This window comes from Mycoavidus cysteinexigens (assembly GCF_003966915.1).
In the GTDB taxonomy this organism is placed as follows: Bacteria; Pseudomonadota; Gammaproteobacteria; order Burkholderiales; family Burkholderiaceae; genus Mycoavidus; species Mycoavidus cysteinexigens.
This window is the reverse complement of sequence record NZ_AP018150.1, coordinates 2,708,606-2,795,004: the sequence shown is the minus strand read 5'-3', so window position 1 is coordinate 2,795,004 and position 86,399 is coordinate 2,708,606. Positions and strand designations below refer to the sequence as shown.

Genomic DNA, 86,399 nt, shown 5'->3' with positions numbered 1-86,399 from the left:
GGCAATTGCGCTATGTACGCGGCTGGCTAAAAAGTAACTTCTCTCGATAATCAAGATGAGTTAAAGCGCGCATTTTACGGTGCCTAATGCGCAAGTCAAAAGGATCTTATTAATGTAAATTGGGGCTGCGCGTCACATAAGCGCCAAATTTTTAGGGGCGCTCGTTGGTAGCGAATTTTAATGCGCCAGAGATCTTTTTCGAGCTTCTAAATTTTTTGCGCAGCGCTCTTTTTTCATCTCCTATGCAAGAGCTTTATAGCGCCAGCGCCCTGCTGACACGATTGTAAAGTGTTGACGGAAAACAAAAAAACAGATTAAATAGAGGGTTCGCGCAAAAAATTTAGCGAGAGATTCTGTCGGATAAGGCTTAATGTGCCTTAAGTGGCGCTTTTTGTCCGATCTGAATGTTAACTGAGCAAGAGAATAATCAACACGCCGTCCTAGCGGGCGGAGCTTGTGAGAGCAATTAATCATGAAACGTACTTATCAACCTTCTGTCACACGCCGTAAACGGACTCACGGTTTTCGTGTTCGCATGAAAACTGTAGGGGGACGTAACGTTCTTAACGCACGCCGGGCGAAAGGCCGTAAGCGTCTAGCCGTTTAACGCGTTAGCGTTTAATACGCATTCCGTTATTTCCTTGCGGGCCGCAGACGTCGGCTTTCCGAGAGCCGCGCGACTCTTAAAACCGGATGAATTTTCATCGGTTTTCCGCGAGCGCCCTTGGGGGCGCAGCCGGCATTTTGTATTATATGGACGACGCACGGGCCAAGCAGCACGGTTGGGCTTGGTGATTGGGCGCAAGTATGCGTCGCGTGCGGTCAGCCGTAATTTAATTAAACGCATTGCCCGTGAAATATTTCGCCATCAGCGCGCTGAGTGCTATGGGTGGGATATTTTGTTACGGTTACATGTCAAATTGGACCGGAAAATATGGCGCAGCGCTTCATCCGAGGCGCTTAAAGCCGTATGCAGTAACGAGCTTGAAACATTATTCAGCGAGGCTATCTGTAGCCGCATCAAACGCTCGACATGAGGTGTGTGATTTTTATGCAAAAAATACTGCTTATGTTGCTGCGTTGCTATAAATTGATGCTCAGTCCATACCTTGGCAATCGCTGCCGTTTTATGCCATCTTGCTCAGATTACGCGCGCGAGGCTATCCAATATTATGGTGCGGCGCGTGGCAGTTATCTTGCCTTCAAAAGAGTGTGTCGTTGCCATCCGTTTGCAGCAGGCGGCATAGATTCGCCGCTACCGCTCAATCTTTCAGGCGCAGACGCCGCCCCCCAGTATCAAGACGAGACAAAATCAAATGGATATTAAACGCAATATTTTGTGGGTTATTTTAGTGATTTCACTGGTGATGCTGTTTGATAATTGGCAGCGTTACAATGGGCGTCCCGCGAGTTTCTTTCCTGATCCTGTGCCGGTGCAGACCGTGAACCAAGGCACGCCTGATCCATCGCTTACGACTTCCTCATTGCTGGGTACAGCGGCGGCTCCGGATACCCAGGTGGCGGTGAATGGCGAAAAAATCCATATAAAAACAGATGTTTATGAAGCAGAGATTAATACGCAAGGCGGTACATTGTCTAAATTGTCGTTGACTCGGCACGCGGATAGACAACAAGATAATCACTACGTTAGCCTCTTTGACGAGACTCCCAGTCATGTTTATTTAGCCCGTACGGGTCTGATTGGTGGCGGTTTCCCGAACCATAATGATATTTTTCGCGTCACGCCTGGTCCACGTGAGCTGACGAGCAGCGCAAATACGCTTGAGGTTCGCCTCGAATCTCCGGTGAAAAATGGTGTTAAGTTTGTAAAGCGTTACACTTTCACGCGCGGCAGTTACGTGATTGGCGTTCAGCATGAAATCGTTAATGCCGGTTCAGTGCCGGTGCAGCCTGTGCTGTATATGGAATTGGTGCGTGATAGTGCGCCCGTTGAAACGCCACGTTTCTCGTACACCTATATTGGGCCAGTTGTTTATACCTCGCAGCAGAATTTCCAGAAAGTCGGTTTTAGCGATATTGATAAAAATAAAGCCAGCTACGTTAGGCAAGCCGATAATGGCTGGGTCGCCATGGTGCAACATCACTTTGCCTCGGCATGGCTGTTGCCGCAGGGCGTGATGCGAGATATCTATATACAGAAAGTGGATTCATCACTGTATCGAGTCGGAACTAAGCAAGCTGTACAAACTCTGATGCCAGGGCAAGCGGTCCAAGTGCCGGCGCGCCTTTTTGCGGGCCCGGAAGAAGAGCGCATGCTTGAAAATATTGCGCCAGGCCTTGAGTTGGTGAAGGATTATGGCTGGGTGACGATTATTGCCAAGCCATTGTTCTGGCTGCTTGAAAAAATTCACAATCTACTCGGTAATTGGGGCTGGTCAATTGTTGCTTTGACCTTACTCATTAAGGCGGTCTTTTTCCCATTGTCGGCCGCTAGCTACCGCTCAATGGCGCGCATGAAAGAAATTTCTCCGCGCATGCAGGCATTGCGAGAGCGCTTCAAAAGCGAGCCGCAAAAAATGAATGCAGCATTAATGGAGCTTTATAAAACAGAGAAAGTCAATCCATTGGGAGGGTGCTTGCCGGTCGTCATCCAAATCCCCGTTTTTATTTCGCTGTATTGGGTGTTATTGTCGTCGGTAGAAATGCGAGGCGCTCCTTGGATTGGCTGGATTCATGATTTATCGCAGCAAGATCCTTATTTTATCTTGCCAATTTTGATGGCGCTTTCGATGTTTGTGCAGACGCGCTTAAATCCAACGCCACCGGATCCGCTCCAGGCCAAAATGATGATGTTTATGCCGCTCGCATTTTCGGTAATGTTCTTCTTCTTTCCGGCTGGCTTAGTGCTTTATTATGTAGTGAATAATGTGCTGTCTATTTTGCAGCAATGGTATATTACAAAACGGGTTGCGCGGTAATCTCGCATTGATAGCAGTATCCAGGAGCGCGCTAGCAACGCGCTCTGAGCAATCAGAGGGTCAATTTTGAAGTATGCGCTAGCTGAGGCAAGTCGCTTACCCTTCGATGTGAAGGCGCCTAATTCGGCTATGCGCAAAGCTATTGCCGAGCTGGATGCCGGCCAGCACAAGAAGAGCGCGGGGTTGATGGCAGACTTGTATGCGGGCGATTAAGCAATCCGCCTGCATGCAAGCGTGACTATAAACGGGAAGCCAAAGACGACAATCGCGCCAAGCATCGATGATGCGTCCTCGCTAAGCTTGAGTAAATGATGTACATATTTAACTTATCAGCACCCAATTGAGCGAACCCACCGCAATATATTTCTACCAAGCGCTCCGCAGCAATAATGGGCGTAGCCGTCATCATCTCGCAAGCCACGCCGCCCTCGTAACTCCCTCAAACGCCCATTCCCCGAAGGTGTGGGTACGCTTGCTCACATGGGGCGGATGGATAGCCACGGAGGTCGTAGGTGGCCGTTTTACGTCAGTTGTGGGTGGCATGTTGCTCAATGTACTGTCGTACGAGGCTAATTGGCGTACCGTTGCAAGAGGCGGCGAAGTAGGAAGATGATATAGCAAGGCTACTTCTAGTAGGATTGTTTTGCGATGTCAGGGTGTTTCTTTCGAACCCTCGATTGGAAGCCCTTTTAGACCGCTCATCAGCGCCGACACAGACATATTTGGCGGATAAGTGAACCAATAGGCGAGAAATATGTCTAAGTTGAACAAAACTATCTTAGATCGTTGGCGCACATTCCGCCGCCTGTAGGACTATAAACTCGCGGGGAACGGTGAATGCCTGATTACAGTGTCCGCCCACAAGTTGTACCTGTGTGCGTTACGACTATGTATCGAAAAATAGTAGGAATGTTTTCTTGTGCGCACTACGGCTTTGAAGAAAATTCCGATGTGGGCGATGCGCTCAATGTTCTCAGGGCGGAACGCCCCCGTGAAGTCATGCCGCCAGCAGCAGGAGCGCACCGAAATAACCCCATTCGGCTCGATGCTATGTTGCGCGAGTAGGAGTCACAGGCCTTTAGGAGGATGAGTATGTCAATCCGGCACTTTCCCGTAGAACTGTGTAATCAGTTCTTCCACCAAATACCTCTGATGTTCTGGCAGGGCCTCAATTTTCTTGGCAAGCGTAACCGTTTCTGGAGAAGGCGGATATTTAGCTTGTTTAAGCTTAACTTCCTTGGCTTTTAGGAGCGCTGGATCGGGTGGTGGCCCGTAATGCAGCCAATGCTCGCCAACGTCAAGCCATTCGGCCAGCGTCTTGATTTTATCTGCAGTGGGAATGGCACGGCCGGTTAACCATTTATGCGTGGTCTGCACCGAAACGCCAGCACCGTCTCGGTGCTGGAGATTAAACAGGCGCGCTAAGTCTGTAGCGCCTTTAACAGGCTTAGGGCCTCGCTTTAACGCAAGCCGTAAACGCTCTGAGAAGGCGGATCTTTCTTGATTGGATGGCATATGGGAATTCTGACTCATCATATTTCCCTATGGTTCAACCTTTTATGATAGATATACCTAAATTAGTTTAGAGTTTTGCTTATAACAGGTATTTTTTGGAATTTAGCGAGTTTATTGAGCTAAATGCAACGCTAAATAGGGCTGAATTTGTTTGCGTGCGACAAGCTCGCGGCTCGAGTTTGAGTGGGTTTGCATATGGGCACAAACGCTATTTCCAAAATTTTCATTGTGAGGCGTGCGCGATTTAAGTACGCCGCAATAAAGATGAGCGAGTTTACCCATTTAGGCCACCCAATAGCATACGTAGCCGATTTACCAGAGGCTGCGTAATCGTTTACTCGATATTATGTAGGCCGAAAGGACGGTATGAAGAGTTGAATTTGAGTGATGATGCCCCGGCTTTAAGATAGGCTAAAACCGGCTTTCAAGAACTAACCAGCACAGACAAAATGATGTAAGGTAGGTGTGGAAGCTACAATAGAAATATCCGTATGCTGTCCTTTCAGCGTTTCAAATAGAATAACTAAAGCTAAGTTATGGCAGTGTGGTGGCAACAACGTATGGATTTTATGATGGCGGCCTCGGAAGGGCTCCGCTCCGCCGTTTCTCGTGTTCTAAAACGCCAGCTGACTTATTCTGGTCCTTGCCCGTAAAACTGAGTGATTAACTCTTCTACCAAGTATTTTTGATGTTCGGGCAATGCCTCAATTTTTTTTAGCCAGCTCAATGGTCTCAGGCGAAGTTGGGTACTTAGCTTGTTGAAGTTTGGTTTCTTTGACCTTTAATAAGCTTGAATCGGGTGGCGGCCCGTAATGCAACCAATGCTCACTAACGCCAAGCCATTCAGCTAACGTTCTGATTTTTTCCGTAGTTGGAATGGCGCGGCCGCTTAACCATTTGTGCGTAGTTTGCACTGAAACACCTGTGCCGTCATGCTGTAGATTAAAAAGGCGTGCTAAATCCGTCGCCCCTTTTACAGGCTTATGACCTCGCTTTAATGCGAGTCGCAAACGCTCTGAAAAACTACTTCTTTCTTGATTGGTTGGCATAAAGCGATTCTGCCGCATCATCTCTCCTTTAGGCTAAACTTTTTATGAGATATTTAACTAAAATAGTTTACATTATCCATCAATTGGGTTATTTTTATCTTTTTTGGAATTAGAAAAGAGCGTTGATAACGCTATTAGACCGCGAGTACAGGCTCTTTCGCGGGCATAAACCGTAGGTGCTGTGACCGTCTACGCAACTTTGCACAGCCTCTGAAAAAGGAGACTTACTGATGAATAAACGTCAATCTATGACTTTTAAAGAATTAGTACTTAAGCGTTATAAAGAATATTTTTCGCTTAAAACTTTGCAAGCCCTATCGCGTAAATCAATCGGTATTATTCCATTGCCGGTTTATTTAATTTTGGTGGCATGTTTAGCGACTATGGTGCTGAACCATCAGCTCATGGGTAACAATATTTGCACAATGATTGCCTTGTTGGCGGTATGTGGCTATACCTGCTCTGCAGTTGGTCAAGCAATTCCTTTTTTTCGCCGCATTGGGGGCTCGGTCATTATCGTGACTTTTGTCCCCGCCTATTTGGTCGCTCACCAGTTACTGCCGGCGGATTTTGTGCTCCCTATTCAAGCCTTTTGGGAAAATAACCACCCGATTTATCTATTTATCGTTGCCGTGATTGTCGGGAGTGTGCTGAGCATGGATCGCCAGGTGTTGATCCAGGGATTTATAAAAATTTTCGCTCCACTATTGATGGGCTCGATTGTGGCCGCAATAACGGGCACTTTAGTGGGCTTAGCGGTAGGACTTGATTTATTCCATATTATTTTCTTTATTGTTGTCCCTATCATGGCTGGTGGGCTCGGCGAAGGCGCGATTCCGCTATCAATCGGCTATGCAAAAATCCTAGGTCAGCCTCAGGGTGATTTATTAGCCCAAGTTCTACCTGCAATTATATTCGCCAACCTTTTTGTCATTATATTGGCGGCCGCACTGAATCTTTTGGGGCGTTATTACCCACGCTTTTCAGGGGATGGATGTTTGTTAAAAACGGATAAAGAAAAAGACGATACCGTTAAAGCAGAGAATTCGCATGAAGATGCCCGGCCTTTGCTCACAGAAGTGGCGGCAACCGGGATGACGGCAATTTCTTTTTATTTAATTGGGGTGCTTACGCATCAATTGTTTGGCTGGCCAGCGCCAATCGCGATGCTTTTGATTGCGATCCTAGTCAAGCTGTTGAATCTAGTGTCGCCCGCCATGCATCAAGGTGCGATTGGCTTGTATCATTTTTTTGTAAAGGTCACGATTTATCCTTTGCTATTCGCGGCTGGGATGACGATTATTCCATGGGACAAGCTCACCGCTGCATTTAACCTGCCGTTTATTGTGACGGTTTTTGCAACCGTAATTTCGTTAATGGCGACTGGATTTCTCGTTGGCCGTAAAGTGGGTTTATTCCCAATTGAAGCGGCTATTGTTACGGGCTGTCATAGCGGTATGGGAGGCAGCGGCGATATAGCTATTTTATCTGCCGCACATCGCCTATCGTTAATGCCGTTTGCGCAAATTTCCACGCGTATTGGGGGCGTTATTGTGGTCATTATCGCCCTGTTAGCAATTGGCTTTTTAAATTAAAGCTCGATCCAATTCATTTAATTTCATCCAATCTGCCTAGTGCACAGTTCACTTTCGTGGCTGTGCGCAAATCAGGTTATTTTCAACTCAATCTAAGGAGTGCGGCTATGACTTCCAACACTTATTGCAGATCTGTATTATTTACACCGGCATTACGACCGGAGCGTATTGCTAAGGCAGCGCAAAGTGGAGCGGACGTTTGTGTGATTGATTTAGAAGACCCTGTGGCTCCTAATTTAAAGCATGAGGCTAGAGAAAAACTTGCTCAATGCCTGGCTACCCCGCACTCTGAACGAGTTAAATTTGCCGTACGAGTCAATTCGTTGCGTACTCAAGATGGTCTGAAAGACTTGCTGGAAATTTTCCGACAAACGAAGTCACCCGATTATATTATTTTGTCCAAAGTGGAAAATCCACAGGAGATCATTATTACTGAGGAAATACTGGGCCAAAAAGAGAATGACATTCAGTTTTTAGCGGCGGTTGAAACGCCAGAAGGCGTCGCTAATGCTAAAGAAATTGCGCGGGCCTCTTTACGGCTGAAAGGGCTTATTTTCGGCGCTGCTGATTTGCCAGTAGTATAGGGAGTGCGATTACCTGGGATAGCCTTTATTTTGCGCGAGCGCAGGTCTTGAATGCGGCTAAGATAACTGAGCTTGAAATTATTGATACGCCATATTTTGATGCGCGTGACTTCGATGGTTTGATTGCGGATTCACTCAGAGTCAGGGAGCTTGGCTATACCGGAAAAGCCGCCATTCATCCATTACAAATCCAACATATTAATGAAATATTCCAGCCGGATGAGGCTGAGCTTTATAGAGCAAGGCGCATCGTGGCCACTGCTCAGGAAAATGAGGGCAATGCTTATTTATTAGACGGTACTTTGATTGGCACACCATTGATTAAAGCCGCTCAGAGGTTGTTGGATAAATATGATCAAATCAATCGATAGGTTTGTATAGATTCTTGTGAGTTGTTGAACTCTCGGCTTACGCCGAGAGTTTTTATTTTGGACTGAGGCGCATCATGTAGAAGGTGCTCAATTTATCAGAACATGGAGCAAATGATCTTTGCGCAACGACGCGGCCGCACGCTATTCTTATGGCGTCTGCCTGATGCGTAAATACATTGTGCATAATGATTGACGTTGGCAACAGGTTTGCGCTAAACAAACCGTATCGAGGAGCAAGCTGGTGGAACCGCAAAATGTGCAAGTTGCAGCAGTGACAACCGGGCTGGTCGGCGACATCCGCGTCTTGATCGGAGAAGCGCGGGCCGGACTGGCCACTACGGTTAATTCGGCCTTGACTATGCTTTACTGGCGCATTGGTCGGCGCATACGCGCCGAGGTGCTCCAGGGAGAGCGGGCCGGCTACGGCGAACAGATTGTCGCCTCTCTGGCACGACAATTGGAAGCCGACCATGGGCGCGGCTTTGGCGCCAAGAACTTGCACCATATGCTGCGTTTTGGTGAGGTGTTCGAGGCCGAGGAAATTGTCTACGCGCTGAGTAGACAATTGAGCTGGACCCATTTGCGCAGCCTGATCTATATCGAAGACCCCCTCAAACGAGAGTTTTATCTGGAAATGTGCCGCAACGAGGGCTGGAGCACTCGCACCTTGCAAGGACGACTCGATTCCATGTTGTTCGAGCGCACAGCACTCTCGCGCAAGCCCGACGAATTGCTGAGGAGCGAACTGGCAACCTTACGAGATCAAGGGGCGTTCGGCCCAAATCTTGTCCTGAAGGATCCCTATGTACTGGATTTTCTGGAGCTGCGTGATCGTTACCTTGAAAAAGATCTCGAAGACGCCATCCTGCGCGAATTAGAAAACTTCCTGTTGGAGTTGGGAACTGGATTCAGCTTTGTAGCTCGCCAAAAACGGCTGCAAATTGATAATAATGACTTCTATATCGACTTGTTGTTCTACAACCGCCGTTTGCGACGTCTAGTTGCCATCGAACTGAAACTCGGTGAATTCAAGGCGGCTGACAAAGGTCAGATGGAGCTCTATCTGAGGTGGCTGGCCAAAAATGAACAAGAGCCTGGCGAAGCGCCGCCGCTGGGAATTATCCTTTGTACGGGAAAAAATCGTGAACAGATAGAACTGCTGGAGCTTGATCAAAGCGGCATCCATGTCGCCGAATACCTGACCGGCTTGCCGTCCAGGCAATTGCTGGAGAAAAAGCTGCATGAGGCGGTGACGCTATCCAAGACGCGGCTGGAGAATCAGCTCGGCCCGACCGCAATCAAAGTCAAGTAAAGAGCGCGCTCATGCGCATCGGTTATGCTCGTGTCTCCACTCAGGATCAGGACAACGCGGCACAGATCACGGCGTTGAGTGCGGCGGGATGCGGACGGATCTTCGAAGAGAAAGCGTCGGCAGGCCGTTGGGATCGTCCCGAACTCAACCGCCTACTCGATCAGTTACGCAAGGACGATGTACTGGGCGGTTTCGCCAAACAGATAAAAACATTGGTGTTGATTGGCGTTACATTAGTGTAAAACTGCGTGACTTATTTGATGACGCTCAATTTTGGCTCAAATGTAGTATCTATTCAATAGATGATCTTGTGGCTCGTTTGCATCATCTCTTAGTCTATATTCATCCTTTCGAGAATGGCAATGGCCGTTGCGCGCGACTCATGGCGGCTGCTTTGTTATACGAGCAGCAGAAGCAACCCTTTTCATGGGGAAGCCCCCACTTAGTAGGAAAGGGCGACGCTCGCAGTCGTTATCTAGACGCACTAAGAGTGGCGGACAAAGGAGATATACAACTACTGCGTTCCTTTGTCCGCACTTAACTTTTTTTGGTTTTTTTTGCTACAGTGGTTTTTTTAGCCGCCTTTTCTTTCTTTTCAAATTCAAACCCGATCTTGCCATCGTTTTGCTTAACCAGATAAGCTTTAAACAGGCGGCCAGTACGCGCTGATTTAAAATGTATCAGTAAATCCGTGCGGCCGGTGTTCAATAGCTTTTCCATTTGCTCACGGGAGATCTCTTGCTGCAAGACAATTTGACCTGAGCGAAAAGTGCAGCTTTTCGGGTTGCCGACCGATTTTTCACATATATAGTTTAAGCCATGCTCAAAAACGGCGCTGTTACATTTTGGACAAGGTCCGAGTGACGTCTGAGAAGAAAAATCAGGTAGCTCGCTATCGTCCTCGCCTTGCTCCTGACCAAAGTCAAATTCGAGTTTGTAATTGTCTATTTCTGGATCTTTCACAAGCTTTAAGATGGCGGCAAAGGGGCGCCCCATTTTGCTGCGAAAACCAGAAAGAGGTCCAATTGATTTATTGCTGAGTAAGCTTTCAACCTCTTCAATTTCAAATTGTCGCGCCCCGGGTATTTTTGTAATTGAAAACTCGCAGTGGGTGCACGCAAAGCGCCGGTAATTTTCTTTTACTTGGTTGCCGCAATGTGGGCAAGGAGTAGATAGTGTGGCGTAGTCGCCTGGTATGGTGTCTGAATCATACTCTTTTGCGCGTTTGACGATCAGTTGCGTCATTTGCGCAATCTCGTGCATGAAGGTGTCGCGTGTGAGGCTGCCATGCTCCATCTGTGTGAGTTTAAACTCCCACTCTCCGGTCAGTTCGGCTGCAGTGAGTTCTTTGACATTGAGTCCACGCAGTAGTGTCATTAACTGAAACGCCTTAGCGGTAGGAATCAATTCCCTTCCTTCGCGAATCAGGTATTTTTCTGTGAGTAACCCTTCGATAATTGCGGCGCGAGTTGCCGGCGTTCCTAAGCCTTTGGTTTCCATTGCCACGCGCAGCTCATCATCTGCAACCAATTTCCCAGCACCTTCCATGGCGGATAGTAAGGTGGCTTCGTTATAACGAGCGGGCGGTTTAGTGGTGAGCAAATGCACTGCAATTTTATCGGTTTTAACCGTTTCTCCCTTGGCTACAGGCATTAAGTTGGCAGTTTCATCCTGTGCCTCGCGCCCATATACTTGCAACCAGCCTGGTGTAACCAGTACTTTACCTTCCGTTTTGAAATGGTGGCCAACGACTTCAGTCAGGCGCGTGGTAAGTTGATATTCCGCTGCCGGAAAAAATATGGCCAAAAAGCGTTTAACTACAAGATCATATAATTTCTGTTCTGCTTCCGATAAATTTTTAGGCGCTTGTAAGGTTGGAATAATTGCAAAATGGTCGCTGATTTTCGCATTATTGAAAATTCGGCGATTGGGTTTGACCCAATTTTTATCGAGAACCTGTTTTGCGAAAGGCAGATAATTATGGCTTTCTTTTAATACTTCAAGCGTACTTTTAACGGTGCTGAGGTAATCCTCAGGCAAGGCGCGCGAATCTGTGCGCGGATAGGTTAAAACTTTATGTTTTTCATATAGAGCCTGGGCCAACGCTAGAGTATTTTTTGCAGAAAAACCAAAGCGCCCATGGGCTTCACGTTGCAAACTAGTGAGATCAAATAATAATGGAGAGAGCTGAGTTGAAGTTTTGGTTTCTTCGCTAACGCGACCCGGTTTGCCGCGGCATGCGGCCACGATAGATTCAGCCGCGGCTTCGCTCCACAGACGTGAGTCGCGTTGTTCTGGATCGAAGTCATTTTTCTTAAATTTGGGATCAAACCAACGGCCCTCATAAAAACCGGCAGCGCACACAAATTCAGCTTTAACCTCCCAGTAATCACGCGGTACAAAACGGCGAATCTTTTCTTCACGCTCAACTACAACAGATAACGTAGGGGTTTGCACACGCCCAACCGTCGTTAGGAAAAAGCCGCCTCCTTTACTGTTGAAGGCGGTCATTGCGCGTGTGCCATTAATTCCGACGAGCCAATCAGCTTCGGAGCGGCAGCGGGCAGCGTCGGCCAGCGGTTGCATCTCATGATCGCTGCGCAAATGCGCGAAACCCTCTCGAATCGCCTGTGGCGTCATGGATTGCAGCCAGAGTCGTTGCACCGCTTGCTTGGCCTTCGCATGTTGTGCGATATAACGGAAAATTAATTCGCCCTCGCGCCCCGCATCGCAAGCGTTAATCAGAGTATCAATATCTTTGCGCTTAATCAACTTAGTTAGAAGCTTGAGGCGTGTTTCGCTTCTGGCGATGGGTTGTAAGTCAAAACGTGGTGGAATCACGGGCAAATGGGCAAAACTCCATTTGCCACGTTTGACTTCGTATTCTTCGGGCGCAGCAATTTCTAGCAAATGACCGACGGCTGACGATAACACGTACTGTTCGCTTTCAAAGTATTCGTCGTGTTTAGTAAAGCCGCCTAGAACTCGAGCGATATCGTTTGCAACAGAAGGCTTTTCGGCAATGATCAGAGCTTTAGGCATGAAAAATATAGAGTTGGGTCTTGCAAACGGCTGTTTTATAGCACAGTTTAGGGCAAATGCGCGGTAAGTAAAGGTCTTAACTTAGGCGCGGTAGTCACTTTGTTACCCGAGGTTAGGCTGGCTAATAAGCGCTCAACCACGGCCGCATAGGGGAGTACGGTACCAAAAAAGCAGGTATTGTATGCATTTTCGATTAAAATTGTCGGGAAATCCTCAACCTCAATTTCATCAAGTTGATCGGCGTGAGTTTCTATATCAATCCAAACAAAGCATATAGATTGATGTGTGTCGGCAAGCGAATTAAAAAGTGTTTGATAAGCTCGGCAAGCGTCGCACCACTGAGCGCAAAGACAAGCCACCAGTAGAATATCTGGCTGGGTTAACCGGGCAGCGATGGCGTGGGCTTCCGTGTCGAGGTTAAACGCGGGCATGGGCGTGTTTCTCCTTTGCGATGGAACAGTTTTAGCGGCTTGCCGCATCACGCTTGATGCGTTCTACACGGCCACCAGGCAATGCTGTAATCCAACCACCTAGCTCTAATTGCAATAGGGTTGCTTGCAGTATTGCACTGTTTAGCTTGGTGCGCGTGGCAAGTAACTCGAGCGAGGTTGGATCATAATTCAGTGCCGCCAGTACGCAATGCGCGTTAGCATTAAGTGTAGCTGACATCTCATCGGTTTGCAGCGGGCTGGCCTGAGAGATAATTTGGGCTCCCTCCAAGTTTCGTTCTGACCAATTCAGGTTGTGATGCATATGCGGTTGAGTCGGATGATCGGTATCCATGGGCTGAGCGGATAAGGACGGCGTTTCCTGGGTTGAGTCGCGGTAATCTTTTGCGCTTATGGCAGGGCTGAGCAGGTCTGTGTGCCGTATCTCATCTAGTATATCTTGTGCGCACTCGACGAGCTTTGCCCCTTCTTTGATGAGCCGGTGGCAGCCCTTGGTAAGAGGCGAATGGATCGAGCCAGGTAGCGCGAACACCTCGCGCCCCATTTCGCCGGCCAAACGAGCGGTAATCAAAGAGCCAGATTGGAGGGCAGCCTCAACCACCAGTACCCCCTGTGTTAACCCAGCAATTAATCGATTGCGCTGCGGAAAATGCTGCGCGCGCGCCTTTGCGCTAAGTGGCCATTCAGAGACCAGCGCGCCGTGTGTCGCAATTTCATGTGCTAGCGCATGATGGCGTGCTGGATAAACTAGGTCGATGCCGGTGCCTACGACGGCAATTGTACTGCAAGGGCTACTCAATGCCCCCCGATGTGCAGCACCGTCGATGCCTAGCGCTAGCCCGGATACAATGGTTAAGCCTGCGTGAGCGAGGGTATGCGCAAGTTGTTTAGCATTTGCGAGTCCCTGGGGGGTGCCATTGCGGCTGCCGACAATCGCCAGCGAGGGCGCATGTAATAATTCGAGTCGTCCCTTTACGTACAGGAATGCAGGCGGATCCGCGATCTCTAGTAGCATGCGTGGATAAGCTGGATCGGCCAAGGTGACAAAATGATTGCCGGCACTCTTCATCCAGTTGCGCACGCGCGCAACGTTTTTAGCAAGGCACTCAGAATTGACGTGCTTGAGAGCTTCTGCAAGCTTAGCACCGACGACTTGTGCTAACGCCGTTTGTGATTGTTTAAATATATATTGCGGTAATCCATAAACGCCTAACAAACGACGGATTGCAACTGAACCCGCGCCTCGCGTGCCGATAAGGCGTAGCCATGCAGCGATTTCATCGTCAGTGAGAGCCAGAGTTTGCATTTTAGATGGGCGGCTCGAGGCGCTAGCCTCGGTCAATTAGCCATGTTAAGATCAGTTGCTAATTAATATGGTGTCATTTATTAAGTCAGGTTGAGGCGTTTAAAAGATGTTTTGCAGAAGCAAACAAATATTTTTCTGGATTGTGCATGGACTTGACGCTGCTCGCAAGCTGGCTATTTGGCTATAAAATGGATGGATTATGGCTTTATTGAATATATTAAATTATCCTGATGTTCGGCTGCAGAAAAAAGCTAAGCCGGTTGAGGCCATCGATGAGCGGATCCATCAACTGGTGCGCGATATGGCTGAAACTATGTATGCTGCGCCGGGCATTGGCTTGGCTGCAACTCAAGTGGATGTGCATGAGCGTGTCGTGGTGATTGATGTTTCTGAGACGCGTGACCAACTGCAAGTATTTATTAATCCAGAGCTGATTTGGTTAAGCGAAGATAAAAAGATTTATGAGGAAGGTTGTTTGTCCGTACCTGGCATCTACGACAAAGTGGAGCGGGCGGATCGGGTGCGCGTGCGAGCGCTCAATGAGCGCGGTGAAACTTTTGAAATAAATGCGGAGGGCCTGCTGGCGGTCTGCATTCAGCACGAAATGGATCATTTACTGGGTAAAGTGTTTATTGAATATTTATCGCCGCTTAAACAAACCCGCATCAAAACAAAAATGAAAAAACTTACAAAAGCAATGTAGTTCGCCGTACTTCTAATCAAGCTCAAAATTCAATGCCAAACAAGTCTGTATCCGTAGAAAAAAATCTCGCATTGTTTTCTTTTAGCCAATCCAAGTCGCAATCTATGCGCTGGCTTCTTCTAGGGTTGGTGATTGCCTATGTACTGGCAGGCGTATTTGGACGCGATCCATGGAAAGCGGATGAGCCTTATTCATTCGGGATGGTCTTAAATTTTTTGCAAGGGCTAGCTTGGAGTGTGGATTGGGTTGTGCCTCACGTTGGCGCGGATCCTTTCGTTGAGAAACCACCATTAATGTATTGGACGGCGGCGCTCTTGGCCCACTTAAGCTCGGCTTTTCTGCCGATGCAAGAAGGCGCGCAGTTAGCGGTTATTGCCTGGATGGCGGTTGCGCTGTTTGCGTTATCGGCAACCGCGCGTTGGCTGTATGGTGGCCGGTATGGTGTGCTGGCGTGCATGCTTTTGCTCGGAACGCTAGGTGTGGTTGTGCATGTGCATAAATTGATTGCAGATGTGCCGCAATTGGCTGGCACCGTGTTGGCGCTGGCTGGGCTGGTGCGCTTTGTGGTGGCGCCGCAAGCGCCAACTTGGAAAGCTGGACTAATGCTAGGAGTGGGCGCAGGCGTTGCGTTTATGAGCAAAGGCGTTTTGGTGCCTGCCCTGCTGGCGTTGACTTATTTAGCTTCGGTTGTCTTGCTCCCTGTATTTCGCACGCGCCGGGCTGTTGTATTGTTGTTGTGGACGGTTTTAGCGGCATTGCCTGGGTTGTTAGTTTGGCCTTATTTATTCTGGCGGGCCTCGGAGCCATTATTTATTGAATGGTTCTGGAATAATAATTTTGGCCGTTTTTTCGGCTTTAGTGAAGTCGGCGAGTCGCGCTCCAATTATGGGCAAGATATAGGTTTGGCTATTGCGCTGTCATTTCCGGCGGGCTGGTTAGCCGTAGCAGAACTGTTCAAACGCTGGCGCAGTTATTCCGCCGCAGCAAATATGGACAGCGTCGCCGTCTTCAGCGGCATGAAGGGCGAAATTAAATCCGCGCGCGCGGTTCTTTGGATTTATGTAGTAATTTTTTATGCGGTGTTGTTGGGGATGTCCGCCTCGCTGCGCGAAGTTTATCTGCTGCCGGTATACCCAGCATTGGCGCTATTGGGCGCTAGCATTGCTTTGCCAATACGGCTAGATCGCGTTTGGTGTAAGGTCTCCGTGATTTTTTTCTCGGCCTGCGGTATTTGGGTATGGTTCTGCGGGGGAGCGTTATTGGCTGGCGCCGGTCATTTAATCCCGTCTGTATTCGCGCGCTGGTTGCCGTTAAATTACGTATTGCCGTTTAATTTGGCTTGGTTGTTAGCTGGCCTGAGCTTAACCGGATTATGGATCTGCGCTATTGTTTGGCGTGCGCGCCTGGGCGCAATTGCCATGAGCTTTGCCGGCATAACGCTCATCTGGGGGCTCTTGCATACCGTGTTGCTGCCTTGGTTGAATGAGGCCCGCAGTTATCGGAGCGCGTTTAACGCATTAAAAATAGTTTTGCCTCAGCAGTATGATTGTCTGGCCGTGTTTAATGTGGGCGAATCGGAGCGGGCGCTGTTGCATTATTTCATCGGTGTAAAGCCCGTGCAAAGCGCATCTTTAAATGCAATGACCTGCCAGGTTGCTCTGGTTCTAGATAAATCCGACCATCGTTTTTCTGCTTTACCGCCGCAGGCGTGGCAGGAAATTTGGCGCGGCGGCAGAATGGGCGATGAAAATGAGCGCTTTCGCGCATATGTGCGGCGAGAACCTAGTTTGCATCGGAATAAATAGAAAAAGGTAAAATTTGCAGTATTCTTGCAAAGCATGCATACGTCCCCATATCTTCTTAGAAGAATGACGACGCTTTAAGTACCGTGCAAAACGAGCGCATTAAGATGTGCGAAGAGTAGGATTTAGTTATGTTTAATTGGCTTAAAACAACTGTACTGATGGCCGCCATTACTGGCCTATTTATTGCCGTTGGCGCTATGATTGGCGGGCAGCAGGGAATGCTGATCGCTTTATTATTTGCGCTCGTCATGAACTTTTTTTCCTATTGGTTCTCCGACCGAATGGTGTTGCGCATGTATAACGCGCAAGAAGTTGATGAAACCAGCGCGCCCCAGTTCTATCGCATGGTACGTGAATTAGCCATCCGCGCTGAACTGCCGATGCCGCGTGTCTATTTAATTAATGAAGCTGCGCCCAACGCTTTTGCGACCGGGCGTAACCCGCAGCATGCTGCGGTAGCTGCGACCACTGGGCTTTTGCGGATTTTATCCGAGCGCGAAATTCGCGGCGTCATGGCGCATGAGCTAGCGCATGTGAAGCATCGAGATATTTTGCTATCAACGCTTTCCGCCACGATGGCGGGAGCCATTTCAGCGTTGGCTAACTTTGCTATGTTCTTTGGCGGGCGCGATGAAAATGGTCGTCCGACTAATCCGCTGGCGAGCCTGGCGGTGGCCATTTTTGCGCCTGTAGCGGCAGCGCTGATTCAAATGGCTATTTCTCGAGCGCGTGAATTTGAAGCAGACCGGGGCGGTGCTCTCATTTCTGGCGAGCCGCAAGCATTGGCTTTAGCGCTTGAGAAAATTCATCGCTATGCAAAGGGAATCCCCTTTGCCACGGCTGAATCTCATCCAGCGACAGCTCAGATGATGATTATGAATCCCCTTTTAGGTGGGTCGCTTTCTCGTCTTTTTTCAACTCACCCAGAGGTTGAGGAGAGGGTAGCGCGCTTAATGGAAATGACGCGCACCGGGCATTATCCAATTTGAATGAGAAGCATAACCGCCGGCGCTCAGCATAGAATGAACATCTCAAGGCGCTATTCTCATGTCGCGTAATTTAAGGGTTATTTTTGCGGGTACGCCAGCGTTTGCTGCGACCACTCTCGCAGCTATTCAGGCAGCAGGTTTCGTGGTGCCGTTGGTGCTGACACAACCGGATCGACCGGCTGGCCGCGGCATGAAACTGGCGGCAAGTCCGGTTAAACAACTCGCTCTTCAACAGGGTTTACCGCTTATCCAGCCTACGTCGCTCCGCACGGATGGCCGCTTTCCGGCGGAAGCGGCTGCTGCGCTTGATCATCTGCATTTAACTCCGCACGATGTTATGGTAGTGGTTGCATACGGTTTATTGCTGCCGCAAGCGGTGCTTGAGATTGCGCCGCACGGTTGTATTAATGTCCATGCTTCCTTGCTGCCGCGCTGGCGTGGGGCGGCGCCAATCCAACGCGCGCTTGCCGCCGGGGACGAGCAAACCGGTGTTACCTTAATGCAAATGGATGTAGGGCTTGATACAGGCCCCATGCTAAAGCGCGCATCTATCCCCATCTTAACTTCCGATACCACAGCATCCCTGCATGACAAGTTGGCGTCCTTGGGCGCGCAACTAATTGTTGAAGAACTTCAAATGCTTGCTGAGCGCGGCGCATTACAGGCAACGCCACAACCCATCGAAGGCGTGACTTATGCGGAAAAAATCAGCAAGCAGGAAGCGCGCCTTAATTGGCAATTGCCGGCTGGGACGCTAGCGCGCCAAGTGCGGGCTTTTGATCCATTCCCCGGCGCGCTAGCCGTGCTAGATGGCGAGTCCCTCAAAATCTGGGCGGCAACGCCGGTTGCCGCGCCGCAAACGGCTATGCCCGGAGAAATCATTCAAATCACACCTGATGCGGTAACCATTGCATGTGGCACTGATGCGCTAACGGTTACGCAGTGGCAAAAACCAGGCGGCAAAAGGCTTGCGGTGAGTGAATTTCTAAAGGGTTTTGCGTTGCGAGAAGGGCAGTGTTTTGCGGTTTAACGAATTTCATACCAAACTCCGCGGCCACTGCCATGCTGATGCAAAAATTTTCGTTCGACGAGAGCACGTCAAGGCGTAGATTCGGGTGCGGGTTGAGCACCCATTCCACATTATCAAGAACCTATTTCGTCACAAAAAGGTACGTTACCGGGGTTTGGTCAAGAATACCGCGCAATTATTTGCTTTGTTCGCGTTAGCCAATATCCAGCTTGCGAAGCGTAGATTGCAGGCTCAATCCGTCTAAATGAGGGGGAAATAGGAAACTCAGAATAAAATGGCCGCTCTGGTGCAAAAAATTGTGCTCAATTGGTTCGATTCAGCATTTTTTAGTTTGCCTACGAAAAATTCTCGATTAAATCAGCGCCTCCTTAGCTCTTGGAATTGCCGTTTAATAAACTTCATTCTTAAAAAAACAAGAGCGCTTGCGTCCTTTTATTGAGCATAAGGCTAAAGTTCCGTAGCAATCAGCGTTAAAATTCTAAAAATCTAGCTTATTCGATACTATCGGACCGAATCCTATAACCAATAACGCACCCATTTACACCCATTTAATGCCAGCAACCCAGACCACCTCCCATTTTGCTATGCAGCCGGCTCCAGATTCGCTTGCTTTCGCCCTGAATAACGCGGCGCGCGCGCTGGCTGCGGTCCGCGCTGGGACGGCGTTGCCGGCTGCGCTGACCGCATTATTTGCAGAAATTGACGTTCCCGCCGCGCGCGGGGCCATTCAGGATATCGCCTATCGAACATTACGCGCCTTAGGCCGGGCGGATGCATTGCTTGCGGCGCTTGTGCGTAAACCTCCTCCGGCGCCAGTTGCAAATCTGTTGACTTGTGCTTTGGCTTTGTTAAGCGATGAGCCTGAATCTGCTATTTATACGCCTTTCACCGTAGTTGACCAGGCCGTTTGCGCGGCTAACGTACAACCCGCAACTCGTCCAATGAAAGGGCTCGTGAATGCGGTATTGCGTAATTTTTTGCGCTCGCGCGCTACGTTATTGGCGCAAATTATGCATGACCCAGTCGCGCGTTGGAATCATCCACGTTGGTGGATTGATGAGGTGCGTACCGCCTGGCCTATTGCTTGGGAAGAGATCTTGTCGGCCGGCAATACGCATGCGCCGCTGACTTTACGCGTTAATCAACGCCGTTCGACAGTTGCTGAATATCTTGATGTCTTACATACTGCGCAGATTCCAGCCGTAGCGGCAGGCCCAAGCGCCGTACGGTTATTGCGCGCATTGCCAGTGGAGCGTGTGCCGGGCTTTATGCAAGGTGTAGTTTCAGTGCAAGATGCGAGCGCGCAGAGGGCCGCTCCGTTACTTGAGATTCGCCCTGGGATGCGGGTGCTGGATGCATGCGCCGCGCCTGGCGGTAAGACCGGACATTTGCTTGAATTAGCGGAGATAGATTTAGTGGCCCTTGAAGTGGATCAGGCGCGCGCCATGCGGATCGAGCAAAATTTAAGTCGTTTGCAGTTAATGGCGACGGTCTGCATTGGGAATGCGAGCTCTCCTGACGAATGGTGGGATGGGCGGCTATTTGATCGTGTGCTGATTGATGCACCGTGTTCAGGTTCAGGCATTGTGCGTCGTCACCCTGATATTCGCTGGCTTAGACGTCCCGCCGACTTGGCCGCGCTCGCGCGTGAACAACAGCGTATGTTAGCGGCGCTTTGGCCATTGTTAAAACCAGGCGGTGAATTAGTTTATGCTACTTGCTCGATTTTCCCTATAGAAGGTGAGCGCCAAGCGCAATGGTTTGAAGGCAAGCAACAAGATGCGGTACGATTGAGCGCTCCGGGCCAACTTTTGCCATCTACCGCACTACCAGGTTGTGCCTCAAATACGGATGATCGGGATGGATTTTTTTATGCACGTTTTCGTAAACAGTGATTGATTTGCGTCTTTTTTTACTCAAGTGGATCGTGGCTATCGGGCTTATCTGGCCTGAACTCGCCTTGGCGCAGGCGCATACGATTCATGTGCGGCGCGCCTCGCTTGAAGCCGATCGTCTGGGCTGGGCGCTGGATGCGCGTTTTGAGTTTGTTTTAAACGAGAGCCTGGTCGGTGCTATCAATCGGGGCATACCTCTTTATTTCACCACTAATTTTGAATTGACGCGCGCGCGCTGGTATTGGTTTGATGAGGAAACCGTGAGCGCTGCGCAAAGCATACGGTTGTCATACCAACCGCTCACGCGCCAATATCGACTCTCAAGCGGTGGTTTACAACTGAGTTTCCCAAGCCTTGCGGATGCCCTCAAGGTGATTAAACATGTCAATGTATGGCATACCATCGACCGCGCGGCAGTTGTGCCTGGGTATGTCTACACGGCGTCAGTGCGAATGCAGTTGGATACTGCGCTGATGCCCAAACCCTTTCAAATTGATGCGGTGAATAATCGTGATTGGCGGCTTTCTTCCGATTGGAAACGATTCGAGTTTGTGATGAGTCAACATGCCAAGTAAAGCTGCCTTCACTCGTTATGTTGTTCGTTCGCTTCTCACAACTATAGCGATTTTAGCCTTATTGTTGCTTGTATTACTGGCGTTAGCGAGTAGCGCCAATACGGAATTTTTCGATCGTTATTATTCATGGTTATATTCAGCCAACATTGCGATTGCACTGATTTTCATGCTAATCGTTGGTGGTCTGATATGGATTATCGTCGCCCGTTTACGTCAAGGTAAATTTGGTGCTCGGCTGCTAGCGAAACTTGCCATATTTTTTGCGTTGGTTGGAGTGTTGCCAGGTGGCATCCTCTATTTGGTCTCGCTGCAATTTGTTTCACGCAGTATCGAATCGTGGTTTGATTTAAATGTTGAAAAGGCCCTGGCTTCTGGGCTTGATCTTGGCCGCGGCTTGCTCGATAACTCCTTAGCCGACCTGCATAATAACGGCCGCTTGATAGCCAGTCAGCTCGCTGCCGCGGATGAAGCAAATTTGACGCTGACTTTATTGCGCTTACGCGAGCAATTCGGGGTTCAAGAAGCGATTATCGTAGCTTCAACGGGCCGGGTGGTGGCGCAAGCCTCCCCTAATTTTACGGCCCTGGTGCCAGATGATTTGCCGACTCCTATGATGCTGCGTCAAGCGCGGACCACCGGTTATGCCGGACTTGAAGGCGAACTCGATGCTGAATCTACGAATCAATTCACGGAGAACGCCAAAGGCGCTCTCCGTTTGCGTGTCGTGGTGCGGATACCGGCTGATTATCAAAACTTAGCGCGTCAAGATGAGCGTTTTTTGCAGTTAACTCGTTCCGTGCAACCCCAGTTGGCGCGTAACGCGGCTGAGATGCAACGCGCTTGGCGTGACTACCAAGAAAAGGCCTTGGGCCGTACTGGGTTGCGCAAAATGTATATTGGCACGCTGACGTTGGCCCTCTTTTTGGCAACTTTTATCGCAATGATGTTGGCGTTTGGGTTAGGCAACCAGCTTGCTCGCCCGCTTTTTTTACTGGCGCAAGGCACGCTCGAAGTAGCGCGTGGCGATTATCGGCAAAAATATGAAACCAACACTAACGACGAGCTGGGTTTTTTGATGCAGTCGTTTAATGCAATGACTCGGCAGTTATCGGAAGCGCGTGCAGCCGTTGAACGTAATCGGGTTGCCCTAGAGAATTCAAAAGCCTATCTTGAAAGTGTATTAGCGAATTTAACCGCGGGCGTATTTGTGTTTGATCGAAAATTCCGTCTCACGATTGCGAATGTCGGGGCTGAGCGGATTTTTCGTCAACCGTTGCAAGGACACTTAAATTGTTTGCTGGAAGAAATTACCGCGTTGGCAGGTTTTGCTTCGATGGTGCGCAAGGCTTTTGCGGTGCGAGATGCTGAACTGGCTACAGCAGAGGGAGATCTAGGGCACTGGCAACAACAATTTGAAGTCCAGGTCCAGGGGGAAGCCGAGCCGCTCACCTTGCTCGCGCGGGGGACGCGTTTACTCTTGCCAGCAATTGAAGCGAGCGCTGACATGGCAGCGGCGAAAAGTGCCGTAACGGCGGGTTATGTAGTTGTGTTTGATGATATTTCAGATATTATCTCGGCACAGCGTTCGGTCGCCTGGGGTGAGGTTGCGCGCCGCTTGGCGCATGAAATCAAAAACCCGCTTACGCCGATCCAACTCTCGGCCGAGCGGCTGCAGATGAAGTTAGCCGATAAACTGGCTCCTGCAGACGCTGAGGTTTTGCGGCGGGGAGCAACTACGATTATTAACCAGGTTGCGGCGATGAAGCAGATGGTTGACGATTTTCGAGAATATGCGCGGATGCCACCGACGGTGCTACATGATTTGCAATTAAATGATTTGATCACAGAGGTACTCGCACTGTATGGGGTCGGCGAAGAGAAAAGTTTTATCCAAGCGGATTTAGCTCCGTTGCCTATGATCCGCGGCGATCCAACGCAATTGCGCCAGGTGATTCATAACCTGCTGCAAAATGCGCAAGATGCCGTGGCGGAAGTCTTTGCGCCGAGTGTGCTGATTGAGACAAAAGCAGTAGAATATGAGCACCCAGACATACCCAGTAAAAACGGTTTAGCGGTGAGGCTCAGCGTAATGGATAATGGTTCTGGTTTTCCGGCACGGATTCTCACACGCGCTTTTGAACCTTATGTGACGAGCAAGACCAAAGGTACAGGTTTAGGGCTTGCCACGGTTAAAAAAATTATTGATGAGCATGTTGCTAGCATTAGTATTCGCAACCGCCCACCAGCGGATGGGGCAAGTACAGGAGCGAGCGGCGCGCAAATTTCGATTCTTTTTCTTCAATTGGCGGATAGCGAGTTAGAACCGCATACAGGAAAGTTAATCTCAAGCAAAATCGAGCAGATAGCGAGACAGCAGACAAAGGTAGTGTAAATGGCAACCATTTTAGTAGTAGATGATGAAATGGGTATCCGAGAGCTTCTCTCGGAAATTCTGAACGATGAAGGTCATCTGGTAGATGTCGCTGAAAATGCGCAGGAAGCACGCGCGTACTGTATGCGTCAAGCGCCTGACCTGGTTTTGCTAGATATTTGGATGCCGGATACCGATGGCGTTACGTTGCTCAAAGAGTGGGCCGCACAGGGTTGCTTAACAATGCCCGTGATCATGATGTCGGGACATGCAACCATTGATACCGCGGTTGAGGCGACTCGGATTGGGGCATTTGATTTTCTTGAAAAACCGATTGCGCTGCAAAAATTGCTGCAGGCGGTTAAGCAGGGGCTGGTGCGCGCAGCGGAAATGAATGCGCGCGCGAATACTCAATTCACACCACGGCCAATCACACAGCCCGAGCCAGAGTTAGCCACCATGCCGTCAATCGGGGCCGTGGCCTTGTCAATTGCGAGCCACAGTGTGGCAGAAACTGCCATAGCATCACCGAGCGAGTGCGTGACGATTTCTCTGAAACTGCCACTGCGTGATGCGCGCGATGCTTTTGAGCGCGCCTATTTTGAATACCATCTGAAACAAGCCAACGGTAGCATGACGCGCATTGCTGAACGGGCCGGTCTGGAGCGTACGCATCTTTACCGAAAATTAAAACAACTGGGCATAGAATTATGCAGAAATCGGGCTGAATCATGACTCTTTTTTATCGGCATCATGTTTTTTTCTGCACCAATCAGCGCACTAACGATACGCGCCCTAGTTGCGCGAATTGCAATGCGCAAAAAATGCAGGAATATGCAAAAAAAAGAGTGCGCGAGCTGGGCTTGAGTGGGCCGGCGCAAATTCGTATTAACAAAGCGGGCTGCCTGGATCGTTGCGAGCAAGGTCCAGTCGTAGTGGTGTATCCGCAAGGCGTTTGGTACTCCTATATCGATGAAGCTGATATTGATGAAATCATTGATTCGCATCTGGTGGGCGGCAAGATTGTTGAGCGGTTATTGATTCCGCAAGAAAATTCTCTGGTTACTTAAAAAGAGCGGGGATTATATTGAGCAGCAATTGATTGAGGTGTTTAAATTAAAAAATGGCAGACCCGAAAAAATATTTAATTGATGGGCCGATTGGCAAAATCGAAATAACGGTTGATTGGCCGCCAGAGACCGGCGCACAGAATCCTCCGGCGCGTGGCGTAGCGTTGATTGCGCATCCGCATCCCTTACTCGGGGGGACGATGGATAATAAGGTCGCCCATACCTTAGCGCGCACCCTCATGCAACTGGGCTACGTTGCGGTTCGTTCAAATTTTCGTGGGGTGGGGCGCACCGAAGGCGAGCATGATCATGGTCACGGCGAGCAAGATGATTTGTTGGCGGTGCTTGAGCATATTCGCGCACAGCCACTTTGCGCCGATGGGCCACTTGTATTAGCGGGGTTTTCGTTTGGCACTTTTGTATTGTCGCATCTTGCGCAACGTTTGACGCAAAATAATATCCAGGTGCAGCGGCTAGTTTTGGTTGGCACCGCCGCCGGCCGTTGGGCTGTGGCCCCAGTGCCAGAAGATACGATCGTGATTCATGGGGAGCAAGATGAGACGATTCCGCTAACCGCGGTTTTCGATTGGGCGCGTCCGCAGGAATTGCCGGTAACCATTATTCCAGGCGCTGACCATTTCTTTCATCGCAAGCTTCATCTACTTAAACGAATTATTGTCGAGAGCTGGCGCGTATAGTAAAGTGCCATAGCTAGCATCCAGTGCCCCTTCTCCGTCGCCTTTCTCAGTTTTATTTTTTTATGCAAACTATGCGATTTCCGATTTTGTCCTCTTACTTCATTTCATCCTTATTAGGCGCTTGGCTAGCTTTAACGTCTATTTTAGCGCAGGCGCAAGTGCCGCCTCCTACCGTGTTAGCGCGCTCATGGATCTTAATGGATGTAACGAGTAATCAAGTGCTTGCTGCGGGCAATCCAGATGAACGCGTTGAGCCGGCTTCGTTAACCAAATTGATGACGGCTTACCTGGTGTTCGAGGCGCTTAAAGCCAAAAAGATTGATATGGCGCAAACTATCGTTCCTAGTGAGGCAGTGCGGCGCGCTAAGCCGGATGAATCGCGCATGTTTATTCAAGCGCATAAACCGGTTACGATTTCTGATTTATTGCATGGGATGGTGGTGCAATCAGGTAATGATGCGGCCATCGCGCTGGCTGAGTTAATCGGTGGCAATGAAGCTAATTTTGTGAACCTAATGAACCAGGCGGCCCAGCGCTTAGGAATGAAACACACGCACTATGCAGATGTGAATGGTTTGCCTGATCCACAACACTATACTTCAGCACGCGATGTCGCCTTGTTATCGGCGCATTTGATACAAGATTTTCCAGAGTATTATCCGCTTTTTGAGCTTAAAGAATATACCTACAATAAGATTCGACAATTTAACCGGAATCGATTGTTATGGCTTGATTCCACTGTCGATGGCTTGAAAACAGGCCATACTACAGCGGCGGGTTTTTGCTTGGCGGCATCAGCGAAACGTCCATTGCCGCAAGCGTCAGACGTGAACCGCCGCTTAGTAACGGTGATGATGGGGGAACGCAAAGAGCATGACCGCGTGCAAGATAGCCTGAAAATGCTTAATTACGGTTATCAGGCTTATGATATGGTCAAGCTTTACGCAGGGGCGCAGCCCGTCGATACGCCGCGGCTTTTTAAGGGCGTCTCTAATACGCTTAAAGTGGGCGTAAAGTCGGATAAATTCATCACCGTGCCGCGCGGCGTTGGAGAAAAGATTAAGCCTATAGTGCAATTAGATGCGCCTTTGCTGGCTCCGATTAAAGACGGGCAAGCTGTTGGCGTGGTGAAGGTTATGGCGAATGACCAAGAAATCGCGGTCTTTCCACTGGTTGCACTTGAAGAGGTTAAAGAAGCGGGCTTGCTGGGTCGACTGTGGGATACGGCTTTACTCTGGTTGTCAAAAATGTGGCGGAAGTGGGTATGACATTGCACTCTATCAAAGATTCAACAGTTTATCTAAATGGTGAATGGTTGCCTCTATCTGAGGCGCGCATTTCAGTCTTAGATCGGGGGTTTATCTTTGGCGATGGCGTCTATGAAGTCATTCCAGTTTATCGCATCTCTGAACGAGGGGTGAATGTCTGGCGGCCGTTTCGGATCGAGCATCATTTGGCGCGACTTGCCCGCAGCCTCGCTAAAATTCGCATTAATGATCCATTTAATGAGGTTGGCTGGCGCGCTCTTATCGAAAAAGCCATTACCCTTCATGCTCAACAGCACGCGGATGATGCAAATTGCCTGATTTATATTCAGGTAACTCGTGGCGTTGCCGCCCGAGCCCAGGTATTTCCGGCGCACAGTACGCCAACCGTAATGGTGATGGCCAATTCGTTTACCCCGCCTAGTGCGCTTAAGCGTGAGCAAGGGGTAGCCGCCGTTACCGCGTTGGATGAGCGTTGGCTGCATTGTGATATTAAATCCATCTCATTATTAGGCAATGTGTTGATGGCCCAGTATGCGGCTGAACGCGATGCACTCGAAACAATCCAGTTACGTAATGGAGAGCTGACGGAGGGTTCCTCATCTAATATTTGGGTAGTAAAAGCCGGTCGACTTTATGCTCCGCCGGCTAATCACCTGATTTTAGAAGGCATTCGTTATCGCTTGTTTGAGGAACTGGCGGCAGAAGCCGGCATTACATTTGAAGCGCGCCCGATTCCTGAGGCCGAGTTGCGTTCAGCCGATGAGATTTTGATGAGTTCAGCTAGCAAAGAAATTTTGCCGATTACTCGGCTAGATGATCGTCCCGTTGGCGCTGGCCGGCCTGGGCCTGTTTTTGCGGCGCTTTATGCCGGTTATCAGCGCGCGAAAGAGAAACAGCTTGCTGCATACGAAAGCGCAAACAAGCTGGATGGCAAACATTGAGCGGCGCAACAATGACTTTCTTGGCCTTAATCAAAGGGTGCATGCATGGACTCGGCTAACGCATCATTGATCGATTTTCCGTGCGCTTTCCCAATTAAAGTATTAGGTAAAACCCAGCCCGGTTTTGCTGAAGCGATACAGCGATTGCTTAAAGAATTTGATGCTAATTTTGATGGCGCATCGATTGAAATGCGTCCTTCACGCAATGGCAACTACATTGGCCTGACGTGTACTGTGCATGCACGTAATCGTCCTCATTTGGACGAGATATATCGCGCGTTGAGTTCGCACCCGATGGTATCGGTGGTTCTCTAGTTTGTGCAGGCCAAATGCGGGGCCGAATAAATGCTGACAAATATCGATGCTTTAAAAATGCATGTGCAATGGCGCGGCGTTGAACCTTACCAAGCCAGCTTTGCTGCAATGCGTGCTTTTACGGATGCACGAACGCTCAATACGCCGGATGAGCTTTGGCTAGTCGAGCATCCGCCCGTTTATACTTTAGGGCAAGCCGGCAAACCTAGCCATTTATTGTCGCCTAATACAAGCATTGAGCTGGTGCAGGTTGATCGTGGTGGGCAAATTACTTATCACGGCCCGGGTCAAGTGGTCGCTTATCTGTTGTGCGATTTGCGCCGCCGTCAGTTAATGGTGCGCGAACTCGTTAACTATATTGAGCAAGCGGCGATTGATACGCTGGCAGCGTATAATATCGTCGGTGAGCGTAAATCTGGGGCGCCAGGGATTTACTATGCGGGATCCGCAGAGCAGGAAACGGCTGATTTATTGCATGGCGCAAAAATTGCCGCACTAGGACTCAAAATCCGCCGCGGCTGTAGCTACCATGGCGTGAGTTTAAACGTAAAGATGGATTTACAGCCATTTCATGACATTAACCCTTGCGGTTATGCAGGTTTAAAAATTGTCGATATGGCTACGTTGGGCGTTGTCGCCGACTGGTGCGAAGTTGCTCAGACGCTTGCTACCCAGTTAACTAAACATATTACTATGCACACGCTCGGCCTGGCAAAAAACCAACCTGCCGCTTGTGTTGCTGAATAGGATAGTCGTATGACCGCAGAAACACCGGTAAGCCAATTTGCCGCTTCGTCCACGATAGAAGGTGTGCAACCCCTCTATGATCCTACTGTTAAGCAGAAATCTCAAGCTAAGACAGCGCGCATTCCAATTAAGATCGTACCTGCTGAAAAATTAAAAAAACCAGACTGGATTCGTGTCAAAGCAGCCACTGGCAGCTCAAACTCACGTTTCTACGAGATTAAGCAAATTTTGCGCGAGCACAAGTTACATACCGTTTGCGAAGAGGCAAGCTGTCCCAATATTGGCGAATGCTTTGGCAAAGGCACGGCGACCTTTATGATTATGGGAGATAAATGCACCAGGCGCTGCCCATTTTGTGATGTGGGCCACGGTCGCCCAGATCCGCTTGATCCACACGAGCCAGAAAATCTGGCTAAGACGATTGCGGCTTTAAAACTTAAATACGTGGTAATTACAAGCGTTGATCGTGACGATTTGCGTGATGGGGGCGCAGCCCATTTTGTTGCCTGTATTGAGCGGGTACGGGCGCTTTCTCCGCAAACGCGCATCGAAATTCTGACGCCAGATTTCCGCGGCCGGCTTGATCGCGCGCTTTCCATTTTAAATGCGGCGCCGCCCGATGTGATGAATCACAACCTTGAAACTGTACCGCGTTTATATAAAGAGGCGCGGCCTGGCTCAGATTATCAGCACTCGCTGAATTTGCTAAAAGAATTCAAAGCTGTGCATCCCAATACCCCTACTAAATCTGGGCTGATGGTTGGGCTGGGGGAGCGTGAAGAAGAGATCTTGCAGGTTATGCGGGATTTGCGTGCGCATAATGTAGATATGCTCACGCTTGGCCAATATTTACAACCTTCAGAACATCATTTGCCGGTACGCGATTATATTCATCCAGATACCTTTAAGATGTATGAAGAAGAGGCCTACAAAATGGGTTTCACTCATGCGGCAGTGGGGGCGATGGTGCGTTCGAGCTACCATGCGGATGAGCAAGCGCATAGTGCTGGGGTGGTGGGTTGATGGCTACATCTTTCAAATCGGGTATTTGTCTGATCGGATCGTAGCCCTACAGCTAAATGGTCTAAAGCCATAGCCTCATTTAAACTATCGCCGGGCCGATAATCCCACGCTGAGCAGGCAAAAGCACAATGCGGGAGCGATAGTTTAGCGATCCAATACAAAGCCAAAAGATCACTCACTTTTTAGGTAAATTTTTGCTTTGTTGAAAATTCTCGACCAAAAATGACGAGGATTTTTTTCTGGCAATTCATTGGTCTGTTCTTCTTTGGCGGCGCGATCATTTGCTACTTGCAGAAGGGCCTTTGGGCCGGAGTAAATCGCCTGGGTAATTGGGATGGCCTAAGCATAAAGAATCATCTAAACCAAAGGCTTTGACGACAGCTAAAGCTTCGATGCACCAGAAACCGAAATAGCCCCCTTCCAGGGTATGATATTTATACCAATAAGGCCGAGCATACATAGCGGTTATCTCTGACATCCCATTTTTAGGAGGACGGTTTAACTCAGGGTACCATTTGGTGATAAAGCTTTTTAATTTTTCCGCTTGCTTGTCTTTTGGTGCATTAATTGCATCTAGCAAGCGCTGATAAGGCTTTGGATGACATAACTTGCTCCTATTTTTCGTGATGGTTCTCGGCTTGCAATAATACGATCTAGCAACTCATCTTCACCTTCATTGCCAATCAGTATTATCAACCGCTACTGCGTATTTCAGTCCATCGTGACGAGAGTGTTTCATTCCGGGGGCTGGCGTTTCTAACCCTTTTCCGGCGGTCAGATACGATGGTATGTTGATTTCCCTTGCCAGTCCCGGTCCTTGCTGTCTTGCTGAACTGCCATGACACGCTGCAAATTGCTTTTGGCTGGAGCGATGCTCACTTGAATCGATTTCACATCTATGGGTAAGACTATGGCATCTACCACGATGGCGGCATCAGCTTTTCAACCGATGCCGATCAGGTTCGGCTATGCGAGTTCAAATTCCGTATCAATGAGCGCTTTCTCTACAAGTATGTTTTTAGAGACGGCTGGCAACATGAGGTGCGCATTGAAGCACGTCTGGCGCAAGATGAAAAGCGTACTTACCCATACTGCATTGGCGGCAAGCGGCGAGCACTGCCAGAAGAGTGTGGTGGCCCTTTAGCTTTCATAGTGCGCCGGGATACACTCTCGTTGTATGTGGCAGATTTACTTGAGGTTATCCAGGACGATTGGGCGGCTGGCGACTTCGGAGCCGTTCGGGATCGCAGCGAGGATCTCGAGGCATTACAGGAGTGGTTGGGGTTGGATGAATTTGACCGGCGTGCGCTCAACCGCCGGCTCAGGCAGTATACGGCCCATGATGAAGCCTGGAGGTGTTAATAGACAGGAGTTGGCGATGAAAGTACGAATCCAAGTGGTCATTGAAAGTGAAAACGGCTAGCCGGAGAAAGTCGAAGAAATTGCCCGACTAGAGCGTGGTGCACTGCGGCAAGAGGAGCTGGGTCTAACGCTGGCGGAGGCAAAAGCGTTGCTGCACAGTATGCAGCAGGCTATGGTCAGCGAACAGATCGCGCAAGACCTCAAGTCATTTGAAATCTGTCCGGACCGTGGGATGCGCCGGGCGCGAAAAGGACAGCATGACCTCATTTATCGGACACTGTTCGGCAAATTCAACCTCAACAGTCCTCGTTTTTACGATTGCCGATGCCAACATCATCGTGGCCGTCCTAGCGAGTCCCCCGGCAGCGCTGCTGAGCACGCACTGTGCTCCAGAACGGCTGTATCTGCAGACCAAGTTTGCTTCGTTGATGTCTTATGGGCTAAGCATGGAGTTGTTGATGGGGATCTTGCCGCTCTCGGGGAATATCAACCGTACGTCTATGCAACGCCATCAGCAATGCGTTGCTGAACGTATGGAGAGTGAGTTGGGCGAGGAGCAATGCCAGTTTATAGAAAGGTGTCCTCGAGATTGGGCAAAGCAACCGCCACCGGGACCACCCTTGACGGTCGGCCTGGATGGCTGTTATGTGCGTGCGTCTGACCAGCGCTCGAAAAACGAAGGGTGGTTTGAAGCCCTGACCGGCAAAAGTATTCTGCCTGACGGCAGCGATAAAGTGTTTGCATTCGTCAACCAGTACGATACCAAGCTCAAACGGCGGCTGTACGAGGTGCTGAAATCGCAGGGTCTACAAATGAATCAGCAGATCGTGCTTCTATCGGATGGAGGGGATGCCGTGCGTGATCTACAGTACTATCTCAGTCCGGAGTCCGAGCACTTGCTTGACTGGTTTCACATCACTATGCGCTTGACGGTGATGAGGCAGATGGTTAAGGGAATGACAACAGAACTGAAGCCCGACAAATATCCGGAAACACAGAGCTTGTTAGCGGATTTGAGCCAACGCCTGCAAAGTCTCAAATATGCCCCAATAATAGGTCATTTATGCGTTTTTCAATCGTCCCTTGATCTAGCATATGCGAGTATGAAGTCTTTTTTTTAAGACCCATGATGTTGTTTTTGTACCACTCAACGTCTACGAACATATTATTGTTGGCACTAGCCAGCTCAACATTGGGGTTGGTCATAAAAAAACCATTATAGACGCTTGCTAGATGTTCCATTGATTCGTGGAAGGCAGGACACTGTGTAAGATATAAGTTGTATGGATCCTTTGGTTCTTCCCAACCGTACAGTTTATTAGCCTCATAGCAGCCTTGACTATTTACTTTACCGATAAGCCCCAGTGTTTCCAATGCAAAGCCACAGAATTGACAAGGAGGCTTCTGTATCGTTATGGAACATATATGCTTTTTCAATTCTCTTAGGGAAACGCCTGTGCCAACCATAAATGCCTGTAAGGCTCTCATTTCAGCGTGGCCGGAATTCTTGTACCATCCGAGGGCTACACATAGACTCTCGTCTGCCCAACCGATAACAAGCGCATCGCAAGCTATTTGTGGATCTGTTGTTCCTCCTTGACCGTCTTTCCTTGCTTCACTGGCGTATTTCATCAAGTCGAATAGCCATGGACTAGACAATTGATATATATCGTTACGATACTTCTGGAAATCGAGCAATTTTTCTATATTTCCCGTTATATTGTCCATCGGTGGCGCTTTTTCCCGGAGGCTTCGCCTGGGATCTAGATTTAGATTTCCATCTCCGAAGGACTCTATCGACATACTTACCTTAGGCCAAACTGCAAATTGCCGAAAGTCGAAAGCGACTATTTCCCTCCCATTATTAACCTCATTGGCCAATTCCCACCACTCCTCCGTTTGTCTCCACGTCTCTTGCTCCACATACCCCACAAACCCCCACTCGTTTTTTTCGAAGACAAGCGGAATCCCGTTAACATCAATCTCGAATGCATCAGACATAAAAACAGCTCCTAATGACGCGTTGAGAGTAAATAAAAATATCCGCTTTTTATGACAGCAGATAAATTGGCTTCAGACTACGCCCTACGCCGATTTATCTACGAGGTCACCTAGCGGGCAGGCAAACGACCTTAACCACTTGGCGTTCAGCGCGGGCAGTGATCCCACCCGATACTCGTTTATCTCTGCCTGTACTTCTGGGTCCAGGTCAATTAAACGATCCAGTAAAAACTCATTAAGCCGCTGCATTTTTTGGAATATTCCACTTTGTGCTGATTGCGCCGCCTTTCTTCGCACCCGTAAAGCCGTTCTTATAAAAAGTGCGGCCAATTTGCGCCTATTTCTTTTCCATATTCCAGCCTGTCCATTTTTGTATAAATGGCAAAAACATAATAATCAATATAAAAGAAAATAGCAAAGGATGAATTAGGCTTTGTTAGCCCTTATGCTGAAACTAGCAAGCGGGAATATAGCTAATGCTATAGCAGTTTAGTACAGTGACCCTACCCCAAAATTTCGGTGCATTTAAAAGTAGAAAAAGCGGCCCAATTTTGATATTGATCAGGAGATTGTGCGGTGAAGAAATCGAGATATACGGAAGAGCAAATAGCGTTTGGTCTAAAACAGGCGGAAGTAGGGATATCGGTAGATGAAGTATGCCGAAAGATGGGGATATCTCAAGCGACATTTTATAGCTGGCGCAAAAAATACGGAGGGTTAGGGCCATCGGAATTACGCCGCTTAAAGCAATTAGAAGAGGAGAATAGTAAGCTCAAACGCTTAGTGGCTGACCTATCGCTAGATAAGGCTATGCTACAGGACGTACTCTCAAAAAAGCTTTAAAGCCTTCTTGCCGTAGATCGCTGGTTGAGTATCTAATCAGTCGGTATGGAGCGAGTCAGCGTCAGGCGTGTGCGGTGATGAAGATATCCAGCTCGGTCTATAGATACAGCTCTCAGACCAGGGATGCCGCATCCTTAATGATGCGTATCAAAGATATTACCTTGTCACGAATGCATTACGGTTATCGACGCGTGCATGTGCTACTACGGCGTGAAGGCTGGAAGGACAACCACAAGCGGGTATATCGCCTCTACCAGCAAATGGGATTGTCATTACGACATTATCGCCCGAAGCGGAACAAAGCCGCACGCTTGAGGCAGCCCAAGCAACAGGCAAGCGGTATCAACGAAATCTGGAGCATGGACTTTGTGGCCGATGCGCTGTTTGATGGTCGTCGGCTACGGACCTTACCGATTGTTAATAACTACACGAGCGAATGCCTGGCAATTGATGTGGGGCAGAGTTTGAAGGGAGAAGATGTGGTGCGGGTTCTTGAGCAACTCTGCAGGACCCGTGGGCTGCCAAAGACGATTAAGGTAGACAACGTACTAAATGCAATAGCATAAATAGGTTATCTAAATAAAAAATCGAGGCCTGGCGGCAGTACTATAACGAGGATCGTCCCCACTCTGCACACGGATGGATGACGCCCGCTGAGTTCGCCCGTCAATGCAGGAATGGGCCATCGAAAGAGGACGTCTAAGAGCCGCTTTTTTCTATTTTAGAATGGTACTAATTTTGGGGCAGGGTCAGGAGCCGCATTTTTCTATTTTAGAATGAAACTAATTCTGGGGCAGGGTCAGTATAAGCTATTAGCGCAGGATAAGAAATGGGTGTAGAAACGAGCAACTAAAAGGTCCGATGTTACATTGGCTAGGTGGCGCTCGGAGCGTTGCGGCTATAAGAGCGGTGATAGTTGGCGAGGTAGCGCGCTGGGTCGCTCATGGTTGGGGACCATGGACGTTTTACTGCGCATATTGACCTAATGGCTATTTTTAGTTGCGATTGATGCACGGACTGTTACGGCTTTGCCCGAATCTCCAGAAATTCGCTACAATCCATGCTGTGCAGCTACTAGAGCAGGACAAACAATGCGTGCAGATATAAAGAAATTTCGATTGACTCGATATTGCCAAGCGCTTTTTATCGCCATCTTGCTGGCGAGTTGCGCAACAGCCTCGAACCCAGGTGAGTATGTGAGTCCCACTCTGGCTAACCTCAAACATAGCCCAAACCAACTACAAAAATTGAGTAGCTTGTGTATTTAGCCGTTTTTATCTTGGCTTTTTGACTACCCATCCAGCGCGTGAGGTGTATTTAAGCGGGGGCACAAGCTGCGCGGCTAAAAATGGGCAATTCATTGCGTATGGTTGCCCGTAGTCCGTACTTCTTTACACATTTTCGTTTTTGTAAAAAATAGCTTAGCGCAAATGATAAAAATAGAAATAGCTGGGGAGGATACAGTTGATCAATAAGTAAACTTACCTCGCTTTTGATTTTTTCGTCGAAAGGGTGCCGCCATGAAATCTTCTAAGATAAGCAATTTTGCGCAACCTATAGAGAGACCGAGCAATACTCAAAATACATCAACAACAAGCACTTCACAAAACAGCAGAAAAAATTCTGAAGGAGCTTTATCATTGCCAAAAAGAGTTAACTTAGCTGCGAATAATCAAACGAATATATCTCCAAGAAATGGGCCTCAAACATTTTCTCCAGCGCGCCCTAAGCCTACATGGATGATGTCTCTGGAAGCTCGGCAGGCTGAGCTTCGTCAATTGCACCCTCAATCTCAAGGGGTTGCACCTTTGCAACCTCGGCGAGCAGAGCTTTCACAAGCACCCCCCCCATTTCAAGGAGTTGCACCGCTGAAACCTCGGCGAGCAGAGTCTTCTCAAGCGCATCCTCAATCTCAAGGGGTTGCACCTTTGCAACCTCGGCGCGTAGAGCTTTCACAAGCGCATCCCGCATCTCAGGTAGTTGCACCGCTGAAACCTCGGCGAGTAGAGTCCTCTCCAGCGCATCTTCAATCTCAACCGGCTGCAACTTTTCAACATCAGCCGCTTAGGGAGTCTGATGTTGCTTTCCCAAGCCTCCAACTACCTAAAGAATCAATAGAAGGAGGGCTTTTTTTAACTCGGCCCTTTATCCCTGCAGAAGAGATGGAAAGTAAAACTCAAAACGGAAGAATGCAACCGTTTGCTAGGCAGGATTCAGGATATTTCAGTGTAGATTCTCGGCGGTCTAGTATTTCAGAAAAGTCTGCTCAACCCCGGTCAAGCCTACCCACTTACGTATCCCCTCAATCCAATTTCACTCGAACCGTGGATTCACCAGAAATAAAGCAAAAGGAGCGTTATTCTGTACCTAATCTGCAAAATCAAAATAAAAGGGCAAGCAGTCTTTCATCGCCTGATTTAGCTAATAATCCTACGGAAAAACCTAAAGCCCTGGGGAATAATAATCGGAAAACGGTTAGCCAATATCAAGAATTAATTGGAGAATTTCAAGGGAAAGCGAAGGAATTAAAAGGAAAGGAAAATGTTAAATTTGACCAGGAATTTGAGGGGAGGGTGAGTGAGCACTTAAAAAGTGCAATGGGTAGTTTAAAAGAAGCTATTTCTGGGAATCAAAAGATCAGTTATAAAGAACAGTATGAATTGGGGCTTCAGATTAATACATTGCGGGATTTGGTTTTGCGGAATAAAAAATATTTCAATAATACAGAATTTAACGTCTTCTCAGAGGCAAAGCAAGTCGGGAAGTTATCGCTAGAAAAAATGCAGAGAGAGCAAGGAACCTGGGTGCAGAATTAAATTAAATAATTTTTTAATGGCATAAGAAAATGCATGCTCTATTTATGTAGATATTAATTGTGCGATTTACACACATTATTTATTCGTTGGTAGAAACAGCTAAGGCCAATGGTCTGGAGTATTACATATGTTTGTTGTTGCGTCTTGCGTGACTTGCCAGCGGTGCCGTCCGTTGAGGGTGTCGAGATGTGCAAGGTCTAAGTTCAATGAATGAGAGCTTGCTAAAGCAAAGAAGCGCATCTGATGAGCCTGTTTCAAAGAAACGGCGTATAGAATAAAGCGATTCATTGAGCGATGGTTGTTGCAATAACTCAGCCACTTATCGAGATTGTTTTGTAGCTCTTCGATGGAAGAAGAGAATGGGTTGCGCTATTTTCATTTTAGTTTTTTTCCTGTAAATCCAGCGCGCGTGTATAAAGCGCCGCGCGTGAAGTGTGCGTAAGCGCGGCTGCAAGCCGTGCTGCGGCGCTAACCGGCATATGCGTCAATAGCAGTTGCAAGAGCTCATCATGTTGGCTCGCGCTGCTTTGCTGAGCGGGGTTTGCCCCTTCCACTACAAGTACAAATTCTCCCCGCTGCCGGTTGGGATCTGCCTGTAGCCATATTAGCCCTTCGGCTAGGGTGGCGCAGTGCACATTTTCGTGTAACTTTGTTAATTCGCGCGCGATGAGTAATTGCCGTTGGCTGCCCAATATAGTTGAAAGCGCACTCACTGTCTCCAATACACGGTGCGGTGCTTCGTAAAATACCATTGCGTGAGGATGAAGCGCGAGTGCCTGGAGTTGCACTGCGCGTTGCTTAAATTTAGTCGGGAGAAAGCCAATAAAAGTGAAGCCCCCTTGCGTATTGGCAACCTCGTGGCTGAACCCTTCGCCAGCCACACTAAGGGCTGCTGCGAGCGCATTGCAGCCAGGAATAGGTATCGTAGCGAAGCCGGCAGCGCGCACCGCATCGACAATTTTTGCGCCTGGGTCGCTGATGCCAGGAGTACCTGCATCTGATATATAAGCAATTCGTTCGCCGGCTTGCAGATGCGTCACAATGCGCGCAGCGGCTTCGTGCTCATTGTGTTGATGTGCGGCTAGCAGGGGTTTGGCGATGCCGTAGCGGGCCAGTAATTGCGCGCTGTTCCGAGTGTCTTCAGCCGCGACTCGATCGACCTGTGTGAGCACATGGAGCGCGCGTAATGTGATGTCAGCGGCGTTGCCAATCGGGGTGGCAACGACATATAACGCTGAGGCCGGGTAGGTCTGATGTTGAGCGAGTGAGAGTAAATCAACCAATGCATGTCCTCAGTATTCATTTAAATCTTGGGGCAAGAGCCATTGTGCCATGCAACGATCGATAGATTATGCATAAAATTGCTGAACAACCTAGATTGAAAGGTGCAAAAAAGCTTGGCGCTGAGTTTGAAACGCGCGCATTAGAATATTTGCAGCAGCGCGGCATGACGCTGATCGCGCGCAATGTGGCTTATCATAGAGGTGAAATAGACCTGATTATGCGCGACGCAAAAAACACGCTGATATTTGTCGAGGTGCGTGCGCGCGCCAGTATGCGGTTTGGCGGCGCTGCGGCGAGTATTGGCAAAACTAAAAGAACGCGTTTAATCTTAGCGGCACGCTGCTACCTTGCCGCCTGGCGCGGAAGATTGCCGGTATGTCGTTTTGATGCGGTAATATTTGATGGTGAGCAGATAAGTTGGCTGATGAATATATTTGGCGTTGATGATGATTAGAGTTAAGGTTAAGGCCTTCGATGTTGGTTTGTGCTATAAGTAAATGAAAATGATTGGAGATCGGGCGCCAAGTTTATAAGCAAATACGATAGAATCGGCCGTAACGTTTTAACTATGGCTGATTGCAAACGGAAAATTCAATGTTGATTGAAAGAATTAAGCAGCACTTTCGAGATAGCGCGTCAACTAAGCTTGCTGCCCTTGAAGAGCTTGCCACTCCAATTGCTGCTGCTGTCGATACAGTCTTTGCGGCGCTCGCTAATGGCGGTAAAGTACTGATTTGTGGAAATGGCGGTTCTGCTGCAGATGCGCAGCATTTTGCGGCTGAGTTAGTCGGTCGCTTTGAACAAGAGCGGCCCGCTTTGCCGGCAATTGCACTTACCACCGATTCGTCTATTTTAACGGCGATTGGCAATGATTATAGTTTTGCAAAAATCTTCGCCAGACAAGTATCTGGGTTGGGGCGACCGGGCGATATATTGATTGCGATTTCTACTTCTGGTAATTCAGAAAATATATTAACTGCGATTGAAAGCGCACATGAGCAAGACATGCTGGTGATTGCGTTAACGGGTAAAGGCGGTGGCCGCATAAAAGAGGTCTTGTTTGATACCGATTTACATCTCTGTGCGCCAAGCGAGCGCACCGCACGGATCCAAGAAGTTCATTCGTTGGCAATTCATTGCTTATGCGATGGCATTGATGCAATGTTGCTCGGCGATAAGTAATTGCATTTTTATGATGTTAATCAAAGGAGTTGGACATGATTGCAACGCAGATCGGTAAAACAGTTGGCCGCACCATACTAGCTTTGAGTTTACTTTCTTCATTACAGGGATGTCCTTTATTAGTGGCAGGAGCTGCCGGTGGCGGCGCGTTAGTGGCCTCAGATCGTCGTACCTTAGGCGCGCAGACAGAGGATCGCGAGATTCAAGTTAAAGCCGTAGCGCAGCTTAAGCGCGAGCTACCCAATGAAGCGCATATTAGCGTTACCGCATTTAACCGGCGTGTATTGTTGACTGGCGAAGCGCCCAATGCGAGCGCCAAATTAAAAGCCGAAACGATTGTGCGCGCGATCGGCAATGTACAAGAAGTTGTCAATGAGCTAGCGGTTCAAGGCGCAAGCTCCTTTGCCTCGCGCTCAAATGATTCGTACTTGACCGCCAAAATCAAAGCCTCTCATGTGAATGCACCGGATATTTCCGCTACTTTTATCAAAGTGGTGACTGAGCGCGGGATCGTATATTTGATGGGCCTAGTGACCAACAGCGAAGGTAAGCGCGCGGCTGAGCTGGCAGGTCGTGTGCCGGGTGTGCTGCAAGTGGTGAAAGTGTTCCAATATATTTCTGACGCGGAAGCTAAAAAACTATCGCTTGGCGCGCCACCACAGCCTGGTCATGCGCCTACCAGCGAAGTGAATAAAACCTTGCCTACGTCTTCGCAGCAAAAGTAGCCCAGGCTTATTTAAAACGTAAATGTTGGTTGTCAATTTAAATAAAATTCCATGTCAAGTCATACGCACAGTGGCGATGGTGTTGAGCGTCGCCACCTGTGCGGTGAGCAGCCATGCTGTATATGCAAGCGATGCAACGCAGGCGCAGTTATTAGTTCGGCGTAATGCATGCATGGGTTGCCATACAACGGACCAAAAAAGAATCGGGCCCTCTTATCTAGCCGTGGCGGCTAGATACAAAGATCAGCCTGAGGCATTAACGAAATTAGTTGAAAAAATTAAAAAAGGTGGTGCGGGGGTGTGGGGCGCGATTCCCATGCCATCTCATCCGCGCTTGAGCGAAACGGATGCGCAAACGATCGTTGCTTGGGTATTGGCGGGGGCGCCGCCAAAATGAGCAAACGAGAGGAAAAGTTGAGGTAGAATGGCAAGCGCCTTGTCTCGATGTGCGCTATGCAATGCGTCACTCTGCTGAAAAACTGCCGCAGTCTACTCATTTTTGTGCATGGCGCCGAGCAGGTGAGCCATGATTTACATCGTATTATTATCGAAAGCACCCGCTAAATGAGCACAAAAAAATCTTTGACAGAAGCTGAAATCCTGAAGATGGGCGAAAAGGATTACATGAGTGAAGCGCAGCTCGAGTTTTTTAAACGTCGTCTCGAGCAATTGCAAGAGGAGCTTTTGCATAACGCTGGACAAACTACGGAGCATTTGCGTGAGACAGTGGTTGTGCCTGATCCGGCTGATCGCGCCACCATCGAAGAGGAGCATGCATTAGAGTTGCGTACCCGAGATCGAGAAAGGAAGTTACTCAAAAAAATTCAACAATCGCTTAAGCGCATTGAAGCGGGCGAATATGGTTGGTGTGAAGAAACGGGCGAACCTATCGGCCTTGCGCGCTTACTTGCTCGACCTACCGCCACTTTGTCGCTTGAAGCGCAAGAGCGCCGCGAGCTGCGTCAAAAACTTTTTGGTGATTAATTAAATTAGCGCCCGCCGCATCTCGCTTCTAAATCCAATCGTTGAGTGGCAATACAGATAGCGTATTAAAAAGTGTTTTGTGTTGCTCTTGATAATTGGCATGATGCCCTAAAATACAAGCATTCACGCTTGAGATAATGCCTGCCTGGCCCCATCGTTGCCGTTGGGGTTTCGGCTATGAGCTACAAGCGGCTGGAGGTGTAGCGTTTTCAGAGGGAATGTATATGGAACAATATCACGGCACCACAATCGTTTCGGTGCGGCGCGGCAAGCAAGTGGCCGTCGGCGGAGATGGGCAAGTCACGTTGGGCAATGTGGTTATGAAAGGCAGCGCCAGAAAAATTCGGCGCATTTATAACAATAAAGTATTGGTCGGTTTTGCTGGCGGCACAGCGGATGCATTTTCGTTGCTGGATCGTTTTGAGGGTAAGCTTGAGAAATACCAGGGCAATTTAATGCGCGCTGCCGTTGAACTTGCTAAAGATTGGCGTACCGATCGCATGTTGCGCCGTTTGGAGGCGATGATGATCGCGGCCGATACTGAAACGACGCTCATTTTAACCGGCAATGGTGACGTACTAGACCCTGAAAATGGCATTTGCGCAATTGGTTCAGGCGGAACCTATGCGCAGGCGGCGGCTCGCGCACTGGCGCAAAATACTGAGCTAGCGCCACGTGACATTGTTGAAAAATCGCTCGGCATTGCCGGCGATCTATGCATTTATACTAACCACAATCTTATTATCGAGACCCTCGATTGAGCATTTTGATATGAGCAATATGACCCCTGCCGAAATTGTCTCGGAACTGAAAAAACATATTATTGGCCAGGAAAAAGCTAAGCGCGCGGTAGCCGTTGCCTTACGCAACCGCTGGCGTAGGCGGCAGGTGGCTGAGCCATTGCGCCAGGAAATTACCCCCAAAAATATTCTGATGATTGGCCCAACTGGTGTGGGCAAGACAGAAATTGCTAGACGTCTAGCAAAGTTAGCGGAGGCGCCTTTTATCAAGGTTGAAGTCACTAAGTTTACCGAAGTGGGGTATGTCGGCCGCGATGTGGATAGTATCGTGCGTGATCTAATCGAAATTGCGGTTAAGCAAACGCGTGAATCTGAAATGCATAAGGTGCGTACCAAAGCAGAGGATTTTGCTGAGGAGCGAATTCTTGACATTTTATTGCCGACCCCTCGTACGCCGTCTGTAAACGTATCGCATGAAACTGCGGCTGAGCCAGAAAATCCAGAAACGGACATTAAAGTTAAGAGCGATAAGGAAGAAAATGCAACGCGCCAAACCTTTCGTAAGCGTTTGCGTGAAGGCAAACTCAATGATAAAGAGATTGATCTAGATTTAGAGTCGTCAGCCGCCACGATGGATATTATGGGTCCGGCTGGGATGGAGGAAATGACTGAGCAAATCCGCAGTATGCTCTCAAGCATGGGAAGCGGGCGCAAGACGCGCCGCAAAGTCAGCATTAAAGAAGCGATGAAGCTTTTGACCGATGAAGAAGCGGCAAAAATGCTGAATGACGATGACATTAAATCCCAAGCAGTGCAAAGCGTTGAGCAAAACGGTATTGTCTTTCTGGATGAAATTGACAAAATCGCTTCACGCAGCGAAGCGAGTGGAGCTGAAGTGTCGCGCCAAGGCGTACAGCGTGATTTATTGCCACTGGTTGAAGGCACGACGGTTGGTACCAAATATGGGATGGTTAAAACGGACCATATTTTGTTTATCGCATGCGGGGCTTTCCATCTCTCTAAACCCAGCGATTTAATTCCTGAGTTACAGGGGCGTTTTCCAATTCGGGTTGAGCTCGACTCGCTGTCGGTTGAGGATTTCGAAGCTATTTTGAATGGCACTGATGCAAGTCTAGTGAAACAATATCAAGCGCTTTTAGAGACGGATGGAGTAAAGCTAAATTTTGTTAAAGATGGCATTCGTCGCTTGGCGGAAATTGCTTTCTCAGTGAATGAAAAGACCGAAAATATTGGCGCACGCCGCCTATATACGGTAATTGAAAAATTACTAGAAGAAGTGGCCTTTGTCGCCGGCAGTCAAGGCGAGCAGCACGTTAAAATTGATGCGGCTTATGTGGATGCGGCGCTAAACGACGTCGCTAAAAATGAAGATTTGTCACGCTATATTCTGTAAGCGTATCGATTGAAACTTGTGCACATTACAACCTCTACTGCTCAGTGACTACTGCTATGTCCCCAAAATTGGACCTATCCTTAATCTCGAATGAATTAAAGACCCATATTCTTGCAGAAGCGTTGCCCCATATCCAACGCTATCACGGTAAAACCGTGGTGGTTAAGTATGGGGGGAACGCGATGACTGAACAACGGCTAAAGCAAGGTTTTGCACGCGATGCTGTATTGCTCAAATTGTTAGGCATTAATTTAGTCTTAGTTCACGGTGGCGGGCCGCAAATCGATCGAGCTTTGCAAAAAATTGGCAAGCAAAGAGTTTTTGTGCAAGGTATTCGGGTGACCGATGCGGAAACCATGAGTGTCGTCGAATGGGTGTTGGCCGGCGAAATTCAACAAGAAATTGTCTCATTAATTAACCATTATGGTGGCCAAGCAGTGGGCTTGACCGGCAAAGATGGGGGGCTCATTCGAGCGCGCCAGATGTTAGCGCCAGATCAAGAGCGCGTGGGCGAATTCCTAGATGTAGGGCACGTGGGTGAAGTCGAAGTAATTAATCCTGCCGTGATTAAGGCTTTACTAAGCGGCGCTTTTATTCCAGTGATCTCGCCGATTGGCTTTGATGATGACGGCGCATCTTATAATTTAAATGCAGATTGGGTCGCTAGTAGACTGGCAACGATCTTGAACGCTGAAAAATTATTGATCATGACAAATATCGCTGGCGTGATGGATAAACAAGGCGAGTTGTTGACGGATTTAAGTGCGAGTCAAATCGATGCGCTTTTCGCTGACGGCGCAATCTCCGGCGGCATGTTGCCCAAAATTAGAGCAGCGCTTGATGCTGCTAAAAGCGGTATACCTGCGGTGCATATTATGGATGGTCGCATCGAACATTCGCTGCTGCTCGAGATTCTGACTGAGCAATCGCTTGGCACGGTGATTCGTTCGCATTGAGTTGCTTAAAACAATCGGCAGCTTAAGCGCTGCGGGTTTTTCTAAACTTCTTTTACTATTAGGTGGCCTATCTCGCCCAATATGGAATCATCAATTGGCATTGTCACTGCGAAAAAAATGCATTTTTCTGCGCCGCTTTTGTTGCAAAGCGGGCAGTCGCTGGCTGACTATGACTTGATGGTTGAAACCTATGGGGTATTGAATGCACAACGTTCAAATGCAGTCCTGATTTGTCATGCATTGAATGCTTCCCATCACGTTGCTGGTCACTATTTGCATGAGCCGCAGAGCCTAGGCTGGTGGGACAATATGGTTGGACCGGGCAAGCCGCTGGATACTCAGCGCTTTTTCATTATTGGCATTAATAATCTCGGCTCGTGTTTTGGTTCAACTGGACCTATGAGTTTAGATCCGGCGACGGGCCGCCCATATGGCGCGCGTTTTCCCGTTGTGACGGTTGAAGATTGGGTGAATGCTCAAGCGCGCGTTGCTGATGCGCTGGGGATTGAGCGTTTTGCCGCGGTCATGGGCGGCAGCCTGGGCGGGATGCAGGCTTTAGCTTGGAGCATCACGTATCCAGAGCGTGTTGCGCATTGTCTGGCGATTGCCTCTACCCCCAAATTATCTGCGCAGAATATTGCGTTTAATGAAGTTGCTCGTTCGGCTATTTTGTCCGATCCAGACTTCCATGGGGGCGATTATTACACCCATGGCGTAAAGCCGCGCATAGGGCTGCGCTTGGCCCGCATGATCGGTCATATTACGTATTTATCCGATGAAGATATGGCGGCTAAATTTGGGCGGGCGCGCTTTAGCCAGAAAAAAAATACATACAATTTTAATTTCGATATTGAATTTGAAGTCGAATCCTACCTGCGCCATCAAGGCGGTAAATTCGCTGAATATTTTGATGCGAATACTTACCTCTTAGCAACCCGCGCGCTAGATTATTTTGATCCGGCGCAGGCTTATGCCGGTGACCTATCTGCTGCATTGGCTAACACCCGTGCAAACTATCTGGTGGTATCGTTTACCACGGATTGGCGTTTTCCGCCTGCCCGTTCCCAAGAGTTAGTCAAAGCCTTACTTGAGCATAAGCGCGCGGTGACTTATGCAGAAATTAATGCGCCGCATGGACACGATGCATTTTTGCTGACGGATGACCGTTATCATAATCTGGTGCGGGCGTACTATGCGCGTATCGCTCAGGAGTGTGCATGACACTTTTGAGGCCACAGATTGATCCGCAAATTTTTAGCGCGTTGACGCCGCGAGATGACTTTCGCGCGATTGCGCGCTGGGTCGAACCGCGTTCAAGCGTGCTGGATTTAGGTTGCGGAGATGGTTCATTGCTCGCTTTATTAGGCAATGAACTAGAAGTGCGTGGCTTTGGCATTGAAATTGATGAAAAAGGCGTGTTGGCTTGCGTGCAAAAGGGCGTCAATGTAATTCAGCAAGACCTTGAAAGAGGGTTGCGTTTATTTGAAGATCAAAGCTTTGATTACGCAATCTTGTCACAAACCTTACAGACTATTCATCGCACCACCGCAATTCTATCGGAGACCGTGCGGGTTGCGCGCGAATGCATTATTTCATTCCCGAATTTTGGTTATTGGCGGCATCGCCTGGCGGTTATGCAGGGATATATGCCGGTGTCCGAGTCGCTACCCTATCAATGGCACAATACCCCTAATGTTCGAGTCTTAACGATCCATGACTTTGATGCTCATGCGCATGCTGCGGGCATTCAAATTATTGACCGTGTGATCCTGCACAAAGGGCGGGTGATAGATTGGGGCCAAAATTGGCGTGGTAGTCTTGCAGTTTATCGTGTTAAACGCTATAGATAAATAGCGGTTTGTCTAGTAGGCAAAAAGCGCCGTCATTAACTGAAATATAGGTTCTTATATGAAGCTTAAACACGGCTGGCATGCCTATTTCAACATGCGTATCTTGATTTGCTTTTTTTTAGGCTTTACCTCGGGTCTGCCGCTTTTCGTTTTGCTGAATTTGGTGCAAGCTTGGCTACGCTCTGAAAAAGTAGATTTGGAGTCGATTGGGCTGTTTGCTCTGATTCAATTCCCATACACCTGGAAGTTTATCTGGGCGCCTATCATGGACCGCTTTAGCCCTCAGTTGCTGGGGGTGCGATTAGGGCGGCGGCGCGCTTGGATGCTTTTCACCCAATTAGGGGTGGCGGGTCTGATTGCTGCGCTAGGTTTTATTTCGCCACACGATACGCTATGGGTCGTGGCTGTGCTGGCGGCGGCGCTGGCCTTTTTTAGCGCGAGTCTGGATATTGTGCTGGATGCTTATCGGCGCGAGTTATTAGATGATCGTGAACAGGGGCTGGGGACCGCGATTCATGTCAACGCGTATAAAATATCTAGTTTAGTGCCAGGTGCGCTAGCGCTAATTTTGTCAGACCATTTGCAGTGGTCAGCGGTGTTTGTTATTACGGCGGTCTTTATGTTGCCAGGCATCATTTTGGCGTTGGTGGTGCGTGAACCTGCGGTGCACGTTGCGCCACCCAAAAGCTTGCGAGATGCTGTCGTGCTGCCTTTCCAGGAGTTTATGCAGCGCAACGGTTGGCGGCATGCTCTGTTGATTTTAGCTTTTGTATTTTTATATAAGCTCGGCGATAGTATGGCGACTTCGCTCGCGACGGCCTTTTATCTCGATTTGGGATTTACTAGAACCGAAATCGGCATGATTGCTAAGACGGTTGGACTCTGGGCCAGTATTGGCGGGGGTATAGTCGGCGGCGTGCTACTGATGCAGCTTGGCATTGCGCGTGGCTTATGGATTTTTGGGGTGGCTCAAATGGCGGCTATCTTAGGCTTTGCTTGGCTCGCGCATATAGGACCGGTCGAACTGTGGCTTGCGTTTGTGATTAGTTGTGAAATGTTTGCGACTGGACTTGGCACCGCCGCCTTTATTGCATATATCGCGCAGACTACGAATCCACGTTACACGGCGACCCAATTCGCGCTTTTCACCAGCTTATCCGCCGTGCCGCGCACTTTTGCTAATGCGGGTGCGGGTTATATCGTTGAACAGGTAGGCTGGTTGGAATTCTTTTTTATCTGTACTGCCTTGGCTTTGCCGGGCATGTTATTGTTACCTTGGATTGCGCCGTGGAAGGCGCGGCAAGAGCCAACTAAAATTAGCTGAGTTGCAGGATATTAAACGGGAGTTGGTTTACGATGCTACAGCAAGTTTTTTCTCTGGGTATTTCTATTTGTATTGGCGTGGTCGTAGTGGGGACCACTTTACGGTCTGCAAGTGCAGGTGAAAATAAAGAAAGCCCTGCGGTGTCTTCGCCCTCTCAACAAAATAGCGCGATAGCCCCGCTTGATGCCGTGCCAATCGATGCTCTAGAGCTGCAAGCGCTGGAGACATATAAACAATTAATCGCCAAGGCTCAGCGCCAAAAACGCTTGCTGGCGCCAACAGACGAGCGCGTGCAGCGTGCGCAGGCGATTCTGGACAAACTAATCCCCTACACTTTTAGATGGAATGAACGCGTAAAAAATTGGCAATGGGAAGTACAAGTCGTGCAACGCGCGTGTGCCGATGTTTATTGCTTACCGGGCGGTAAAATCTTGATGAATAGCGGGATATTTAATCAGTTTCAGCTTAATGACCATGAAATGGCCGTGTTGCTCGCTCACGAAATTGCTCACGCGCTACGCGGACATGCCAGCGAATTCGCTAATCTGCAGCCGGCTATCCCTTATACGCGAGAGGATGAGGCTGAAGCAGATGTGATTGGTAATGATATTGCGGCTCGCGCCGGGTATGATCCGCGTGCGGCTATTTCACTCTGGGAGCGGCTTGCCGCCATTGATCGGGCCAAGCCTCTAAAGTATGCCAAAATACATCCATTCATTGAGCGGCGCATACGTGAAATAAAAATTCGTATCTCTGATTTATTGCCGCTTTATGCAAAAGCGCTTGGCAAAACAGGCGAGACGCTGGAGCCCTATAAAGCCTCAGCAATTAAAGTTAAGTCTCGCCCTCAACGATAGAAATCAGCGGGCCGATGGGCTTTTAGAACATCAAAAGCGACACGGATAGGCTGCCTTTAAAAGATTTATCATGGAGGGCACAACGATGGATATAGAAGCGCTTTTCCTTATCCTGAATTGGGGTTACCTTAGTGCGTAAGCATAATCGATCGTCAGCGGGGCATGATCGCTGAATTTGATGTCTTTAAAAATTGAAGTGCGGGTTGCCTGTGCAGCAATGGCTGGAGTGGCGATCTGATAATCGATGCGCCACCCTACATTTTTTGCATAAGCTTGCCCGCGGTTACTCCACCAAGTATATTGATCCGCGCGCGGATCAAGTTTGCGAAAAACATCTACATAACCAACTTCATCAAAAAGCTGAGTAAGCCAGGCGCGCTCTTCAGGCAGAAAACCAGAGTTTTTTAGATTGCCTTTCCAGTTCTTAATATCAATTTCTTTATGTGCGATATTAATATCGCCGCACAGAATGACTTCGCGTTGCTGCTTTAATGCAGTCAAATGCGGCATAAAGGCTTCCATAAAACGATATTTTGCCTGCTGCCGTTCATCTGAACTGGAACCGGAGGGGGCATAAACAGATACGACCGATAGCTTGCCGTAGCGAATTTCGACATAACGCCCTTCAGCATCGAATTCAGGATTGCCAAAGCCAATAATGCAGTCATCGGGTTCATGTCGCATATAAAGCCCCGCCCCACTATAGCCTTTTTTAAGCGCATGCTGAAAGCAACTAAAGTAACCATGCGGCGCTAAAAAATCAGGCGTCATATCGCCTTGTTGCGCTTTCAATTCTTGTACGCAAACAATATCGGCTTGCTGTTTGCCAAACCAATCAAAAAAGCCTTTTTTAGCCGCTGAACGAATACCGTTCAGGTTGGCGCTAATAATTCTTAGCATTTGAGTTAAATTAAATTAAATTAAATTTTGGGGTATCGAAAATTAGCCAGCCCTTCCTATTGAAAGCGAATCAAGCCAGTTTTCTCTTTAAAATCTCATTGACCTGTTGTGGGTTAGCTTTGCCGCGCGTGGCTTTCATCGCTTGACCGACTAACGCATTAAAGGCTTTTTCTTTGCCTGCGCGAAATTCTTCAACGGATTTTGCATTGGCTGCAAGTACCGCATCTATGATGGCATCGAGTTCGCTGGTATCAGAGATTTGCTTGAGTCCTTTAGCTTCGATGATGCGGTCTGCTGCTTGTTCATCGTTAGATTTTTCATCCCACATGGCCTGGAATACTTCTTTCGCCAGTTTATTGGAAATGGTCCCGTCAGCAATGCGCACAAGTAGCCGCGCGAGCTGCATGGCGGAGACTGGGCAAGTACTGATTTCAATGTTGTCGCGTTTGAGCTGTGAGCTGAGTTCGCCCGTCGCCCAATGGGCCGCCGCTTTGGCTAAATTTTGTTCAATCGGGGATTTTTTTTGTAATACGCAAATTTGTGCAACCACCGCTTCGTAATAAGCGGCCAGCGCTTTTGACGAAGTCAGTACATCGGCGTCATAGCTGGTCAGTCCATATTGTTCAATCAGGCGAGTTTGCATGGCAGCCGGCAATTCCGGCAATGTGCTACGCACCTGTTCTATCCACGCAGTATCGATCACCAGTGGCATTAAATCTGGGTCAGGAAAATAACGGTAATCATGAGCATCTTCTTTGCTGCGCATCGGACGCGTCTCGCGCCGCTCAGGATCGTATAAACGGGTTTCCTGTTTAACCGTACCCCCATCCTCGATTAACTCGATTTGGCGTCTGATTTCGTAATTAATTGCTTCTTCTAAAAAGCGGAAAGAGTTTAGATTTTTGATTTCCGTGCGAGTGCCGAGTTCTGGTTGGTTGACGGGACGCACCGATACATTCGCGTCGCAACGGAATGATCCTTCCTGCATGTTGCCGTCGCAAACGCCAAGCCATACTACTAGCGCGTGCAAGGTTTTAGCATAGGCGAGCGCTTCGGCTGCGCTATGTAATTCGGGCTCAGTCACAATTTCGAGGAGTGGTGTGCCGGCGCGATTTAAATCAATGCCGGTCATCTCAGAAAAATCTTCATGTAACGATTTTCCTGCATCTTCCTCAAGGTGTGCGCGCGTCAGACGAATGGTTTTCTGATAGGCTGCTTGCTGAGTTTTTTCTTGCGCCGGAACGTGGATGGTCAGCGTGCCGCCCTGTACGACAGGAAGCTTGAACTGGCTAATTTGATAGCCTTTGGGCAGATCTGGGTAAAAGTAATGCTTGCGTTCAAAAATACTGCGTGGCGTAATTGTCCCATCAATTGCCAGGCCAAAGCGAATTGCGAGTTCAGCCGCGGTTCGGTTCATGGTCGGCAAAACGCCAGGTAGGGCGAGATCTATAACGCTAGCCTGCGTATTCGGGGGCATCCCAAATTGGGTTGCAGCACCAGAAAAAATCTTAGATGCGCAGGCTAGTTGCGCATGCGTTTCAAGGCCAATCGTGGCTTCCCATTGCATGATTAAACTCCCTCTGGCATACGGGTATGCCAGTCTGTCACTTGCTGAAAGGCGTGCGCAATTTGCAACATGCGCGCTTCGCTAAAATAGTTGCCAATAATTTGTAAGCCCACCGGTCTTGAGTCATGAGCATTCTGCCCAAAACCGCAGGGGATGCTCATGCCTGGCAAGCCGGCTAAACTGATTGATAAAGTATAAATATCAGCCAAATACATGTGCAGCGGATCATCGGTTTTTTCGCCTAGGTTCCAGGCGACGGTGGGTGAGACCGGACCCATCATAACGTCGCATTGAGCAAAGCCTTGTTGAAAATCTTGGGCAATAAGACGGCGGATTTTCTGAGCCTGGACATAATACGCATCGTAATAACCATGCGATAGCACATAGGCGCCAACTAGAATGCGTCGTTTAACCTCGGCGCCGAATCCTTCGGTACGCGTTTTTTGATATAAATCGGCGAGGTCGCGGTAGTGGGCTGCGCGATGTCCGTAGCGCACGCCATCAAAGCGCGACAAATTAGAAGAAGCTTCCGCTGAAGCCAGCACGTAATACACTGGAATGGAAAGCTCGGTTTTGGGCAATGAAATTTCAATCAGAGTGGCCCCTAATGATTCATATACCTTGAGCGCAGTCTCGAGCGCAGAGCGTACTTCCGCGGCTAACCCTGCGCTAAAATATTCTTTGGGTAAACCGATGCGTAACCCTTTCAAATTGGGCCGCTCTTGTGTTTGCCCAGTTGGCGTGGCTTGACTCGGGTTGGCTTGAGTGTTCCATGACTGCCCAAGATAGCGGGTAAAGTCTTCGGTTTCCTGCGCCAGGCTGGTTGAGTCGCGTGGATCAGAGCCCGCTAGCGCATTCAAGAGCAGCGCGCAATCTGCTGCGCTGACAGCGATTGGGCCAGCTTGATCCAATGAGGAGGCAAAGGCGATCATACCGTATCGTGAGACCCGGCCATAAGTGGGTTTAATGCCAGTGACGCCAGTGAATGCGGCGGGCTGGCGAATCGAACCGCCGGTATCGCTGCCGGTGGCGGCACTAACTAAACGAGCTGCGACAGCCGCGGCAGAGCCGCCTGATGAACCGCCTGGCACGGCCGCCAGATCCCATGGATTTTGGGTCAAACCAAAAAAAGAATTTTCCGTGGAGGACCCCATGGCGAATTCATCCATATTGGTTTTGCCAACGCAAACCATGCCAGCATGGGCGAGCCGTTCAACCACAGTGGCATCGAATGGGCTGACATACTGCGCGAGCATGTTTGAGCCGGCGGTGGATTTCCAGTCCCGGGTTACAAAGACATCTTTGTGGGCAATGGGGATACCGGTTAGCGGTCCTGCGTGTCCGCGCGCTATCGATACATCGGCTTGCGTTGCGGCGGCAAGCGTAGCTTCTGGGTTAACCTCAAGAAAGGCGTTCAGTGCATTGGCAGCTTCAATGCGCGTTAAAAAATGCTGCGCAAGCTCGACCGCCGACACGGCTTTGGTATCGAGCGCCAGGCGCAGTTCAGTTAAATTCTTTTGATGCATCGTGCGGTTTTCCGGAAAAAGCCAGTGCAATAGGTAAAAAAACAAATAATGTGAGCGTATAAAGGCTGGCTCGCGTTTATTCGATTACTTTGGGTACCAGGTAAAGGCCGTCTTGCGTAGCGGGTGCGTTACGCTGATATTCATCGCGCGTTGGGATTTCGGTTACGGTATCGTCACGCAAGCGCAAGCGAGCTTCTTGAATTTGCTCTATTGGATGAGCCAGTGGTTCAATCCCGTCTGTATTAACCAATTGCATTTGGGCCACTAAATCAAAAAAATTATTCAGTTCTATCAGCGTACGCTCATCTTCGCCGGCAGCGAGCTCCAGGCGCGCGAGCTGAGCAATTTTTTTAACATCTGTTAAGGTCAAAGCCATAGAAATAACCCAAAAAGTCTATCGTTCAGAAAAACTTAACTAAAAAGCGAAGTTTTATAGAAAATCATTTGCAGCACAAAAATAGTTTTCCTGCAAGGGAGGGCAAATTATAAGGTATGATTAGCTATTTTATTGAGTCAGTTAGGATCCTTGAATGTTTGGTTTTCTGCGTAGTTACTTTTCTAATGACCTGGCGATTGATCTAGGTACCGCAAATACCCTGATTTATATGCGCGGCAAAGGTATTGTCTTAGATGAGCCGTCCGTGGTGGCGATTCGCCAAGAAGGTGGGCCGAATGGCAAAAAAACCATTCAGGCGGTTGGCAAAGAGGCCAAACAAATGCTGGGTAAGGTGCCGGGCAATATTGAGGCGATCCGCCCCATGAAAGACGGCGTGATCGCAGATTTTACGGTCACCGAGCAGATGATAAAGCAATTTATCAAAATGGCGCATGAATCACGGATGTTGTCACCGTCGCCGCGCATCATTATCTGTGTGCCATGCGGCTCGACTCAGGTTGAGCGCCGCGCGATTAAAGAAGCCGCGCATGGTGCAGGCGCGTCGCAAGTTTATTTGATTGAAGAGCCAATGGCCGCGGCGATTGGCGCGGGCTTGCCGGTTTCTGAGGCCACGGGTTCGATGGTGGTTGATATTGGTGGCGGTACGACCGAGGTTGGTGTGATTTCGCTAGGTGGTATTGTCTATAAAGGGTCGGTGCGAGTTGGCGGCGATAAATTCGATGAAGCCATTGTCAATTATATCCGTCGCAATTACGGCATGTTAATTGGCGAGCAAACGGCAGAAACCATTAAAAAGAAAATTGGCTCGGCTTTTCCCGGTTCTGAAGTCAAAGAAATGGAAGTTAAAGGACGTAATTTGTCAGAGGGCATTCCTCGCAGCTTTACCGTCTCTAGTAATGAAGTGCTTGAAGCGCTCACTGAGCCGCTCAATCAAATTGTGTCGCAGGTCAAAATTGCACTCGAGCAAACCCCGCCAGAATTAGGTGCGGATGTGGCTGAGCGCGGCATGATGCTAACCGGTGGTGGGGCGCTGTTACATGATATTGACCGTCTATTAGCTGAAGAGACTGGCTTGCCGGTCCTGATTGGCGAAGATCCGTTGACCTGCGTGGTGCGCGGTTCAGGCATGGCGCTAGAACGGATGGATAAGCTGGGTAGTATTTTCTCACATGATTAATCAACCTGAGCGTATGGGCGCCACGCCGGCGTGGCCTAAATAATTAATGATTGGCGCCGACCATGGAATATAGTCCGCCGCCACTTTTCAAGCAGGGGCCGTCGGCCATTGCGCGACTTATCATTTTTGTTGCGTTAGCACTCGGGCTGCTGATTTGCGATGCCCGCTATCGTAAGCTTGAGGCGCTACGTCAAGTGATTGGGATTGGCCTTTACCCATTGCAACGCGTAGCGCTTGCGCCACGTGATTTGGTGCGCAACATCTCGGGGTTCTTCGTCACGCTCAATACGTTGCGGGCTGACAACCAGGAACTCAAAACGCGCAACTTAAAACTCGCGCTACAAGCGCTGCAAGCTGTCCAACTTGGCTCTGAAAACGCCCATCTACGCGCCCTGCTGCAATTTGAACAACGCGAAACAATGAGTGCTGTGTTAGCTGAAATTCAGTACGATGCGCACGATCCTTTTACGCAAAAAGTGGTGATTGATCGTGGTTTGCGGCAGGGGATACAAGCTGGCGCGCCAGTGGTTAATGACGAAGGCGTGATTGGTCAAGTAACGCGTGTCTACCCGCTGCAAGCTGAGGTCACTTTATTGACCGACAAAGACCAAGCTGTGCCAGTGCAATTGGTGCGCACGGGAGTCAGAAGCATTATTTATGGGACGCCGCGCGGCGATTTGCTTGAATTGCGCTATATTCCGGTCAGCACGGATATTCAAGTGGACGATCAATTAGTGACGAGCGGTTTGGACGGAGTTTTCCCGCCAGGCTTGCCGGTGGCGAAAGTATTACGGGTTGATCGTCAAGATGGAGCTGAATTCGCGCGTGTCATCTGCGTACCCTATACTCCGGTCCGTGGCGCGCGCCAGTTACTCGTACTGCATTATGAAGACCCGCCTCCGCTGGAGTTAAATGACGCGGCGCATAATGGCTTAAAAAATCCTGCAAAAGCAACTGGCGACAACTCCGAGGCTAAAGCTAAAGCAAGCGCTAATACAGTCCCAACCGAACCAACTAAGCGAAAAAATATAAAACCGCCTATCAGCGCTAAAAGTCCGCAGCAAAATTCTACTGCGCCAGATACAACCAACAAGGATGCGCGATGAATCGCTTGCATCACATTTTATTGCCGGTGAATCCGCTATTTATCGCATTGAGCCTGGTTGTGGCTTTTGTTTTAAATCTGCTGCCTTGGGGGCGGTTGATAGGCATGCCCGATTTTGTCGCTTTGGTCGTTTTGTTTTGGAATATCCATCAGCCGCGTAAAGTAGGCATGGGGATTTCCTTTGCATTGGGCTTATTAATGGATGTACATGACGCCAGCTTATTTGGAGAGCATGCGCTAGCCTATACGTTACTTTCATACGGCGCGATAATGATCCATCGTCGGGTACTGTGGTTTTCGCTGCTGGGCCAGGCGCTGCATGTATTGCCTTTGCTTCTGCTGGCGCAGATTGTGCCATTTACGATTCGTTTAATGACTGGCGCAGCTTTTCCGGGGTGGGGATATTTGATAGATGGTTTGGTCGAAGCTGCGCTTTGGCCAGTCGCAAGTTTGTTACTGCTCGCTCCGCAAAAACGTTCCGCCCACAATGATGATACGCGTCCAATATGATACAGCCGGTTAGTTTTAACGTAGAACGCTTATCTGGCCGCTGCTTAGCGTTTCTGCACGCGTTTAATTTGGGCTAATGGCTGCCTGGGCCTAAATTTATGCCTGAATTTAAAGATACTGAGCAGCAGTTACATCAATTCCGCTTGCGCGTGGTGGTGGCGGCGTTGTTTGTATTTCTGTGTTTTTCCCTATTGGCGGCGCGCTTTCTATATTTGCAGATTTGGCGCTACGGACAATATTCACTACAGGCAGATGAAAACCGCATCTCGGTCGCGCCCATGGTGCCAAGGCGTGGAGTGATTACTGATCGCAATGGGATTGTCTTAGCCCAAAATTATTCTGCTTATACACTCGAAATTACCCCTGCAAAAATTAACGGTACGCTAGACGAAGTAATCAATAGCCTATCGCAAATTGTGGTGATTGACGCGCGCGACCGACGCCGCTTTAAAAAGCTTTTAGAAGATTCAAAAAGCTTTGAGAGTCTGCCCCTGCGTATCCGCCTTTCAGATACGGAAGTTGCGCGCTTTACCGCACAACGCTTTCGGTTTCCAGGCGTTGAGGTGCGTATTCGCTGGCTGCGCCAATACCCACTTGGCACGACTGCGGCGCATGTGATTGGGTATATTGGCCGGCTCTCGCAGCGTGACCAAGAGCGCATTCGAAACGCTAGCGAGCTCAATGATAGCGGGGTTAAAGCTTATGACCCGCGGCTCGATGCGGACAATTATAAAGGCACCGACCATATCGGCAAAATCGGTGTTGAACAGAGCTATGAAACAGAGTTACATGGCCAGACGGGTTTTGAAGAGGTTGAAGTCACCGCGGGCGGACGCCCAGTGCGTACTTTGTCGCGCAGCCAAGCCATTGCCGGCAATAACCTTGTGCTCTCGTTAGATACTAATTTACAGCAAATTGCCGAGCAGGCTTTTGCCGGCCGGCGCGGGGCGCTGGTGGCGATTGAGCCGGCTACGGGCGATGTACTGGCTTTTGTTTCCGCGCCGAGCTTTGATCCAAACTCTTTTGTCGATGGGATTGATCAGCAAACGTGGGATGAGTTAAATACCTCAACGGATCGGCCACTGTTAAATCGTCCATTGCAGGGCGCTTATCCGCCAGGCTCAACCTATAAGCCATTTGTTGCCCTCGCTGGGCTAGCCTTGGGAAAACGCACTCCGCAGTGGGGTTTTCAAGATCCTGGTTTTTATACTCTGGCGGGCCATACCTTCCGTGATGATGTGCCAGGTGGTCATGGCTGGGTGGATATGTATCGCTCAATCGTGCAATCATGCGATACTTATTACTATATGTTAGCGCGTGATTTGGGTGTGAATGCAATGGCTGACTTTATGGCGCCATGGGGTTTTGGCCAGTTAACCGGGATTGATATTGAGGGTGAGATGAAAGGCGTTTTGCCTTCGACTAACTGGAAAAAGAAAGCGTACCATCGACGCCCCGACCAGCAACGATGGTACGATGGTGACACCATCAGCTTAGGAATCGGGCAAGGGTATAACTCATTTACTACGTTGCAACTGGCTCATGCAACTGCGATTCTGGCCAATGATGGTGTGGTGATGAAGCCTCACTTGGTAAAAACCATCGAACACCCACGCACTCATGAAACCCGTCTAACCGTGCCAAGTGCGAGTTACCAAATCAATGTGGATCAAAAGGATATTGATTTTGTTAAGCGCGCTATGGTCGGCGTGGTCACGCAAGGAACCGCTGCAAATTCTTTTAGAGGGGCACGCTACCAAGTGGCTGGCAAGACGGGTACTGCGCAAGTCTTCTCGTTGCAAGGCGCAAAATATCGCGCGCATACGCTAGCTGAAAATCGGCGCGATCATGCATTATTTGTGGCTTACGCTCCGGCGGACAAGCCCACCATTGCGCTTGCGCTAGTCGTTGAGAATGGCGGTTGGGGCGCGCAAGCGGCTGCGCCGATTGCGCGCAAGGTGCTGGATTATTATTTGGTAGAGCGTCTCAAACCAAAGGCCAGCGCCGCTGCAATCCCAGCTCTGCCTGGTGTTATGCTTGAAAAACCGGTCATCCAATAATCACGCAAGGCTCTTTGTGTTTCTGGCTTAAATACTAGAATGTTGATTGAAACTTACTCAAAACGCATTAAACCATTTTTCACCGGTTTTGATCGGACTTTTCTTCTGTTTGTTGTGTTGTTAATTGCAGTGGGTATATTGACTTTATATAGCGCGAGTTTTAATCTGCCGGTGCGCGTAACAGACCAACTGCGTAATGTCTTATTAACCTTTGTGCTAATGTGGGGCATTGCCAATTTATCGCCACAAATATTAATGCGTTTGGCGATCCCCTTGTACACGATAGGCATTAGTTTACTGATTGCTGTCGCGATTTTTGGTTTGGTGCGCAAAGGCGCGCAGCGCTGGATCAATATTGGGATTGTGATTCAGCCCTCCGAGATCATGAAAATCGCCATGCCATTGATGTTAGCGTGGTATTACCAGCGGCGCGAAAGTGCGCTGCGTTGGTACGATCATATTGCGGCATTCGCGCTGCTCGCCATCCCTGTCGGCTTGATCGCTAAGCAACCTGACTTGGGTACGGCAGTGCTGGTTTTTGCCGCCGGATTTTTTGTAATTTATTTGGCCGGTCTGAGCTTCAAATTGATTTTGCCGATCTTGCTTGCCGTGACGATTGCGGCGGGTTCATTGATTGCATTTGAGCATAAGATCTGTCAGCCGCAAACCCAATGGCCGTTGTTGCATGACTACCAGAAGCATCGTATTTGCACATTGCTTGATCCGACCACAGATCCGCTTGGCAAAGGTTTTCATACGATTCAAGCCGTGATTGCGATTGGCTCAGGAGGCATCTTCGGCAAGGGCTGGCTAAAAGGGACGCAAGCCCATCTCGAATTTATTCCTGAACGGCATACAGATTTTATTTTTGCCGTGTATGCAGAAGAATTTGGCCTGGTTGGCAGTATCGCGCTGCTTTTATTGTATCTATGTCTAATTGTGCGCGGATTATATGTTGCCGCGAATGGCGCGACGCTTTTTGCTCGTTTATTGGCGGGCTCTCTCACCTTAAGCTTTTTCACCTATGCGTTTGTTAATATTGGCATGGTGGTTGGTTTATTGCCCGTAGTTGGCGTGCCATTGCCATTCATGAGCTACGGAGGAACCGCCCTGGTTACGCTGGGTATAGCGGTGGGTTTGGTGCTGAGTATGGGGCGGCAAAAAAGCCTAATCCAGAGCTGAATTCAGACAGTGTTTCAATTAACTGGGCGCTCAACCTCGGCCCAACAATTTGGCGTTTCATATAAACGCACCCGCTTAAGCTTTAATGTTGCGCCATAGTGATGGTTATATGCAGCAGCAAGCCGATCAAAAGCGATGCGCGCAAGATTTTCGACGGTAGGGATATGTTCAAGAACAACAGTTTTATGGTTGGGTAGCGTCGCCAGAAAATCCCGTATTGGCGTATCGCCAGCGTACACCAAAAAAGCATGGTCCCAATGCTCAACCAAGTGCGCAAGAGCGAGCGCTTTTACCTGTGCAAAATCCATCACCATACCGCGATCGGGCGCGCCTTCAGTAATGATGGGTTCGCCTTCTAGCGTAATTTCAAGTACATAACGATGCCCGTGCAAATTGCAGCATAGGCTGCGGTGGTCTGGGATACGGTGGCCAGCATCAAATTCAAGTTTGCGAGTAATCGTTAACACAGAAGTACAAATTTAAGGAATGTTTAAATATTTGTGGGTTTGCATCGATAAGCGCCAGCGCGGATGCTGTTTGCACCAATCGATTGCAAATTGCGTATTAAATGCACGCGCTGCATTATCCATCGGTTGCACCAGGAAATGCTTGAAGTCGAGTGATTCATAGGATAAAAGTTGCTGATTAGCCTGTGGCACCACAACTTTTAGCTCATCGCCTTGCGTCACGACTAAGGGCGCGTCCGCTTTGGGGCTAACGCAAACCCAATCAATGCCTGCCGGTATCGGTAGCGTGCCATTGGTCTCAAGCGCAATTTCAAAATGTGCAGCATGCAGCGCTTGGATTAACTCATCATCAAGCTGGAGTAAAGGCTCCCCGCCAGTACAGACAACCAAACGATGCATTGCGCCTGACGGCCATAGCGAAGTAATTTGAGAGGCCAATGACGCAGCATTTTGATATTTCCCACCATTTTCGCCATCGGTCCCAACAAAATCCGTATCGCAAAAGCGGCAAACCGCTTGCGCGCGATTTTGCTCGCGGCCAGACCATAAATTACAGCCAGCAAAGCGGCAAAACACAGCAGGACGCCCAGCATTAATGCCTTCGCCCTGCAAAGTATAAAAAATTTCTTTAATCGAATAAGAAGCCATAACCAATATTTTACCGGCTTAGGGCTAGCCTGTTTTTAACTTAGGCCGGTTACGAAGGCAGTATAACCCTGTTTACGCAGCGCGCAAGATGGACATTCGCCGCAACCATAGCCCCAGTCATGTAGCGTATTACGCTCGCCCAGATAGCAGGTGTGTGTTTCACGCCGAACTAAGTCAACCAATAACGGACCGCCAAGCGTATAAGCAAGCTGCCAGGTTTGCGCTTTATCAAGCCACATCAAAGGGGTTTCAATCACAAAGCGGCGATCCATCCCCAGATTCAGGGCAACTTGCAAGGCTTTGACAGTATCGTCGCGGCAATCTGGGTAACCAGAAAAATCAGTTTCGCACATCCCGGCTACAAGCACCTGCAAGTTCCGTCGATACGCGAGTGCGGCGGCGACTGTCAAAAACAGCAAATTGCGGCCAGGCACAAAGGTATTGGGTAAACCGTTAGCAAGCGTCTCAATCTGAATGTCGCGTGTCATCGCCGTGTCGCTGATCGCACCAAATACAGACAAATCGACCAGATGATCACCATGTAAGCGGGTGCGCCAAGGCGCGAATGCTTCAGTTTCTATTAGGCGTGTTCGAAAATGGCTGCGACATTCAAGTTCAACCCGATGGCGTTGGCCGTAATCAAAGCCGATGGTTTCAACATGATGAAAACGCTGCAGTGCCCATGCCAGGCAGGTCGCCGAATCTTGTCCACCGGAGAAAAGTACGAGTGCACGGCTATGAGGGTTTGTTTGCGCCGCCACTTTAGTCTCCTGTCATGGAACCTATGGACAAAAGAAAGACTTGCTAATAGGCAAGTCCTGAAATACTGGTGGCCCGGGGCGGGTTCGAACCACCGACACACGGATTTTCAGTCCGCTGCTCTACCGACTGAGCTACCAGGCCACAAAGCCGAGAGTATAGCAAAGAACTCTTGCATGTGTATAGGTTTGCTGCTTGCAACGTTTATGACAATAACACTCCGCGCAGCATTTTTTGCTCCAGCATAGATTTCGATGTGCTTTCTGAAGAATCTTATATAAAAAATTTTCAGAAGGAGGGATTGGCTATGCACAATCGGGATCTTTCCAGCAGTGCTAATTTATCGTTTTTCTGGCTGTATTTAGAGTGAATAAATCGTCGTACGAGCGCCCTTTACTTTGCTTACTTGATGAAAGAATCCGCCAAAGAGGGTAGTTGCGTCAAAAAGGCCTCGCGTGACCGTACTCCAGCCGTACCTAACTCTTTTTTATCGTCCTGAATGAGCCGCGCAAACACTAAGGTGCGATCGCCTTTTGTCGCCCAGCCAACGAACCAGCCCCAAGGGTGTTCCTCATCAAAATCACCATTAGCTTGCCGCGGATATGCCATCCCCGTTTTGCCGTGTACATCCCAACCGCTTGATAGTGCGGTTTTTTCAACAATGCGGCTCGTCATATCGAAAGCAACCGCACTCACAGGAAGCTGCCGATTAACCAATTTCCGAAGAAATACAAGTTGCTCTAATGGCGATATTTTTAATGAAGAGCTGATCCAAGCTCGCTCAAGGCCATTATTCTTACCTGAGTCTCCACTAAAATCGGCATTTCCATAGCCGAATTGGATCGCATACTGCTGTAAACGATCCTGCCCGAGGAATTGCGTAATCTGTTGTGAGAACCAAACCACCGAGTATTTCATCCACCTGCTTGGATCTGTCGGCTGACGCCAGTTATCACCCCCCCATTCCACGTAACCTTTCTTGAATAGAAGCGTTGGCGAATGGGTATCTTTGAGAAAACCAGAATCGTATCCCATCGCACTTAAGGCGATTTTGAATGTCGATGCAGGCGTGAATCGGTCACTGCAATTCCCTTCTTTCAGAACTATCTCACCAGTTTTAGCATCGGCAATAGCCGTACAAATTGTTTTGGCTTGAACCGTCGAAATCAAAAAACTGACTGCTAGAAAGCCAGCCACAGCGCATCGTAAATACTTATAACCCAACGCGATAATCGGCGTGCCAGTGGCTCTCATATATCGTTTTTAAAGCTATATTTAGAATGAATTACGATATTCTAACTTTGCTCGTCCTACGACATTTGAACTTCGGTGCGACCTGAAAAGTCGTTTGAATTTCTGTCTTACAGGAGAAATATAACCAGATAAGACCGATTGCTCCATCAATCGTTCCCTAGTCGGACATGCGGGGCTGGCAACGGTCCGGTGTGAAGCTCCGATGACAATGTAACCGCCGAGTAATCGGTAAGCCGAGCCGCGAGGCAAGGCCGAATCTGCTAGCACTAAAGCGGAGAGGGGCTAGGGATGTGCGAATACGATCAACACACGTGAATCTCTGTAATTGTCGTTAAAATGAACAGGCCAAAGGTGCTGGGCCTGAACCAAAATGGTACGCGGTTAGGTTTGGTCGCTCAAAGTTCGGCCAACATGGACAAACAACCGCCGGCAAAGAAGAGGGATCCGACTCGCACTGAAATTCAAGCGGAACAGGATAAGCCCGTAACGCTGCCAGAAATGGTAGGCAAACCGCGAGGAATGCTGTTGGCGCTGCGGGTACAGGAAGGAGCAAAAAGCGAAGGCCGCCTTGTAATGAGGGGGATAAAGAGTGAAACATTCTCTTGCGCGAAAGCGAGCAGACTTGCTCTTGGTCAGAGTGGGCAAGAAATCTTGGCAAACCGTTATACGCGGGAAAGCAGATGAGGCAGACCGTTTAGGTTTGTTGTGCGCTTGCGCGCCCAGGTGAATTAAGAAACCAGGTCAACTGGTTCGATTTTACCAGAAGGGCGAAATGGCTCCAGGCGTATATTGCTCAGGCAGCCAGTTTGTTAGACTGCCCGGTGCCTTAGCCAGCGCTGGACTCTTGGCTTGAGCCGTGTGCGAGGTGACTCGCCTGCACGGTTCTTAGGAGAGGGAGGGTTAGTAATAGCCCTTCCTTATCCGACCTTTGATAATTTATCTCAATTAAGTTATTTTTAATCCAAAGCCGTCTTTTTGGAGAAATTTTTTTATGAATGGAATTCAGACCAGTTCACCCGCATATGCTATTAAAGTAATGGAACAGGAGTGCAACATGCCCATCATCGCCTTGTTATTTGCAGTTGCAGTATTAAGAAACCGCCCCTATTAAAACGATTGCAACCGTAATCGTTAGCGCGCCGCCTAAGCGCGTCGCTATTTGTGCAAATGGCATGAGTTGCAAGCGGTGAGCAGAAGTCAGGATTGCAATATCGCCAACCCCTCCCATGCCACTGTGACAAGTATTAATCAGAGCACTTTCAATTGGATATAAACCTACCCATTTCCCTACAAAAAAGCCGACCGTGGTAAGCATAACGACCGTTACTACAATTGTAACGATATTGGCTAAGTTGAACGCAGCCATTAAATCAGCCCACGAAGTTGTAGTAATCCCAATCGCAAAGAGTAAGGGATAAGTCACGGCTTTTGAGAAGAAGCGATAAACAGTACGAGCACCATTTTCTAATTTGGGCGAGATCGTATAAGTGAGTTTAACAAGCACTACAAGAAATAGCATGGCGACGGGAGTAGGTAAGCCAATCAGGTTATGTACAATGATGCCTACGATATAGAAAGAGATTGCAATCAGACCCGCGACTGCAATATGTTCAACCATGGCCGATGAGGTATTGATGGATTTTGCGGGTACGTTATCTTTAATGTCATATAAATGACCTTGCCCGCTATAGCGTGCATAACGCTTGCCCAATTGATTAAGCACGCTTGCGCAGACAATCGCTACCAAATTCCCTAGCACGATCGCCGGTACGACTTGGGCAAATATCTGGTCTTGTGGAGTATTCAAAATCTCGCCATAAGCAAGGGTGAGAGGAATGGCGCCTTCACCAATGCCGCCCGCCATAATGGGGATAACGATAAAAAAGAAGGTGTAGTGCGCACTTAACCCAAAGGCCATACCGGTCAGTGTCCCAACGATCATTGCAATAACAGAGCCTGTGGCAAGGGGAATAAAAATCTTAACGATCCCCGTAATAAGGGCTTGGCGGTCCATGCTAAGGATGCTGCCAACGATGACACAGGCAGTAAATAAATAGACAAATTTGGTCGAGTGCCAGAAGTCATTGATTGCCGTAATCAATTCACCAGGTAAAAGTCTGTAATGAACCAGGCAGGCAGGGAGAAAAATGGTAGCGATAACTGGCCCGCCTATTTGTCGTAGACCTGGAGTACGCTCGCCTATTTCGGCACAGGTAAAGCCGCATGTGGCAAGCAGCGCGATCATAATTGAAATGTCGCCAGAAACTTTTTTTAAAGCCAGAAGGATGCCTAAGCAAATAAGCATAACGAAATATAGCGGCAACGGAATAATGCCGACCTTTATGTTCATGAGCTTCTGCCAGTGAGCGTGACTAAATAAAAAACTAAACTTACCCATTTGTTTCCACCGTAGAAGATATCGCTGCTTTTTGAGTGCCAAAACACTGCTGCCGACAGATGAAATGTTCATTTGCCTCACCTCCTAAATTTAAGTGTCAATTTATCTGTCGTATCAAATATGACCTTTAAGCACTTTTATCCTTAGAGCTTATAGCTCATTAAAAAAAGCAACGACACTTGCCGTTGCTTGAAGAAGAGATGCACACGAAATTTTGTTGTGTCAAAAATGTATCTGTCTCTAGTAAACTGATTCCAGAGTTAGTATGGTTGGCAAAAACCGTTTATAAAAGATCAATCACCATCTTTTATTGTTACGAATTCAGTTAAATAAAAATGATGTTTATCTGCTTTGTATGATAAACAGAATATATTGAACAGCAATAAACTATCTTTACATTGATTTTGTATTCGTTGTTGCTTTTATCACAACAATTTCTACCTATGATCAGATAGATTAATTCTCAAAAAATCACCTAATTTTCTCATCATCCTCTAAACTTCAGAGGTAGCAGAGAGATCTTCTGCGCTGTTTGTATTCGTAATGAGGGAAACACTGCGGAGTAAAAAATATGAGGCATCTTTTGTCGGACTGCATTAATCAACGCCGTATTCGCTATTTTTATGCGGTCTATTCGACTGGCTCGATACGTGCCGCAGCAGATAACTTAAATACTTCTGCGTCGGTGGTTACACGACAAATTCAATCTTTAGAGGAGGAGTTAGGAACCCGACTGTTTGAACGGCGTCGCCGCCACGGAATGCAGCCCACTGAAGCCGCGGAGGTCGTTTTGGAATACTATCAAGCGTCTCGTGCGCAGCAAGATCGTATGGAATCTTGCTTAGAGGAGCTACGTAGTATGAAGAGGGGAAACATTCGCCTTGCTCTACCTGCTGTTTATATCGATAGGTTTATGGAAGACATGTTCACTGACTTTTGTTACGAATACCATGGCTTAAATATTGTTGTCGAAGAAATTAATAATTCTTATCAAATAACCAATAATGTTATAGAAGGATCTTCAGATGCGGGGATCATTTTTAATAATATACCTAATCCAGATATCTTTTGTTATACGAGTAGACCTTTAGCCATACGCTTGTTAGTAGGTCGAAATCATCCTTTAGCTACTAAGCAAAAGGTTAGCTTCGCAGAATTATCTCGTTATCCACTCGCCTTGCCGTCTAATTCTTTTAATTTTAGAAAGTTAGTGCAATCCGCGGAACATTCAGAAAAAATTCAGTTAAATACAGCACTGACTACGAGTTCGGCTTGTGCTCAAAAAAAATTCGCTTGTGCCAAAGAGGGCGCAACGATCATGACAGCTTTTGGCGCTTACCAAGAAATTAGAGAGGGCCGACTGATTCCGCTTGAAATTGATCTCCCAGTTCTGGCCAGCGTAGAAGTTTCCTTAATTGCCAAGCGAGGTAAATTATTTTCGCCAGCACTTAAGCAATTGCTAGGATTACTCAAAAATAAATTATCGCTTTTTACGCATGATGAAAGAGATTACATTCCTTCCACCACCATTTATGGATAATCAAACCCAAATTTCTATCGGCCGCCGCAAAATAATTAAAAATGCGGCATTTTTTACACTCACTTCCCTTTGTGCACCGTTTGTTATGGCATCTTCTCGATCTTCCCCAAAGCGAATCTTAGTTCGGGACGCCGGCGGCGTAATTAATCATGCATATAAAGAGGTGCTTTACGAACCTTTTTTTAGAGAAACGGGTATTCAAGTTATTGGTGTTCCGGCAAGTGCAAATCCTGTCGCACAGATTCAGGAGATGGTTAAATCAAGGCAATATTTATGGGATATGGCGGCTCTGGGTGAAATGGCTATTTCAATGCTAACTATTGGCGCTGGCGATCGATGTTTTTTAGAAAAGCATGAACTTGAGCGTGATCCGGTTATTTCACAAATTGGCGCACAGTTTATGTCGCCTTATGGAGTAGGAACAAATGTGTATTCCACGGTTCTCGCTTATCGCACTGATGCATTCAAAAAACATCAGGTGCCGCAAACATGGAAAGATTTATGGGATATAAAGAGTTTTCCAGGGCGTCGTGGCTTATATAAGCATCCGCTTGATACGACAGAAGTTGCATTAATGGCTGATGGCGTAACTGCGAATAATATTTATCCGTGCGATCTTGATAGAGCGTTTCGTAGCCTTGATAAAATTAAGCGCCACATTAATGTCTGGTGGACGAGCGGGCCACAAGTTGAACATTTGCTGAAATCTGGGGAGATAGATTTAACGCCAGCTTGGATATCCCGGGCGCAAACAGCGATAAATGAGGGAGCGCCAGTGGCATTCTCTTGGGACCAGCATATCTATCAATATGATAGCTGGGCAATCTTAAAAGGCGCGCCTAATGCAAACGCGTGCCGTGAATTTATCAAATTTGCTTCAGACCCTAAGCGGCAGGCACTGCTTGCAGCTTACGCGATTGGTCCAACACAGCAAGATGCTTTCAATTATATTAAACCTAAGCAGGCTATGCATCTTACAAGCTATCCAACGAATCTTGAAAAAGGGCAGCACATTGATGCGACTTATTGGCTGAAAAATCAAAATAGCGTGATCCAACGTTTTAATGAGTGGATGCTAGATCAAGCGAAGGCATAATGCCGTTGAGCAAAGGAAAAAGCGCAAAATTATAATTTTGGAGACGCTGATGGAATAGCGGTGCTGATTCGACAATTAATTCTGGCTTAGTGCATACAGCGTATACACCACGCCTGCGAGTGTCACAGACGTGAGGGATAGCTCATCGTCTATAGCGTGCCGCCTAAGCGAGTCGTTATTTGCGCAAATGGCATGAGTTGCATGCGGTAGGCAGAAAATTGAACTGCCTCTTCCCGTGTTCGTCAGCAACTCAACAGTAGCTCGGAAAATTTTTGCTTGCACTGATCAATTGCTTAGATTGCTTTCTTCAAGATTACCTATGTTCAGCCAGCTTAAGCCAGAGGCTAGCGATAGCCCAATACATTGAGGGGACTTCAGATGAATCATCAGCATCAGCCTAACGAAAAACGTAGAGCAGTGATTAAAAAAATGGCTGCTTTAAGCGCAGCAGTTGTGGCCTCGCCTTTTGTCATTACCCCTTCTAGGGGAACTGAAAAAGGAAGTGCTAAGCAAAAAATAATCATCCGCACTTCGGGCGGCTATATTCAGAAAGCATACGAAGAAATACTATTCAAACCTTTTAAGCAAAAATTCGGTATTGAAGTGATCGGCATTCCATCAAACGCCGAGCCCACTGCAGAAGTTAAGGCAATGGTCGAAACCAAAACTTACACATGGAATATGGCGTGCCTTAGCCATCGGGCGATCCAGTTTTTGGGTCTAGCTTATCTAGAACCTCATAGACTCGAACATGATCCTGTGGTCTCAACAATTATGCCGCAATTCATCTCACCTTACAGCGTTGGGACGAACGTATTCACTATCGTGCTTGCGTATCGCACTGATGCTTTCAAAGCGCGCCAAGCGCCGAGAACATGGCAGGATTTTTGGGATGTGAAAAATTTCCCTGGCCGCCGCGGATTGCGTAAATCTCCCTTTGATACCATCGAGGAAGCATTAATGGCGGATGGCGTATTGCCAAACGCAGTGTACCCGTGCGATCTCGACCGTGCCTTTCACAGTTTGGACAGAATTAAACCGCACATCTCCGTTTGGTACCAAAATGCCCCGGAAACCGAACAACTCCTTAAGTCTAGCGAAGTAGATTTAATCCCGGCTTTTACTGACCGCGTGCTAGCTGCCATCAATGCTGGTGCGCCGGTTGCATTTTCTTGGGATCAGCATATCTATGGATATGATAATTGGACCATTCTAAAAGGTGCGCCTAACGTTGATGCTTGCCGTGAGTTCATCAAATTTGCCTCAGATCCGCGGCAGCAGGCTCTGCTTGCACCGTACGGGATTGGGCCTACCCAACCCGACGTTTTAAATCCAGGCTATATTGATCTAAAGCACGCCAAGCTGCTTGCAACTTATCCAGACAACCTCAAAAAAGGCCTGCCCAGTAGCGGCTTGTACTGGAAGAATCATCAGAATGCAGTTATCGAGCGCTATAGCCAGTGGATGCTAAGTTAACTAAACACTTAACCTATTTGGGTTTACTGTCAAATTGTTATCCGCACCTCAGGCGGGAAAAGCCACATCGCTTATACCAAACTACTTTTTGAACCTTTTACCAAGGAAACGGGTATTAAAGTAACGGGCATTCCGTCAAATGTGGAGCCTATCGCAGAAATTAAAACGATGGTCAATACGCAAACATATCACTGGAATATGGCGTGTTTAGGCAGTAGAGCAATACCCATCCTTAGTCAGTTAGGTTATTTAGAACCGCATGAGCTGATGAATGATCATGTCGTCAAAAACATGATTCCGCAGGCTTTATCAGATTATGGCGTTGGGAAGAATGTTTATTCTACTGTGCTTGCCTACCGGACAGATGTTTTTAAAGGTCGTTCTATACCGAGAACCTGGGAAGATTTTTGGAACGTAGGGAAATTTCCGGGTTTGCGCGGTCTACGTCAAATCCCGTTTGATACGCTTGAAGAAGCGTTGATGGCTGATGGCGTGGAGCCTAGCGAAGTATATTCTTGTGCGGATGGAATTAACCGGGCATTTCGCAGTCTAGATAAAATTAAATCGCATATCTCTATCTGGTGGCAGAATAATCCGCACGCTGAGCATCTATTAAAAACCGGGGAAGTTCATCTGATTCCTGCATTTACCACTTCTGTCATATCTGCTATGGAAGCGGGTGCACCCGTTGCATTCTCCTGGGATCAACACATTTACGCATATGATAGTTGGACTATTTTAAGGGGAACGCCTAATGCTGATGCTTGCCGTGAATTTATCCGGTTTGCTACGCATCCTGAGAGGCAAGCGCGTCTTATACCCTATGGAATTGCACCCACTCAGCCTGCCGCGTTAGAACCCAGTATTTTGAAAAAAAATGATATTGATCCTAAGTATCTAAAGCTACTCGCAACGTACCCAGACAATTTAAAAAAAGGTTTGTTTAATGATGGTTTGTACTGGATGGATAAGCATAGCTCGATGATCGAACGGTTTAACGAATGGAGGCTAGGCCAAGTAGGTGCTTGAATATTTTGCTCCTTAACCTAGCTAAACGCTTAGAACTTAATCCATTAAATTTCTAGTTCTTCGGCCCGATGACAGGCAACCTGGCGATTATCCACTTCACGCAAGACGGGCGCTTCATGCCGACAACGCTCAATTGCATAAGGGCAACGCTGGTGAAACGTGCAACCGGCCGGAGGATTAAGCGGGGACGGAAGCTCTCCTTCAAGGCGAATTTGAATCCGTCTTTCAGATGAACGGATCGCTGGGGTAGCAGACATCAAGGCGCGCGTGTAGGGATGACGGGCGCGCGCAAAAAGTGTGCTTTTGTCGCCAAATTCAACAATTCCCCCAAGATACATGACCATAACGTCATGCGCGATATGTTCGACTACGGATAGATCATGCGAGATAAATACATAGCTAATGCCGAAACGGTCTTGCAAATCCATGAAAAGGTTGAGAATTTGCGCCTGAATAGACACATCAAGCGCCGAAACGGGCTCATCGGCCACTACAATTTGCGGTTCAAGAATCATCGCTCGGGCAATCGCAATGCGCTGTTGCTGGCCGCCAGAAAACATATGGGGGTATCGCCTCATATGCTCAGGCCGTAAGCCAACTGTAGCGATCATTTCCGTGATACGCGCCAAGCGGGTTGCCTGATCGAAATCAGTATTAATAATGAGGGGTTCGGCTAACGTGGCGTAAACGGTTTTTCTTGGGTTAAGCGACGCAAATGGATGCTGAAAAACCATTTGTACGCAGCGGCGTAGCATGGCACGGGTAGCGCGATTGGCGGTAGCCGCGTTATGACCATTGATCAAAAGTGTGCCTGAAGTGGGCTCTTCAACCATCGTAATTTGGCGCGCAAGCGTTGATTTGCCACAGCCTGACTCCCCAACCACCGCAAGCGTTTTGCCGCGCGTGAGGGAAAATGACACTTGATTCAATGCGCTAACTAAGCTGTGCCCAAAAAATCCTTGGCGCACCGAGTAATGTTTAGTTAAACCTTCCGCGACAAGCACGGTGTCTGGTGCATTCATGATGTAAAGTAAGAGGCGGCAGGTGTATCGGCGGCTGATTGCAAATTAAGCGGTTTAATGCAACGCACGGCGCCTACCTTAAGAGGCGCCAATGGTGGCCGCGCATGTTCGCAAGCGTCGATTCTATATTTGCAACGCGGAGCAAACAGGCAACCTGGCGGACGGTCATGTTGACCTGGCACAACGCCCGATAAGGCGGTTAAGCGCTTGGCCCCGCGGTTATGCTCGGGAATTGCAGTCAATAATGCTTCTGTATAGGGGTGGTGCGGTTGCTCGAAAATTTGGGGCACGTAATTTGTTTCAACGATCTCGCCCGCATACATCACCGCGACCCGTCGCGCAACTTGCGAGACCACGGCAAGATCGTGCGAAATTAATGCTAGCGCCATACAGCGCTCTTTTTGTAAATCCACCAGCAACTGCATAATCTGAGCTTGAATGGTGACATCAAGCGCGGTGGTTGGCTCATCGGCGATCAGCAATTTGGGATTGCAGGCAATCGCCATAGCAATCATAACGCGCTGATTCATCCCGCCTGAGAGTTGATGCGGAAAAGAGTCGATACGATTTTTAGCGTCTGAAATCCCAACTTGATCAAGTAACTCTAGCGTACGCGCATGGAGCGCCGCGCCACGTAGATCTTCATGTTGCCGCAGGACTTCTTTGATCTGTGTGCCCACGGTGTAGCTTGGGTTAAGGCTTGACAATGGGTCTTGAAACACCATTGAAATATCTTTGCCGATAATTTTTCGCCGTGCACGAGGTGATGCATTGAGCAAATCTTGCCCATTAAAAAAAATCTTGTCGGCGCGCACTTGACCAGGCGCATCAATGAGTCCCATTAAGGCCAGCATAGTAATGCTTTTGCCGCAACCTGATTCACCGACAATCCCCACGACCTCGCCGGGCGCAATGTCGAAATCGATACGATCCACGACTGGCGGTCCGCCAAAATTGATCGAAAGCTGGCGAATAGTTAAAAGGTTTGGTTTCATCTAGGTTAATAAATTTGCTTTAATTTGGGGTCAAGGGCATCGCGCAACCCATCGCCAAGCAAGTTAATGGACAGTACAGTGACCAGGATAGCCACACCGGGCATGGTCACCATCCACCAGGCACTATTCATATAGTCGCGCGCGGAAGCAAGCATGGAACCCCACTCAGCCAGTGGAGGCTGTACGCCAATGCCGAGAAAACCTAGCGCTGCCGCATCAAGCAGCGCGGTTGAAAAGCCCAGGGTTGCTTGCACGATTAACGGAGCTGCGCAATTTGGCAATACTTGAGAAAACATGAGTCGAAAAGTGCCGGCCCCCGCTACGCGGGACGCAACCACATACTCTTTGCTTAATTCAGCCAATGCAGAGGCGCGCGTGAGCCGCACATAACCGGGCAGAGTAACAATCGCGATGGCATACATCGTATTGGTGAGTCCCGGGCCGAGCACCGCGACTACCGCAACCGCCAATAAAAGCGCAGGCAACGCAAGCAACACATCGATCAAACGCATGATGGGCGCATCCAGCCAGCGCTGAAAAAACGCAGCGCATAAGCCCAGCACGGTCCCTAGCGAAAGCGCGAGTAATACTGAAATGCTGCCAATCCAAAACGATAAGCGCGCACCATATATTAAGCGAGAAAGAATGTCACGCCCCGCTTGGTCTGTGCCCAATATAAAACGCCAAGACCCATCCTCCTGCCAAGCCGGAGGGACGCGAATCGCATCTCGATATTGCTCAGTCGGATCATACGGTGCGAGCACGGGAGCGAATATCGCCGTAAGCATCAATGCGATAAGTAGCACGCCCGCTAAGACCGCTCCTCGATGGGTGCGGAAATGCGCCCAAAATTCTGTTAAATTGGATTCCTTCATTGCTACCTCGAATGGCGAATACGCGGATTAAGCACGCCATATAACACATCGACCAGCAAATTAACGATGATAACGAGTGTAGCTAGTACTAAAATTCCACTTTGCACAATCGGATAATCGCGCCGGTTGATCGCATCAATCAGCCATTTGCCGACCCCGGGCCAAGAGAAAATCGTCTCGGTGAGTACTGCGCCTGAAAGTAGCGAACCCACTTGCAAGCCAATCACGGTCACTACCGGAATTAATGCATTGCGTAGCGCATGGACGATGATGACGCGGCTTGGCGAGAGCCCTTTAGCGCGCGCAGTGCGAATATAGTTCTCACGCAAAACTTCGAGCATGGATGAGCGGGTCATGCGTGCAATCACCGCTAGCGGAATGGTGCCTAATACAATCGATGGCAAAATTAAATGATGTAGCGCTGAACGAAAAGCGCCTTCTTGGTCAGAAAGCCAGGTATCAATCAACGTAAAACCAGTAACCGAGGGTATATCATATTGAATCGCCAAGTGTCCCGAGACAGGCACCCAACCAAGCTGCACTGAAAAAAACATAATGAGAATTAATCCCCACCAAAAGATAGGCATTGAATAGCCTGCCAGCGCGATGCTCATCATTGCGCGATCAAGCAGCGAGCCAGGTTTAAGCGCGGCCAAAATACCTGCCGGCAAACCAAGCAAAAGAGCGAAGAAAAGCGCTCCCAGCGAGAGCTCAAGCGTAGCCGGAAAACGCGCTAAGAATTCATCCATAACGCTGGTATGCGTGGCGAGCGAAATACCGAGATCACCTCGCAGAACATTCGATAAATAACGCAAATATTGCACGGGTAATGGCAAATCCAGACCGAGATGGCGCATCGCCTCAGCATGGGCTTCTGGAGTAATGCCGCGATCGCCCATCATGACTTCGATGGGATCGCCAGGAATGACATGAATGAGCGTAAAGGTAAGCACTGTAATGCCGATAAAAGTCGGCACAAACATACCAAGACGGCGGAGAATAGATCGCAACATAGCGTTATTTTATAACTGATGACTTGAGTGATTGTACGGCAGACCAACATAGCATGGCGTGTGGTCAGCTAAAATACGCCCACTATGTCTTCTTTAACTTCCGTATTATCTAACACACGGCGTATTGATCGTGAGCAGCTTCGTATGCTTTTATCGTCCTCTTTACAAAAATTGACGATTGAGGTGGTTGACGAAACGGGTTCGACGAATGCGGATTTAATCGCTCGTTTAAAAGCGATGGATAAGCCCAGATTGCCCATCGTGCGCGTGGCGTATCGACAAACAGCTGGGCACGGGCGCCATGGGCGGCCATGGATTGCTGCGCCAGGTAATGCATTACTTTTTTCGTTTGCCTGTGAAATACTTCGGTCACCGGCTGAACTGGCTGGCCTTAGCTTGGCCGTAAGTACTGCAGTGCTGGCCGGATTACGCGCCCTGATGCCCACGGATATGCATCGTTTGGCGTTGAAATGGCCGAATGATGTCTTGCTTGATGGCGCAAAATTGGCTGGCATTTTGATTGAAATGGCGCGTAGCAGCCATACTTCAAGTAGCGTGGTGATCGGTATTGGATTCAACCTTGAGGGTGAGGAAGCGCTGGCGGCGCAGTTAAGTGCGCAGGCCAACCCGCCCGCAGCTTTAGCGCGAGTATTGCCGCAGGTAGCGATGACCGATGTGCTGGCGCATTTGCTTAATGCCCTGGCTGCCATGCTGGAGCGTTTCAGTGAGCATGGCTTAGCGCCTTTTCTGCAGGCATGGAATGACAATCATGCTTATGCCGGCAAAAAAGTACTTGTATTAGAGAGTGGCCGTGAAATTCTAACGGGTATTGCAACGGGCGTTGACGCATACGGTCGATTGTTGATTGATACGGGCAACGGCATTCAAACCCTCGCCAGCGGCGATGTTTCTTTGCGAGTGCATATTCTGTAACATCGCCGGTTTTTACTTACTTTGCCTATAACAGGGCTTTTTTTCAATAAACTCATAATGTCTTCTGTTTCATCAGCAGCTCCTTTTCTTTTAATCGATGCGGGAAATAGCCGTATTAAATGGGCATTGGCCGATGCAGGTGGTGCACGTTTTGCCTCTGGCGCTTTTGCACACGAACGCGGCGCCTTACTTTCATTGCCAGAGCCGGATTGGTCGATGTTGCCAGCGCCTGCTAGCGTTTGGATTGCAAATGTGGCGGGTGAACGTACGGCGCGGCGGCTTGAAACCTTAACCAGCACCCGCTGGCCAGATGCTCCGCGCCATACGATAAACGCGCAGCCTTATCAGTGTGGGGTGCGCAATGGTTATCGGGATTATCGGCAACTTGGCAGTGACCGCTGGGCGGGCCTGATTGGCGCACGCGCGACTTATCCAGCGGAACATCTATTAATTGCCACTTTAGGCACCGCCACTACATTGGAAGCCCTTTATGCCGACGGCACTTTTGCGGGTGGTTTAATCGCGCCTGGCGGAACCATGATGATGCACGCATTAGGCCAACATACCGCGTTGCTGCCGACGGCTGAGCAAATGACTCGAGAGCGTGAGTCACCGCAGGATGGAGAGCAAGTTGGGACGCTATTTGCAACCGACACGCAGACCGCGTTGCATGAAGGCTGTTTACTTGCTCAAGCTAGCTTAATTGAGCGTGCTTGGCGTGATTTATCCACGCGGCTAGGCGCTCCGGTGCGATGCGTATTAAGTGGGGGGGCGGCGCATAACGTGGCGCGCTTATTGACTATTGACTACTCATATCATGAGCACTTAGTGCTTACCGGGCTTGCATTAATTGCGCGAGAGCAAATGTGCTTGCCTAATCATATTTAAGTTCGTATGGCTTAGTTTTATGATCGTTTACGATTGATTGAGCTTGCTCTGTTTAGCGCATCCCTTAGCCAGAAGGGGCGCGTACTTTACGCAATAAGGCAGATGTTGACCGTTGAAACTCAAACGGAATCGTCAGTGCTTGTCCGCCCCAGCCCCGCACCAACTTGGCTTCTGGCAATGCGTCCATATCATAATCACCGCCTTTAACGAGTATATCGGGCCGCAATGCGTTAACCAATGTGAATGGAGTAAATTCGTCAAAGCACACTACCCAATCTACGCATGCAAGGGCGGCGATAAGGGCCATGCGATCAGCTTCATGATTGATTGGGCGATCCTCGCCTTTGCCCAGTAAGCGTACCGACGCATCGCTATTAACCCCAACCACTAAACATGCGCCTAATGTACGTGCTTGAGCGAGATAACTGACATGGCCACGGTGCAAAATATCGAACACCCCGTTTGTAAAAACAACCGGTGCTGAAAGGGTTGGGCGCTTTACCGCGAGCTGTTCGCGGGTTAGAATTTTTTGTTCAAAATGAGTCAGCATAAGAAATACGATTTTGAGTGTGCAATCAGCTTGCTATAATACGCTTTCTCTTGGGGCGTTAGCTCAGTTGGTAGAGCAGCGGACTCTTAATCCGTAGGTCGAGCGTTCGAGCCGCTCACGCCCCACCATATGCCATAAGGATTTTGCCAAATTCCTAGGCATCGGCTAATTTAGCTTTGTGTAATTCTTGTGTAATCGTGCCAGCAAAATAGCTAGGCGATTCTCATCCTCTGCTCAAATTTTTCCATTACCGCCCGCATGTATTGTCCGTTCTGGTGCGCATAACGCTCAACCATTGCAAGAGTTTTATGCCCACTGATTCGTTTAAGTGTTATTGCTAAATTGAGCAGGCACTAAAGTGCGCGTGCCGGACTTTGGTCCTACCGCATAAATTATTGGCGCAGCACCCTTTTTTTCAATAATTCCAATCTCAAGATAGTTGTCATGGCAATACTTTGCTTTGATTTTTCCATTTTTAATGCTGATTTCAGTTCTTCAATGGTCATAATTTTGGCTAAATCTTGCTTGTCCGATCTCTTGTTAGGAATATAATTATTATTAGATAAATAGTCGCCCCTGAATAATTCGTAAGCCCTTATGTGCTAAGACTTTTTAAGCGAAATGTAGTGGCATAAATTGCAAGAAAATGGCATATTGAGAAAATAAAGCCTGCAAATTTTGATGAGAAAAGAATGAGACCGAAGGCGCAAGTGATTGAAGCAGATATGTTCAGACAACCGTTAAGAGAGCAGATCAATCTGAAACATGAGTTGGTAGGTTTAGGAGATTTGATCAATTGGGAGAAATTAAGCGAATCGATGAGTGAGAGTTTTACCTCATCGAGAGGTCGCCCAGCCAAGTCCCCTCGCCTGATAGCGGGGTTATTGTATTTGCAATATGCGTTCAACTTGTCTGATGAAGAAGTCGTTGGGTCGTGGCTAGAAAACCCATATTGGCAAGTATTCACGGGAGAGGAGTATTTACAAACAGAAGCGCCCATAGATGCATCAAGCCTAACGCGTTGGCGGAAACGTCTTGGCGAGGCGGGAGTCGAAGAGTTATTAGCCGAGACGATCGAAGCGGCGAAACGGAGTGATGTGATCAAAGCATCGAGCGTGAAACGAGTGATCGTAGACACCACCGTGATGGAGAAGGCGATAGCCCATCCGACCGATTCCAGATTGCTCGAGCGTTGTCGAGAGCATTTGGTGAAAGCGGCAGCCCAACATGGTTTGCAGTTGCGACAAAATTACAACCGAGTGGCGCCCCGTTTGTCACTCCAAGTCAGCCGTTATGCGCATGCGAAGCAATACAAACGGATGAACAAAGCGTTAGGCACACTGCGTTCTCGAGTGGGACGAGTGATGCGCGATGTTGAGAGACAAATCGAGTCGGTGGCGGAGAAAAGCCATGATGCCTTGCGAGAGTTGATAGCCCGTACGAAAAGAATCATTTCGCAAAGCCCCAAGGATAAAAACAAACTTTATGCCCTGCATGCACCGGAAGTGGAGTGTATAGCCAAGGGCAAGGCACGTAAGCCCTACGAGTTCGGTGTCAAAGTATCGATTACGACAACTCACCAGGAAGGACTTGTGTTGGGTGCGCGCTCGATGCCGGGAAACCCTTACGACGGTCACACGCTGGCTGAAGCACTAGAACAAGCCGCAATTCTGAGTGATGTGACGCCCGAAGTTGCGATCGTAGATCGCGGTTACAAAGGGGTTGAGGTCGATGGCGTAAAAATCTATCACTCAGGTATGCGCCGGGGTATCACACGTACGCTAAGTGCTATCATCAAACGACGCAGTGCCATTGAACCTATCATCGGTCATATGAAGACGGATGGGAAACTTGGTCGGAATTGGCTCAAAGGGGCATTAGGCGATGCCATACACGCTGTGCTCTGTGGCGCTGGGCATAACTTACGGATGATCCTCAGAAAGCTTCGGCTTTTTTACGTTTTACTTTTATCCGATTTCTTCCGCCCTACGTTTGCTGTTGGTTTCAGGTTTTGGTTCTAATTAGTTCACAAAACGATTTATTCAGCGACGACTACATAGAGCTCTGTTCCAGAACGATAAATTAATGATGGGGAATTTATTCAGATATGGCGTCGATGTAAATACACGAGATGCTAATGGTAACCCGCCTATACATCATGCGATAGCGAATGACGATATTGATATATTGCGGCATTTAATGGCGATGGGTGCAAATCTAAATGCACTGAATACACATACACAAACGATTTTTCAGGTTGCCAGAAATTCTGGAAAAACGGAAGTTCTGAATTTCTTAAAACAGCTTTATTTTTCCGAGACTTATACGCCGCGACATGATGTGGATAAAGATTTATTGGTTAAAGAGATGAATACCAATGAGCGAGCGATAGCGCTATTTAAATCGGTGATTCAGAAAGATCTGCAAATGATAGATATTTTGTTTAGTAATGATTACGATCTCCATTCAAAAATTGATGATGATCATAATTTCCCCATACATCTTATTGCGGGACATGAATATGCCGATTCTGTTTCGGAACATAAAGATATTGAGATGTTTAGTTATTTTCTAGAAAATGGATCAGATCTTAATGCAACAAATAAATTTGGAGAAACAACCCTGCAGATTTCAGTGGAAATGAAAAACAAAGGAGTGTTCAATCTAATAAAAAAACATTATTTAGTCGTCGCTGAATAAATCGTTTTGTGAACTAATTAGAACCAAAACCTGAAACCAACAGCAAACGTAGGGCGGAAGAAATCGGATAAAAGTAAAACGTAAAAAAGCCGAAGCTTTCTGAGGATCATCCGTAAGTTATGCCCAGCGCCACAGAGCACAGCGTGTATGGCATCGCCTAATGCCCCTTTGAGCCAATTCCGACCAAGTTTCCCATCCGTCTTCATATGACCGATGATAGGTTCAATGGCACTGCGTCGTTTGATGATAGCACTTAGCGTACGTGTGATACCCCGGCGCATACCTGAGTGATAGATTTTTACGCCATCGACCTCAACCCCTTTGTAACCGCGATCTACGATCGCAACTTCGGGCGTCACATCACTCAGAATTGCGGCTTGTTCTAGTGCTTCAGCCAGCGTGTGACCGTCGTAAGGGTTTCCCGGCATCGAGCGCGCACCCAACACAAGTCCTTCCTGGTGAGTTGTCGTAATCGATACTTTGACACCGAACTCGTAGGGCTTACGTGCCTTGCCCTTGGCTATACACTCCACTTCCGGTGCATGCAGGGCATAAAGTTTGTTTTTATCCTTGGGGCTTTGCGAAATGATTCTTTTCGTACGGGCTATCAACTCTCGCAAGGCATCATGGCTTTTCTCCGCCACCGACTCGATTTGTCTCTCAACATCGCGCATCACTCGTCCCACTCGAGAACGCAGTGTGCCTAACGCTTTGTTCATCCGTTTGTATTGCTTCGCATGCGCATAACGGCTGACTTGGAGTGACAAACGGGGCGCCACTCGGTTGTAATTTTGTCGCAACTGCAAACCATGTTGGGCTGCCGCTTTCACCAAATGCTCTCGACAACGCTCGAGCAATCTGGAATCGGTCGGATGGGCTATCGCCTTCTCCATCACGGTGGTGTCTACGATCACTCGTTTCACGCTCGATGCTTTGATCACATCACTCCGTTTCGCCGCTTCGATCGTCTCGGCTAATAACTCTTCGACTCCCGCCTCGCCAAGACGTTTCCGCCAACGCGTTAGGCTTGATGCATCTATGGGCGCTTCTGTTTGTAAATACTCCTCTCCCGTGAATACTTGCCAATATGGGTTTTCTAGCCACGACCCAACGACTTCTTCATCAGACAAGTTGAACGCATATTGCAAATACAATAACCCCGCTATCAGGCGAGGGGACTTGGCTGGGCGACCTCTCGATGAGGTAAAACTCTCACTCATCGATTCGCTTAATTTCTCCCAATTGATCAAATCTCCTAAACCTACCAACTCATGTTTCAGATTGATCTGCTCTCTTAACGGTTGTCTGAACATATCTGCTTCAATCACTTGCGCCTTCGGTCTCATTCTTTTCTCATCAAAATTTGCAGGCTTTATTTTCTCAATATGCCATTTTCTTGCAATTTATGCCACTACATTTCGCTTAAAAAGTCTTAGCACATAAGGGCTTACGAATTATTCAGGGGCGACTATGTAGTGCTTCTGAGCGCTCGTCAGGGCCCATACTTCTTGCTAATAAATCTTTATCCAAATCATACTTTGGAACATAAGAGCCATTCAAATAAAGCTGCTTTATGTAATCCAACACGTTTGCTTTTTCGCCGTGCTCTGCAATTTGTAGAGTTGTTACTTCGGTTGCCGCCAAGTCGTTAAGCTCTGCACCCATAGCCACTAAACGCTGTACGGCATAAACATTATCATTCGCTACCGCAAGGTGTATCGGCAAGTTACCATTGGCATCTCGTGCATTTACATTGATCTCATATTCGAATAAAGAATTCATCATTGCTCTATCGTTTTGGGACAGAGCTATATGTAGCGCGTATGAGCGCTCATCAGTGCTCATATTCTTGGTTAATAAACTCTTATCCGATTCATGCGTTGGAATATAAGCACCGCTCAAATAAAGCTGCTTTATGCAAGCCCATACGTTTGCTTTTCCGTAGAATTCTGCAATTTGTAGGGTTGATCCTCCACCTAGCGTTAATTGATTAAGGTCTGCCCCCACAGCTACTAAACGCCACACTGCATTCACATCGCCTTTCGCTATTGCAATATGAATGGGCAAATCATAATTGCCACTTCGTGAATTTACAGCGACTCCATGTCTCAATAAAGATTCCACCATGACGTTATCATCCTGTTGCAGGGCTTTATGGAGCTCTTTTGAGCGCTCGTCGGGGTTCATATGTTTTGCTAATAAATCCTTGTCCAAGTCATGTTGGGGGTTATAATTGCCTGCTAAATAAAGCTGCTTGAAACCAGCCAGCACCTGTTCACTTTCGTGCAGATCTGCGGTTTGCAGAACGGTTCTTTTATCTCTTTCATTTATAGTCAATGTATTAAGAGTTTTGTTGTACACATCTGCAGTTTGCAAAACGGTTTTGCCATCTTCAATCTGTGCTTTAATACTTGACTTTGCCTCTTCCTGCACTAAATAAAATAAAGCATGAGCAGTAGAATATGTTGCAGCAATATGTATAGGCAAGTCACCATGGCGATCAGGTGATTTTATATCGGCTTTATATTCAGCCAAAATATTTATCATCTCCTGATCATTTGAATTTGCTGCTATGCATACCGCTTGCACCCGTTCATCATGGCTCATATGTTTTACGAGATTTTCTTTGTCCGTTTCGTTTTTTAAAATAAGAGGGCCCCAGAAATAACTATATAGCTCTTTGAAAAAATTAATTGATTCCTTCTTTGTGTTTATTTTATTTGCTTGGTCGGTTTCGTTTGCATCATCCCTTTCATTTCTAAAAGCGACTTGCAATGCTGTTTGATTATTTGCATTAAGTTTAAGAAAATCCGCCCCTTGGTCCCTTAAATACCCGAGCATCCTCGTATCACATGTTGCTGTAGCAATATGTACAGGAAAATTGCCTTCATCATCTTCTGATTTTTCTAATAAATAAGGAATAACATCTTTATTATTGTTGTTGAGTGCAATTTGCCAAGCCGCTTCTCCAAACGCATTAGGTTCATTGAGCTTGGCTCCTTTCTTAACTAAACTTTTTAGTATTGCTAAATTGCCTCGCGCGGCTGCAACATGTATCGGCCTAATACCGTTGCTATCGGGCGAGGTTACATCTATCTTCTGCGCAAACAAAAACTCTAGAATATCGGTGCTGTTATAGGAGATAGCCAAATGCAGCACTTCGTGCTGCTCTTCATTGTTGATCTTTCCCCATTTTGATGTGACGAATTCATAAAATTTAGCGTAATTCTCGTGTCTTTCTGAATTTGCCTCTTTAAATTTTTCTTTATAGGCCTCGACAGATTTTTCTACATCTCCCGGCGCATCAAATATCTGATATTTTTTTGCCTGACTGATAAACCTAGCCCAACTATTTTTTTCGTAGAACGACTGGTTAAATTCAACCCGCGCCTCAGCCTCGGGAGAAGGTTTAAACTCAGAGATTAATAAACGAGGGGGCCTAGGCTCGAAAGAAAGAAAAATATCCTCTTGGTCTTTGGTTAAGTCTTGAGTTTGGGCTAAATTAGCTCCTTTGCTTTTATTGTTTGCTGGTAGCGCAGAAATTAAAGAAGTTGATTGCCTCCTAGAGTTCGAGGCAGCTGTAGGCGAAGGGCTTGTGGTCTGTGGCAATCCTGAATTGTCTATGCTTGCCGGTGCTGTGACAGTTCTTCTAGGAGGGGTGAACATAAAAGCTCCTAAATTATGCTTTAAAAAATTCGATAACTTTTTAATTGATTGCCTTAGTAGGCTATTGCCAATAAAACGTAGGTTAAATTTGATAAAAGGATTCTGCCCGTTTTTTACGAAACACCTTTAGATTAGGCGAAGCCTTTCATCCAGCCACCTAACTTGGAATGCCTTTTTAGCAAAATTCTGATCATGAAAAAGGTGAGCGAATTTTCCATTTATTTGTATATTATTCAAGCTAATAGCTTGTAATTGAATGAAATTAAAGCAAGAAAAAGTGGCGGTAAATCCAAAAGTGATGCGCCGGATGAAGCAGAATACTTATGCGTTCTTTAAAGAGGGAGTTGACCAAGACGGCGCGTAAACCCAATATTGGGAAGCCAGCTATGGCTGCACGTCGCGATGAGTTTATCGCAAGAACGTATTTATATTGCTAAATTAACGCTTAAACAACGCCAACGCCTGATGGCGCTGATCGGCATGGTCCACGACTGGCGACGGATAATCCTTCCCAAGCGTAATGCCCGCCGCATTTAATGTGGCTGGGTCTGCCAACCATGGCGTATGAATTTTGTTGCCTTGTAAAGCACTAAGCTCTGGGCAATAACGGCGAATAAATTTACCGTCAGAATCAAATTTTGTAGATTGCGTGACCGGATTAAAAATACGGAAATAGGGCTGGGCATCGCAGCCGGTACCCGCAGCCCATTGCCAGCCGCCATTGTTAGAGGCTAGATCATAGTCAATCAATTGTTCGGCGAAATAACGCTCGCCCCAACGCCAATCAACCAGTAAATCCTTCACTAGAAAACTCGCCGCAATCATCCGCAGTCGATTATGCATATATCCAGTTTGATTGAGCTGACGCATAGCAGCGTCAACAATAGGGTAACCGGTTTGACCTTGGCACCAGGCGGTAAATAATGTTTTATCGTTAGGAAATGCCAGCGCATCATAATTCCGCTTAAAGGCGTGATGCTCCACCTCTGGTCGGTGCCAAAGAACTTGCTGGTAGAACTCGCGCCAGATTAATTCTGTTAACCACGTTTGTGCACCGCGGCTTCCTTGGTGCCAGGCGTAAGCGGCTAATTCACGAATCGATACTGTGCCAAAGCGTAAATGTACTGACAGATAGGATGGCCCCTTGATTGACGGGAAATCCCGGGTCAAGTGATAGCGCTCAATGCGTTGCTTGAAATTCTCAAATAGTGTTTCGCCGCCTATAACGCCAGGTTGGATAGATAAGTCGGCCAACCCGGCGGGCTCAAAATGAAGTTCCTGTAACGATGGAAATGGCTGCGCAGCCAAACGAGCTAAGCGATGCAAATAACGCTTAATGGGATAAGAGCGTAAATAAAAATCATTTAATTGCGTGAGCCAGGCGCGTTTATAGGGAGTAAACACGCTATACATAGTGCCGGATTGGGTGATGATTTCGTCTTGCTCGAAAATGACTTGATCTTTAAAGGTGTGCAGCGCGATTCCCTGCTGCCGAAGGGCCGTTGCTACCTTTTTGTCGCGCTGGATCGCGTGGGGTTCATAGTCACGATTGGTATAAACAGCGCTGACGCTAAATTCGGCCGCTAACGTTGGAATAGCTGTAACGGCATCTGCATGCCGTATGACAAGATCACTATCTGCGCGTTGTAATTCAGATTTGAGCGCGCGCAATGATGCATGAATAAACTCAACCCGACGGTCGGCACGGGGTAGAGTGTCTAGAATTGCAGTATCAAACACAAAAACCGGGATCACCTGATCGCATTCTTTCAGCGCATGATACAGTGCGGCGTGATCGAATAACCTTATATCTCGACGCAACCAGACCAGCGCAACTTTGGATGCCTTCTCGGTGGATTCGGTCGCCATGATCAACCCCTAAAGTGTGTCTTCGATTTTTCGTTATGGTCTCACGAAATTGTTCTGTTATGTCTACAACTCATCAAGATCCAATTATTGCTGTAGCTACCGCCCCTGGTCGGGGTGGGATTGGCGTAGTGCGCGTATCGTTTGGCAAGTTAGGTGCAGAAGTGGTGGCCCGGCTGATGTTAGCGATTTGCGGCCAGGAGCTTACGCCGCGGCATGCGACTTATGTGCCATTCCTGAGTGCACAGGGTGAGGTTTTGGACCGTGGCATTGGCCTTTATTTTGCTGCGCCGCATTCTTATACTGGTGAGCATGTGCTTGAGTTGCAAGGGCATGGTGGGCCAGTCGTTTTACAGCTATTGTTACAGCGTTGTCTGGCGGTGCATGAGGTGCCAGGTTTGCGTTTAGCTGAGCCGGGCGAATTTACGCACCGTGCTTTTCTGAATGATAAGCTTGATTTAGCGCAGGCCGAGGCGGTTGCTGATTTAATTGAGGCGAGTACGGAAGCCGCGGCCCGTTGCGCTGGACGCTCGCTGGATGGGGCGTTTTCACGTGCGCTTGAGCGGCTGGTGGATGACTTAATTCGCCTGAGAATGTTGGTCGAAGCAACGCTGGATTTTCCTGAAGAAGAAGTTGATTTTCTGGAGGCAGCGGATGCGCATGGCAAACTGGCTGCGCTGCGCCATGAATTAGCGCAGATTCAATCAGATGCGCGGCAAGGCGCATTGTTGCGCGAAGGACTTTCAGTCGTATTGGTGGGCCAGCCGAATGTCGGTAAATCTTCATTATTGAATGCGCTTGCTGGTGCTGAGTTAGCCATTGTGACGCCGATTGCTGGAACCACACGCGATAAAGTTGCGCAGACGATTCAGATTGAAGGAATTCCACTGCATATTATCGATACCGCAGGTCTGCGCGAGACAGAAGATGAGATCGAGCGGATTGGCATTGCGCGTACTTGGCAGGCGATTAAGCAAGCTGATATTGTCTTGCATCTGCTGGATGCTCGCATAGGTTTTACCCCTGAGGATGAGGAAATTATTGCGAGCTTGCCAGCGGGTGTGACGGTGCTTCAAATTCATAATAAAATTGATTTGCTTGCGGCACCGGCTGGTGTAAATGCCATTACGGAAACTCAGGCTATGCGCATCGTGCGCTTATCCGCAAAATCGGGCGCTGGGATTGAGCATTTGCGCGCACAGTTGCTTGAGCTGGCAGGCTGGCGGGCAGGGACTGAAAATATTTATTCGGCGCGTGAGCGCCATTTGATTGCGCTGCGTGCGGCAGCTCAACATCTACAGAATGCGGCGGAGCAGGCCGCGCAGAATGCGCAAGCGCTTGATCTTTTTGCGGAAGAACTGCGTTTAGCGCAACTTCGACTTAATGAGATTACGGGGGAATTTACTTCGGATGATTTATTGGGCGAGATTTTTAGCCGGTTTTGTATCGGCAAATGATATGAGGTTTTTTAATGTCCAATAAAAACTAAAAAACTCCTTGTATCCCTATTGAATGCTGGTTTCTTTGTTCTTATAATGTCCAGTTAGATACACTAACAGCCGATGATTTTTATGTCCAAGTATGCGTCCAAGTGACTGCTTGGACATAAAATATCGGGTATGCTTGGACATATGGAGGGGCTATGCCGCTGACCGATACTGCACTAAAAGCCTTGAGGCCCAAGGACAGGACCTACACCGTGAGCGATGAGCGCGGCCTATACGTTGAGGTATTTCCGACCGGCGGCATTGTGTGGCGTTATCGCTACCGGTTCAGTGGCAGGTATGAAAAGCTGACGCTGGGCAAGTATCCTGCCCTGACCCTGAAAAATGCCCGTCTCAAGCGGGATGAGGCTGCATCACTGGTGGCTATGGGCGAATCGCCCGCCCAGCAAAAGCAACTTGCCAAGGTTGCGGCGGCGGATTCAACGACTGTGAAGGAGTTTGCCGAGAGGTTTTTCCGTGAAATTCAGACCAAGGACAGGAAAGATAACACTATCCCGCGCCGATACTTGGATAAGGATATTCTGCCCTCCATCGGTGACAAGCCCATGCGGAACGTGACCACCGAGGATGTGCGCTCAATCATCTGGCGCAAGAAAGATCACGGGTTTGATGCGGCGGCAGGGCAGATTCGCGGGGTGTTAAAGCGGCTTTGTGACTACGCTGTGACCTGCGGCCTGATGCAAAATAACCCTGTGCTGGCGCTACCCATGCGCCATGTGCATAAATCAGTGTCTCGTGACCGTGTACTGTCGCCCGATGAAATCCGCGTTTTCCTGAACTCAGCTTTTACATCCAACATCCGGCGGCAATTCAAAATCGGCCTGCACCTGATTCTGCTGACGATGGTACGCAAGTCAGAATTGTTGCTTGCACGCTGGAAGGATGTGCATCTAGATCTGGCTGAGTGGCATATCCCTGCTGAAAACTCAAAGACGGGCAAACCTCATATTGTGTATTTGTCCCGGCAAGCGGGTGTGCTATTTGAGGAACTTAAAGCTTTAGCTGGTGGCAGTGAGCTTGTCATGCCGGGGCGCGGTACCTTAACCAAGCCCTTTGCGCATAATGCAATTAATACGGCTTTGAAAAATGCGCTGCAAGGGCAGGAAATTCCAGCCTTTACCATCCATGACTTGCGGCGCACGGCCTCTACGCTGTTGCATGAAAGTGGTTGGGCATCAGACGTGGTGGAAAAGGCTCTGAATCACACCATCGGCGGTGTACGGGGTGTCTATAACCGTGCCGAGTATGCTGATAAACGGCGCGAAATGCTGCAATTCTGGGCAGACTTCATCGAAAAACTGGTGAGGGCCAACAATGTAATTCTTGGTCGCTTCAACAAAGCGGCATGATGTTGTTTTGTTGCGC

General features: G+C 48.4%; 81 protein-coding genes, 2 tRNA genes and 6 pseudogenes. 61 read left to right on the top strand and 28 right to left on the bottom strand.

Features of this window, described 5'->3' with window-relative positions; genetic code table 11:
- Positions 1-472: 472 nt before the first annotated feature.
- From rpmH to MCB1EB_RS11860, 6 genes are all read left to right on the top strand, one after another.
- The gene (gene rpmH, locus MCB1EB_RS11885) at positions 473-607 is read left to right on the top strand and encodes a 50S ribosomal protein L34 (protein WP_081678026.1); all 135 of its coding nucleotides are present in this window, start codon (positions 473-475) and stop codon (positions 605-607) included.
- Positions 608-641: 34 nt separating this feature from the next.
- Complete coding sequence (gene rnpA, locus MCB1EB_RS11880) at positions 642-1,037, top strand: ribonuclease P protein component (RefSeq protein WP_174232252.1); 396 nt, start codon at positions 642-644, stop codon at positions 1,035-1,037.
- Between the two features lie 14 nt (positions 1,038-1,051).
- Complete coding sequence (yidD, locus tag MCB1EB_RS11875) at positions 1,052-1,327, top strand: membrane protein insertion efficiency factor YidD (RefSeq protein ID WP_026921710.1); 276 nt, start codon at positions 1,052-1,054, stop codon at positions 1,325-1,327.
- Complete coding sequence (gene yidC / locus MCB1EB_RS11870; RefSeq protein ID WP_045364003.1) at positions 1,317-2,939, top strand: membrane protein insertase YidC; 1,623 nt, start codon at positions 1,317-1,319, stop codon at positions 2,937-2,939. The genes yidD and yidC overlap by 11 nt, the downstream gene beginning before the upstream one ends.
- Positions 2,940-3,005: 66 nt before the next feature.
- A complete protein-coding gene (locus tag MCB1EB_RS11865; RefSeq protein ID WP_232034120.1) occupies positions 3,006-3,152 on the top strand; it encodes a hypothetical protein in 147 nt (48 codons plus the stop codon).
- Between the two features lie 624 nt (positions 3,153-3,776).
- Positions 3,777-4,004: a hypothetical protein gene (locus tag MCB1EB_RS11860; RefSeq protein WP_126354043.1), complete on the top strand. Its 228-nt coding sequence runs from the start codon at positions 3,777-3,779 to the stop codon at positions 4,002-4,004.
- 30 nt (positions 4,005-4,034) lie between these two features.
- Here MCB1EB_RS11860 and MCB1EB_RS11855 read toward each other — a convergent pair whose 3' ends face one another.
- The gene (locus MCB1EB_RS11855; RefSeq protein ID WP_026921708.1) at positions 4,035-4,454 is read right to left on the bottom strand and encodes a transcriptional regulator; all 420 of its coding nucleotides are present in this window, start codon (positions 4,452-4,454) and stop codon (positions 4,035-4,037) included.
- Positions 4,455-5,085: 631 nt separating this feature from the next.
- A pseudogene (locus MCB1EB_RS11850) lies at positions 5,086-5,503 on the bottom strand (transcriptional regulator).
- Positions 5,504-5,733: 230 nt separating this feature from the next.
- Between MCB1EB_RS11850 and MCB1EB_RS11845 the strand changes: the two are divergent.
- The 6 genes from MCB1EB_RS11845 (at position 5,734) to MCB1EB_RS11820 (ending at position 9,906) form a co-directional block, all read left to right on the top strand.
- Complete coding sequence (locus tag MCB1EB_RS11845) at positions 5,734-7,098, top strand: 2-hydroxycarboxylate transporter family protein (RefSeq protein WP_232034119.1); 1,365 nt, start codon at positions 5,734-5,736, stop codon at positions 7,096-7,098.
- 107 nt (positions 7,099-7,205) lie between these two features.
- Entirely contained in the window at positions 7,206-7,682 is a 477-nt protein-coding gene (locus tag MCB1EB_RS11840; protein ID WP_126354042.1) for an HpcH/HpaI aldolase/citrate lyase family protein, read from the top strand.
- Complete coding sequence (locus MCB1EB_RS11835; protein WP_126354041.1) at positions 7,679-8,053, top strand: aldolase/citrate lyase family protein; 375 nt, start codon at positions 7,679-7,681, stop codon at positions 8,051-8,053. The genes MCB1EB_RS11840 and MCB1EB_RS11835 overlap by 4 nt, the downstream gene beginning before the upstream one ends.
- Before the next feature lie 241 nt (positions 8,054-8,294).
- Positions 8,295-9,365, top strand: coding sequence for a PDDEXK nuclease domain-containing protein (locus tag MCB1EB_RS11830; protein WP_232034118.1), 1,071 nt, complete (start codon positions 8,295-8,297; stop codon positions 9,363-9,365).
- Positions 9,366-9,376: 11 nt separating this feature from the next.
- Positions 9,377-9,607: a recombinase family protein gene (locus MCB1EB_RS12490; RefSeq protein WP_052393897.1), complete on the top strand. Its 231-nt coding sequence runs from the start codon at positions 9,377-9,379 to the stop codon at positions 9,605-9,607.
- Entirely contained in the window at positions 9,577-9,906 is a 330-nt protein-coding gene (locus tag MCB1EB_RS11820; RefSeq protein WP_232034173.1) for a Fic family protein, read from the top strand. Before MCB1EB_RS12490 ends, MCB1EB_RS11820 begins: the two co-directional genes overlap by 31 nt.
- Positions 9,907-9,914: 8 nt before the next feature.
- On the opposite strand, the pseudogene MCB1EB_RS11815 reads toward MCB1EB_RS11820, so the two are convergent.
- From MCB1EB_RS11815 to dprA, 3 genes and pseudogenes are all read right to left on the bottom strand, one after another.
- Positions 9,915-12,407: pseudogene (locus MCB1EB_RS11815) on the bottom strand (DNA topoisomerase III); the annotation flags it as partial.
- A 47-nt stretch (positions 12,408-12,454) separates the two neighbouring features.
- A complete protein-coding gene (locus MCB1EB_RS11810) occupies positions 12,455-12,838 on the bottom strand; it encodes a thioredoxin family protein (RefSeq protein ID WP_026921702.1) in 384 nt (127 codons plus the stop codon).
- Positions 12,839-12,869: 31 nt separating this feature from the next.
- Entirely contained in the window at positions 12,870-14,162 is a 1,293-nt protein-coding gene (gene dprA / locus MCB1EB_RS11805; protein WP_045364009.1) for a DNA-processing protein DprA, read from the bottom strand.
- A gap of 199 nt (positions 14,163-14,361) precedes the next feature.
- On the opposite strand from dprA, the gene def reads away from it, so the two are divergent.
- From def to lipA, 16 genes and pseudogenes are all read left to right on the top strand, one after another.
- A complete protein-coding gene (def, locus tag MCB1EB_RS11800; RefSeq protein ID WP_045364012.1) occupies positions 14,362-14,865 on the top strand; it encodes a peptide deformylase in 504 nt (167 codons plus the stop codon).
- Between the two features lie 104 nt (positions 14,866-14,969).
- Complete coding sequence (locus tag MCB1EB_RS11795) at positions 14,970-16,670, top strand: ArnT family glycosyltransferase (RefSeq protein ID WP_161566225.1); 1,701 nt, start codon at positions 14,970-14,972, stop codon at positions 16,668-16,670.
- A 128-nt stretch (positions 16,671-16,798) separates the two neighbouring features.
- Entirely contained in the window at positions 16,799-17,659 is an 861-nt protein-coding gene (htpX, locus tag MCB1EB_RS11790) for a zinc metalloprotease HtpX (protein ID WP_026921700.1), read from the top strand.
- A 58-nt stretch (positions 17,660-17,717) separates the two neighbouring features.
- The gene (fmt, locus tag MCB1EB_RS11785; protein ID WP_045364015.1) at positions 17,718-18,689 is read left to right on the top strand and encodes a methionyl-tRNA formyltransferase; all 972 of its coding nucleotides are present in this window, start codon (positions 17,718-17,720) and stop codon (positions 18,687-18,689) included.
- A 79-nt stretch (positions 18,690-18,768) separates the two neighbouring features.
- Positions 18,769-18,933, top strand: a pseudogene (locus tag MCB1EB_RS11780) (transposase); the annotation flags it as partial.
- Positions 18,934-19,240: 307 nt separating this feature from the next.
- Complete coding sequence (gene rsmB, locus MCB1EB_RS11775; RefSeq protein ID WP_045364018.1) at positions 19,241-20,584, top strand: 16S rRNA (cytosine(967)-C(5))-methyltransferase RsmB; 1,344 nt, start codon at positions 19,241-19,243, stop codon at positions 20,582-20,584.
- Positions 20,581-21,159, top strand: a complete 579-nt coding sequence (locus tag MCB1EB_RS11770; protein WP_045364021.1) for a DUF4390 domain-containing protein — start codon at positions 20,581-20,583, stop codon at positions 21,157-21,159. The genes rsmB and MCB1EB_RS11770 overlap by 4 nt, the downstream gene beginning before the upstream one ends.
- A complete protein-coding gene (locus MCB1EB_RS11765; protein ID WP_045364023.1) occupies positions 21,149-23,551 on the top strand; it encodes a sensor histidine kinase in 2,403 nt (800 codons plus the stop codon). The genes MCB1EB_RS11770 and MCB1EB_RS11765 overlap by 11 nt, the downstream gene beginning before the upstream one ends.
- On the top strand, positions 23,552-24,265 hold the full coding sequence (locus tag MCB1EB_RS11760; protein ID WP_045364026.1) for a response regulator: 714 nt from the start codon (positions 23,552-23,554) through the stop codon (positions 24,263-24,265).
- A complete protein-coding gene (locus MCB1EB_RS11755) occupies positions 24,262-24,600 on the top strand; it encodes a (2Fe-2S) ferredoxin domain-containing protein (protein WP_126354040.1) in 339 nt (112 codons plus the stop codon). Before MCB1EB_RS11760 ends, MCB1EB_RS11755 begins: the two co-directional genes overlap by 4 nt.
- A 53-nt stretch (positions 24,601-24,653) precedes the next feature.
- The gene (locus MCB1EB_RS11750) at positions 24,654-25,298 is read left to right on the top strand and encodes an alpha/beta hydrolase (RefSeq protein WP_045364029.1); all 645 of its coding nucleotides are present in this window, start codon (positions 24,654-24,656) and stop codon (positions 25,296-25,298) included.
- A gap of 62 nt (positions 25,299-25,360) precedes the next feature.
- Positions 25,361-26,566 (top strand): D-alanyl-D-alanine carboxypeptidase family protein, encoded by a 1,206-nt coding sequence (locus tag MCB1EB_RS11745; RefSeq protein ID WP_045364032.1) that lies wholly within the window; start codon positions 25,361-25,363, stop codon positions 26,564-26,566.
- Entirely contained in the window at positions 26,563-27,507 is a 945-nt protein-coding gene (locus MCB1EB_RS11740) for a D-amino acid aminotransferase (RefSeq protein ID WP_045364034.1), read from the top strand. The genes MCB1EB_RS11745 and MCB1EB_RS11740 overlap by 4 nt, the downstream gene beginning before the upstream one ends.
- Before the next feature lie 45 nt (positions 27,508-27,552).
- The gene (locus tag MCB1EB_RS11735) at positions 27,553-27,822 is read left to right on the top strand and encodes a DUF493 family protein (RefSeq protein WP_045364037.1); all 270 of its coding nucleotides are present in this window, start codon (positions 27,553-27,555) and stop codon (positions 27,820-27,822) included.
- Positions 27,823-27,852: 30 nt separating this feature from the next.
- Entirely contained in the window at positions 27,853-28,569 is a 717-nt protein-coding gene (gene lipB, locus MCB1EB_RS11730) for a lipoyl(octanoyl) transferase LipB (RefSeq protein WP_045364039.1), read from the top strand.
- A gap of 9 nt (positions 28,570-28,578) precedes the next feature.
- Positions 28,579-29,592, top strand: a complete 1,014-nt coding sequence (gene lipA, locus MCB1EB_RS11725) for a lipoyl synthase (RefSeq protein WP_045364041.1) — start codon at positions 28,579-28,581, stop codon at positions 29,590-29,592.
- 277 nt (positions 29,593-29,869) lie between these two features.
- Here lipA and MCB1EB_RS11720 read toward each other — a convergent pair whose 3' ends face one another.
- Positions 29,870-30,172, bottom strand: coding sequence for a PoNe immunity protein domain-containing protein (locus MCB1EB_RS11720; RefSeq protein ID WP_052393902.1), 303 nt, complete (start codon positions 30,170-30,172; stop codon positions 29,870-29,872).
- A gap of 335 nt (positions 30,173-30,507) precedes the next feature.
- Here MCB1EB_RS11720 and MCB1EB_RS11715 point away from each other — a divergent pair, with 335 nt between their 5' ends.
- A complete protein-coding gene (locus MCB1EB_RS11715; protein WP_081953534.1) occupies positions 30,508-30,954 on the top strand; it encodes an IS1096 element passenger TnpR family protein in 447 nt (148 codons plus the stop codon).
- 16 nt (positions 30,955-30,970) lie between these two features.
- A pseudogene (locus MCB1EB_RS11710) lies at positions 30,971-31,997 on the top strand (ISKra4 family transposase); the annotation flags it as partial.
- Here MCB1EB_RS11710 and MCB1EB_RS11705 read toward each other — a convergent pair.
- Positions 31,990-32,955 (bottom strand): hypothetical protein, encoded by a 966-nt coding sequence (locus MCB1EB_RS11705; protein WP_052393909.1) that lies wholly within the window; start codon positions 32,953-32,955, stop codon positions 31,990-31,992. The pseudogene MCB1EB_RS11710 and the gene MCB1EB_RS11705 overlap by 8 nt on opposite strands.
- Positions 32,956-33,531: 576 nt before the next feature.
- Between MCB1EB_RS11705 and MCB1EB_RS11700 the strand changes: the two are divergent.
- Positions 33,532-34,501: pseudogene (locus MCB1EB_RS11700) on the top strand (IS3 family transposase).
- 1,028 nt (positions 34,502-35,529) lie between these two features.
- Here MCB1EB_RS11700 and MCB1EB_RS11920 read toward each other — a convergent pair.
- The gene (locus MCB1EB_RS11920; protein ID WP_045364044.1) at positions 35,530-35,844 is read right to left on the bottom strand and encodes a hypothetical protein; all 315 of its coding nucleotides are present in this window, start codon (positions 35,842-35,844) and stop codon (positions 35,530-35,532) included.
- 278 nt (positions 35,845-36,122) lie between these two features.
- Between MCB1EB_RS11920 and MCB1EB_RS11915 the strand changes: the two genes are divergently transcribed.
- Positions 36,123-36,614 (top strand): hypothetical protein, encoded by a 492-nt coding sequence (locus tag MCB1EB_RS11915; protein ID WP_045364047.1) that lies wholly within the window; start codon positions 36,123-36,125, stop codon positions 36,612-36,614.
- Between the two features lie 380 nt (positions 36,615-36,994).
- Here MCB1EB_RS11915 and rsmI read toward each other — a convergent pair whose 3' ends face one another.
- Positions 36,995-37,897, bottom strand: a complete 903-nt coding sequence (rsmI, locus tag MCB1EB_RS11690; RefSeq protein ID WP_045364049.1) for a 16S rRNA (cytidine(1402)-2'-O)-methyltransferase — start codon at positions 37,895-37,897, stop codon at positions 36,995-36,997.
- A gap of 68 nt (positions 37,898-37,965) precedes the next feature.
- On the opposite strand from rsmI, the gene MCB1EB_RS11685 reads away from it, so the two are divergent.
- From MCB1EB_RS11685 to MCB1EB_RS11630, 12 genes are all read left to right on the top strand, one after another.
- Positions 37,966-38,352 (top strand): YraN family protein, encoded by a 387-nt coding sequence (locus tag MCB1EB_RS11685; RefSeq protein ID WP_045364052.1) that lies wholly within the window; start codon positions 37,966-37,968, stop codon positions 38,350-38,352.
- 140 nt (positions 38,353-38,492) lie between these two features.
- A complete protein-coding gene (locus MCB1EB_RS11680; protein ID WP_026921683.1) occupies positions 38,493-39,080 on the top strand; it encodes a phosphoheptose isomerase in 588 nt (195 codons plus the stop codon).
- A gap of 35 nt (positions 39,081-39,115) precedes the next feature.
- Positions 39,116-39,805 (top strand): BON domain-containing protein, encoded by a 690-nt coding sequence (locus MCB1EB_RS11675; protein WP_052393911.1) that lies wholly within the window; start codon positions 39,116-39,118, stop codon positions 39,803-39,805.
- A gap of 22 nt (positions 39,806-39,827) precedes the next feature.
- The gene (locus MCB1EB_RS11670) at positions 39,828-40,202 is read left to right on the top strand and encodes a c-type cytochrome (RefSeq protein ID WP_232034117.1); all 375 of its coding nucleotides are present in this window, start codon (positions 39,828-39,830) and stop codon (positions 40,200-40,202) included.
- Between the two features lie 167 nt (positions 40,203-40,369).
- A complete protein-coding gene (dksA, locus tag MCB1EB_RS11665; RefSeq protein ID WP_026921681.1) occupies positions 40,370-40,789 on the top strand; it encodes an RNA polymerase-binding protein DksA in 420 nt (139 codons plus the stop codon).
- Positions 40,790-41,013: 224 nt separating this feature from the next.
- Complete coding sequence (gene hslV / locus MCB1EB_RS11660) at positions 41,014-41,550, top strand: ATP-dependent protease subunit HslV (RefSeq protein ID WP_026921680.1); 537 nt, start codon at positions 41,014-41,016, stop codon at positions 41,548-41,550.
- A gap of 10 nt (positions 41,551-41,560) precedes the next feature.
- Positions 41,561-42,943: an ATP-dependent protease ATPase subunit HslU gene (gene hslU / locus MCB1EB_RS11655; RefSeq protein WP_045364055.1), complete on the top strand. Its 1,383-nt coding sequence runs from the start codon at positions 41,561-41,563 to the stop codon at positions 42,941-42,943.
- A gap of 56 nt (positions 42,944-42,999) precedes the next feature.
- A complete protein-coding gene (gene argB / locus MCB1EB_RS11650; RefSeq protein ID WP_045364058.1) occupies positions 43,000-43,899 on the top strand; it encodes an acetylglutamate kinase in 900 nt (299 codons plus the stop codon).
- 81 nt (positions 43,900-43,980) lie between these two features.
- Positions 43,981-45,120, top strand: coding sequence for a homoserine O-succinyltransferase MetX (gene metX, locus MCB1EB_RS11645; protein WP_045364061.1), 1,140 nt, complete (start codon positions 43,981-43,983; stop codon positions 45,118-45,120).
- Complete coding sequence (metW, locus tag MCB1EB_RS11640) at positions 45,117-45,749, top strand: methionine biosynthesis protein MetW (RefSeq protein WP_045364064.1); 633 nt, start codon at positions 45,117-45,119, stop codon at positions 45,747-45,749. The genes metX and metW overlap by 4 nt, the downstream gene beginning before the upstream one ends.
- Before the next feature lie 58 nt (positions 45,750-45,807).
- A complete protein-coding gene (locus MCB1EB_RS11635) occupies positions 45,808-47,073 on the top strand; it encodes an AmpG family muropeptide MFS transporter (protein WP_045364067.1) in 1,266 nt (421 codons plus the stop codon).
- A gap of 32 nt (positions 47,074-47,105) precedes the next feature.
- Entirely contained in the window at positions 47,106-47,930 is an 825-nt protein-coding gene (locus MCB1EB_RS11630) for a M48 family metallopeptidase (protein ID WP_052393913.1), read from the top strand.
- A 123-nt stretch (positions 47,931-48,053) separates the two neighbouring features.
- Here MCB1EB_RS11630 and MCB1EB_RS11625 read toward each other — a convergent pair whose 3' ends face one another.
- The 4 genes from MCB1EB_RS11625 to gatC all read right to left on the bottom strand — a co-directional run bounded on the left by MCB1EB_RS11625 (position 48,054) and on the right by gatC (position 52,299).
- Positions 48,054-48,830, bottom strand: a complete 777-nt coding sequence (locus MCB1EB_RS11625; RefSeq protein ID WP_026921666.1) for an exodeoxyribonuclease III — start codon at positions 48,828-48,830, stop codon at positions 48,054-48,056.
- Positions 48,831-48,900: 70 nt separating this feature from the next.
- Positions 48,901-50,397 (bottom strand): Asp-tRNA(Asn)/Glu-tRNA(Gln) amidotransferase subunit GatB, encoded by a 1,497-nt coding sequence (gene gatB / locus MCB1EB_RS11620; protein ID WP_045364070.1) that lies wholly within the window; start codon positions 50,395-50,397, stop codon positions 48,901-48,903.
- A 2-nt stretch (positions 50,398-50,399) separates the two neighbouring features.
- Complete coding sequence (gatA, locus tag MCB1EB_RS11615) at positions 50,400-51,923, bottom strand: Asp-tRNA(Asn)/Glu-tRNA(Gln) amidotransferase subunit GatA (RefSeq protein WP_045364072.1); 1,524 nt, start codon at positions 51,921-51,923, stop codon at positions 50,400-50,402.
- Between the two features lie 76 nt (positions 51,924-51,999).
- A complete protein-coding gene (gene gatC, locus MCB1EB_RS11610) occupies positions 52,000-52,299 on the bottom strand; it encodes an Asp-tRNA(Asn)/Glu-tRNA(Gln) amidotransferase subunit GatC (protein ID WP_045364074.1) in 300 nt (99 codons plus the stop codon).
- A 154-nt stretch (positions 52,300-52,453) separates the two neighbouring features.
- Here gatC and MCB1EB_RS11605 point away from each other — a divergent pair, with 154 nt between their 5' ends.
- From MCB1EB_RS11605 to rodA, 5 genes are all read left to right on the top strand, one after another.
- Positions 52,454-53,497: a rod shape-determining protein gene (locus tag MCB1EB_RS11605; RefSeq protein ID WP_026921662.1), complete on the top strand. Its 1,044-nt coding sequence runs from the start codon at positions 52,454-52,456 to the stop codon at positions 53,495-53,497.
- A gap of 62 nt (positions 53,498-53,559) precedes the next feature.
- Complete coding sequence (mreC, locus tag MCB1EB_RS11600) at positions 53,560-54,603, top strand: rod shape-determining protein MreC (RefSeq protein ID WP_045364077.1); 1,044 nt, start codon at positions 53,560-53,562, stop codon at positions 54,601-54,603.
- Positions 54,600-55,112 (top strand): rod shape-determining protein MreD, encoded by a 513-nt coding sequence (gene mreD / locus MCB1EB_RS11595; protein WP_026921661.1) that lies wholly within the window; start codon positions 54,600-54,602, stop codon positions 55,110-55,112. The genes mreC and mreD overlap by 4 nt, the downstream gene beginning before the upstream one ends.
- A gap of 98 nt (positions 55,113-55,210) precedes the next feature.
- Positions 55,211-57,172, top strand: a complete 1,962-nt coding sequence (gene mrdA / locus MCB1EB_RS11590) for a penicillin-binding protein 2 (protein WP_081953535.1) — start codon at positions 55,211-55,213, stop codon at positions 57,170-57,172.
- 39 nt (positions 57,173-57,211) lie between these two features.
- A complete protein-coding gene (gene rodA, locus MCB1EB_RS11585) occupies positions 57,212-58,354 on the top strand; it encodes a rod shape-determining protein RodA (protein WP_026921660.1) in 1,143 nt (380 codons plus the stop codon).
- A 14-nt stretch (positions 58,355-58,368) separates the two neighbouring features.
- On the opposite strand, the gene MCB1EB_RS11580 is transcribed toward rodA, so the two are convergent.
- The 5 genes from MCB1EB_RS11580 to blaOXA all read right to left on the bottom strand — a co-directional run bounded on the left by MCB1EB_RS11580 (position 58,369) and on the right by blaOXA (position 61,482).
- The gene (locus tag MCB1EB_RS11580) at positions 58,369-58,821 is read right to left on the bottom strand and encodes a 6-pyruvoyl trahydropterin synthase family protein (RefSeq protein WP_045364080.1); all 453 of its coding nucleotides are present in this window, start codon (positions 58,819-58,821) and stop codon (positions 58,369-58,371) included.
- A gap of 12 nt (positions 58,822-58,833) precedes the next feature.
- Complete coding sequence (gene queE / locus MCB1EB_RS11575; RefSeq protein ID WP_045364083.1) at positions 58,834-59,469, bottom strand: 7-carboxy-7-deazaguanine synthase; 636 nt, start codon at positions 59,467-59,469, stop codon at positions 58,834-58,836.
- A 35-nt stretch (positions 59,470-59,504) separates the two neighbouring features.
- Entirely contained in the window at positions 59,505-60,230 is a 726-nt protein-coding gene (queC, locus tag MCB1EB_RS11570) for a 7-cyano-7-deazaguanine synthase QueC (protein WP_045364086.1), read from the bottom strand.
- A 66-nt stretch (positions 60,231-60,296) separates the two neighbouring features.
- Positions 60,297-60,372, bottom strand: a tRNA-Phe gene (locus tag MCB1EB_RS11565).
- Between the two features lie 258 nt (positions 60,373-60,630).
- Positions 60,631-61,482 carry a class D beta-lactamase gene (gene blaOXA, locus MCB1EB_RS11560; protein ID WP_045364089.1) on the bottom strand — a complete coding sequence of 284 codons (852 nt, stop codon included), beginning with the start codon at positions 61,480-61,482 and terminating at the stop codon, positions 60,631-60,633.
- Positions 61,483-61,818: 336 nt separating this feature from the next.
- Here blaOXA and MCB1EB_RS12155 point away from each other — a divergent pair, with 336 nt between their 5' ends.
- Positions 61,819-62,166, top strand: coding sequence for a hypothetical protein (locus tag MCB1EB_RS12155; RefSeq protein ID WP_161566174.1), 348 nt, complete (start codon positions 61,819-61,821; stop codon positions 62,164-62,166).
- A 406-nt stretch (positions 62,167-62,572) separates the two neighbouring features.
- On the opposite strand, the gene MCB1EB_RS11555 is transcribed toward MCB1EB_RS12155, so the two are convergent.
- On the bottom strand, positions 62,573-63,952 hold the full coding sequence (locus tag MCB1EB_RS11555; protein WP_232034116.1) for a 2-hydroxycarboxylate transporter family protein: 1,380 nt from the start codon (positions 63,950-63,952) through the stop codon (positions 62,573-62,575).
- A gap of 499 nt (positions 63,953-64,451) precedes the next feature.
- Here MCB1EB_RS11555 and MCB1EB_RS11550 point away from each other — a divergent pair, with 499 nt between their 5' ends.
- Complete coding sequence (locus MCB1EB_RS11550; RefSeq protein WP_045364094.1) at positions 64,452-65,420, top strand: LysR family transcriptional regulator; 969 nt, start codon at positions 64,452-64,454, stop codon at positions 65,418-65,420.
- A complete protein-coding gene (locus MCB1EB_RS11545; RefSeq protein WP_232034115.1) occupies positions 65,380-66,516 on the top strand; it encodes an ABC transporter substrate-binding protein in 1,137 nt (378 codons plus the stop codon). Before MCB1EB_RS11550 ends, MCB1EB_RS11545 begins: the two co-directional genes overlap by 41 nt.
- 149 nt (positions 66,517-66,665) lie before the next feature.
- On the opposite strand, the pseudogene MCB1EB_RS12680 reads toward MCB1EB_RS11545, so the two are convergent.
- A pseudogene (locus tag MCB1EB_RS12680) lies at positions 66,666-66,728 on the bottom strand (2-hydroxycarboxylate transporter family protein); the annotation flags it as partial.
- Between the two features lie 166 nt (positions 66,729-66,894).
- On the opposite strand from MCB1EB_RS12680, the gene MCB1EB_RS11535 reads away from it, so the two are divergent.
- Both MCB1EB_RS11535 and MCB1EB_RS11530 read left to right on the top strand, forming a co-directional pair.
- The gene (locus tag MCB1EB_RS11535) at positions 66,895-67,992 is read left to right on the top strand and encodes an ABC transporter substrate-binding protein (protein WP_045364099.1); all 1,098 of its coding nucleotides are present in this window, start codon (positions 66,895-66,897) and stop codon (positions 67,990-67,992) included.
- 15 nt (positions 67,993-68,007) lie between these two features.
- Complete coding sequence (locus MCB1EB_RS11530; protein WP_045364102.1) at positions 68,008-69,021, top strand: ABC transporter substrate-binding protein; 1,014 nt, start codon at positions 68,008-68,010, stop codon at positions 69,019-69,021.
- 44 nt (positions 69,022-69,065) lie between these two features.
- On the opposite strand, the gene MCB1EB_RS11525 is transcribed toward MCB1EB_RS11530, so the two are convergent.
- Genes MCB1EB_RS11525 through MCB1EB_RS11510 form a run of 4 tightly spaced genes read right to left on the bottom strand, consistent with a single transcriptional unit; the run spans position 69,066 to position 72,926 of the window.
- Positions 69,066-70,043 carry a dipeptide ABC transporter ATP-binding protein gene (locus MCB1EB_RS11525; RefSeq protein ID WP_045364104.1) on the bottom strand — a complete coding sequence of 326 codons (978 nt, stop codon included), beginning with the start codon at positions 70,041-70,043 and terminating at the stop codon, positions 69,066-69,068.
- Complete coding sequence (locus MCB1EB_RS11520; RefSeq protein WP_045364107.1) at positions 70,040-71,038, bottom strand: ABC transporter ATP-binding protein; 999 nt, start codon at positions 71,036-71,038, stop codon at positions 70,040-70,042. The genes MCB1EB_RS11525 and MCB1EB_RS11520 overlap by 4 nt, the downstream gene beginning before the upstream one ends.
- 5 nt (positions 71,039-71,043) lie before the next feature.
- Entirely contained in the window at positions 71,044-71,913 is an 870-nt protein-coding gene (locus MCB1EB_RS11515; RefSeq protein ID WP_045364110.1) for an ABC transporter permease subunit, read from the bottom strand.
- A 2-nt stretch (positions 71,914-71,915) separates the two neighbouring features.
- On the bottom strand, positions 71,916-72,926 hold the full coding sequence (locus tag MCB1EB_RS11510) for an ABC transporter permease subunit (RefSeq protein ID WP_026921650.1): 1,011 nt from the start codon (positions 72,924-72,926) through the stop codon (positions 71,916-71,918).
- Positions 72,927-73,010: 84 nt separating this feature from the next.
- Between MCB1EB_RS11510 and MCB1EB_RS11505 the strand changes: the two genes are divergently transcribed.
- Both MCB1EB_RS11505 and MCB1EB_RS11500 read left to right on the top strand, forming a co-directional pair.
- The gene (locus tag MCB1EB_RS11505; RefSeq protein WP_045364114.1) at positions 73,011-73,859 is read left to right on the top strand and encodes a biotin--[acetyl-CoA-carboxylase] ligase; all 849 of its coding nucleotides are present in this window, start codon (positions 73,011-73,013) and stop codon (positions 73,857-73,859) included.
- A gap of 57 nt (positions 73,860-73,916) precedes the next feature.
- Positions 73,917-74,747 carry a type III pantothenate kinase gene (locus tag MCB1EB_RS11500; protein ID WP_045364116.1) on the top strand — a complete coding sequence of 277 codons (831 nt, stop codon included), beginning with the start codon at positions 73,917-73,919 and terminating at the stop codon, positions 74,745-74,747.
- 64 nt (positions 74,748-74,811) lie between these two features.
- On the opposite strand, the gene rfaE2 is transcribed toward MCB1EB_RS11500, so the two are convergent.
- Positions 74,812-75,297, bottom strand: coding sequence for a D-glycero-beta-D-manno-heptose 1-phosphate adenylyltransferase (gene rfaE2, locus MCB1EB_RS11495; protein ID WP_045364119.1), 486 nt, complete (start codon positions 75,295-75,297; stop codon positions 74,812-74,814).
- Positions 75,298-75,349: 52 nt separating this feature from the next.
- Here rfaE2 and MCB1EB_RS11490 point away from each other — a divergent pair.
- From MCB1EB_RS11490 to MCB1EB_RS11480, 3 genes are all read left to right on the top strand, one after another.
- Positions 75,350-75,425 (top strand) — tRNA-Lys (locus MCB1EB_RS11490).
- 564 nt (positions 75,426-75,989) lie between these two features.
- The gene (locus MCB1EB_RS11485) at positions 75,990-77,318 is read left to right on the top strand and encodes an IS5 family transposase (RefSeq protein ID WP_126353842.1); all 1,329 of its coding nucleotides are present in this window, start codon (positions 75,990-75,992) and stop codon (positions 77,316-77,318) included.
- Between the two features lie 19 nt (positions 77,319-77,337).
- The gene (locus MCB1EB_RS11480; protein WP_313790319.1) at positions 77,338-77,997 is read left to right on the top strand and encodes an ankyrin repeat domain-containing protein; all 660 of its coding nucleotides are present in this window, start codon (positions 77,338-77,340) and stop codon (positions 77,995-77,997) included.
- A gap of 17 nt (positions 77,998-78,014) precedes the next feature.
- On the opposite strand, the gene MCB1EB_RS11475 is transcribed toward MCB1EB_RS11480, so the two are convergent.
- From MCB1EB_RS11475 to MCB1EB_RS11465, 3 genes are all read right to left on the bottom strand, one after another.
- Entirely contained in the window at positions 78,015-79,343 is a 1,329-nt protein-coding gene (locus MCB1EB_RS11475; RefSeq protein WP_126353842.1) for an IS5 family transposase, read from the bottom strand.
- A gap of 112 nt (positions 79,344-79,455) precedes the next feature.
- A complete protein-coding gene (locus MCB1EB_RS11470; protein ID WP_126354037.1) occupies positions 79,456-81,663 on the bottom strand; it encodes an ankyrin repeat domain-containing protein in 2,208 nt (735 codons plus the stop codon).
- A 438-nt stretch (positions 81,664-82,101) separates the two neighbouring features.
- Entirely contained in the window at positions 82,102-83,532 is a 1,431-nt protein-coding gene (locus tag MCB1EB_RS11465; protein WP_045364125.1) for a cryptochrome/photolyase family protein, read from the bottom strand.
- Between the two features lie 59 nt (positions 83,533-83,591).
- Between MCB1EB_RS11465 and mnmE the strand changes: the two genes are divergently transcribed.
- Together mnmE and MCB1EB_RS11455 are read left to right on the top strand one after the other, a co-directional pair.
- Positions 83,592-84,986 (top strand): tRNA uridine-5-carboxymethylaminomethyl(34) synthesis GTPase MnmE, encoded by a 1,395-nt coding sequence (gene mnmE / locus MCB1EB_RS11460; RefSeq protein ID WP_045364127.1) that lies wholly within the window; start codon positions 83,592-83,594, stop codon positions 84,984-84,986.
- 185 nt (positions 84,987-85,171) lie between these two features.
- On the top strand, positions 85,172-86,383 hold the full coding sequence (locus tag MCB1EB_RS11455) for a tyrosine-type recombinase/integrase (protein ID WP_045364130.1): 1,212 nt from the start codon (positions 85,172-85,174) through the stop codon (positions 86,381-86,383).
- Positions 86,384-86,399: the final 16 nt, after the last annotated feature.

What these genes read in the sequence shown, in the direction of transcription:
- MCB1EB_RS11605 (WP_026921662.1), top strand. Translation starts at nt 52,454, where the DNA reads ATGTTTGGTTTTCTGCGTAGTTACTTTTCTAATGACCTGGCGATTGAT.
- MCB1EB_RS11510 (WP_026921650.1), bottom strand. Translation starts at nt 72,926, where the DNA reads ATGTTGCGATCTATTCTCCGCCGTCTTGGTATGTTTGTGCCGACTTTT.
- rpmH (WP_081678026.1), top strand. Translation starts at nt 473, where the DNA reads ATGAAACGTACTTATCAACCTTCTGTCACACGCCGTAAACGGACTCAC.
- MCB1EB_RS11515 (WP_045364110.1), bottom strand. Translation starts at nt 71,913, where the DNA reads ATGAAGGAATCCAATTTAACAGAATTTTGGGCGCATTTCCGCACCCAT.
- argB (WP_045364058.1), top strand. Translation starts at nt 43,000, where the DNA reads ATGTCCCCAAAATTGGACCTATCCTTAATCTCGAATGAATTAAAGACC.
- MCB1EB_RS11670 (WP_232034117.1), top strand. Translation starts at nt 39,828, where the DNA reads ATGTTGGTTGTCAATTTAAATAAAATTCCATGTCAAGTCATACGCACA.
- dksA (WP_026921681.1), top strand. Translation starts at nt 40,370, where the DNA reads ATGAGCACAAAAAAATCTTTGACAGAAGCTGAAATCCTGAAGATGGGC.
- MCB1EB_RS11550 (WP_045364094.1), top strand. Translation starts at nt 64,452, where the DNA reads ATGAGGCATCTTTTGTCGGACTGCATTAATCAACGCCGTATTCGCTAT.
- yidD (WP_026921710.1), top strand. Translation starts at nt 1,052, where the DNA reads ATGCAAAAAATACTGCTTATGTTGCTGCGTTGCTATAAATTGATGCTC.
- fmt (WP_045364015.1), top strand. Translation starts at nt 17,718, where the DNA reads ATGTCGCGTAATTTAAGGGTTATTTTTGCGGGTACGCCAGCGTTTGCT.
- MCB1EB_RS11470 (WP_126354037.1), bottom strand. Translation starts at nt 81,663, where the DNA reads ATGTTCACCCCTCCTAGAAGAACTGTCACAGCACCGGCAAGCATAGAC.
- MCB1EB_RS11855 (WP_026921708.1), bottom strand. Translation starts at nt 4,454, where the DNA reads ATGCCATCCAATCAAGAAAGATCCGCCTTCTCAGAGCGTTTACGGCTT.
- MCB1EB_RS11735 (WP_045364037.1), top strand. Translation starts at nt 27,553, where the DNA reads ATGGACTCGGCTAACGCATCATTGATCGATTTTCCGTGCGCTTTCCCA.
- MCB1EB_RS12490 (WP_052393897.1), top strand. Translation starts at nt 9,377, where the DNA reads ATGCGCATCGGTTATGCTCGTGTCTCCACTCAGGATCAGGACAACGCG.
- MCB1EB_RS11750 (WP_045364029.1), top strand. Translation starts at nt 24,654, where the DNA reads ATGGCAGACCCGAAAAAATATTTAATTGATGGGCCGATTGGCAAAATC.
- MCB1EB_RS11810 (WP_026921702.1), bottom strand. Translation starts at nt 12,838, where the DNA reads ATGCCCGCGTTTAACCTCGACACGGAAGCCCACGCCATCGCTGCCCGG.
- rodA (WP_026921660.1), top strand. Translation starts at nt 57,212, where the DNA reads ATGTTGATTGAAACTTACTCAAAACGCATTAAACCATTTTTCACCGGT.
- MCB1EB_RS11485 (WP_126353842.1), top strand. Translation starts at nt 75,990, where the DNA reads ATGAGACCGAAGGCGCAAGTGATTGAAGCAGATATGTTCAGACAACCG.
- lipA (WP_045364041.1), top strand. Translation starts at nt 28,579, where the DNA reads ATGACCGCAGAAACACCGGTAAGCCAATTTGCCGCTTCGTCCACGATA.
- rsmB (WP_045364018.1), top strand. Translation starts at nt 19,241, where the DNA reads ATGCCAGCAACCCAGACCACCTCCCATTTTGCTATGCAGCCGGCTCCA.
- MCB1EB_RS11500 (WP_045364116.1), top strand. Translation starts at nt 73,917, where the DNA reads ATGTCTTCTGTTTCATCAGCAGCTCCTTTTCTTTTAATCGATGCGGGA.
- hslU (WP_045364055.1), top strand. Translation starts at nt 41,561, where the DNA reads ATGAGCAATATGACCCCTGCCGAAATTGTCTCGGAACTGAAAAAACAT.
- MCB1EB_RS11525 (WP_045364104.1), bottom strand. Translation starts at nt 70,043, where the DNA reads ATGAATGCACCAGACACCGTGCTTGTCGCGGAAGGTTTAACTAAACAT.
- MCB1EB_RS11680 (WP_026921683.1), top strand. Translation starts at nt 38,493, where the DNA reads ATGTTGATTGAAAGAATTAAGCAGCACTTTCGAGATAGCGCGTCAACT.
- MCB1EB_RS11675 (WP_052393911.1), top strand. Translation starts at nt 39,116, where the DNA reads ATGATTGCAACGCAGATCGGTAAAACAGTTGGCCGCACCATACTAGCT.
- MCB1EB_RS11685 (WP_045364052.1), top strand. Translation starts at nt 37,966, where the DNA reads ATGCATAAAATTGCTGAACAACCTAGATTGAAAGGTGCAAAAAAGCTT.
- htpX (WP_026921700.1), top strand. Translation starts at nt 16,799, where the DNA reads ATGTTTAATTGGCTTAAAACAACTGTACTGATGGCCGCCATTACTGGC.
- MCB1EB_RS11505 (WP_045364114.1), top strand. Translation starts at nt 73,011, where the DNA reads ATGTCTTCTTTAACTTCCGTATTATCTAACACACGGCGTATTGATCGT.
- MCB1EB_RS11795 (WP_161566225.1), top strand. Translation starts at nt 14,970, where the DNA reads ATGCGCTGGCTTCTTCTAGGGTTGGTGATTGCCTATGTACTGGCAGGC.
- MCB1EB_RS11535 (WP_045364099.1), top strand. Translation starts at nt 66,895, where the DNA reads ATGAATCATCAGCATCAGCCTAACGAAAAACGTAGAGCAGTGATTAAA.
- MCB1EB_RS11635 (WP_045364067.1), top strand. Translation starts at nt 45,808, where the DNA reads ATGAAGCTTAAACACGGCTGGCATGCCTATTTCAACATGCGTATCTTG.
- MCB1EB_RS11455 (WP_045364130.1), top strand. Translation starts at nt 85,172, where the DNA reads ATGCCGCTGACCGATACTGCACTAAAAGCCTTGAGGCCCAAGGACAGG.
- MCB1EB_RS11745 (WP_045364032.1), top strand. Translation starts at nt 25,361, where the DNA reads ATGCAAACTATGCGATTTCCGATTTTGTCCTCTTACTTCATTTCATCC.
- gatB (WP_045364070.1), bottom strand. Translation starts at nt 50,397, where the DNA reads ATGCAATGGGAAGCCACGATTGGCCTTGAAACGCATGCGCAACTAGCC.
- MCB1EB_RS11625 (WP_026921666.1), bottom strand. Translation starts at nt 48,830, where the DNA reads ATGCTAAGAATTATTAGCGCCAACCTGAACGGTATTCGTTCAGCGGCT.
- MCB1EB_RS11765 (WP_045364023.1), top strand. Translation starts at nt 21,149, where the DNA reads ATGCCAAGTAAAGCTGCCTTCACTCGTTATGTTGTTCGTTCGCTTCTC.
- MCB1EB_RS11840 (WP_126354042.1), top strand. Translation starts at nt 7,206, where the DNA reads ATGACTTCCAACACTTATTGCAGATCTGTATTATTTACACCGGCATTA.
- MCB1EB_RS11705 (WP_052393909.1), bottom strand. Translation starts at nt 32,955, where the DNA reads ATGTCTGATGCATTCGAGATTGATGTTAACGGGATTCCGCTTGTCTTC.
- MCB1EB_RS11860 (WP_126354043.1), top strand. Translation starts at nt 3,777, where the DNA reads ATGCCTGATTACAGTGTCCGCCCACAAGTTGTACCTGTGTGCGTTACG.
- lipB (WP_045364039.1), top strand. Translation starts at nt 27,853, where the DNA reads ATGCTGACAAATATCGATGCTTTAAAAATGCATGTGCAATGGCGCGGC.
- MCB1EB_RS11845 (WP_232034119.1), top strand. Translation starts at nt 5,734, where the DNA reads ATGAATAAACGTCAATCTATGACTTTTAAAGAATTAGTACTTAAGCGT.
- yidC (WP_045364003.1), top strand. Translation starts at nt 1,317, where the DNA reads ATGGATATTAAACGCAATATTTTGTGGGTTATTTTAGTGATTTCACTG.
- MCB1EB_RS11755 (WP_126354040.1), top strand. Translation starts at nt 24,262, where the DNA reads ATGACTCTTTTTTATCGGCATCATGTTTTTTTCTGCACCAATCAGCGC.
- gatC (WP_045364074.1), bottom strand. Translation starts at nt 52,299, where the DNA reads ATGGCTTTGACCTTAACAGATGTTAAAAAAATTGCTCAGCTCGCGCGC.
- MCB1EB_RS11520 (WP_045364107.1), bottom strand. Translation starts at nt 71,038, where the DNA reads ATGAAACCAAACCTTTTAACTATTCGCCAGCTTTCGATCAATTTTGGC.
- MCB1EB_RS11555 (WP_232034116.1), bottom strand. Translation starts at nt 63,952, where the DNA reads ATGAACATTTCATCTGTCGGCAGCAGTGTTTTGGCACTCAAAAAGCAG.
- MCB1EB_RS11740 (WP_045364034.1), top strand. Translation starts at nt 26,563, where the DNA reads ATGACATTGCACTCTATCAAAGATTCAACAGTTTATCTAAATGGTGAA.
- mreC (WP_045364077.1), top strand. Translation starts at nt 53,560, where the DNA reads ATGGAATATAGTCCGCCGCCACTTTTCAAGCAGGGGCCGTCGGCCATT.
- hslV (WP_026921680.1), top strand. Translation starts at nt 41,014, where the DNA reads ATGGAACAATATCACGGCACCACAATCGTTTCGGTGCGGCGCGGCAAG.
- rfaE2 (WP_045364119.1), bottom strand. Translation starts at nt 75,297, where the DNA reads ATGCTGACTCATTTTGAACAAAAAATTCTAACCCGCGAACAGCTCGCG.
- MCB1EB_RS11760 (WP_045364026.1), top strand. Translation starts at nt 23,552, where the DNA reads ATGGCAACCATTTTAGTAGTAGATGATGAAATGGGTATCCGAGAGCTT.
- dprA (WP_045364009.1), bottom strand. Translation starts at nt 14,162, where the DNA reads ATGCAAACTCTGGCTCTCACTGACGATGAAATCGCTGCATGGCTACGC.
- metW (WP_045364064.1), top strand. Translation starts at nt 45,117, where the DNA reads ATGACACTTTTGAGGCCACAGATTGATCCGCAAATTTTTAGCGCGTTG.
- MCB1EB_RS11465 (WP_045364125.1), bottom strand. Translation starts at nt 83,532, where the DNA reads ATGGCGACCGAATCCACCGAGAAGGCATCCAAAGTTGCGCTGGTCTGG.
- MCB1EB_RS12155 (WP_161566174.1), top strand. Translation starts at nt 61,819, where the DNA reads ATGAACAGGCCAAAGGTGCTGGGCCTGAACCAAAATGGTACGCGGTTA.
- MCB1EB_RS11545 (WP_232034115.1), top strand. Translation starts at nt 65,380, where the DNA reads ATGAAAGAGATTACATTCCTTCCACCACCATTTATGGATAATCAAACC.
- MCB1EB_RS11475 (WP_126353842.1), bottom strand. Translation starts at nt 79,343, where the DNA reads ATGAGACCGAAGGCGCAAGTGATTGAAGCAGATATGTTCAGACAACCG.
- queE (WP_045364083.1), bottom strand. Translation starts at nt 59,469, where the DNA reads ATGGCTTCTTATTCGATTAAAGAAATTTTTTATACTTTGCAGGGCGAA.
- MCB1EB_RS11630 (WP_052393913.1), top strand. Translation starts at nt 47,106, where the DNA reads ATGCTACAGCAAGTTTTTTCTCTGGGTATTTCTATTTGTATTGGCGTG.
- def (WP_045364012.1), top strand. Translation starts at nt 14,362, where the DNA reads ATGGCTTTATTGAATATATTAAATTATCCTGATGTTCGGCTGCAGAAA.
- mreD (WP_026921661.1), top strand. Translation starts at nt 54,600, where the DNA reads ATGAATCGCTTGCATCACATTTTATTGCCGGTGAATCCGCTATTTATC.
- blaOXA (WP_045364089.1), bottom strand. Translation starts at nt 61,482, where the DNA reads ATGAGAGCCACTGGCACGCCGATTATCGCGTTGGGTTATAAGTATTTA.
- gatA (WP_045364072.1), bottom strand. Translation starts at nt 51,923, where the DNA reads ATGCATCAAAAGAATTTAACTGAACTGCGCCTGGCGCTCGATACCAAA.
- metX (WP_045364061.1), top strand. Translation starts at nt 43,981, where the DNA reads ATGGAATCATCAATTGGCATTGTCACTGCGAAAAAAATGCATTTTTCT.
- mnmE (WP_045364127.1), top strand. Translation starts at nt 83,592, where the DNA reads ATGTCTACAACTCATCAAGATCCAATTATTGCTGTAGCTACCGCCCCT.
- mrdA (WP_081953535.1), top strand. Translation starts at nt 55,211, where the DNA reads ATGCCTGAATTTAAAGATACTGAGCAGCAGTTACATCAATTCCGCTTG.